Raw genomic sequence first — 110804 nt, forward strand, 5'->3', positions numbered from 1 at the left:
TGACAGCGAACAGGACTCCAGAATCCCGTGTGGTGATGATGTGCGGGCCAGGTGGTGCTGGCAAGGTGGTGGCGGAAGTGGCGGCAAACCTGAAGGCGCGCTTGCTGCGCCAGGTCGCAGCGGGGAAGGATGTCGTGCTCGATTTCGGGTTCTGGTTTCGACGACAACGCGACGAGTACCGCGCACTGCTCGCACCGCACGGAATCGTACCGGACACCGTTTACATCGCGACGAGTCTCGAAACGATCCTGAGCCGGATCTGTGATCGACACGGCAGACGGGCGGACGACTGGCCGCTCACCGAGCAGACGGCGACCGAGTACTTCCAGCGATTCGAGGCGCCGACGCCTGAGGAAGGACCGCTCCAAGTGGTCCGCTAGGCCGCCGCGGGAGTCAAGTCGGTCCTGATCCGGATCAGCGAGGTCGCGAGGGCGATCGCAGCACTGCTGGCGCGGGCGGCCTTGTCTGAGCGATGGTCATCATCGTGGCGTCAATGATGTTCCGGGTGCTGATCACCCAGCCCAACGGGCGACCCCGTCCGTCGAAACCGAGGGGAATCCTGCACGTCAGCCTATCGCGGGGGCGGCCAGTTCCGTGATCACGCGGCTCTTCCCGCGGATATTCGTACTTCGACGAAGCCCCCTATGTCGCGACAGAGTACGGCGCCACGCTGACGCGCGAGGCATCGTCGAATCGATCGACACCGCCCAGTCGAGGTTCCCAGCCGTGTCGGACTGCTTCTGCGCCTCGGCCGGACCGCTCCACGATGATCCGTCCACGGCCGCGAACGCCACGCTGGCGTCCCCGCCTCAACGGCTCCAGAAGACGCCACACCTCGTCCCAGATCACTCGACGTCTCACACCATCGAGATTCACCGATCACCAACCGGAGCCTCTTGATGAGCACTTACCGGACTCTGAGCGGGGAGCCGTACGTTCCTCCTTGTGCCGACTCTCGAAGTGACCGGCCGGGGACGTGTCGGAACAGTGGACCATCAAACCTTCGCCGTTCGATGTTTCACGTGAACAAAACGTGGGCGCGAGACCCGCTCGCAGGCATCTCGCGCGGAGCGTTTCACGTGAAACAGTGCGCCCGGGGGCGGGCGGCGCTCAGGGGAGCGCAGACTGCCATACAGCCGTCGGCGAAGAGTGCGCACCGAGCCGCTGCCGCGCACTCGCTGCCCACCGCGGGTCGTGGACGCCCTAGCGGGTCGACGGTCAGCGGACGGTCGCGCGAATCACCCGAGACGGCTCGGTGAGAAGATCCGCCCCGACGACCTCGACACGAGCGTTCGTGACCTTGAACTTGCGCAGCTGCTTCTGCGCGGCCTCGATCTCGTTCGCCGCGGTGGCGCCCTTGAGGAGGATCAGCTCGCCGCCGTCGCGCACCAGGGGAGCGGTGATGGGCACCAGTGTCCGTAGCGCGCTCACGGCGCGGGCCGTCACCGCATCGAGCACCGGGCCGCGCTTCCAGTCCTCAGCGCGTGCGCGGAGCACCTCGACGTTCGAGAGCCCGAGTGAATCGACCTGCTCCGAAAGCCACGCGACACGGCGCTCCATCGGCTCGATGAGCACCCAATCCACATCTGGGCGCGCGATCGCCAGCACCAGGCCGGGCAGGCCGGCACCCGAACCGACATCGCCGACACGGCCCGAGAACAGCGGCGCGATGACAGCGCTGTTCAGAATGTGCCGTGACCATAAGCGGGGTGGTTCGAGGGGACCGATGAGCCCACGTTCCTCGCCGTGCTTCCCGAGCGCGTCGGCGAACCGTCGCGCCACGTCGATGCGGTCGCCGAATATCGCTGCAGTTGCTGCGGGTTCCTGCTCGATCTCAATCATGGATGTTTCACGTGAAACGTGATCAAGCCCGGCGAATCACCGTATGCCGGTCAGCACCATCGCCATAAGACTCCGAGACGAAGCCGCGCTCGGCGACGATGTCATGCACGAGCTTGCGCTCGTAGCTCGACATCGCGGGCAGCGAGGCTTGGGATGCCCCGTCCTCGAGCCGATCGATGGCCCGGCCAACGAGCTGCTCGAGCTGACGCTGACGCGTGTCGCGCGAGCCACCGACGTCGAGGATGAGGCGCGAGAACCGGCCGGTGCGGTTCTGCACTGCGATCCGCGTCAGCTCCTGCAGCGCCTGCACGGTGTCGGGGTCTGCAATCAGCGATACCGACCCACCCTCGGGGGCCTGCACCGAGACGTAGGCACGACCGGCACGCACATCGAGGTCGAGGTCGCCGTCGATGTCGGCGATGTCGAGCAGTCCCTCGATGAAGTCGGCCGCGACGTCGCCCTCTTCCTCGAGCTGCTCGGCGGTGGCGGGTGCGCGATCGACAGACGTGTCGATCGAGGAGTAGTCGGGCGACGTGCTCATGGAGTCATCCTCGAAGGTGAGTTGGTAGAGAAGAGGAGGGGATTCAGGATGCCGAGCCAGGGGCGCCGGTGGATCCAGGGCTCGCATCCTTAGAGCTCTGACCGCCCGGCTTCGGCGCCTGCTTCTGGGCCTGCTTCTTCGCGCGCTGCTTGCCGACGGGCTGCTGCCGCTTGGGAGACGCTGCGCGGGCGCGCTCGGCCTCTTCGAAGAGACGCTGCTGCTCGGCCTGGTACTTCTCCATCGGCACGACCTTGCCCTGCGCATCGATCGCCTTGCCCTTGCGGGCCAGTCGCTCCTCGCGGGCCTTCGCCGCATCCGAGCCGGGGGTCGGCATCTCACGGATCACGAGGAACTGCTGGCCCATCGTCCACAGGTTCGACACGAACCAGTAGATGACGACACCGAGCGGGAAGAAGACACCCGAGAAGACGAACGCGAAAGGCAGGACGTACAGCATGATCTTCTGCATCTGGTACGCCTGGCCGGTCTTGGCCTCGGGGGAGAGGTTCTTCGAGATGATCTGCAGCTGCGTGAAGAACTGCGAGGCGATCATCAGCACGACCAGCGTCAGCAGGATGACGATCGCGGCGGTGTTGCTCGTCTCGAATGCCTGGATGAGCGTCTCGTGCAGCGACGCGACGCCGAACAGCTTCGCGTTGTAGAACTCCTGCGTCAGCTCCGCGTTGAGGAGTCCGACTCCGCCGATCCCTGCCACCGCGTGCCGCGTCACGTCGTTCAGCACGCTGAACAGTGCGAAGAAGACCGGCATCTGAACGAGGAGGGGAAGGCAGCTCGAAACGGGCGTCGTGCCGTGCTTCTTGTACAGCGCCATCGTCTCGCGGCTCATGGCCTCGCGAGAGAGCTGATCCTTCTTGCCGCGGTACTTCTCCTGAACTTTCCGCAGTTCAGGAGCGATTTCCATCATCTTCCGCTGGCTCTTGATCTGCCGTACGAAGAGCGGGATCATCGCCGATCGCACGACGATCACAAGGCCGACGATCGCGAGCACCCACGTGATGCCGTCGGCAGGCGGAAGGCCGATCGTGGTGAACAGCCAGTGCCAGAAGACGAGCACGGCCTCGACGAGCCACTTCAGCGGCCAGAGGATCGTTCCGATGAGGTCGAATCCACCCGCCGGCGGCGGCGTCGGGGAGGGCGTGGAAGCCAGCAAGAGATCCATGCGGCGGATCAGTCCTTTCCGGTGGGGGCGGGCACGACGAAACCGTGGGGGGTCAGCGCGTGCCGGAAGTTCTTATGAGGGGCGACGTCGTCCACGCCACCGGCGGCCCATGGGTGGCAGCGAGCGATCCGCCGAGCCGTCAGCGCCGAACCGACGATCGCGCCGTGCTGCTGCACCGCACCGACGGCGTAGGCCGAACACGACGGGTAGTACTTGCAGACGTCCCCGTAGGCATGAGAGATGGTCGCACGGTAGCCGTGGAGAAGAGCGAGAGCGGCGTTGCGGGGGAGCAGCGGGATGCTGCGCAGCAGATCGGATGCCTCGAACCGGGCGTCGCCGAGGGCGTAGGCCGGGAGGACGCTCATGCCGCTCTCCGTGCGAGGCATCGCGAAACCTCATCGCGCAGGTCGGCGAACGACGCCGTCGCCGCACTCGGCAGTGCACGGATCACGACGTCGCTGCCCTCAGCGACGGACGGCAGGGACTCGGCGCACACGGCCTTGAGTCGCCGCCGGACGGTGTTGCGCACCACAGCGCCTCCGACCTGACGACTCACGATGAAACCGAACCGCGCCGGACCTTCGGTCTCGACGCGGTTCACGTAGGTGATGGTGTGCGCTCCGGCACAGCGACGACCCCGACGGACGACGGCCTTGTATTCCGTCCCGCGGGTGAGTCGGTTCGGCCTCGCGAGCACCGCTCGGGTCAGGCCGAGAGCTCGGTGCGCCCCTTGGAGCGACGAGCCGAGAGGATGGCGCGGCCGGCGCGGGTGCGCATGCGGGCGCGGAAGCCGTGCTTCTTGGCGCGGCGGCGGTTGTTGGGCTGGAAGGTGCGCTTGCTCATGAGGGTTTTCTTCCGATCAGGTGTCACCGGGACGCTCGAGACCGGGGACGCTCTTACAAAGGGACTGCCGCGAGGGCATAAGTCAACCGATTAAGGCTACGTCGAGTCGCCCGATAACTCAAACCGAGTGAGGAACGTGTCATTATGCCCCGGATCTCGAATTGGGCGTGGCAGTGACACGCGGGCGGGTCCTACAGTGGAGTTTGCTCACACGACGCCCGCTGACTAGCGTGGCTCCGGCAGTTATCCACAGGCCAGTCACGGCGATTCCGCGGCACCCGGTGGAATCATCAACAACCCGGGGGGGCCATGTCACCGCACGAAGTCCCAGACGTTCCAGTCTGGTCAGCCGTGCTCGAAGAGCTCGTGAACGATGAGCGGATCACGCCGCAGCTTCACGGATTCATCAGCCTCGCCGTTCCGCAGGGAGTCATGGGGGGCACGCTCTATCTCGATGTTCCCAACGACCTGACGGCCGCGCAGTTCACCAAGCGCATGCGCGCTCCCATCATGGAAGCCCTGTCGCGGGTCGAGCAGGAAGGCCAGAATCCGGCCTCGACGTTCCGCGTCGTCGTCAATCCGGATCTTGCAGACGCGCACCTGACGGCACCCATCCCGATCCAGTCGGGCGCGCTCGGGGGCGGCCATTCCGCGCCCGGCCCTTCGCCCGTCGGCCGCCCGCCGCTGGACGAGCCGGCCGAACCGGCATCCGTCTCGCGCAGCGACACCCGGCTGAACCCCAAGTACACGTTCGACAACTTCGTCATCGGCCAGTCCAACCGCTTCGCGCATGCCGCCGCGGTCGCGGTCGCCGAGGCACCCGCCAAGGCGTACAACCCGCTGTTCATCTACGGCGACTCGGGCCTGGGCAAGACGCATCTTCTTCACGCGATCGGCGACTACGCGCTGAGTCTGTACGCCGGCATCCGCGTGCGGTACGTCTCGAGCGAGGAGTTCACGAACGACTTCATCAACTCGATCGCCAACAACCGCGGTTCGGCATTCCAGGCGCGGTATCGGGACGTCGACATCCTCCTGATCGATGACATCCAGTTCCTGCAGGGCCGTGCCGAGACGCAGGAGGCGTTCTTCCACACCTTCAACCAGCTGCATGACCACGACAAGCAGGTCGTGATCACGAGCGATGTGCCCCCGAAGCATCTCACCGGCTTCGAGGACCGCATGCGCAGCCGGTTCGAGTGGGGCCTCATCACCGACGTGCAGGCGCCCGACCTCGAGACCCGCATCGCGATCCTGCGCAAGAAGGCGCAGTCCGAGCGTCTGCACATTCCCGACGAGGTGCTCGAGTACATCGCCACGGTCGTCTCGAGCAACATCCGCGAGCTCGAGGGCGCCCTCATCCGCGTCTCCGCGTTTGCGAGCCTCAACCGCTCGACGCTCGATATGTCTCTCGCGCAGACGGTGCTGCGCGACATCGTCGACCAGGATGACGCCAACGTGATCTCGCCGACCGACATCATCACGGCGACCGCGGCCTACTTCAAGCTCACGGTCGACGACCTGTACGGCTCGAGCCGCTCGCAGTCCGTCGCGACGGCTCGACAGATCGCCATGTATCTGTGCCGTGAGCGCACGAGCCTGTCGCTGCCGAAGATCGGCCAGCTGTTCGGCAACCGCGATCACACCACCGTGATGTACGCGTATAAGAAGATCAGCGACCTCATGAAAGAGCGTCGCTCGATCTACAACCAGGTCTCCGAGATCACCACTCAGCTGGGCCGCAACGGCCGCTGACGCCGTGTGTCGGCATATGCCGCAAGAAGTCCTTGACACCCGTTGCGGACGGGGCCATTATGCGCGTTCTGCACAGTGTGGAAAACCTGTGGATAACTCTCCGGGGCTGCGGAAACGGCTGTGAAGATCTGTCGAAGCCCTGTGGATGGATTCCGGATGCCTGGAGCCCCGGCATCCGTCATTCCAAAGTCCATCCGCAGCCGCTCCACAACTCACACGCGTGTGGTTTCGGTGTGCCGATTGGGATCAGGGGAGTTGTCCACAGTTTCCACAGCCGTTAACACCATGACAAAAGTCCTTCTCATTGAAACCGTTCGATCACCTTTGCGGTGGACAGGCCGGTGGAAGCGATGCTCGCCAAGAGCGGGACTGGCATTCGGCAGACGTGCCACTAGCATGAGAACCCCGAGCCCGCAGCCTGCGGGTCCGCTGCAGAGGGAGCGTTCGTGAAGTTCCACGTCAATCGCGATGTGTTCAGCGAAGCCGTATCGTTCGTCGTCAAGCTCCTGCCGCAGCGCAACCCCCAGCCGATCCTCGCCGGCGTGCTGATCGAGGCATCCGCCGACGGTCTGTCACTCGCCGCCTTCGACTACGAAGCCTCGGCGCGGACGACGATCGAAGCCACCGTCGACGAGCCCGGCACGATCCTCGTGCACGGCAGGCTTCTCTCCGACATCGCCAGCCGGCTCCCGAACGCTCCCATCGAGATCGCCGTCGATGAAGACAGCGGCATCCTGCTCACATGCGGTTCGGCGCGGTTCACCCTCGCCTCGATGCCGGTTCAGGAGTACCCGGCGATTCCCGAGGTCTCCGGAGACTCCGGCCTCGTGCCCGGCGAGGACTTCGCCACGGCGATCGCGCAGGTCGCGTTCGCGGCGTCGCGCGACGACGTCACCCCCGTGCTCACCGGCGTGCAGCTCGAGGTCTCGGGCACGAGCCTCAGCCTCGTCGCGACCGACCGCTACCGTGTGGCGCTGCGTGAGATCCCGTGGGACGGCGGCGGCACCGCGTCCGAGGAATCGACCACGGCGCTCGTACCGGCGCGGACGCTCACCGAGGTCGGCAAGACCTTCGCGCACGGCGGCGACATCTCCATCGCGTTCTCGGGAACCGGTGACCGCGAGATCATCGCGTTCACGGCCGGCAACAAGACGGTCACGTCGCTGCTGATCAAGGGCAACTTCCCGCCGGTGCGCCGGCTGTTCCCCGAGCAGACCGAGCACCACGCCGTCGTCAACACCGCCGACCTCGCCGAGGCGGTGCGCCGTGTGTCGCTCGTGCTCGATCGCTCGGCACCGCTGCGGTTCACGTTCACGACGGATGCCGTGTCGATGGATGCTTCCGGCACCGAGCAGGCGCGCGCGACCGAGTCGGTCGATGCGAACCTCGTCGGCGAGGACGTCACGCTCGGTCTGAACCCGCAGTACCTGCTGGAGTCGCTCGGCGCGGTCAAGAGCGAGTTCGTCCGGATCACGTTCACCTCGAGCGAGAACGCCAACAAGCTCAGCCCCGTGCTCATCACCCCGCAGACGTCGGTGGACCGGGCCGGTGAAGAGTCGTTCCGCTATCTGCTGCAGCCGAACCTGCTGCTGCGCTGACCCCTGGGAGCGCCCGCATCTCCGGGGCGACGTCGGGCCCGCTGATTAGGCTTGACCGGTGATCGTGGAGCAGCTCAGTCTCGTGGACTTCCGCAACTATGCGGCGGCCGACGTGACTCTGGTTCCCGGCCCGAATGTCTTCGTCGGCCGCAACGGTCAGGGCAAGACGAATCTCGCCGAGGCGATCGCATTCTTCGCGACGCTCGGGTCTCATCGCGTGTCCAACGATGCGCCGATGGTGCGCGATGGGGCGGATGCCGCGATCATCCGCGCACGGCTCGCCCACGGTGAGCGTCGCGTGCAGCTCGAGGCGCAGGTCAACCGTCAGGGATCCAACAAGGCGCGTGTCAACGGCTCCGCAGTCAAGCCCTCCGAGCTTCCGAGGTATGCGCAAGTCGTGCTCTTCGCGCCGGAAGACCTTCAGATCGTCCGCGGCGACCCGTCGGCGCGTCGCCGTTTCGCCGATCAGCTGCTGGTGCAGCGCGCACCCCGCATGTCGGGCGTGCTCGGCGACTACGACCGCGTGCTCAAGCAGCGCACCGCTCTGCTCAAGTCGGCCAGGGCGCGTGGCGTCCGCGGCGACGCGCTGTCGACCCTCGACGTGTGGGACGACAAGCTCGTCGCGCTCGGCACGCAGGTCATCCAGGCGCGGTTGGCCCTCGCCGCCGATCTGGCTGCACCCCTCGCCGCCGCCTACACGGCGATCGCCGGCGCCGACCACCACCCCGAGATCGAATGGGCGCTGTCGATCCGCGGGAATGACCCTGACAGCGACGACCCCGGCACGCCCACGGTCGTGGCCGCCGAGACCGCCGACATCGCCGCGCAGTTCCGTGAGGCGCTGGCCGCCCGCCGCACTGCCGAGCTGGATCGTGGGCTCACACTCGTCGGTCCGCATCGCGACGATCTTCTGCTGAGGATCCGTGAGCTCCCGGTCAAGGGCTATGCGTCGCACGGAGAATCGTGGTCGGTGGCGCTCTCACTCCGCCTGGCGTCGGCCGAACTGCTGCGGGAAGAGTCTGTGCTCGGAGACCCGGTGCTCATCCTCGACGACGTCTTCGCGGAGCTCGACACCGATCGCCGCGCCCGGCTGGCCGGACTCGCGGGCGACTACGAGCAGGTCGTGGTGACTGCGGCGGTCGAGGGCGATGTTCCCGACATCCTCCGCGCGCGCATGGTGCGGGTCGAGGCGGGCCGAATCGTGGAGGAGGCGACGGATGCCTGAGGGCGGCCGTGCGCCGGAGGGCGAGACCCCGCGCATCCCCGAGACGATCGCGACCTATCTGCGGCTACGAGGACTCGAGCCCTCGGCGCGCACCTTCCGCAAGAAGCGGCGTCGCGTCGTCGACGACGAGAATGCTCCGTTCACACCGGGGCGCGACCCGCACGGAGTGGGTGACGTGCTCGCCGACCTCACACGCGAAGCCGGGTGGGACAAGGAGCTGGCTCGCGAAGACGTCGTGCGCGCGTGGGCCGAGGTCGCCGGTGAAGACACCGCCCGGCACACGCGCCCGGTCGCGTTCTCGGAGGGTTCACTCACCGTCCAGGCCGATTCGACAGCGTGGGCGAAGCAGCTGCAGCTCATGAGGGCGCACATCCTGTCGGAGATCGTCCGCCGCTTCCCCGACGCGGGTGTCACAGCGGTGCGCTTCATCGGGCCGGACGTCCCCTCCTGGAAATGGGGTCCCAGAACGATTCCAGGGCGTGGCCCGCGCGATACCTACGGTTGAGGCATCTCTGAAGGTGTCCGGAGGGATTTCCTGGCCTCAGCGGGGCGCGTACGCCGCGTAGCCGGGCCGAAAACCGATAGACTGTCGGGGCCCCCATCGAAGGATATGGAGCCCTCGCGAAGATGACGCCCGACAACCCCGACAACGTTCCTGAGGAACCCGACTACCTCGTTCAGGCTCCCGGTGAATATGGGGCAGACGACATCCAGGTGCTCGAAGGCCTCGAGGCCGTGCGCAAGCGCCCCGGCATGTACATCGGATCGACCGGTGAGCGCGGTCTGCACCACCTCGTCCAGGAGATCGTCGACAACTCCGTCGACGAGGCACTGGCCGGCTACTGCGACAACATCGAGGTCACGATCCTCAGCGACGGCGGTGTGCGGGTGGCCGACAACGGCCGCGGCATCCCGGTCGGCATCCACAAGAGCGAAGGCAAGTCGACGGTCGAGGTCGTGCTCACCGTCCTCCACGCCGGTGGAAAGTTCGGCGGCGGCGCGTATGCCGTCTCGGGCGGCCTGCACGGCGTGGGCTCCTCGGTGGTCAACGCGCTGTCGACCCGTCTCGAAGTAGAGGTGCGTCAGCAGGGTCACGTGTGGCGCCAGTCCTACCGTGACGGCGGGCAGCCGCAGGCACCGCTGGCCAAGGAGGAGGAGAGCAGCGAGACCGGCACGACGATCACGTTCTGGCCGGACGACTCCATCTTCGAGACCATCGATTTCGACTACGACACGCTGCGCACGCGGTTCCAGCAGATGGCGTTCCTGAACAAGGGTCTGCGCATCAGCCTCCGCGACGAACGGCCCAACGCGCTGGTGCCCGACGACAACCCCGGCGACGGCGTCGACGAGCCGCAGCCGCGCCACGACAGCTTCCTTTACGAGCGCGGTCTGGTCGACTACGTCGAGCACCTGAACAAGGTGCGCCACGCGGACGTCGTCAACGACGAGATCATCGAGGTCGAGTCGGAGGACTCCGGCCGCAAGATCGCTCTCGAGATGGCGATGCAGTGGACGACGAGCTACACCGAGAACGTCTTCACGTACGCCAACACGATCAACACGCACGAGGGCGGCACACACGAAGAGGGCTTCCGCGCCGCGCTCACGACGCTCGTGAACCGCTACGCGCGCAGCAACAACCTCCTCAAGGAGAAGGACGACAACCTCACCGGCGAAGACATCCGCGAGGGGCTCACCGCGGTCATCTCGGTGAAGCTGTCGGAACCGCAGTTCGAGGGTCAGACAAAGACGAAGCTCGGCAACACCGAGGCCAAGGCGTTCGTGCAGAAGGTCGTCGGCGATCAGCTGGGCGATTGGTTCGACCGCAACCCGGCTCAGGCCAAGAACGTCATCCGCAAGGCGATCGACGCGGCCAGCGCACGCCTCGCCGCGCGCAAGGCGCGCGAGACGGCCCGCCGCAAGAGCGTCTTCGAGTCGGCGGCGATGCCCGACAAGCTCAAGGACTGCACCAGCAAGGACCCCTCGATCAGCGAGATCTTCCTCGTGGAGGGCGACTCCGCCGGCGGCTCGGCGGTGCAGGGCCGTGACCCGCACACGCAGGCGATCCTCGCGCTGCGCGGCAAGATCCTCAACGTCGAGCGCGCTCGGCTCGACAAGGCCCTCTCGAACAAAGAGGTCCAGGCGATGATCCAGGCCTTCGGCACGGGCATCGGCGAGGACTTCGACATCGACAAGGCGCGGTATCACAAGATCGTGCTCATGGCCGATGCCGACGTCGACGGCCAGCACATCACGACGCTGCTGCTGACACTCCTGTTCCGTTACATGCGCGGGCTGATCGAGGCGGGTTTCGTCTACCTGGCGATGCCTCCGCTGTACCGGCTGAAGTGGACCAACTCGGCGCACGAGTACGTGTACTCCGACAAGGAGCGGGATGCGCTCCTGGAGCACGGTCTCGCCAACGGCAAGCGGATCCCGAAGGACTCCGGTGTCCAGCGCTACAAGGGTCTGGGCGAGATGAACGCCAAGGAGCTGTGGGAGACCACGATGGACCACAGCACCCGGACGCTCCGCCAAGTGACCATCGACGACGCCGCGGCCGCGGACGAGATCTTCTCCGTGCTGATGGGCGAGGACGTCGAATCGCGCCGCACGTTCATCCAGCGCAACGCCAAGGACGTCCGCTTCCTCGATATCTGACGCGCGGTCACCTCGACCTCCGCCGTTCGCGAGCACGCACACCGACGAAAGACACAAGATGGCTGACGAAGAACGTCCCGACCCCAACGCCGAGCACGAGCACGGCCGGATCGACCAGGTCGACCTGCAGCTCGAGATGCAGCGCAGCTACCTCGACTACGCGATGGCGGTCATCGTCGGCCGCGCTCTGCCGGATGTGCGCGACGGCCTGAAGCCGGTGCACCGCCGCGTCATCTACGGCATGTACGACGGCGGCTTCCGTCCCGACAAGTCGTTCTCGAAGTGCGCGCGTGTCGTCGGCGAAGTGATGGGTCAGTACCACCCGCACGGTGATGCGCCGATCTACGACGCCCTCGTGCGTCTCGTGCAGCCGTGGTCGCTGCGGTACCCGCTCGCTCAGGGCCAGGGCAATTTCGGGTCGCCGGGCAACATGGGCGCCGCGGCGCCGCGGTACACCGAGACGAAGATGGCGACGCTCGCGCTCGAGATGGTGCGCGACATCGAAGAAGACACCGTCGACTTCCAGGACAACTACGACGGTCAGACGCAGGAGCCCACGGTCCTGCCGGCGCGCTTCCCGAACCTCCTCGTCAACGGGTCTGTCGGCATCGCGGTCGGCATGGCGACCAACATCCCTCCGCACAACCTCCGCGAGGTGGCGTCCGGCGCGCTCTGGGCGCTCGAGAACCCGGAAGCCTCGCGCGAGGAACTGCTCGACGCGCTCATGGAGCGCATCCCTGGGCCCGACTTCCCGACCGGCGCGCAGATCCTCGGCACCAAAGGCGTGCGCGAGGCGTACCGTACCGGCCGCGGCTCCATCACGATGCGCGCGGTCGTCTCGATCGAAGAGCTCCAGGGCCGCACGTGCCTCGTCATCACCGAGCTGCCGTATCAGGTGAACCCCGACAACCTCGCGGTCAAGATCGGCGACCTCGCTCGCGAGGGCAAGATCACCGGCATCGCCGACATCCGCGACGAGACGAGCGACCGCACCGGTCAGCGCCTGGTCGTGGTGCTGAAGCGGGATGCTGTTGCCAAGGTCGTGCTGAACAATCTGTACAAGCACACCCAGCTGCAGGAGAACTTCGGCGCGAACATGCTCGCGATCGTCGACGGTGTGCCGCGCACGCTGCCCCTCGACGGCTTCATCTCGTACTGGATCGAACACCAGATCGAGGTCATCGTCCGGCGGACGCAGTACCGCCTGCGCGAGGCCGAGAAGCGCATGCACATCCTGCGCGGCTACCTCAAGGCGCTCGACGCGCTCGACGAGGTCATCGCGCTCATCCGCCGCTCGCCGACCGTGGACGATGCGCGCGAGGGCCTGAAGAGCCTGCTCGACATCGACGAGATCCAGGCCGACGCCATCCTGCAGATGCAGCTGCGCCGGCTTGCCGCCCTCGAGCGCCAGAAGATCATCGACGAGGCCACCGAGCTCGAGGCGAAGATCACCGACCTCAACGACATCCTCGTCAAGCCGATGCGCCAGCGCAGCATCGTGCACGACGAGCTCGCCGGGATCGTGGAGAAGTTCGGCGATGAGCGCCGCACCCACATCCTGCACGGCTTCGACGGCGACATGTCGATGGAAGACCTCATCCCCGAAGAGGAGATGGTGGTCTCGGTCACGCGTGACGGCTACATCAAGCGCACGCGAAGCGACAACTACCGTCAGCAGCACCGCGGTGGCAAGGGAGTCAAGGGCGCGCAGCTGCGCGCCGACGACGTGGTCGAGCACTTCTTCGTCACCACGACGCACCACTGGCTGCTCTTCTTCACGAACAAGGGCCGGGTCTACCGCTCGAAGGCGTACGAAGTGCCCGAGGCGGGGCGCGACGCCAAGGGTCAGCACGTGGCGAACCTCCTCGCACTGCAACCCGACGAGGAGATCGCGCAGATCCTCGACATCCGCGACTACGCGGTCGCCACCTACCTGGTGCTGGCCACGCGCAACGGACTGGTCAAGAAGACCCGCCTGACCGAGTACGACACGAACCGCCAGGGCGGGATCATCGCGATCAAGCTGCGCGGCAACGGTTCGGAAGAGGCAGAAGACGCCGATGCCGACACCGATGACGAGGTCGTCAGCGCCCTGCTCGTCGACGAAGGCGACGACATCCTGCTCATCAGCCGGCACGGCATGTCACTGCGCTTCTCGGCGACCGATTCCGCGCTGCGTCCGATGGGCCGCTCGACGTCGGGTGTGAAGGGCATGGACTTCCGCGGCGGCGACAGCCTGCTCTCGGCATCCGTCGCCAAGGACGACGAGTACGTCTTCGTCGTCACCGAGGGCGGCTATGCCAAGCGCACCGCCGTCGACCAGTACCGGGTGCAGAACCGCGGCGGACTGGGCATCAAGGTGGCCAAACTGAACGAGGACCGCGGCGATCTCGCGGGCGGTCTGATCGTCTCGGAGGACGACGAGGTCTTGGTGGTTCTTGCCAGCGGCAAGGTGGTACGCTCTGCCGTGGCCGAGGTGCCTGCCAAGGGTCGCGACACCATGGGCGTCGTTTTCGCCCGTGCTGGTGGAGACGATCGCATCCTTGCGATCGCCCGCAACATCGAGCGAACCCTGACAGCAGAAGCCGAGGACGCCGCCGAGGCCCCCGACGAAGATCCGACCGCTGAAACCTCCACAGCTCCGGACGCCTCGCCCGAGACCCCCGAAGAGAGCACTGACGCATGAGCACGGTAGCCGACAAGCTCGCGAAGAAATCCAGCAGCAAGACCAGCGCCAAGCAGGTGCGCCTGCGCCTGGTGTACATCGACTTCTGGTCGGCCGTGAAGCTGTCGTTCCTGGGAGCGATCGCGATCGCCGTCGTCACCGTCGTGTCGTTCATCGTCGTGTACCTCGTCGTGCAGACGACGGGGCTCATCGCCGAGGCCGACAAGTTCTTCGGCAGCTTCACCGACGGCAGCATCCTGCTGTCGGACTTCGTGAGCTTCCCGCAGGTCCTCGCGTTCTCGGCGGTCGTCGCCATCCTCAATCTCGTCGTCTTCACGGTGCTCGGCGCCGTGGTCGCGGGCATCTACAACCTGGCGGTCAAGGTGACGGGCGGACTGCTCGTCGGCTTCACTTCCAACTGATTCCACGGCCGATCCTCGTCGACGTCGATTCGTGAAATCGTCGTTCGTCGGGTAAAGTCTTGGAGGTTGCGGGGCGCGAGCACCGCACCGAAACGGGGCTATAGCTCAGGCGGTTAGAGCGCTTCACTGATAATGAAGAGGTCCCAGGTTCAAGTCCTGGTAGCCCCACAGGCGATTGAGGCGAGCGCAGTGCTGCTTGCAGATACTGCCGAGCCGATTGAGTCCTGTTGAGCGGACGAAGTCCGCGATCACCCATTGCCCCGGGGCCTTAGCTCAGTTGGTAGAGCGCCTGCTTTGCAAGCAGGATGTCAGGAGTTCGAATCTCCTAGGCTCCACAAGAAGAACGAAGCCGGTCCTGCGGGACCGGCTTCTTCGTCGTTTCTGTGCCGGTCGATAGGGTGAAGCATGGATCTGCGTGTCGCGGCGTACGCGGTCATCCTCGATGAGGACGACCGGCTGCTGCTGGCGCATTGGAACGAAGGCCGGCGCGGGGCGTGGACGATGCCCGGCGGCGGGCTGGAGCCCGGCGAGGATCCCGAGTCCGCGGCACGCCGCGAGGTGAGGGAAGAGACCGGCTACCGCGTCACGGTCGGCCAGCTGCTCGGCATCCATTCTCGTGTGATCCCTCCCGGCAGACGCCTGTCGCCTGGACTGACCGAGCCCCTGCACACCCTTCGCATCGTGTACCGGGCGCATGTCACGGGTGGCCGGCTGCGCAACGAGGTCGACGGCACGACCGATCGCGCCGAGTGGTTCCCCCTCGCCGAGGTGCGCGAGTTGCAGCGGGTCAAGCTCGTCGACATCGCCCTCGAGATGGCGGGCCTGGTCTGACGATTCCGGATGCCGCTACTCGAGCGGCTGCGAGATGTCGTCGACGATCGCGCCATACGCCGCGATGAGGGCGTCCGCGTCGACGAAGAGGCTGTAGCCGTGCGCCCCGGCGCCCATGGCGATGCGTCGCCCGACGATCTCGGCGTCGGCGTAGACGGGCCAGTCGTGGGTGCTTCCGAGCGGAACGATGGTGCCGCGCTCGTAACCCGTGGCCGCGAGAGCACGCTGCGGATCCGGCAGCTGCAGCTTGTTGACACCGACCACCGCCCGCAACTTCGGCCACGAGATCGCGCGGTCCCCGGGGATCAATGCGAACAGATAGGTGTCGTCACTGCGCTTGACGACCAGCGTCTTCACGATGTCGGCGGGACGGATGCCGAGGATCGCGGCCGCTTCGGGAAGGCTGCCTGCCGCGGGCCGCTCCTTGATCTCGATGTCGAGACCGCGTTCGTCCGCCGCCGCGCGGACGCGATCGACGCCCTCGACCGGTTGCCCGAGCGAGGGTCCGGGCAGCGTCATCACGCGTCGGGAGCGCGCAGCGGGTCGTCCGCGACCCAGAGCTCGTCGTCGGCGCGAAGCGTCTGCCACGCGGCGTAGAGCACACCGACCGCGGCTGCCACTCCGAGGATGATCGCGATCACGCCGCCGGCGCCCATCCCCTTCTTCTGCGGAGCCACGCGGTCGAGCTTCGCCGACAGGAAGCGGCTCGCGTCGCGGGAGTACTTGTCGGCCTTCTTGGCGTACTTCTTCGAGTCCGGCATGGCCAGACCGCGTCCGCCCGCGAGACGCGAGCGCGTGTCGTTCGCGGCATCCCACACCGACAACGCCGAGCCGACGACCGCGCCGGCGGCCGGGATCAGCGTGTCGCCGACGACCTGACGGCCGACCTTGACGCCCTTCTGGACATAGGGCGCGGCGTACTTCTCGTAGCCCGCCTGCACCTGCGGCGCGACGTGCTCGCGGCTGTAGTGGCCCAGCTGTCGTCCGGCCTCGCGAGCGACCGTCGCGGCCTCGCCGACCAGCACCTGCTGTGTCTCCCACAGGTTCTCGGCCTGCTTCTGAAGCTTGTGGAGTTCCTTCTTGCGCTTGCGGCTGAGGCTCACGGTGCCCTCCCTGTCGTGGGGATGTCGGTCTCCCCATCTTGCCAGACCGATGCCCGGACGGGAGGGGTTGCAGCGAACTCTGATTCAATGTATGAATGCCCCTTCACACTGCAGTCGCAACCATCCACACCAACCACGGCGACATCGTCGTCAACCTCTTCGGCGACCAGGCCCCGCGCACCGTCCAGAACTTCATCGGGCTGTCCGACGGCACGGGCTCGTGGACGCACCCCGCCACGGAGAAGCCCGGCGACGGCCCCCTGTACAAGGACGTCATCTTCCACCGGGTCATCTCGGGCTTCATGATCCAGGGCGGCGACCCGCTCGGCCAGGGAGTCGGCGGTCCCGGCTACACGTTCAACGACGAGATCAGCCCCGAGCTCAGCTTCACCGAGCCCTACAAGCTTGCGATGGCCAACGCCGGTCTGCGCCGCAACGCGATCACGGGCCAGCCCGAGGGCACCAACGGCTCCCAGTTCTTCATCACCGTGCCCGGCCAGGGCGGCCGCGGACCGGATTGGCTGCAGGGCAAGCACACCATCTTCGGAGAGGTCGCCGACGACGCCTCCAAGGCTGTCGTCGACACGATCAGCGAGGTGCCGACGGCTGCCGGCGATCGTCCCGTCGAGCCGGTCGTCATCCAGTCGATCGACATCGTCACGGTCTGATCGCAGAGACCCGAGCCTCGCCGCGTGACCACCGACGACTTCCGTCGCAACCGCGACAACTTCTGCTACCGGCATCCTGATCGTCAGAGCTTCGTGCTCTGCCAGCGGTGCCTGCGCACGATCTGCCCCGAGTGCCAGACGCAGGGGGCGGTCGGTGTGGTGTGCCCGGAGTGCCTGCGTGAGCAGCAGCAAGCGCAGTCGCCTGCGGAGCGCAAGGCGGAGCGTCGGTGGTCGCGGCCTCGGGCGGTGACCGTCAACGACGGTCGTCCGATCGTCACGTACACGATCATCGGGATCACGGCATTCGCGTACCTGCTGGGTCTCATCCCCGGCGTGGGCGATGCGGTCAAGCAGGCGCTGCTCTTCTGGGCTCCCCTGCTCTACCCGAACCTCAGCGGATCGTTCGAGCCGTGGCGCCTGCTCACCGGCGCCCTCGTCCACTCCTCGTTCTGGCACATCGGCCTGAACATGCTCGCCCTGTGGATGATCGGGCGCAGCCTCGAGCCGCTCCTCGGCCGCTGGCGCTTCATCACCCTGTACGCGCTGAGCACGCTGGGCGGGTCGGTCGCCGTGACGCTCCTGTCATTCGGCACGCCGGTGGTCGGGGCATCCGGTGCGATCTTCGGGCTGTTCGGGGCGCTGCTGATCATCGGCCGGCACCTCGGCGCGAACATCGCCGGCATCGCGATCGTTCTCGGCATCAACCTGGTGATCGGATTCATCCCCGGATTCAACGTGTCGTGGCAGGCGCACATCGGCGGACTCGTGGTGGGCCTGCTGGTCGCGTTCATCTTCACGCGCACGCGTGCGGCCCGGCAGCGCACGCTGCAGATCTGGCTGCTCGTCGCGGTCGGCGCCGGGCTCATCGCCCTGCTGTTCGTGCCGGTCTTCGCCCCGGACCTCGTGCTGGGGTGACGAAACGGCGGAGTTATCCACAGGTTCATCCACAGGTGGGGAGAATCACACCTGTGTAATTCACAGGTGTTAACAGAGTTGTTAACAACTCAAAAGCCCCGGTCACGAGGACCGGGGCTTTCGCGTAGCTGGAGTGGTTATCGCCAGCGCGTCGTCATCAGGAATCCGATGAACGCGATGCCGAAGCCGATCACGAGGTTCCAGGCGTCGATGCCGGGAATCGGGTACTGCATGCCGCTCAGGTAGAAGACGAGGATCCATACCAGACCGATCAGCATGAGGCCGATCATGATCGGCTTGAACCACACCGGGTTGGGTGCAGCTTCGCCTTCTGCGCGCTCGACGAGCGAGTCGTCGTCTTTGCCGGGTCGTGCCATGCCAAGAGTCTAACTGCCAGCCGCGCCACAGCATGCGCTGACTAGACTCCCCCTGTGGAGGAAGCTTTGGCAACCGCGGGGGGCGGGGACCTCCGGACCCGAAATCGGCGACGCCCGCGCCGGCGAACGTCGGTCATCGGAGTGCTCGGCGAGCTGCTCATCACCGCCGGCGTGATTGTGCTGCTCTATGTGGCGTGGCAGCTGTGGCTGGGCGACGTGATCTACGGAGCGCAGGCGAAAGCCGAGAGCGAAGAGTTGTCGCAGCAATGGGCTCAGGAGTACGAGCCGCCCGCACCGGCTGCCACCGGTGAACCGGAACCGGCCGGCCCGGCGACTGTCGAACCGGTCATTCTCCCGGAGCCGGCCGATGCGGAGGTCTTCGCACTCATGAGGATTCCGCGCTTCGGCAGCGACTACGCGTTCCAGATGGCGGGTGGCGTCTCTCGGGCCCGCACACTCGACAAGACCTACATCGGGCATTATCCGGATACCAGCATGCCGGGCGAGCCGGGCAATTTTGCCGTGGCAGCACATCGAACCACTTTTGGCGCACCCTTCAATCGCATCGCAGAACTCCATGTGGGCGATGCGATCGTGATCGAGACCCGCGTGGGCTGGTACACGTACCGTTTCCGCACGCTCGAATACGTCACGCCGAAAGAGACCGACGTGTTGCTGCCCGTACCTCAGGCGATGGATGTTCCCGCAGGAACGCCGTACATCACGATGACCAGCTGCAGCCCGATGTACTCACTGGCTGAGCGGATCGTGGGATACGGCGTGTTCGAGTCGTTCACTCCGATGGACGCCGGCCCTCCGGCATCCCTCCAGGCGGTGACCTGATGTACGCAGGACTGTGGCGGATCCTTCCCGGGCCCTGGTGGGTGCGCGTGATCATCCTCCTCGTGGTCGTCGCGGCGGTGCTCTACGGGCTCTTCTTCTACGCGTTCCCGTGGGTGAGCCAGTTCGTCAACCCGCAGGAAGTGACCGTTGAGTAGGTGGCGGGCGGGGAGGCGATGAGTCCCGCGCCGGTCCTCGTCGTCGACAACCACGACAGCTTCGTCCACACCCTCGTGGGCTATCTCCATGAGCTGGGCGCCGACACCGACATGGTCGAGGCGGATGCCATCGATGACGCCGCGGCTGCGATCGCGGGGCGCGCGGGCGTGCTCGTCTCGCCGGGACCGGGCGCTCCCGCCGACGCCGGTGCGTCGATCGCGGTCGTCCGCGCGGCCGCGGAGTCAGGTATCCCGCTGCTCGGCGTCTGTCTCGGTCACCAGGCCATCGCCGAGGCCTTCGGTGCGCGCGTCGATCACGCTCCCGAGCTCATGCACGGCATGACGTCGCTCGTCAGCCACGACGGCGGGCCGCTGTACGCCGGACTGTCCGACCCGTTCACGGCGACGCGGTACCACTCGCTCTCGATCGTGCCCGAGACCCTGCCGGGCGAGCTCGTCGTGACCAGCCGCACGGCGGGTGGCGTGATCATGGGCGTCGCCCACCGCACGTCACCGATCCAGGGCGTGCAGTTCCATCCGGAGAGCGTGCTCACCGAGGGCGGCCATCGACTGCTGGGCAATTGGCTCGCGACGGTGGGATTCCCGGATGCCGCGGCCCGCGGCGCGCAGCTCAGTCCCCGCCGTTGACGATCAGGTGCCGGAGCAGAACGTCAGTGTGATCTCGGAGTGCACCGCTACATCGCCCGGCGCGAGCGATTGCGCCGACACGGTGGGCGGCGACGAGGCGGGGCAGTTCGGATCCTCCTGCGTGAGCACGGTCAGCTCGACGTCCTCGAGGTCGCGTGTCGCGGCCTCGACGGTGTAGCCGCGCACGTCAGAGATCGTGACGCGACCCGAGGCGACGACGAGGTTCACGGTCGTGCCGGCGGGGACGTTCCCGCCTTCGGTCTGGTCGGCCGAGATCACGGTGCCGCCGGCAAGGCCGGGGTCGTTTCGCTGCGTGATCGTGCCGAGCGCGAGGCCCGCCTCTGCGAGGGCGGCGGCGGCGGCATCCTGCGGCAATCCTGCCAGGGGCGGGACCGTCGACATCTCCTGCCCTGTCGAGACGTAGACGCGCACCTCCTGCTCGGGGGTCACCGACGTCCCTGCGGCCGGATCGGTGCGGATGACATTTCCCTCCGCCACCTCCGTGCTGGCCTCTTCGTCCTGGATCGCGAGCAGATCATGCTCGGCGAGCTCCTCGTTGGCGCGTTCGTAAGTCATGCCGGCCACATCGGGCACGATGCGCACGTTCGCCGGCAGATCGTCGCCCGGCTGGATCGTCAGCACCCAGAACAGGAGGGAGATGAGCAGCACCGCCAGGAGCGCGACGCCGGCCCAGATCCACGCGACCGGCGGCCCGGCCTGCGTGCGCTTCATGGTGGTGTCGGTGCTCAACTGCCGCAGCGAGCGAGCCGTCTCGGCCGCCTGCTTCGGGTTGGGACCGTAGAGCTCGCTCGTGAGCGCGCCCACCTGGCGCTTGGACGGCTGGCGGCCGTCCACCGTCGCGTCCAGTGCCTCGCGGAAGCCGGCGGCGTCCTGGTAGCGCTGGAACGGGTCCTTGGCGAGGGCGCGCAGCGCGACCGTGTCGAGCGCGCGCGGCACCGTCTCGTTGACCTCTGACGGCGGCACCGGGGCCTCGCTGACGTGCTGGTACGCCACGGCCACCGGCGACTCGCCGCGGAACGGCTGCCGGCCGGTGAGCAGCTCGTACAGCACGACACCCGTCGAGTACAGGTCGGCGCGCGCATCGACCGGTTCGCCCTTGGCCTGCTCGGGCGAGAAGTATGCGGCGGTGCCGAGGATCTGCGTCGTCTCGGCCACCGTCGAGGAGCTGTCGGACACGGCGCGGGCGATGCCGAAGTCCATGACCTTCACTTGGCCCGCGTCGGTGACCATGACGTTGCCCGGCTTGATGTCGCGGTGGACGACGCCGGCGCGATGCGAGTACTCGAGAGCCTCGAGGATGCCGTCGACGTAGCGGACGGCATCCGTCACCGGGACGGGGCCTGCCGAGATGATGTCTTTGAGCAGGTGCCCCTTGACGAGCTCCATGACGATGAACGGCACGGGGCGCACCACGCCGTCGGGACCGGTCAGGGAGTCCTCCCCCGCGTCGTACACGCGCACGATCGTCGGGTGGGCCATTCGCGAGGCGGCCTGGGCCTCGAGGCGGAACCGCGTGCGGAAGGCGTTGTCGTCGGCGAGCTCGCGATCGAGGATCTTGATCGCCACTTCGCGACCGAGGGTGACGTCGTACCCGCGGTAGACGCTGGCCATGCCGCCCCGACCGATGGCCTCGTCGACGCGATAGCGTCCCGAAAGCACGCGCGGCTCAGCTGTCACGGTCACTCCCCTGCGTGGAACACCAGCCAGACTATCCGAGCGGGTGCGGGCCACGCGTCCGCGCGGCCCGCACTCCGGAAGTCAGCCTTCGGTCTCGTCGTCGCCTTCGCCGGTCGGGCCTGGCGTCGGAATGATCTGGATCGTGGCGGTGGCTTCACCCGACGGACCGGATTGACGCTCGGCGGAGGGACCGCCCGTGCACGTCACCGTGTATGTCACGATGACGGTCCCGCTCGTGACGTTCACGGGCACGGTGATCTGAGAGTTGCGCTCCGACGCGCCGAACGCCGAGCTCGACTGGCCGTTCGGGAAGGTGCCGACCGACGTCGTGAAGTTGTAGGCGCTCGGCGATCCCTCGCCCGGAGGGCAGGTGTAGCCCGGCCAGCTGACGCCGATCGTGCCGCCCGGGGCGACCGTCGCCGCGCCCAGCGTCGGGTTGCCGGGGACCGGCATGGCGACCTGCGGCCCGTACGTCGTGAGCGTGATGGTGGTGCCCGCCTCGACGCGCCCGGTCGGGTCGACGCTGTACACGACGCCCTCCTGGTCCGCCGTCGGGGCGGCGTTGCCGGCGGTGCACGTGGCGACGAGATCGTTCGTCTCGAGCACACTCCGCGCCTCGTCGCACGTCATTCCCTCGAGCCCCAGCGAGTTCACGTCGACCCGCTCCTCCGGGGGCGTGGGCGTGGGGGTGTTCGACGGCGTACGGCTCGCACTGCTGGACGGCGTCGACGGACCCGGATTCGGGTCGCCCTGGTTCGCCAGCACGGCCCAGATCGTTCCCGCGAGCACCAGCAGCAGCAGAGCGATGAGCGCGATGAGCGGCCACGTCCACGGGCTGCGCTTCTTCTTCTCGGCGGGCTGCTCGTCCTCGGCGCCAGGCTCGCCGGGAGCCGGCATGATGGCGGTCGCAGCGCCCGTCTCGCCACCGGCGGTCAGCAGCTGCGTCGCGGCGTCCGTGGCGACGACACCCCCGGCGACCGCGGGCACCGCGGCGACGGCAGCAGCGACATCCCCCCGGCGCAGCGCCGTCGCGGCACGCGCGACGGCGGCAGCCGATGCGGGACGCTCCTCGGGCTTCTTGGCGATCATCGCCATCACGAGGTTCTGCACCGGCGCCGCAACCGTCGCCGGCAGCGGCGGCGGCTGCTCGTTGATCTGCGCCATCGCGATCGCGACCTGCGACTCGCCCGTGAAGGGGCGCTTGCCGGCGAGGCTCTCGTACGCGACGATGCCCAGCGAGTAGATGTCGGTCGCGGGCGATGCCGGGTGTCCTGACGCCTGCTCGGGCGACAGGTACTGCACCGTGCCCATCACCTGCCCGGTGGCCGTCAGCGGCACCTGGTCGGCGATGCGCGCGATGCCGAAGTCGGTGATCTTGACGCGTCCGTCCGGCGTGATCAGCAGATTGCCGGGCTTGATGTCGCGGTGCACCAGTCCGGCGGCGTGCGCGGCCTGCAGCGCGAGCGAGGTCTGGGCGACGATGTCGAGCGTCTTATCGGTCGAGAGCGATCCGTCGCGCTCGAGGATCGTCGAGAGGGCTTCGCCCGGAACGAGCTCCATGACCAGGAACGCGCTGCCGTTCTCCTCGCCGTAGTCGAACACGCTCGCGATGCCCTCGTGGTTGACCAGGGCCGCATGCCGGGCCTCGGCGCGGAAGCGCTCGAGGAAGCCCGGGTCGCCCATGTACTCGTCTTTGAGGATCTTGATGGCGACGGTGCGTCCGATGACGTGGTCGGTCGCCTCCCACACTTCGCCCATGCCGCCGATCGCAATACGCGAATCGAGTTCGTAACGGCCGCCGAAGGTCACGCCTTGCGTCGGTCTCATCTGCCCAGCACCGCCTCCATGACCTTTTTCGCGATGGGTGCGGCGATGGTGTTGCCGCTGCCCGACTGTCCTTGACCGCCACCGTCTTCGACGACGACGGCCACGGCGACCTGCGGGCTCTCCGCGGGCGCGAACCCCGTGAACCACAGTGAATACGGATCACCGGGGCCGTTCTCCGAGGTACCGGTCTTTCCGGCCACGTCGACCCCGTCTATTCTTGCACCCGACGCCGCACCGTCACTGACATTGGCGACCATCATCGACACGAGCTCGTTCGCGATGTCCTCGTCGAGTGCCCGTCCGAACTCGGTGTCGTCGAACGTCTGCTGCACCGACAGGTCAGGTCCGATCACGCGGTCGACCATGCGGGGGTTCATCACGACGCCGCCGTTGGCGATGCCGGCCGACACCATCGCCATCTGCAGCGGAGTCGCCGTGACCTGCCCCTGACCGAACCCGCTGAGGGCGGTCTGCGCGTCGTCCATGATGGTGCGCGGGTAGCTCGACGCCGTCGAGAGCACCGGCAGCTCGAAGGAGCGGTCGAAGCCGTACTTCTCCGCCTCTTCGCGGATCGCCTGGTCGCCCAGTTCGACCGCCAGCTCGGCGAACGGGATGTTGCAGCTCAGGCGCAGCGCGTCGGCGATCGTGACCGTCTCGCCCGGACCGCACGTGCCGCCGCTGGCGTTGAACACGAGGCTGCTCGACTGAGGCAGCTGGTACGAAGCCGGGTTCGGGAGCGTCGACTGCGGGGTGTACTCGCCCGACGCGAGGGCCGCCGACGCCACGACGAGCTTGAACGTCGAGCCCGGTGGGTTCAGGTCGCCGGCGATGGCACGGTTCGACAGCGGCTTGCCGGGATCCGCGACGAGCGCGTCATGGGCCGCGTTGACCTCGGAGGGGATGTGCGAGGCCAGCAGGTTGGTGTCGAAGCTGGGGCTCGTCACCATGGCCAGCACGCGTCCCGTCGAAGGCTCGATGGCGAGGATGCCGCCCTGGAGGTCGCCGAGTGCCTCGTAGGCGGCGCGCTGCACCTGGGCATCCAGCGACAGGACGACGTTCGAGCCGCGCGGCGGCTGCCCCGTGAAGATGCGCTCGACGCGGGCCAGGAACTGCGATCCGGCGGTGCCGCTCAGCGCGGCGTTCATCGCCTGCTCGATGCCGGTCACCGAACCGGGGCCCAGGGCGGGATTGATGTAGCCGGTCACCGGCGCCCACATGTCGGCATCCGTGTACACCCGCTGCCAGCTGTACACGTCGTTCGAGGGGACCGACGACGCGATGGCCGCGCCGCTGGCGATGATGGATCCCCGCTGCACCTCGAACGAGTCGTACAGCGTGCGCTTGTTGGCCGGGTTCGAGCCGAGTGCGTCGGCCTGCACGACCTGGATCCAGCTCGTCGAGGCGAACAGAGCGAGGAACATGACGAGCATCAGGATGCTGAGGCGTCTCAGTTCTTTTGTCATGATCGCCCCCTTCGGGCGATACGCGTTCGCAGGCTCACGCTCTTGAGGGTGTGCTCGTTGGTCATGTCAGCCGATCACCACCCGGGGACGGCTGCGGACGGCATCCGAGATCCTCAGCAACAGCGCGACGATGATCCAGTTCGCCACCAGCGACGATCCGCCGGCGGCGAGGAAGGGCGTCGTCAGACCGGTGAGCGGGATGATGCGGGTCACGCCGCCGACCATGATGAAGACCTGCAGCGCGATCGTGAACGACAGGCCGGTCGCGAGCAGCTTGCCGAAGTCGTCCTGACCGGCCAGGCCGATGCGGATACCGCGGCTCGTGAACACCATGTAGAGCGCCAGGATCGCGAACACGCCGATCAGGCCGAGCTCCTCACCCAGCGCGGGGAGGATGTAGTCGCTCTCGGACACCGGCGTGATGTAAGGGCGTCCCTGGCCGAGGCCGGTGCCGATGAGTCCGCCGTGCGCCATGCCGAACAACCCGTTGACGAGCTGATAGCTCTCGTTGTCCATGCGCTCGGGGTTGAATGCATCGAGCCAGTTGGTGAACCGGGCGCCGACGTAGGGCAGGATGCGCGACGCGAGGAAGGCGCCGGACACGGCGAGCACCACGCCGATGAGCACCCAGCTGGTCTTGCCGGTCGCGACGTAGAGCATCGCGACGAACATGCCGAAGATCATCACGCCGGTGCCGAGGTCTCGCTGCATCACGATGATCCCGAGCGAGACGAGCCAGATCACCAGCAGCGGACCCAGCTCGCGGGCGCGCGGCCACGTCATGCCGAGGAAGCGGGTGCCCGTCGAGGTCAGGCTCTCGCGCGTGCGCACGAGGTAGCCGGCGAAGAAGATCGCGAGGGCGATCTTCGCCAGCTCTCCCGGTTGGAACGTGAAGAAGCCCAGATCGACCCACACGTCGGCGTTGCCGCCCGCACTGAGGCCCGGGATGATCGGCAGCACCAGCAGCACGATGCCGATGAAGCCGAAGATGTAGGTGTACCGGAAGAGCACGCGGTAGTTCTTCAGGAACAGCACCACCGCGATGGCCGCGAGGAGCGCGATCGCCGCCCACGCCAGCTGGCGGGTCGAGTACGCCTCCCACCCGTGCCGGTCCGCGGCGATGTCGAGCCGGTAGATCATCGCCAGACCGATGCCGGTCAGCAGCGTGGCGATCGGCACGACGAAGGGATCGGCATCCCGCGCCCGAAGGCGGAGCAGGATGTGCAGGGCGATGACGAGCGCCGTGAGCCCGCCGCAGTAGACCAGGAACGTCCAGTCGATCGCGCCGATGGCGCCGAGTTGCACGAGCGCGATCGCGGAACCGTTGATCACGAAGGCGAACAGGAGCAGCCCCAGCTCGCGGTTGCGCTGGGTCTGCGGAACGCGGATGCGCCGCAGCGCCCGCACGACGGCGGTGTCGGTGGCCACGGGGGCGGTCGCCTGACCGGTCGGTGCGCTGCTCATCCGCCTCCCTCCGCGGTGTCGCTGATGCTCGCGACGATACGCCGTGCGTCTGAGAGGGAGCTCGCCGAGATGGTCTGCTCGACAGTCGCGCGCGCGAAGTCCGACAGTGAGTCCAGTGGGATCTGCGTGTCCTCGTACGGCGTGGACAGGACGATGGGGCCGATGTTCTGCTGCACGCCCTGGTAGATCACGACGGTGTCGTCGTCGGCTCCCACGAAGAAGCGCGTCTGGGTCCACTGGTAGCCGATCCACATCGCCCCCGCGATGAGGGCGAGCACGAGCACGACTCCCGCGATCCAGCCCACCCGGCGGCGGCGCACGCGCCGGCGGTCCTCTTCGATGAGCTCCTCGAGGAACTCCGCGGCCGGCTCGAAGTGCGTGGGCTCGTTCGCCGCCTGCCGGTTGGGGTGAAGCCAGCTGGTGCGGCCGGGGCGCGCGGCCGGCACCTCTACGCCGACCGGGTTGGACGCCGAGCCCACGATCGTGGGCGTGCCCGAGAAGACGGGATGCTGTCCGCCCACGTCGACCAGCACGATGGTGACGTTGTCGGGGGCGCCGCCGTCGAGGGCCTGCTTGAGCAGGTGGTCGGCCGTGCGGCCCGGTGCGAGCCCCATGCCGAGGGCTTTCGCGGTGTGCGGGTCGTCGACGACGCCGGACAGGCCGTCCGAGCAGAGCAGCCAGCGGTCGCCGGGCTGGGTCGGCATGATGAACGAGTCGAGCTCGGGATCGGGATCCATGTCGCCGAGCACTCGCATGAGCACCGAACGCCGCGGGTGGTACCGCGCCTCTTCGGGCGTGATGCGCCCCGAGTCGACCAGTCGCTGCACGAACGTGTGGTCGGTGGTGATCTGTGTGAGGGCACCGTCGCGGAAGAGGTAGATCCGTGAATCCCCGATGTGCGCGATGACCGCGTACTCGTCGACCATGATCAGCGCGCTGACCGTCGTGCCCATGCCGGCGAGCTCGGGCCGCACGTGCACCGTGTCGATCAGCTCGACGGCGGTGTCCGAGATCGCGTCGCGAAGAGCCTTCTCTGCGGCGGCGGTGGATTCGTAGGGACGGTCGAGGCGTTCCAGCCGCGTGATGGCGAGGCTCGAGGCGACGTCACCTCCGGCGTGGCCCCCCATGCCGTCGGCGACGACGAACAGGTTCGAGCCGGCATAGCCGGAATCCTGGTTGTTGGAGCGCACCTTGCCGGTGTGCGAGATGGCGGCGCTCGAGCCTTGGAAGACCATGCGAAGGGAGTCCGCCCGCTTACTTCCGCAGTTCGAAGGTCGTCGCGCCGACCTTGATCGGAGCACCGACCTTGACCGGAATGGGCGCAGTGACGCGGGCGCCGTCGTGCCACGTGCCGTTTGTCGAGTCGAGATCCTGGATCATCCACTGGTCGCCCCACAGCACCAGCCGCGCGTGGTGGCTCGACGTGTAGTCGTCACGGATGACGAGGCCGGATTCGCTCGAGCGGCCGATGGTGAGCGGCTCGTCGCCGAGCGGCAGTTCGAGACCGGTCTTCGGTCCGCTCGTGATCACGATGCGCGACACCGCGTCGGTCGTCGCCGGCCCTCCTGCCTCAGCGACGCGAGCGGCCGCGGGCGCGGCACCGACGGGAGCGGTCACGGCAGCGCCCGTCGCCCCTGGGGCCGCGCTCGGCGCTCCCGGAGCAGCGGCCACGGGCTCCGGCATCCGTCTCACCTTCACACCGAAGAGATCGGCGCGCAGGGAGTAGACGACGGCGAAGACGAACGCCCACAGCAGCACCAGGAAGCCGATGCGCAGCAGCAGGAGGGTGAGTTCGCTCATGTCAGCGGTCCCCCCTCGCGCAGATCGAACATGCGGGTGGCCTCGTCGGCGGGCATCGGCGGCTTGGGCGGCGCGGCCTGCGCGACGACGCGGAACACGATGTCGGTGCGGCCGATGCGGATCGTGGAGTCGGGCGGCAGCGCGGCCTCGGTGATCTTGCGCCCGCCGAGCAGCGTGCCGTTGGTCGACTTCATGTCGCGGACCATCGCGCGCTCGCCGTCCCACAGGATCTCGACGTGCTTGCGGCTGGTTCCCGTGTCGGCCACGGTGATGTCGGCGTCGCTGCCACGGCCGATGACGGTGCGGGACTTCGTCAGCGGGATGCGGCGACCCTCGACGTCGACCACTCCCCGCCACGAGACACGTCCGCCCTGGGCGGTGCTGGACTCCACGCGCAGCGTGCCGGTCGACACGTCCTCGTCGCGACGCAGCGTGATCGAGACCGGACCGGCGAACGAATACCCCTGCGCCTTGGCGTGCTTGTGGACGAGGGTGTCGAGCTCGTGGACGAGCGCGTCGCCGAGGCCGGACATGCGCTCGTCGTCAGCCGGAGACAGTCGCACGGCGAACATGTTGGGCGCGAGGATGCGGTCACGACTGACCACGGCGGCCTTCTTGTCGAGCTCGCTGCGGAGTGCCGAAGCGATCTCCACGGGCTGGATGCCACTGCGGAAGGTCTTGGCGAACGCGCTGTTCACAGCGCGTTCGAGACCTTTCTCGAAGCTGTCAAGTAGTCCCACTGGGCTCCTCGGACGGGGGGTGCCGGTTGGTACATGCTAATTGCACAGTCTGCACCCGTAATGAACGCCATCCGAGAAAGCCTGCGCCCGGCCCTCGCGAAGGCGGGGACCGGGCGCGGACGGCTCAGCGGTTGAACCGGTCGGGGTGGAAGCCCAGGAACCGCGCTTCGCCCATGTCGAGCTCCTCGGCGGCGCGATTCAGCTGCGTCGCGTTCGCGCTGCGCCAGTGGCCGCTGTCGAGGCGATCAAGCAGCACCTGCGTGGCCGCGAGCGTCTCGGCATCCGTGAAGTTGCAATGGCCCGCCGAGGCGACGTACGTCTGCCGCAGCAGCGACGCGTTGCCGGCGTGCGTCACGCGCTCCTCGTACTCCTGCTGCTGCGCGACGGTCGAGATCTGGTCGCCCACGTTGTTGAGCGTCACGGTCGGCACCGAGATGTCGCCGGTGAACTCGTAGCTTGCGGCGAACCGCTCCACCGCCGCCGGGTCGGCCTCGACGCGTTCGCCGGCGTTCACGGTGGCGAGGTCGGCGTCGAGCGAGAGTCCCGCCGCCGCATAGAGCTCCGCCACGACGCGCCGTGACTCGGGTGACGCCTTCCGAAGCTGCTCGGCATAGTCGATGCCGGTGTTCCACGACGGCATGCCGCCGAACACGATCGTGCTGGTGTGCCGGCTGCTCATCGCCTGGCCGATGTAGGGCAGCGGGTCGCCCGCGAGGGCGCCGTACCACGCCGCCTGGTAGGCGTCCGGGTCGTGCGGGTCGGGGTCGGCGATCCGCTGCGACCACGCGGGCAGCTGGCCGATCGCCGCGGCGAGGGCGATGCGCGCGCGCCCTTCGGGCGTCTGCTGCGCCTGCGCGAGCGCCGTCAGCCAGGCGCTGCGGGCACCCTCGATGTCGGCCGGCACGTCCTCCACCGGCAGCTGGCCGGACGGGTCGAGCAGCTGTGCCAGCACGAACACCGTGTCGAGCTTCTGGTTCCACTGCGAGACGGTGCCCGACAGGCCGCCGCACGCCGCGAGGACGCCGTCGATGCGATCCGGATGCAGTTCACCGGTCGCCGCCGCGATCATGCCGCCCATCGAGTTGCCCATCGCGATGGCTCGATCCGGCGCGCCCACGGCGGCGGTGAAGGCGTCCAGGGCCTCGATCTGGTTGTCGACGGCGTCGCCGAGGCGCCAGCCGGTCACGTTCCGCGTCGTTCCGCCGTAGGCATAACCGCGATCGACCAGCTCCTGCTGCGCGCCCGAGGGCCGGCCGCCCGCGAAGTCCAGGTTCACGAAGACCGTGCCGTTCCAGTCGGCGGGAACGATGAAGCGGTAGGCGGTGGAGTCCGCGAGCCGGCCTTCGATCACCTGCTCCCCCTCGGCTGCGGTGGCCGGTGCACCGCTCGTCGCGAGGGCGACGGCAGCAGCGGCGGCGATGACGATCCGGGTCGTCTTGAGCGTTCTGGGCATATTGGGTGCTCCTCATCCAACGTCGTCGTTGTCGCTTCGTAGGTTGCCCGGATTGCGTCAAAATATCAACCAAATTGAGATAAATGTCTCGACAAGAGCAACCCCGCTCAGTTCGGAGCCTGGCGGGACGCGTGATATCCTCGGGAAGTTGAGTTTTGCGGGATCTCCGGATGCCGCGACTCGCGCGAGTGGCGGAATAGGCAGACGCGCTGGCTTCAGGTGCCAGTGCCCGAAAGGGCGTGGGGGTTCAACTCCCCCCTCGCGCACAGCAGGTGCATGACGAAGGCTCTCGGGGAACCGGGAGCCTTCGTCGTTGCTACGACGGGTCAGATCCCGTCCAGCGCGGGCACGAGGGTGTAGACGATCTCTTCCGTCTGCCGGCCCAGGCCCGGAGCGAAGTCGACGTTGCGCGAGACCTCCGTGAAGCCGTTGCGCTCGAGCACGGCCCGAGAGCCGGTGTTGTGCGCGGCGACCCGGGCGAAGAGCGGACGCGTGGCTTCGCGCGAGATCAGCAGCCGCAGCGCCTCGGACGCGACGCCGCGCCCCCACGCGTGCCGGGCGATCCAGAAGCTGACCTCACGGTCGCCGTCCACGGTGAACGCTGCCGCCGTCCCGGCGAAGCCGCCGTTCTCGGTCACGACGAGGCTGAGCACGTCGTCCGATGTCCGCTGCCGGGCGATCCAGGCGTCGAAGGCGGCGCGGTCGTCAGGATCCTCCGCCGTGAACGCGGCCATGGCGATCGCCTCGCGGTCGCGCATCATCTCGAAGATGGCGTCGAGATCGTCGTCGTCGAGCGGCCGCAACTCGATATGGTTCACGACCACCACGCTAGCCACGCGGGCTCTGCGCGAGAAGCGCGGATCAGCGGAACCCGTGGATGCCGCGCAGTTCCTCTTCGGCACGCGCGCCGTCGCGCTGGGAGAACGCGGCGCGGAATCGCTCGTAGGCAGCCGTGCGTCCGACCGGGCACGCGAGGAACGGCTGCCACGACGCGAGGTTGCGGCGGATCGCGATCTCGTACTCGCGGATGAACTGGATCAACGCCAGATTGCCGGTCGCCCGGGTCACCTCGCGGAAGAAGACATGGCTCGTGTGTGCCAGCTCGGCGGGTTCGTCTGCTCGCGAGGCTTCGATGAGTTCGTCGAGACGTTCGAGGGCGCTGGCCAATGTCTCGTCGGAGCACCGCGCGGTCGCCATCCGCACGGCGATGCCCATGTTGTACGCGACGAGCTCGAAGGTGTCGGCCTCGACCTTGTCGTTCGGCTGTGAGACGCGGGTGTAGCGGTTCGGCGACACCTCGACGAGTCCGACCCGCTCCAGCCGCTGCAGCGCTTCGCGTACCGGAGTCCGCGAGACTCCCAGCCAGTCGGCCAGTTCGTGATCGCGCAGCCGCTCCCCCGGGGGCAGGCGTCCGTCGAGGATGGCCTCGCCCAGGCGCGCGTACACCTCGTCGCCGAGGACGGCGCCACGCGGGACCAGCGGGGCGAGGGGCGTAGTCATGGGTGCGACCAGTGTACGCCGGAAGATTCACCTGCATAGACCCGATTTTCGCGGCCTCGAATCGCCGATTCCGCCGGAAAGAATGGCGTCCGGAGGTATCGCCCGACCCGCGATATATCGGTACGATGTGGGTGTCCGCGCTACGGCGTGGCCTATCCGGGGGGATCCGTCGACGCCCGGGCTTCGAGTTCCACTCAGCCCGGGCGTGCGATGGGCTGCCGCGCCTTTCGCGAGTGCAACATTTGTGTCACTGATCAGCAATTGGTCTCGCAGCCGAGCGTCGCGCTTCACTACGTTGGAGGCAATCGCCGCAAACGGCGGCGGGATTTCCCCGAAGAACGGCGAGTAATGAGTACGCAAGGCACCGTCAAGTGGTTCAACTCGGAGAAGGGATTCGGCTTCATCGCTCCTGACGATGGCGGCGCGGACGTGTTCGCGCACTACAGCGCCATCGAGTCGACCGGTTACCGCTCCCTCGAAGAGAACCAGCGCGTCGAATTCGACGTCGCGCAGGGTCCGAAGGGCCTCCAGGCCGAGAACATCCGCCCGCTCTGAGCTGAGCGGCCGACCGCTTCGCGCGGTCGCTTCGCCGCGGCATCCGTTCCTGCCTGTCGACAGGGCGGATGCCGCGGCTCAATCGCGTTCGCCGCGGACGAGCTCGAGGCCGGCGCCGGCGAATTGACGCAGTGTCGCGTCGGGCAGGAATGCCCGCGTCAGGGCGCCGCCGATGCGCGTGAGGTCGCTCTCGTCCCGGTAGAGCAGGTACAGCGTCTCGTACCGCGGGTGGAACTTCTGCTTGAACCGGTGCAGCGACTGGAATCCGTAGACCGGCTCGAGCGCGGTGGCCAGCTTGTCGCTCAGGGTGGCGATGAGGCCGGCATCCGGCGGGTACTCGTGCGCCAGCGGAGCGCCCGACAGCGACATGACCTGCGCGCCCTCCTCGGAGAAGAGCTTTGCGGACGAGCCGATCAGGAACTCCATGACCGGGGCGAACCCGCCCTCGCGGCGACGCATGAGGTCGAGGGTCCACCCGCGGACAGTGCCGTCGCCGCCGTAGACCGGCAGCCACGAGAGGAACCCGTCGATGTTCCCCTCGGGCGAGACCGCCAGCGCCAGACGCACCTCCGGGTCTTCCGCCTCGACCAGCGTGCCGAGGGTGAAGCCCATCTCGGGCAGCCCCTTGTCGCCCACCCACATCTCAGAGATGGCGCGCAGCTGCTGCTGCACTCCCCACGCCTCGTCGGTGAGCCGCGTCATCCGGAACGTCATCTCCTCCCGCCCGGCGCGGTTGAGCGATGAGCGAACCGAGTTCCACTGCTTGCCCGTGAACTGCAGTCCGGGCAGGTCGACGATGGTGTCATCGGCGACCACGAGGCTGCGCCACGTCGCAGGCACCGCGGCGCGGGTGGAGTCGTCGGCACTGAAGAAGCACGGCACGAGCCCCGCGTGCTCGGCCATGCGGATGAATTCGTCGACGGAAGCTGCGCGCGTGGCCGGCGGGCCCATCGGGTCCGCGAGGGCCAGGGCCACCCCCGCGCGTCGCTGGTAGGCGACGATTCCTCCGCCGGTGCGGGCGTAGCTGTTGCCATCCCACGTGGTCATCCACGACAGCGTGCCGCCGCCCTCATCGCGAAGCAGCTGCTTGACGTCCTCGACGGTCGGCGTCGGTGCCAGCCCGATGGTCGACTTGCGCCGGGCGCGGAACGCGCGCCGCACCCAGACGAGATAGATCAGCATCAGCAGCCACAGCACGCCGCTGGCCATCGCCAGCTCGGTCTCGCCGTCGATGCGCGCCTCGAGCTGCGCTTCGCTCGTGATGATGATGACGACGAGCACGAGGGCGGCCACGGCGATGTTGATCGCGGCGAGGATGACGCCGAGCACCCAAGCCCAGCGGCGGCCGCGACGCAGGCCGTTGGCGATCAACAGGATCACGATCGCATCGATCGCGAAGTCGATGAAGCCGCCCGACACCGGCTCGGTGGGTCCGAAGGGGCCGTCGGTGGGCACGAGGATCGTCACGACCTGAATGACGCCGAGCACGATCACCGACACGAACGCGATGAAGCGCTGTTCGCGCACGGTCGTGCGCTGGATGCGCAGCGAGCGGTCGACGAAGAGGATCAGCAGCACCGCCAGCAGGTGCTCGAGGTCGGCGAGCGAACCCCAGAACAACATAGCGACGAACACGAAGGCCAGCAGCACCAGCCACGCCCGCACGCGCCACGGGGCGACGAACAGCCCCACGGCGGCGGCGATGCAGGCCATCGTGCCGCCCGACGCGCCGACGTCGAGGGCGAGCGCCTCGGTCTGCGCCCACTCCCACGGCAGCTGAGACACCAGCAGCAGCACCAGCGCGGTCGCGAGGATCGCGAACAGCTGACCCACCCAGTAGTAGGCGAGCGCGACGAGCGAGCCCCGGCGGTACTCGAGGTACGCCATGCCCCAGAAGCCCGTGATCGTGAACACGTACACCCACGGCTGGTTGACGAAGAAGGTCCCGGTGATCGGTGTCCACCAGCGCCCGTCCGAGAGCGCGGGCAGCCCGTACGCCACGGTGTCGTACAGGGCCGTCTCTTCGAACGGGCGCCACAGCCCCTGCCAGACGACGCCCGCGATGAGGATGAGCACCACCATGGCGAGCGTGGCGGGGATGCGTCGCACGACGGCGACAACGGGGTTCGGCGTTCGAGGCGAGTCGTCGCTCATGCGTTCACCCTAGCGACGGGCGTGAGTCACAGCGGGGTGGCGAGGGCGCGGGCGTCCTCGGCGTCGCGCATGGCGCGGCGGGCGGCGTCGAGTGCGGCGACCGGGTCCTCGGCCTGGCGGGCCTGCGCGAGTTCGCGCTGCGCCGACAGCAGGCGGGAGCGGGCATCGGCGCCGGCGCGGGCATGGGCGACGGATGCTTCGGCCTGCGCGATCGCGCCGCGTGCGGCCGCGAGCGTCCCGGGCAGTGCCGTGCGTGCGCCGCGCAGACGCTGCTGTGCCGTGCGCGCGTCTCCGAGGGCGAGGTCCAGGCGGCTGCGCAGGCGTGCGATGGATTCGACCGCGCGGGTCGGCCGGCGCGCGGCATCCGTCTCGGTCCTCGTCAGCTCGGCCTCGATCGCGCGAAGCTCCGTGCCCAGGCGCTCGGCGTCGGCGACCTCGAGGTGCTCGCGAGTGACCGACGCCTGGCGCAACGCCGCACGGGCAGCTGCGATCTCGTCGGGCACGGCCTGTGCGGCCTGGAAGATGAGGCGGTGCGTCTCTTCGAGGATGCGCGAGTCGATCTCGGCCTGGCGCAGGGCTCGCTCAGCGGCGGCGAGGTCGGGCAGGGCGCTCAAGGACGGATCGGCGGCACGCTCCGCTGCGGAGTCGAGCAGCCGCTCGGCCTCGGCGACCTCGGCCAGCGCCGAATGGGCCGCGCGCGAGGCCTCCCGCCACTCCGTCTCGTCGAAACGCGCCGAGAGCTCGGCGACGAGCGCTGCCGGATCCCCCATCGACGCTCGCAACTGTGCGCGCCGATTCCGAGCGGCCTCGATCTGCGTCGCGGCCGACACGTTCGCGCGCACCCAGGCGCCGTGCTCGGCACGGGCCGCCGCGATACGGGCCAGCGCCTCGGTCGCCGTGCGGTCGATGCGCTGGGCGACTCGGCGGATCTCGTCGGGCAGGATGCCCGGCATGCTGATGGCCCGGTACTCCTCGAACGCGGCGTCGCGCGCGTGCTGCGCGGTCAGGCGCGCTCGCCGCAAGGACGCCGGCGCGCCGCCGCCGTACAGCGCTCCCGACAGGCCCACCTCGAGCTCGAGCTCGCCGACCGCGTCGTCCAGCCGCACGAGTGAGGCACCCGCCTTCAGCCGCAGCTGCTCGGCGGCGGCGCGGGCGCGGGGCGAACGGCGGGCGCGGCGCAGTGCCCACACGAGCACCGCTATGGCCAGGCCCGCGACGACGAGCGCGACCAGGGGTGGCACGAGCCAGCCCAGGATCGTGGCCGCGAGCTCAGGCATCCGTTCCCTCCGCCGGCCGATCGAACAGCAGCAGCGAGCGCAGCTGGGCGACATCGTCGACCACGGCCTGGGCGCCTTCGGACTCGTGCGGCCAGCTGAAGCCCCAGCGCACGAAGATCACCGGCACGCCCTGGGCAGCCCCACCTTCGACGTCGTGGTGGCGGTCCCCCACGAGCACGGGCCGGCTGGTGTCGACCCCTGCGGCCTGCAGACGCCGCAGCGACTCGGCCACGATGTCGGACTTGGCGGCGAGCGTGCGTTCGTCGGCCGTGGCGCCGACGATCGCGGTGAGAGAGGTCGACAGCTCGAAGTAGTCCATGAGGGCGGCCACCTGCACCTCGGGCTTGGAGCTCGCGGTCGCCTGCGGGATGCCGGCGGCCGCGACATCGTGGATCAGCTCACCCATGCCGGGGAACAGCTTGGCGCCGGCCTCGTATCCCTCGGACCTGTTGAGGCCGCGGTAGAACGTGACCGCCTCGGAGGCCTGCTCGGGGGTCATGCCGACGTTCACCTGGAACGACTCGTACATCGGCGGGCCGATCCAGTGCACGAGCTCGGCCCGCGTCGGCGGGCGCCTGCCGAAGTGCTCGAGCGCGATCGTCAGGCGCCGGAGGATGCCCTCCGACGCGTCGACGATGGTGCCGTCGACATCCCACAGCACACAGGTCCAGGGAGATCGGCTCGGCATGCGCTCCAGCCTATTCGGGCCGGACTTGAGGTTGAGAAACCATGCGTAGGTTCAGAAACCATGCGCCGGGCGGTTTCTCGACCGGTTCGTGGTTTCTCAACCAGAGAGTGTGCCCGTTCGCGCGGCGGCGCGCGGACGAGAGGGAGAGTCAGAACAGGCGGGGGGCGCCGGACTCGACGCCCTTCATGCCCTCGTAGTCGAGGGTGACGCACCGGATGCCGCGGTCCGAGGCGAGCACCTTGGCCTGCGGCTTGATCTCCTGGGCCGCGAACACGCCGGTGACCGGCGCGAGGTGCGGGTCGCGGCCGAGCAGTTCGAGGTAGCGGGTGAGCTGCTCGACGCCGTCGATGTCGCCGCGGCGCTTGACCTCGACGGCGATCGTGCCGCCCGCGGGGTCGCGCAGCAGCAGGTCGACGGGTCCGATCGCCGTCGGATACTCGCGGCGCACCAGCGTCAGCCCGTCGCCGATGACGTCCACCTGCTCGGCGAGCAGGCGCTGCAGGTCGGCCTCGACGCCGTCCTTCTGGAGCCCGGGATCCAGCCCGAGCTCATGCGACGAATCGTGCAGGACCTCGTAGATGCGCACGAGCAGGGCATCGCCGGACTTGGCATGCGTGACCCGCCAGTGCTCGAGCACGCCGGCGGCGGCGGACTCGGCATCCGGGATCTCGACATCCAGCCGGCACGGCGGACTCATCCAGTTGAGCGGCTTGTACGAGCCGCCGTCCGAGTGCACCAGCAGGCTGCCGTCACCCTTGTGCACCAGCAGCCTGGTCGCCAGGGGCAGGTGGGCGTTGAGCCGGCCGGTGTAGTCCACCGAGCAGCGGGCGATGACGAGACGCACCCGACGAGCCTACGACGTGCGCGGAGACCGGTGGCGCGCACGGATGCCGGAGCCGAGGGCTCCTCGCCGGATCCGCACGCCCTACCCGAGGCGGTCGATCATCTCGAACAGTCCGAGCTCCGTCGCCGCGCCTCGCGCGATGAGGAACCCGACGATGCCGATGATCCACGCGGTGTTCTCGCGGCCGGTCCGCTCCATCCACGCGGCGAGCCTGGCCAGCGGACGCTCCACGAGCGGGGCGGCGACGATGCGCAGCACGAGCAGCACGATCGCGGGCAGGATCATCACGGCGCAGTACGCCGCCAGCGCCCCGAACCGCAGCGGCATCGCGAGGGGCGCTTCGGCCAGCATTCCCATCGCCACGAGGTACGGCAGCATCGTCGCGACCTCGACGAGCCCTGCGGCGACCGCGACCGCCATGACCGCACCTCGCGAGGCCTGCGGCGAGAGCAGCCGGTCGCGCCAGCGCGTGATGCGCGACGGCGCCGGGTCAGCGGATGCAGAGGCCGCCGGAGCGGCGGGCGGCGTGATCGGGGGCGGGGCGGCGAGGGAGTTCATCGCCCACGAGGGCGATGCGCCCGGGCCCTGAGCGCCTGAGGCGTGAGAGCTCGGACCCGTGGCGGATGCCGAGGCCGCGGCATCCGCCCGCTTCTTGGATCCGGTGCCCATGAGGATCCCGGTCAGCAGCAGCGCGGCGCCCGCCACGAGACGCGTGACCTGCCCGGCCGGCGACGACAGGAAGCCCTGCGCGACATCGACGAGGTTCACCAGGCCGAGAGTGAAGAGCACCCCCACGGCGAGGTAGAACGTCGCGATGGTCACGAGGTACAGCATCACGCGACCCGCCCGCACGCGGCCGGGTGCGAGCAGCAGGAACACCGGGATCAGCAGCGTGCCGATGCTGAGGCCGTCCAGCAGCGCGAGGACGACGAGCGTGAGGGCGAGCGGGGCGTCGGCGATCAGGTCCATGACCCGAGCCTCACGCGGGCGCGGCGCACGCACATCGGCAAGAGGAGGGAGGCGTGGCCGCGCTGCCTCGTTCCTTTGGCGGATGCCGTGACCCCGGCGGCGTGGTTGCATGAAGTCGTGGAAACCAGCCCCGGCGCGTTCGCCGCCGTCCGGACGTGGGTGCGCGCGCACCGCGGTCCGGCCGACGCGCTCGCATACGCGGCGCTCTCGGTGCTCATCGCCGCCGTCGGGCTCGTAGGCCTGTGGTCGATGTTCTCGCTGCTGCCCGAGCCGGTGTCGCCGTGGTGGTCTCTGATCTTCGCGCTGCCGGCCTCGGCGCTCGCGCTGGTGCGGGCGCGGGCCCCTTTCGCCGCGCTCGCCGCGGGTGTCGTGCTTTGCGTCGCCGACGTGCTGACGGTCGGCGGCATCACCACCTTCATCGTCGTGCTCGATCTGCTGTACGCGGCGACGCGCGTGTCGTCCCCGGCGCGGAGGCGCCGCATCCTCGTCGGCGTGGGCGTCGCCACGGCGCTCGTGACGGCGTCGGCGTTCGCCGTGTCTCGCGACCTGCAGGTCACCGTCGTGGTCGCGCTGCAGATCGGTGCGCTGCTGGGCACGGCCTACTGGTACGCCACGGCGGTCGCCCAGGCGCACGAACTGGTGGAGCTGCACCGCCAGCGCGCCCTCGATGCCGAGCGCCTCGCCGAGCGCGACCGTGCCGAAGCCGTGCGGCGAGAGCGCGAAGACATGGCCCGGGAGCTGCACGACCTCGTGGCCGGACACGTCTCGGCGATGGCGATCCGCGCCGAGGCCGCGCTCTCGGCCCCGGGCGTGGCCGAAGGATCCGGCTCGGGCACCTCGTCCGACGCCGATCGCGCCGCCCTGCGCGCCGTGCGCGACTCGAGCCTCGAGGCGCACCGCGCGCTGCGATCGATGATCGCGGTCCTGCGCAGCGGTGCCGACGCGCTGTCTGCTCCGCTGCGCCGTGACGCGCTGCCGGCACTCGTCGAGGACGCTCGGCGCCATGGGCTGCACGTGACGCTGGACGATGCGATCGCCGGCGACGTGCCCGCGCTGGTGGATCAGGCGCTCGCCCGCATCGTGCAGGAGTCGCTCGCCAACTGCCTGCGGCATGCCGCCGGTGCGGACGTCGCGGTGGCGCTCGACGCGGACGAGTCCGACGTGCGCGTGCGCGTCGACTCGCGCGGCGGCGCACCGCTCGAGCGGCCCGCGCTGGTGGGCAGCGGCTGGGGCCTCGAGCTGCTCGCCGAACGGGCGCGCGCCCTGGGCGGGCGCCTGCATGCCGGGCCGGTGCCAGGTGGCTGGTCGGTGCGGGCCGAGATCCCACGGGAGGTGCCGGCATGACCGGATCGGTGCGGGTGCTCCTCGCCGATGACCACGCCGCGATCCGCGAGGGTCTGCGGATCATGCTCGAGACCCACGGCCTCGAGGTCGTCGGCGAGGCCGCCGACGGAGCGGTGGCGATCCGCAACGCCGCGGCGCTGCATCCGGATGTCGTCCTGATGGATCTGCGGATGCCGGGGGTCGACGGCATCGCCGCGACCCGCGAGATCGTCGCGAGCGGCTCGGCCGAGGTGCTCGTGCTGACGAGCTTCGACGAGGACGAGCTCGTCGACGGTGCGCTGCGGGCGGGGGCCGCCGGGTTCCTGTTGAAGACGACGGATGCCGCGACCCTCGTCGACGCCGTGCGACGCGTCGCCGCTGGTGAGGGCGTGCTCGATCCCGGTGTGACCCGGCGCGCGCTCGCACTCATCGCGAGAGACGCCCGGCCCGCGCCCGGCCCGGCGACGCGCGGCCTGGATCAACTGACCGAGCGCGAGCGCGAGGTGCTCGAGGGCATGAGGGCGGGTCGCTCCAACGGCGAGCTCGCCGCCGACCTCGGCATCTCGGTCGCCACGGTCAAGACGCACGTGTCGAGCGTGCTCGCCAAGCTCGGCGCCCGCAGCCGGTCCCACGCCGTCGCGCTCGCCGCGGGCGACGCCTGACTTCGCCCGCACGGTGAGCCCGGCCGTACGCTGAGGGCATGCGTGAGTTCGCCCGGGGCGTGGGTCTGCTGGCTCGCGGGTTCGGCTACTGGCGGCAGCGGCCGGGCGTCATGGCTCTGGGAATGCTTCCCGCCGCGATCGTCGCCGCGCTGCTGTTGTCGGGGCTGATCGCCCTGGGGATCTTCCTGCCCGGAATCACCGAGGCGGCCACGCCCTTCGCCGACTCGTGGCCGGGGCTGTGGGCCACCGTCATCCGCATCGCCGTCGGAACGGCCCTGTTCGGCTCGGCGCTGGTCCTCGTCGCGATCTCGTTCACGGCGCTCACCCTCCTCATCGGCGAGCCGTTCTACGAGCGCATCTGGAAGGCCGTCGAGGCCGACCTCGGCGGGGCCGATCTCGACGCGGACTACGGCTTCTGGCGCTCCGTCGGCGACACCATCTCACTCATCGGTCGCGGTGTCGCCGTCGCACTGCTCGCGGCGCTCCTCGGCCTCATCCCCGTCGTCGGCGGTGTGCTCGGCGCGGTGTGCGGCGTGCTGTTCACCGGCTGGCTGATCGCGGACGAGCTCACCGCACGGGCGCTCACCGCGCGAGGCATGACGCGCGCCACGCGGCGGGCGCTGATGCGCCGGCATCGGGGACGGATGCTGGGGTTCGGCGTCGCGACGCAGCTCTGCTTCCTCGTGCCGCTGGGTGCTGTGGTCACGATGCCCGCCGCCGTGGCCGGAGCCACACTGCTGTCCCGTTCCGCCCTGGAACCCTCCCCGCCGATCGAGTAGGCGCAAGCAACGAGCGCGGTGGCGAGATCGCGCGGGATCAGTGCTGGCTGTGCCCAGCCCCCACCGTCGAGCCGGCGATCGGCTTGGCCGCCGGAGAGGCGAGACCGGATGCCACGGCCAGCGCGACCAGGATGTACAGCGTGTTCAGCAGCCCGATCTGCTCGCTGATGAACCCGAGGACAGGCGGGCCGCACAGGAACGAGATGTACCCGATGGTCGCGGCCGCGCTGACGCGCGCGGCGGCCTTTGCCGGGTCGTCGGCGGCGGCCGACATGCCGAGCGGGAACCCGAGCGACACGCCCGCGCCCCACAGCGCCGCGCCGACGAACACGAGAGGGATGCTCGGCGCGAGGATGAACAGGAGCAGCCCGCCCGCGGCGAGCACCGACAGCACGCGCAGCGTATTGACGCGACCGAAGCGGTCGACGAGCGGCCCTCCGAAGACCCGCACCACCGTCATCGAGACCGAGAAGACCGTGAGCCCGAGCGCACCGATGGCAGGCGTCGCGCCGTGCCCCTCGACCATGCCCAGCGCCAGCCAGTCGTTCGCACCGCCCTCGGCGAAGGCCATGCCGAGCATGATGATGCCCAGCGCATACGTGCGCGGTTCACGCCAGGCAGACAGCGAGGTGTGAAGACGCTCTCGCCAGTGCGGCTTGTCGGCCGCAGCATCCGTGTCTCCGGTGATCTCGCGCGCGGGCACGTTGGCGTACGTCGCGAACGCGATCCCGACGATGACGACGGCCATCACGGCGGTGTGCACCAGCACGTTGATGTGCCAGCCGGCGGCTGCGGCCCCGATGCCGGCGCCGATCACCGTGCCGAAGCTGAAGAACCCGTGGAACAGCGGCAGGATCGTCTTGCTCGACTGCTTCTCGATCGCCGCGCCTTCGACGTTCATCATGACGTCGACCGCACCGTTGCCGAGTCCGAACAGCACGAGTCCGGCGATCACCACGACGAAAGAGTGCAGCACGTCGGTGCCGACGCCGATGAGGGCGACGCCGGCCGCGAAGACCAGCATGGCCACGAGCATCCCTCTTCGCGCACCGAAGCGGGCGAGCACGATATTCGACAGCGACAGACCGACGATCGAGGCGATTCCGGCGCCGAGCAGCATGAGCCCGATCTGGATGTTGTCGACGTCGAGCGTGATCTTGATGGCGGGAACCCGCGAGGCCCACGTGGCGATGCTCAGGCCGCTCGCCAGGAAGATGGCGAAGACGGCGGTGCGCCAGCGGACGTACTGCGAGCGGGTCAGGACGAGTTCCATCCGGACAGCGTACCGAATCGATTCGACACCGGGCGTCCTGCACGGGTTACGATCGATTCGTCATGAGCACGCGCCGCGCCACGATCTCGGATGTCGCCCGCGAGGCAGGGGTCTCGCCGTCGACGGCCTCCGTGGTGTTCAGCGGCAAGACGCCCGTGTCGGATGCGACCCGTCGCCGTGTGCTCGACGCGGCCGCCGCGCTCGGCTACACCGGACCCGACCCGCGCGCGGCCTCGCTGCGTCGCGGACGCTCGGGCATCGTCGGCGTCGTGTTCGAGGAGCACCTGCGCACGGCGTTCCTCGATCCGGTCAAGACCCTCATGATGGACGGCCTCGCCGACGCGGTCGCCCCTCTCGGCGCGGGCCTGCTGCTGCTGCGCGACCAGGAGCCGACCGGCTCGGGGCCCTCCCTGACCACCGCACCTCTCGACGCCGCCGTGCTCATCGGCTGCAGCGGCCTGCTGCGCGAATCCCTCGACGCGGTGCGGGCACGCGGCATCCCGGTCGTCGTCATCGAAGGGGATGCCGGCGACGACGTCCCGCGGATCGGGCTCGACAACCGCGAGGCCCAGCGGCAGGCGGCCAGCCACCTGCGCACGCTCGGCCATCGCGACGTCGCCATCGTCGCGCTCCCCGCCCGGGCGGGGTGGGAACGGGGCTGGCTCGGCGACGGCACGGCCATCACGGTCGACGTCACGCGAGAGCGCCTCGCGGGGGCTCTGGACGTGTTCCCGGATGCCCCTGCCTACGCCGCGGCGGGGAGCTTCATCGACGAGGGCCTCTTGGCCGGGCGTGAGCTCTTCGCCGACCCGGCGCGTCGGCCGACGGCCGTGATCGCTCAGTCCGATCTGCTGGCTGCGGGCGTGATCCGCGCCGCCGAGGAGGCCGGACTCCGCGTGCCCGAAGACGTCAGCGTCACCGGGTTCGACGGGATCGTCGTCGACGGTCTGGCTCCGTACGAGCTGACCACGCTGGTGCAGCCGGCCACCGAGAAGGGTCGCGCCGCGGGTGCCGCAGTCGCCGCCATGATCGACGGTGGTGTCGCCGCGTCGATCAGCTTCACGTGCAGCTTCCACGAGGGCAACACCACAGGCCCCGCCCGGCCCCGCTGAGCGGGATGCGCGAGATCTACTCCGGCGGCACGATCGCCGTGACGAGGTCCTCGACCAGTGCGTCGATGCTCTTCGCGTCGCCGGGCAGCAGCCCCGGCAGGGTGAGGTACTCGAGGATCAGGCCGCTCATACCGAGATACAGCAGCAGCGCGGTGCGCCGATCCCCCGGGAACCCGCCTTCGACGTGTCCGGCAGAGATGGCCTCGAGGTTCGCGGCGTATCGGTCCGCGATGGCGTCGGCGAGCTCGGGGCGCCGCACCGCCTCGAGCCGGAGCTCGTAGAGCGCCAGGAAGCCGGCACGGTCGTCGCGCGCGCGTCCGAGCAGCTCCTTCATGAGCTGCACTTCCCGGGCTCGGGTCGGAGCCTCGGTCTCGGGGGCGGGATCGGGAGTCAGGCGCTCGAAGACGTAGCGCCCGAGCTCGCGCAGCAGCTCTTCGCGAGTGGCGAAGTAGTTCGAGGTCGTCCCCTGCGGGACGCCGGCAGCGTCGTCGACGGCGCGGAAGGTCAGGCCTCGGGCGCCCTGCCCCGCGAGGACGTCGATGCCTGCGTCGAGCAGTCGGCGGCGGCGTTGCGGATTGGCGACCATTCCCCCAGTGTCGCACACAACCACTGCACTTGCAGTACTCCACATGTAGTGGTTACTCTCTCGGAGTGCGACCGACCGGGTCGCCAGGAAGGAGCCACCATGCGTGAACTGACGTACTACATCGGCATGACCCTCGACGGATTCATCGCGGGGCCGCACGACGAGGTCGACTTCTACCCGCTCGCGGATGACCACAGCGCCCATATGAACGACGCGTATCCCGAGGTGCTGCCGACGCACGTGCGCCGGGCGATCGGCCTCGACGACGTGCCGAACCGCGGGTTCGACACGGTCGTCATGGGCCGTCGGACGTACGACCCCGCACTCGAGGCCGGCATCACGAGCCCCTATGCGCACCTGCGACAGATCGTGATCAGCCGATCCATGGACGTCTCGCCCGACCCGGCGGTGGAACTCGTGCGCCAAGACCCGCGCGGCCGGATCCGCGAGCTGAAGGCCGAGGACGGACTGGGGATCTATCTCGCCGGCGGGGGACGGCTGGCAGGCGAGCTCCTGCCCGACATCGACCGCCTCATCGTGAAGAAGTACCCGGTCGTCGCGGGCAGCGGGCTGCCCGCGTTCGCCGCGGACTTCGCCCCGGTGCAGTTCGCTCTCGAAGAAGCGCTGACCTTCAGCAACGGGTGTGCGGTGCTGCGGTACCACCGCCGATAGGGCCCGTGCCCCTGGGTCAGGAACGCTGCGGGCCCAGGGGCAGGCCGGCGTCGCCGAAGTCGGCGATCGTGTACCGGCCGCACGAGACGTGCCGGGCCTCCTCGACGGACGTGCCACCGGGCAGGTCGAACGCGGGCGACTGATCGTCCAGCACGAGGAACGCCACCTCCCCGATCGAGAAGTCGTCGCGGTTGACCAGCCATGCATAGCCGCGCAGCTGGTGGTCGACCTGAACGAGCGCGCGCTGGTCGGCGAGGTGCGCCTTGGGCAGCCGCACCGTCCAGAACTGGCCGGCGCCCGTGCGTCCGGACTGCTCGACCCACGCGACCACGCACTCGAGGTCGGCGTCGGGCGCGCTCGCCGCAGCCGCGATCCGGGGAACGCCCACCGCACCGGCGACGATCACCAGCACGACGGCACCCGCGCCGGCGAGGCCGAGCGCGAGGGAAGGGCGACGGCTCGGGATCGGGTTCGCAGCCGCTCTCGCGCGGACCGGCAGCAACTCCGGCAGCACCACCACGAGTCCGAGCAGCGGCGCGAAGGCCGCGGGCTGCAGGTATCGCGCGGCGTTCGTGCCGAGCACGATCGCGCCGACCACGACGAGCAGCGGCATCACCCACCCGCAGGCCGCCACGACCGCGGCGCCCGTGTCACCTCGGCGGGCGAGCACCACCGTCGCGGCGAGGCACCAGGCCCACAGCGCGAGGAGGACGACGACGGATGCCGCTCCCCACGGGGCGCTCCACCGCTCGGCGAGCAGGGCGGCGTAGTAGCCGAGCGACTCGGCCCACCGCGACGGATCGGCGTAGCCCGCTCCGGTGTTCGCGATGACCGGGGCCAGCGGCATCCGTCCCACGAAGCCGACGGCCGTGCCTGCGATGAGCGCGCCGGCCAGCCACAGCGCCGTCCGGCTGCGCGTGAGCGCCCACGCCACCGCGAGCACGAGGCCGAGGGGGACGGTCGCCCACGCAGCGAACAGCGGATTCGTGACGACGGATGCCGCTGCCACAACGCCGAGCACGGCCACAGGCGCCCAGGGCCCCGTGCCGGGGCCGTCGGGATGCCTGTCCAGCGCTCTGCGCGCCATACCGACGGCCAGGACGACACCGATCACCGTGGCGCTGTAGTACGTCGTGAGCGTCAGCAGGGATGCGAGCTCCAGCGCATTGCGCGACGGTGACGTGTCGCTGATCGCGAGCAGCCCGAACGCCGCGAAGGCCAGGAGCGCGCCGGCGACGGGGGCACGCACACGCCGCGCAGCGCCCGCCGCGACGCGGAGGGCGCCGTAGAAGGCGACGAGATTGACGACGCCGGCGAGGGCGAGCGTGCCGTTGACGCCCAGGCCCAGGAGCGTCAGCAGCCCGAGCATCGCAGTCTCCGGCAGGAAGAGGACCGTCGACATGGCCCAGTCCTGCGCCTGCCCGGTGGCGATCGATCGCACGACCAGCGTCGTCACGAGCGAGTCGCCGTCGCGGAACATCAACTCCGAGCGAGCGGATGCCGCCACTGCTGCAACGACTCCGATCGAGATCGCGACCGCCGCGGCCAGGGCCGCCGATTCGCGCGCCCATCGGGGCATCGCGTCGTCTTCCCGGTCCCGAGCCCGTCGAACGCCCACCGCCTCACTCTGCCACGCCGCCGGGGGCAGGGGCATGCGCGGGTAGACTGGGTTCGACACCCCGATCGCCCGAGCCGCGCGCGTGAAGCCCCCGGCCGACGACCACGAGGAGGCCCGGATGCTCCTCGTTCTCGGCGCGTTCGCGGTCGTTCCCCTCCTGTTGCCGTGGCTCGTCGCGCACATCGGGGCCCGGGCGTTCTACGTCGCCGCGATCCTGCCGCTCGCGGCGTTCGTCCAAGCCGTCGTGTTCACGCCGCGCGTGATGGCGGGAGACATTCCGTTCGAGTCATACGCCTGGATCCCACCGCTGGGGATCGACCTCTCGATGCGGATGGACACGCTGTCGTGGCTCATGACGCTGGTGGTCACCGGCGTCGGGGCGCTCGTGATGATCTACTGCCGGTGGTACTTCCGCGGCAAGACCGAGAACCTGGGCCAGTTCGCCGCGGTGCTCCTCGCCTTCGCCGGCGCGATGTACGGGCTCGTGCTCACCGACGACCTCGTCGTGCTCGTGATGTTCTGGGAAGTCACGAGCGTCCTTTCGTACCTGCTCATCGGGTACTACAACAAGCGCGCGGCCAGCCGGCGCGCCGCCCTGCAGGCCCTGCTGGTGACGACCCTCGGCGGGCTCGTGATGCTGATCGGCGTCGTGCTCCTCGTCGTCGACGCCGGCACGTCGAGCATCTCGACGATCCTGGCCGAGGCGCCGACCGGACCGATCGTCGACGCCGCCCTCGTGCTGATCCTCGTCGGCGCGCTCAGCAAGTCGGCGATCTTCCCGTTCCACTTCTGGCTTCCCGGCGCGATGGCAGCGCCCACGCCGGTCAGCGCGTACCTGCACGCGGCGGCGATGGTGAAGGCCGGCATCTACCTCATCGCACGTCTCGCGCCGATCTTCGCGATCGCCCCGACGTGGCGCCCGATCGTGGTGGGGCTCGGCGTCTTCACCATGCTGCTGGGCGGATTCCAGGCGCTGCGCGAGACCGACCTCAAGCGCGTGCTCGCGTTCGGCACGGTCAGCCAGCTCGGGATGCTGACCGTCGTGCTCGGGTATGGCACGGCCGATGTCGCACTCGCCGGCCTCGCGCTGCTGCTCAGTCACGCGCTGTTCAAGTCGGCGCTGTTCCTCATCGTCGGCGTCATCGACCGTCAGCTCTCCACGCGTGACCTCACCGAACTGTCCGGCGTCGGCCGACAGGCACCGGTCATGGCGACGTTCTCGATCATCGCCGTCGCCTCGATGGTCGGCATCATCCCCACGGTCGGCTTCGTCGCCAAGGAGGGCGTGCTGACGGCGCTGCTTCACGAAGCCGAGGGCGGCGCGGTGTGGGGGATCGTCGCCCTGGTCGGGATCGCCCTGGGCTCGGTGCTGACCGCGGCCTACGGCATCCGGTTCATCTGGGGCGCCTTCTGGACGAAGAGAATCCCCACGCCCACTCCACGCACCGCTGGCGCGTTGCGCGGAGCCTCCGGGCGCGTGGGCCCACCCACGGGCGACCGTATGCCCGAAACAGAATGGCCGGATCCGCCGATCGGATTCCTCGCCGCGCCCGTGGTGCTCTCGGGGCTCACCGTCGTCGCCGGGGTCTTCGCGCCGTGGCTCGACAAGGTCTTCGCACCGTACGCCGAGCAGGCGCCGCCGTCCACTCCCGGCGTGGCCGCGCCGGAGCATCCCGCCCACCTCGCACTGTGGCACGGGCTCGAGCCGGCACTGTGGATCTCGCTTGCGACGATCGCGGTCGGGGCTGTCGTGTTCTGGGTGAGCCGTGCGTGGCGCCCGGCGAAGCGACTGCTGCCCTTCACCGCGGCCGACGTCTACAACGCCGCCCTGCGCGGTGTCGCACGTCTCTCGGTCGTGACGACGAGCTTCACGCAACGCGGCTCGCTACCGGTGTATGTCGGCACGATCTTCGTCGTCTTCGTGGCGGCCGAGGCCACGGCGCTGCTCGCAAGCCAGGAGCTTCGCGCACAGCTCGACGCGTTCCAGACGCCGATGCAGCTCGTGGTCGCGCCCATCATGATCGCAGCCGGGCTCGTCGCGATCCGCGCCCGCAAGCGATACACCGGAGTGGTCCTGGTCTCGGTGACCGGCCTCGGCATGGTGCTGCTGTTCGCCACGAGCGGGGCGCCCGACCTGGCCGTCACCCAGATCCTCGTCGAAACGGTGACCCTGGTCGCCTTCGCGCTCGTGCTGCGTCGCATCCCGTCACGGCTGGGCGAGCACAACGCGTCGGTATGGCCCGTGGCGCGGGGTGTGCTCGGTGCGGCCGTCGGCGTCACGATGGCCCTCGTGGCGCTGGTGGCGACCTCGGCGCGCGTCGAGGAGCCGATCTCGGACGCCTTCCCGCGGCTGGCCTACGAGATCGGGCACGGCAAGAACGTCGTCAACGTGGCCCTGGTCGACCTGCGCGGCTGGGACACCATGGGCGAGCTGTCCGTGCTGATCCTCGCGGCCACCGGTGTGGCATCCCTCGTATTCGTCACCCATCGCGCCGACACGCTCTCGCGGTTCTCTCCGCTCCCGTCGGGAGCGACCCGCAGCCGCCGGCCGCTCGTCGAGACCTCGGACGGGTTGCAGCAGCGGGCGGACGAGCGCGGCAGTGGGCGCACTGCCTGGCTCGTGGGCGGGCAGCGCGTGCGGCCCGAGAACCGCTCGATCGTCCTCGAGGTGATCGTGCGGATCCTCTTCCACACGATCATCATCGTGTCGCTGTATCTGCTGTTCGCCGGCCACAACCTTCCCGGCGGCGGGTTCGCGGGCGGCCTCGTCGCGGGCATGGCCCTGGTCATGCGCTACGTCGCCGGCGGGCGGTTCGAGCTGGGCGCCGCCGCACCCACCGACGCCGGGCGCCTGCTGGGCGCGGGCATGACGATCGCCATCGCGTGCGCGATCGTGCCGCTCTTCTTCGGCGCGCCGCCGCTGACCAGCACGTTCTTCGAAGCCGAGCTGCCCGTACTGGGCCATGTCGAGTTCGTCACGTCGACGTTCTTCGACGTCGGCGTGTACCTCGTCGTGATCGGCCTGGTGCTCGACGTGCTGCGCAGCCTCGGCGCCGAGGTCGACCGTCAGGCGCAAGAAGCACGCGAGGGGCGACCGGGCGAGGTGGGTGTCTCGTGAACGTCTCGCTGGTGCTCATCGTCGTCATGGCGGTGCTCTTCGCGTGCGGCGTGTACGCGATGCTCGAGCGCAGCCTCACCCGGGTGCTGATCGGCTTCCTGCTGCTGGGCAACGCGACGAACCTGCTGCTGCTGATCGTGATGGGTCAGCCCGGGGTGGCGCCGTTCTTCGGCACCGAGGCCACTCCTGACGAGATGTCCGATCCGCTGCCGCAGGCCCTCACGCTCACTGCCATCGTCATCACGTTCGCCGTCTCGGCCTTCCTGCTGGCGCTCATCTACCGCTCGTGGCAGCTCGGCCAGGCCGACACCGTCGTGGACGACGAGGCCGACCGTGCCGTGCGCGAGGGCACCGCCGACGTCGACGAGGCCATGGACGACGAGACCGAGATCGAAGACACCGACGACGACGCCACCACCGACTTCGTCGGCACGGACACCGCGCCGATCCGCATCGTCGGAAGCCGCGACTTCGCCGGCCTCCGAGACGACGCGCCGGTCGACCGCGCGGCGCCGCCCCGCGACACCGATGGACGGAGCGGAGGTGAGGACTCGTGATCGAGTTCGCTCCCGCTCTGGTCCCGCTCCTGGTGACTCTGCCCCTCCTCGGCGCGGCGATCGCGTTGATCGCGGGCCGTCACCGGCGCACGCAGGTCGTGGTTTCGGTCATCACTCTCACGCTGGTCTGCGCGATCGCCGCCGTGCTGCTGTACGTCGTGGACGCCGGCGACGCGCCGATCGCGGTATCGGTGGGCGGATGGCCCATCCCGTTCGGCATCGTTCTCTACGTCGACCGGCTCGCGGCCCTGCTCGTGGTCGTCTCGAGCATCGTGCTGCTCGCGGTCCTGCTGTTCTCGGTCGGCCAGGGCGCCGCCGACGGTGACGACGAGACTCCGGTCTCGATCTTCCACCCGTCGTACCTGATCCTCGGCGCCGGCATCTTCAACGCCTTCATCGCGGGCGACCTGTTCAACCTCTACGTCGGCTTCGAGATCCTGCTCGTGGCCTCGTACGTGCTGATCACACTCGGCTCGACCGAGTCGCGCATCCGCACCGGCGTCGTCTACATCGTGGTGTCGCTCGTCTCGTCGATCCTGTTCCTCGCGGCGATCGCGATGATCTACGGGGCGCTGGGCACCGTCAACATGGTGCAGATCGCCGAGCGCATGGGGGAGCTGCCGCAAGAGACGCAGCTGGTGCTCCACCTCATGCTGCTGCTGGCCTTCAGCATCAAGGCCGCCGTCTTCCCGCTGTCGTTCTGGCTACCCGACTCCTACCCGACCGCACCGGCGCCGGTGACGGCGGTGTTCGCGGGACTGCTGACCAAGGTCGGCGTGTACGCGATCATCCGCACCGAGACGCAGCTGTTCCTCGACAACGACGTCAATCAGCTGCTGCTGTGGGTGGCGCTGGCGACCATGATCGTCGGGGTGCTCGGCGCCGTCGCGCAGGCCGAACTCAAGCGCATCCTGTCGTTCACGCTCGTCAGCCACATCGGCTACATGATCTTCGGGCTCGCGATCGCGACGCCGGCGGCGATCGGCGCGACGATCTATTACATGGTCCACCACATCGTGGTGCAGACGACGCTCTTCCTGGCAGTCGGCCTCGTCGAGCGCCGCGCGGGCAGCACCTCGATCTTGCGGGTGAAAGGCCTGATGAAAGCGGCGCCGGTGATCGCCGTGCTGTACTTCATCCCGGCCATCAACCTCGGGGGGCTGCCGCCGTTCTCGGGATTCATCGGCAAATTCGCGCTCTTCGACGCGGCCGCGACGGTGGGTACCCCGATCATGATCGTCCTGATGGTCGCCGGCATCGTGACGAGCCTGCTGACGTTGTACGCCCTGATGCGGGCGTGGAACCTGTCGTTCTGGCGCGAAGAGGACGACTCGGCCGAGACCGAGGCCCGCATCGAATACCTCGGCGATGCCCCGGCCGCCCGTGTCCAGACCGAGCGCCGCGTGATCCCGAAGATCATGACGGCCTCCACCACGGGCATGGTCGCGATCACTCTGGCCCTGACGATCTTCGCGGGCCCGCTGTACGACATCTGCACGCGAATCGGCGAAGCGCTGCTGCAGCCGGTGACGCTGACCCAGCTCGAGGAGGACGTGCAATGACGACCGACGTGTCCGCCTCGCGCGCCCGCCGTGCGCTCGTCGCCCTGTGGCGTCAGCTGCCGTTCTTCCTGTGGCTGATCGCCTTGTGGATGCTGCTGTGGGGCCAGTTCACATGGCTCGCCTTTCTCACCGGCCTGGTGGCCGCGATCTTCGTGACCCGGATCTTCCGCCTGCCTCCGGTCGAGCTGTCGGGCCGGGTGAACCCGTGGTGGGGCATGCTGTTCGTGGTCGAGTTCCTGGTCGCGCTGGTGCGCGGATCTCTCACCGTGGCGTGGCAGGTGCTCGACCCGCGCCGCCAGCCGGGTGCCGCGATCATCGCGGTGCCGCTCGTGACCGACGACGACCTGATCATGACGCACACCGCCGTGACGGCATCCCTCATTCCCGGCTCGCTCCTCGTCGAGGCCGACCGTGACCGTCGCGTGCTCTACCTGCACGTCATCGGCGTGCGCGATGACGCCGACCTCGAGTACCAGCGGGCGAGCGTGCGGCACTGGGAGGCGCGCATCGTGCGGGCCGTGGGCTCGCCGGCGCAGCTGCAGGCGATGAAGACGGATGCCGCCGCCCGCCGCGACCGCGTGGGCCGAGGGGGTGCGGCGTGAACGTGATGCTGCTCGTGATCTACGTGGTCTTCGCCATCGCGGCGCTGCTCACGCTGTGGCGCATCGTCATCGGACCGTCGATCCTCGACAGGGCCGTGGCATCCGACGTCCTTCTCACCGAGGTGATGTGCGTGCTGGGCGCCGAGATGGCGATCAACCAGCACACCAAGACGCTCCCGGTCCTGCTGATCATCGCGGCCGTGGGCGTGTTCGGCTCGATCTCGATCGCGCGGTTCGTGGCGAGAAGGGACAACGTGGACCGATGACTCTCGAACAAGGCCTCGATCTTGCCGCGCTCATCCTGATCCTGATCGGTGCGCTGCTGTGTCTCACAGCGGCGATCGGCCTGTTGCGCTTCCGCGATGTGCCGACCCGCCTGCACGCCGCCACCAAGCCGCAGGTGCTGGGACTCATCCTCATCTGCCTTGCGATCGCGCTGTCACTGCGGTCGTGGCCCGTCGTCGCATTCCTCCTCCCGGTGGTGCTGATCCAGCTCGCGACCGCGCCGCTGTCGGCGCACATGGTCGGGCGGCAGGCGTACCGCAACGGCACGATCGACGAGAACGGGCTGTACGTCGACGAGCTCGCCGAATCGAAGCGCACGCCGCCCGCCGCGGGCGGCTGATCCCGCCGTTCCGGCTGTGAGGCACGGAGAGTCGCGGTGATGCATGATGGATCCACATCAGCGACGGGGCCGCCATGACGACGCATCACCAGACGCCGGATGAGCTGTCCGAATTCGCGGAGCTCCTGCGGCACGAGGAGGAGTTCCCCGTGGGCCGCGAGCCGGTCGATCGGGATCGCCGCCGGCGCCGGCGCCGGCGTGGCCTGCTCATCACGGCGATCGTGCTGGCCCTCACGCTCGCCGCGTCCGGCGGCTACGTCGGCTGGGCGCTGTCGGCGCCACTGAGCGCACCGGTGCTGTCGTCGCAGACGCCCGCGGCGCCCATTCCCTTCGCGGCCACCATCGCCGTCCCGGTCGAAGGCATCTCGGCCGTCAGCGTGGCCGGAGCGGACGAGTATCTCGGTGCCGGCGCGAGCGACGTGTGGATGACCAGCGGCACGGACGAGACTCGTCCGATCGCCAGCATCAGCAAGCTGATCACCGCGCTGGTCGTGCTCGACGCCGAACCTCTCGCACCGGGTGAGGCCGGACCCACGATCACCTTCGACAAAGCCGACCACGACCTCTACGACGAGTACTACGTGCTGGGTGCGACGATCGCCGCGATGCCCACCGGAAGCTCGATGTCGCAGTACGACGCGCTCGCGACGATGCTGGTGCCCTCCGCCAGCAACTACGCAGAGGCCGTGGCGACCTGGGCGTTCGGCTCGCAGGGCGCGTTCCTCAGCGCCGCGCGCGCGTGGCTTGCCGCCCACGGCCTCACGAACACCACGATCGTCGAGCCCACCGGCATCAACGCCCGCAACACCAGCACGCTCGGCGACCTCCTCGCGATCGCCAAGCTCGCGGCGGCGAACCCGGTCCTCGTGCAGATCCTCGGGTCGCCGTCCGTCTCGGTGCCCGGGCTCGGTGTGCTGCCGAACACGAACAACCTCCTCGGCATCGAGGGCGTCACCGGGCTGAAGACCGGCAACCTCGGCGAGGGCACGTACAGCCTGCTGTACACCGCGACGCTCCCGGTGGGTGCCGCGGGGTCGCTCAGCGTGACCGGCGTGATGCTCGGCGGCTCGTCGCGCCAGTCGGTCAACAGCAGCGTCGCGGCGCTGCTCAGCAGCATCCGTCAGGGATTCCGCACCGTTCCGCTCGCAGAGGCGGGGCAGGTCGTCGGGACGTACTCCACTCCGTGGGGGTCCAGTGCGCGTCTGGTCGTGAGCGATCGCGCGTCGGTCTTCACATGGTCCGACACTCCGATCACGGTGAACATGGACACCACGACGCCGGCCGCCTACGAAGACGGCCAGGTGGCCGGAAGCCTCACCTGGTCCGCGGGACCGGATGCTGCGGCATCCGATCTCGAGATCGAGGGCAGCATCGAACCACCGACACGATGGTGGCGACTGACACACCCCGCCGAGCTGGGAGCACCCGAATGAATGCCCGCGAGACGACCACCCGCCGCATCGACCTGACGATGCACAAGCCGTGGTTCGCCCTGTACGGCGGAGTCAAGCCGACGCTCGTGATCGGCGGGCGCGGTCAGCCCGTGCAATGGGGGCTCGGAACATGGCAGGTCCCGGCCGACGCGACGGTCGTGCTCGGCGTCTTCCTCTTCAACCGCATGTGGCGCTTCGGTCAGGCCGAGTTCGCGCTCGAGCCCGAACACGCGCCGGCTCTGGTGTACCGGGCGCCGGCTCTGCCGTTCCTGCGCGGGCGGATCCGACTGCGCGAATCCTCACCGGCGCGGGGCGACTGAATCGGACCGGGATTGTCGGGTGCGCGATCGGGTCGACGACGACGCTTGATGCAGAAAGGGGAAACCGTGATCGCAGCTCTCAACCGGCTCGTCGAGATCATCGAGCGTCAGCTCACCGATGAGATCGACATGGCCGGTATCGCGAGCGGTCTCGGGACCACGGAGTACCACCTGCGGCGGATGTTCTCGTCGCTGGCCGGTATGCCGCTGTCTGAGTACGTGCGGCGACGCCGCATGGCCGTCGCGGCGGCAGACGTGCTCGGCGACGAAGATCTGCTGGGCATCGCCGTCCGCTACGGCTACGGCTCCAACGAGGCATTCAACCGGGCATTCCGAGCCGTGCACGGCGTGAGTCCCGGCGACGTTCGCCGACACGGCGGCCCCCTTCGCACACAACCGCAACTCAGGTTCCGCCTGACCGTCGAAGGGATCACCACCATGGACACTCGAATCGCCGAACGACCGGCCTTCGCGCTGGTCGGGCACGCGACGCGCGTGCCGCTCATCCACGAGGGGGTCAATCCGCAGATCCAGGCCCACATCGCCGGACTGCCGGCATCCGCCCACGCTCGCCTCAAAGAGCTGAGCAGCACGCAGCCTGCGGGGCTGCTCCAGGTGAGCGCCGATGTCGACCCGGATTACACGGAGGGCAGCGAGCTGACCTACCTGCACGGTGTCGCCGTGCAGGAAGGGACGGACGTGCCCGACGACCTCGACAGGATCGACGTCCCGGCCGGGGCGTGGGCGGTCTTCCGCACCGAAGGCCCGTACCCCGAGGCTCTGCAGTCGACGTGGGCGGCCACCGCGGCGGACTGGTTCCCGTCCAACCCGTGGCGTCTGCGTCCCGGGCCGTCGATCGTCGCCGTCCTCGACCGCGCCGACGACTTCAGCACGGCGACCACCGAGCTGTGGCTGCCGGTGGAGCGCGCCTGATCCAGAGGCTCCGCCCCAGCGGGTGGCGCGCCGGCGGGCGTCCCGCGCCGGCGGGTGTCAGGGGTGGACCATACCCTCGAGGTGTGGCCACCCTTGACGACCTGCGGCGTGCCGCGTCGGGTCTGCCCGGCGCCGAGGAGCGGGCGACGACGGGCGGCGCCGCGTGGTTCGTGCGCGGCAAGCTCTTCGCGTGGGAGTGCCACCCGTGGCCCAGCATCCCCGAAGACATGCGCGAGATCATCGCGCGCGAGCTCGTCGTCGGTGTCAAGGTCGCCGACAGTGTGGACGCCCGCGCCCTCCGCGAGATGGGGCCGGAGGTGTTCCTTCGGGCCACGACGCGCTGGGGCGAGCCGAAGGTCGCCTTCCGGATGGCCGGTATCGACGACGATCATCTCGTCGAACTGGTGACAGAGGCATGGCGCGTGCAAGCGCCGAAGTACCTGCGGCGCGAGTGGGAAGAGCGGGAGGGCTGAGGCTCTCCGGTGGGCAGGCGCTCAGGCGCTGCGCGCCGCGCGTGATGCCGCGCCGGCCCATTCGGCGGCCAGCTCGTCGAGCGACAGCCCCAGCGTGTCGCCGATGGCGGCGACCACGCCGAACGCCGGGCTCGGCAGCCGGCCGGTCTCGATCTTGCGCAGCGTCTCGGGTGAGATCCCGGCCTGCGCCGCGACGTCCGTCAAGGGCCGGGAGCCACGCGCGAGCCGCAACGCCTGGCCCAGCCGGCGCCCCGCGGCGAGCTGCTCCGGGGTGAGGGGTGCGCGAACCATCATGTCGGTGTTCCCTCCACGCTCATGACTGGTATTATTATACCGGTCATGATCTTCATCCATACTTCCGCCGAGATCGAGCAGATGCGCCCGGCAGGTGCCTTCGTGCGAGACACTCTAGTCACCTTGTCGAAGATGGTGGCCGTCGGCGTCAACCTTCTCGAGATCGAGGATGCCGCGCGGGCGGCGATCGCGGAGCGCGGCGCTGTCTCGTGCTACTGGGATTACGCGCCCTCCTTCGGCAACGGGCCGTTCCGCAACGTCATCTGCCTGTCGGTCAACGACGCCGCGCAGCACGGGCTGCCTCACGACTACCGGCTTCGCGACGGCGATGTGCTGAGCCTCGACCTTGCCGCCTCGGTCGACGGATGGGTCGCGGATGCCGCTGTCACGGTGATCGCCGGACGCCCCGACCCGGACGACGAGAGGCTGATCCGTTCCACTCAGGAAGCGCTGGCGGCGGGCATCGCGGCCGCCCACCCCGGCAATCGCGTGGGCGACATCTCCGCGGCGATCGGCGCGGTGGCGGCGAAGTACGGCTACCCCGTCAACCACGAGTTCGGCGGCCACGGCGTCGGCCGCAGCATGCACGAGGACCTCTTCATCTGCAACGACGGCCGCCCGGGCCGCGGCTACCGCCTGCGGCCGGGACTCGTGTTCGCGCTCGAGCCGTGGTGGGCCAAGACGACGCCGCGGATCCGGATGGATGCCGACGGCTGGACCGTTCGCTCGGCCGACGGCAGTCGCGCCGCCCACACCGAGCACACGATCGCGCTGACCGCGGATGGGCCGGTGGTGCTCACCGGGTAGCCAGCGGAGCACGCCGCAGACGACGAAGCGGCGCGACGAAAACCGGCATGCGTATGCGACGCACGCCACTGTGGCCATCCGGGATGGGCAGCGCCCGGGGTGTCTCAGAGACCGTCGCGCGCGTCCGGGTCGTCTGCGAGCCGGTCCGCCTCGCGGGCCACGGCCTCCTGCTCGGCCTCGCTCAGCGGCGGGAGGCCGACCTCGTCGGCGGGAATGCCCGCATACGGGTCGGCGCCGGGGAATTCCTGATCGAACGAGCCAGCGATCACTCCCCCTGGGGGAACCTCGTCGCCGGCCGCGCCCAGCAGCGTCTCCTCGCCGGGAGCCTGCTCCGCTATGTCGTCACCGAGGTGCTTACGACGCCATTCTTCGCTCATGTTCACTCCCGCCAGTGGAAATCAGGGCCACACCGATCATCATCGAGACCACCGAATGTCGATGAAGTCTACGACTCTTGACGGCGCACTTGTATTTTGCAAGTAGGACCTGCATGAGCATCTTCCTCACCTGCCCGGTCGAGAGCGTCGAGCGCGCGACCGCCTTCTACACCGCCCTCGGCTGGTCTCTCAACACCGAGATGTCGGACCACAACGTGTCGTGCTTCGCGATCGCGCCCGAGCAGTACGTGATGCTCGGCAGCCGTGAGATGTACGCGAGCGTCGGCGGCGTCGAAGAGGTCGTCGGCGGACCTGAGACGCCCTCGAAGATCACGGTCTCGTTCGACCTCGGCAGCCGCGAGGCGGTCGACGCGCTCGTCGAGCGTGCCGGCGCCGCCGGCGGACGAATCGGCGACACCGATGACTACCCCTTCATGTACCAACGCCAGTTCGACGATCCCGACGGCTACCACTACTCGCCGTTCTGGATGAAGCCGGACGCCGATCCGACCGCGTGAGCGACCTCGCGGCGGCTCTCGACATCGTCGGGGCACGGTGGGCGCTGCTGATCGTGGAGCAGCTGCTCGACGGGCCGCAGCGATACGGCGACCTGCAGCGCGAGCTGGGCGTGCCGACGAACATGCTCGCGATCCGCCTGCGCGAGCTCGAAGCAGCCGGTGTCCTGTCCCGTCTCCCACTCCGGCACAACACCCGCGCCTATGCCCTGACCGATCGGGGGCTCGCCTTGCGCGAGGCGATCGCCGCACTCGGCGCCTGGGGCGCCGACGAAACATAGATGCCGGCGATCCGTCCACGGGCGGTCTGGCGAACCCCCGCCGATCATGCCGGCGTGGTCACCCCTGACGCGGCGCCCGCAGCCATCCGAGTTCGACCTGAACGACTCTTCTCCACCGACTGATCGCCCTCTTTCACCAGGGTGTGCCGCGCAGATCGATGTCGCCGCTCGGCCAATCGATGTCCATAGTCGGAAAGATCAGGAGGGGACTGTCTGACGACACCACCGTCGCCTGCGGATCCTGCATCGACACGTGGCGCTCCACGGCGCGGATGCGCCGCCACCCCGAGCGCTCGTAGAACGGGACGACTCCTTCTCGGCAGCCGAGGTATCCGAACGTGATCTGGGTGTCTTCACGCATTGCGCGTTGCGCTCGCCGCATGAGACGCCGACCCAGGCCGCCGCCCCGAGCCTGATGGTCCACCAGGACGCCGCCGGTTCCTGCGACGACGACGGGCGCGTCACCCACCGTGATCATCCGCCGCTGGAACCCGATATGGCCGACCATGTCGGAGTCGACGAAAGCGAGCGCATGCACCGTTGCGGGGGAGTAGCCGTACGGCTGGTCCGGGTCCCACGCGCCGTACTCCGCGAAGTACTCACGGTCGAACAACACGCGAAGAGCCGCAAGCTCTGGTCCCCTCAGTTCGGCATGCGTGACGACCCGAAACTCCTCCGGCATCCCGCAAGCGTATGCGACCGGCGCGAGCGCCGCCTCGTATCACGGCGAGGGCGAACGCCCTCTTCCACTTCGGTCGGCCAGAGATGACCGACCAGACAATCAAGCTGCCTGCCAGGGGTGCCATTCGGGTGGTCCATGGCGGCGATACAGGAGGTCGTCATGGCAAACTACGTCGAAATCACTCTCCTGCGGGTGGTCTGCAACGAGATGGAGTCGTCGTCCGCGGAGCACGATGTCTTCGCGTTGACCGGGGCCGTCGTGGTCGATGGCACGACGCATCCATTCGCCCATCCGGCGATCCCCCTCAAGACCGGGTGGACCTTCAGTTATCACATGCCATTGTTCGCCGGGTGGGTCGATCAGCCGACCGTGGGAATCGGCGCGCTCGGGCTCGACCTCGACAACAGCGACTGGTGGGTGAAGAACGAGGAAGACATTCGAAAAGTGACAGGTGCCGTTGCGAAGGCCGCGTCGTACCTGCCCGTTCCCTACATCGATTCGGTCATCGACGGCATTCCGGAGGTCGTCGACTTCTTCACCGGCCTCGACGAGGACGACGAAGTGTTCCGTTGGGCGCAGGACATACCGCTCGAGCCGCTGGGTCCGGGACAGAAGCGCACCAAGGTACTCGCGCCCCGAGCATCAGGTAAGACGTCCGCAATCATCACCATCTCCGACTGGGACTACTCGGTCGAGTTCGCCATCACCTGGCAAGCGCCCTACCCGTCGTTCGGCCCGACCACGCCGGTCACATGGACCACTCGGCCGGATTCCGACACGATGCCGGCGGCGTGGCTCGGCAGCTGGAAATCCCAGTCGGCCGGAATCGAGTGCTGGATCACCCGCAGCGAGGGCTCGATGTGGACCTTGGACATTCACACCAAGGAGCGGCTCCCCGACGGACAGGTGCGCGAATTCGACACCTTGGGCGCATCCATCGCCGGACTCAACGCGGAGGTCATGGTCGCGTCCGCGCTGACCGGAGAACACCTGTCACTCGTGAGTCCTGCCCCCGCAGTTCTGGGGTTGAGCACTCGAACGGATGCCGGGTTCCTGGTGGAACGCCTCGAGCCTGCAGTTCACGCCCTCCAGCCCGAGGAGGTCGTCGGCGACGTGTGGCGCGCGCCCATCAGCGTCCTCCTGCCCGTCGCGGGGGATCGAGTGCAGCTGGCCAACGGATGCGTGCTCGAGATGCGGCGCACCTTCGCCGACGGCGTGGAGACCGGCGGTCGACTCGTCCGATACGCCGGCCCCGCCGGCGTCGGCGACATCCTGCACAATCCGCCAATCGACGTGGAGCTCGAACGCCCAACCCACATCGGGTGAGCCGGAAACGCTGCAGGACCGACGATCCGTCAGCACGTCGCAACGTCGCAGCGGTCGCGCGCTACCCTTACGCGTGAATCGCCCGTGCCGCGTCCCTCGTAACGAAGGTCAGTCGTGAACCTCACCACCTTGTTCGCCTTTGCCGTCGCCGCTTCTGTAGCCATCGCGATCCCCGGGCCGACCGTCCTTCTGGCACTGGCGAACGGCGCGCGTTACGGCGTGCGACGAGCGACGTTCGGGATGCTGGGAGCCGTCGCGTCCGACGTGGTTCTCGTCGTCGCAGTCGGTGTGGGCCTCGGCGCACTGCTGGCGGCGAGCGAGGTCGCGTTCTCGATTGTGAAGTGGGTGGGGGTTGCGTACCTCATCTTCCTCGGCATCCGCATGCTGATGGCACGCGGCAGCCTCCTCCATGCCGACCCCGCAGCCGATCCCCATGGCACGCGAAGAGCCCTCTTCCTCAAGAGCTTCCTCGTCGCGGTGACCAACCCGAAGGGCTACCTCTTCGTCGGAGCGCTCCTCCCGCAGTTCATCGTCGCGGGGCACCCGCCGTTGGCCCAGTTCATCGTGATCGGGATGATCTTCTGCAGCCTCGATTTCGTCATCATGCTGGCATACGCGCTCCTCGGCTCCCAGGCGATCCGGCTTCTCAAGCGACGCGGCGCCGTCTGGATCGAACGCACGTGCGGAGCAGTGCTCCTCGGGCTTGCGGCCTGGCTCGCAGCTTCCCGACGCGCACCCGCCTAGTCGGTATCGCGAAGCGTCGCCGAGCATCGGGTGGGGCGCCGAGTTGTGTTCTACAGTCGCGACATGCGAATCGTCGTCTCGGGCACTCACGCCAGCGGGAAGAGCACGCTCGTCTCCGACTTCGCGCTGCGGCACCCCGGATTCACCGTGCTACCCGATCCGTTCGATCTCGTGGACGAGACGTGGGACCGCCCGAACGCCGCCCTCTTCGCTGCGCAGCTGCGCATCTCGGCGGACCGGCTCGATCCGGACGAGTCCGCCGAGAACCTCGTCGCCGAGCGGGGCCCGATCGACTTCCTCGCGTACCTTGTCGCCCTCGACGGGCTGGCGCGGGCATCCGGTTCACGCGAGTTGCTGGAACGGTCAACGGAGATCACCCGCGAAGCATTGGAGCACGTCGATGTGCTCGTCATCCTGCCGCTCACTGAGATCGATGGCATCCAACCCGGCATCGATGAGCACTTGGAGCTTCGAGACGCGATGAACGAGGTCCTGCTCGATCTCATCGGCGACATCGACGTCATCGGCGACCACGTGAAGGTCGTGGAGATCACCGGCGACAGACGGCAGCGGTTGGGGGCGCTGGAAGCCGTCGCCGTCGGAGCGACCGGCTGATCACCGCAGATGGCTCCCGAGTGCCATGATCAAGCCATGGCAACCATCGTCAACGTCGACAACTTCGCTCTCGCCGAAACCCACCGCATGATGCACGACCTGCAGGCGAACGCCGGGGGCGTCAACCGACTCGTCCACAACCGCGAACCTGCGGCGATCGACAATCAGACCGTGATCCGCATGAATCGCGACACGCTGTACAGCTACGCCGTCGTCGATCTCAGCGCCGGGGCGACGCTCACCCTTCCCGAGCACGGCGAGCGGTACCTCTCGGCGATGGTCGTCAACGAGAACCACTACATCAATACGGTCCTCCACGACGCGGGCACGTACGAGCTGACGCCCGACCAGTTCGGCTCACGGTACGTGGTGGTCGCCATCCGGACCCTGGTGGACCCCAACGACGCGGCCGACGTCGCCGCCGTCGGGGCCTTGCAGGACCAGATCGGACTCGAGGCCCGCTCATCCCAGCCGTTCGAAATGCCCGAGTACGACACCACGACCTTGGACGAGACGCGCGACGCGCTTCTGGCCCTGGCGCGCAACCTGAGCGGCTTCGACCGCACGTTCGGCGCGAAGGACGACGTCGATCCCGTGCGCCATCTCATCGGCACGGCAGCGGGATGGGGAGGCCTTCCCTCCGCAGAGGCGAGCTACATCGGCGTCGACCCCCGTCTGCCCGTCGGCCAGTACGAGTTGACGGTCGGCGACGTGCCGGTGGACGGGTTCTGGTCGATCTCGGTCTACAACGCCGCCGGCTACTTCGAGCCCAACGAACGCGGCGCATACACGATCAACAACATCACCGGCGCTCGCAACGGCGACGGCACGATCACCGTCCGTTTCGGCGACTACCCCGCAGACGTTCCCAACGCCTTGCCGATCACCGAGGGCTGGAACTATCTCGTGCGGCTGTACCGCCCACGACCTGAGATCCTCGACGGTAGCTGGACATTTCCCGGGCTCAACCCGTAGGCGTTCCACCGGCCGACGCGGTCACTCGGCCGCGACGATTCCCGCCCGGTAGGCCAGCACGGCCGCTTCGACGCGATTGCGCACGCCGAGTTTGACGAGAATGGCGCTGACGTAACCCTTCACGGTGCCCTCGACGAGGTGCAGCTGCGTGCCGATCTCGGCGTTCGAGGCACCGGCGCCGAGCAGGGCGAGCACCTCGCGCTCGCGTTCGGTCAGAGCAGCGATCGACTCCCGCGCCTCGGCGGTGCGTGCGCGGTCGCCCTCGCGATACGGCGCGATCACCCGGCGCGCGATGTCGGGGGAGAGATACGCACCCCCCTCCGAGACGGCCCGCACGCCCGCGATCAGCTCGCGGGGGTCTGCGGCCTTCAGCAGGAAGCCCAGCGCGCCGCCGCCGAGCGCACGCTCGACATAGTCGTCCTCGCCGAAGGTCGTCAGCATCACGATGCGCGTCGTCGGCACGGTGGCCGCGATCTCGGCGGCTGCGTTCAGGCCGTCGAGCACCGGCATCCGGATGTCCAGCACGGCCACATCAGGTCGGTGACGCTGCGTGCCGTCGATCGCCTCACGGCCGTTCGCCGCCTCGAACACGACCTCGATCTCGGGGTCGGACTGGAGGATCGCGCGCACGCCCGCACGCATCATGGCCTCGTCATCGGCGATGAGGACGCGGATCATGCCGCTCCCAGCAAGGTCTTCTCGACCAGCACACCTTGATCGAAGCACAGACGGTATGTCGCATCGGTGAAATGCAGCCAGCCGTCCCGCGCGGCGTAGTACTCGCACTCGGATCCGTCCGGCGCCGGCGGCTCGAGGACGATCGGCACCGGCCGCGGTGTGCCCGCGGGCAGCAGCGGTACAAGGTCGGCTCGTGGCGTGCCCAGCTCGATGCTCTCGTAGAGCTCGGACGTCATAGCGGTCTGCGCGAACGTGATCGCCTGCACGACCACGAAGGCAACGAGCGTGAGTCCGAGGATCACCGCCGGGACGATCGTCGCCTGCCAGACACGACGGCGGGCCGCGCGCGCGTTGGAGCGAAGCGCCGGGTCGGCGGCACCCAGCGGGCCTTTCGCAACGGGCTCGGGGCGCATCGGCGCCCGCAGCCGCAGGTCGAATCCGCCATCAGGCGCAAGGCCCGCGTCGATCGACCCGCCGAGCAGCTCGGCACGACGACGAAGGCTCGGGATGCCGTGGCCGCTGCCCTGCGCACCAGTCTCGGTCGACGCGGCCGAACTGATCGACACCGCCATGCCGCCGGCTTCGCCCCGCGCCACGTCGATCACGACCGGAGAGCCGGGGGCATGCCGTGCGGCATTCGTGAGCCCCTCGCGCACGGTCCGCACGGCCAGTTCGGCGATGAGCGGATCCGCGGCCGACACGACCGCATGATCGATCCGCGCCTCGACGCTCATGCCGGCATCCCGCGCCCCGGTAACGAGCGCGTCGATGCCTTCGCCGCCGAGCGGATCGAGCCGGCTCGGTCCGTCCTCGGGCCGGGTCATCCGCACCACGTCGCGAAGGCGACCGCTTGCCCGGACGGCGGCCTCGCGCAGCTCCCGGAACTGCTCGCGCTGCTCGGGACTGAGGTCCCGCCCGAGCTCGAGGGCACCCGCCTGCACCGCGATCAGGGCCAGCTCGTGGCCGATCGTGTCGTGGAGGTCGTCGGCGATGCGTGCGCGTTCTTCGGACTGCGCGCGGTCGGCCAGGATTGCGGCATCCGATTCCCGTTGCTCGTCCCGCAGCATCCGGTACCTGCCGAACCACCACGGAGCGACGACGGTGAGCAGAGCGATGAGCACGCTCGCCATCCAGTCGCCGAGCGGGGCGCTGCCGGGTATCAGGTACGAGGCCGGGAGCGAGACCGCCAGCACGACGGAGAAGGTGATCACGGCCGGGACGAGCCCGACCATGTGACGGCCGGCCAGGTAGCCGGCCACCGCTGCCGGGATCAAGGCGAGCACCAGCGCCGAGTCGCCCCACCGGGCCAGCGGAAGCGCGACCGACGTCGCGAGGAGCAGGAGCACGACACCGAGCGGCGTCGACCACGACCCTCGCCGGGGACGACCGGCACGGAGCATTACCCCATCGTAGGAAGGCGGACGTCCTCCGCAGGACTGACGAAAGTAAGGTGCAGTCCATCCTTCGGTCTGATGTGCCGGCATCCCTCCCGCTCGTAGCGTCGCAGGCATGGACCTCCTCGCGATGCTGACGACCCTCGTGACCGACCTCGCGGCCTCGCCGTGGGTGTACCTGGTCGTGCTCGCGGTGTGCGTCATCGACGGGTTCTTCCCGCCCGTTCCGAGTGAGACGGTCGTCGTCGGTGCCGCCACCGTCTCGGTGGTCACAGGCCAGCCGAACCTGCTGCTGCTGATCGGCGTCGCCGCCGTCGGCGCGATCATCGGCGACAACATCGCCTACCAGCTCGGCCGCGTCCTGGGCACGGATCGCTGGCGGTGGATGCGGACGAAGCGCGTCACCACCGCGGTCGACTGGGCCCGCATGGGCCTCGACCGCCGCGGCGCGCTGCTCATCTTCACCGCGCGCTACATCCCGGTGGGGCGCATCGCCGTGAACATGACGGCGGGCGCGACGGGGTACCCGCTTCGCCGGTTCCTGCCGCTGTCGATCGCGGCCGGCATCACGTGGGCCGCGTACTCGGCGATCTTCGGCATCGTCGCGGGGCAGTGGCTGCACGACCAGCCGCTGCTGGCCATCGTGCTCGCGATCGTGGTCGCGGCGTTGATCGGAGCGGTCGTGGATGCCGTCATCCGACGCATCCTCAACCGTCCGACTGAGTCGCCGGCCGCTGATCCGGAACTCGAGCCCGCCCGCACCGAAGAGCAGAACGTCGCCCTGGCCGCGGCTGCCTGCGACTAGCTCGCGTCGCGGAGTCTCGGCCCGACGCCGGCGGGGATCTCACCGTGCAGGTGCGGGGCGTACACGAGCTTCTGCGTGCGACCGTCCAGCACGGTGGATTCGATGAGCTCCAGATCGAACTCCGCCCCGCCGTGGAGCAGCGCCGATCCGCCCGCTCGACCTCCGACGACGGGGAAGATCATGACCTCGAGCCGGTCGACGAGTCCGGCCGCCAGCAGGGCGCGGTTCAGCGAGATGCTGCCGTGCGAGCGCATCGGCACGTCGGTGGTCTGCTTCAAACGATCGATCGCGGTGACCGCATCCTCTCGCAGAACCGTCGAGTTCTGCCATCCGAGCGGTTCATCGAGCGTCCGTGAGAAGACGATCTTCGGCAGCTCATCGAGGCTGTCGTAGTACGGCTCGTCGTACTCCTTGACGAAGCTCCGGAACTCACGGAACGTCGTCGCCCCGAACACGAGCACCTGCTCCTGTGCGAAGGTACGCACGCGGTCCTGTCTGAGCTCGGGACCCTCCTTGCCCCAGTAGCCCGGCCAGCCCTCGGCCATGCCGTAGCCATCGAGGGTCGAGAAGAAGTCGACGGTGAACGTCGTGCTCATGGTGCTGCTCCCTTGTCGCGCTGATTCGGTTTCCTGCTTTCACTACCGCTACGAATGGGTTAGGCGGGATCCGACAGCGTCGACGAGATTCCTCCGATTCGACATGGAACGGATGCTGTCACCCCGGTGTCCGCTCCGGTCACCGTGGCTGACAGAATGTGGCCATGGCCAACCTCGCCCTTGACGCCCTCCTTCGCCGCATCTCCGACAGTGGGCTGCTCGACGACCCGGTCACGGAGGACGACATCGTCTACGGGCGCGCGCGGCTCGACGGGGCCGGCGCGGACGTCATGGTGAACGTCGACCCCGAGCTCGAGGAGGTGGAAGAGCCGGACTCCGAGGTCTTGCTCGCTGCTATCGCGCGTGTCCTCGCGATGAGCGAAGCGCAGTGGACCGAGATCGTCGAGGCGGTCGCCGGCGAGATCGAGGAAGGGGTCGCCGACGACGGTCCGATCGTGGAGCAGACCGACCTTCGCGCGGAGCTCGAGCCGAAGTCGGTCGTCGTCTTCGCCGACGCCGTGCTGCTGTCGCTGGCCGCACCCCGGCAGTTCCCCGACTCACGTGTCCTCGTGCAGCTCGACGAGGACTTCGAGATCGAGAACGTCGAAGTCATGGCAGACGAAGGCAGTGAGACGATCGAATTCGACTCACTCGACGACCTCCTCGACCACATCAGCAGCCCCGAGGAGCGCTGACGGCGCACTCGCCGCGGTCGCATTTGACCCTCACGCGGCGTGAGGGTCGAACATCGTACGCATGAGCGACTTCCTTCGGCCCTTTCTCGACCAGCCTCATGGACGGTGGTGAGAATGGTGTCCATGGTCGATCTCGGCAACAGTGACGGTCTCACTGTGGGCGCCACGGCCGAACTCCTCGGCGTGACGGTGCGCACTCTGCATCACTGGGATGAGATCGGCCTGGCATCGCCCTCCGAGCGAACGCCGGCCGGCTATCGGCAGTACACCGACGCAGACCTCGAGCGCCTGGACCGGATCGTCGCCTACCGTCGATCCGGGCTCGGGCTGGAAGCCGTGCGCGAGGTGCTCGATGACTCGACCGCCGACATCAGCGCCCGGTTGCATGAGCAGCGGTCTCAGCTCGCCGAGCGCATCCAGGAACTGCAAGAGCTCGACAGGCGACTCGAGCGGATGACGGAGGCGCACGAGCGCGGCATCCTTCTCACCGACGAGGAACAGACGGAGACATTCGGCGCGGACTGGGACGCGCAGCGGTCGGCAGGCGCACGCGATGTCTGGGGAGGCACCACGCAGAGGGCGCAGTTCGCGGAACGCTCCGCTTCTCGCACACGCGAGCAGTGGCAGGAGCTGTCGGCGGCGATGTCGTCGTTCCAGCGCGATCTCGGTGATGCCCTCGGCCGGGGTGTCCTGCCCGGCAGCGCCGAGGCGGACGCGCTCGTCGAACGCCATCGCGAGATCTTCTCGAACTTCTTCCCGCTGACGCGGCAGATGCAGGTGTGCCTGGGCCGGATGTTCGAGTCCGACCCGGGCTTCGCCGCGCACTACGACGGCATCCGCGCCGGGGTGTCATCCTGGTTCCGTCAGATCATCGACGAATCCGCTCGCGCGCACGGGATCGACCCCGACACCGCCACGTGGCGGTAGGAGGACTCAGTTCCCCGGCGTGAGCACGAGCGCGTCGACGGTCGCGGCGTCGACCGCATCCGACGTGAAGGCCCACGGCGTCAGCTCCGCCCGCTGCCACGCCTCGGTCTGGTCGATGTAGTTCGGGTGGAAAGTGTGGCCGCTCGTCCCCGTGAGGTGGTTCCATCCCGAGGCGTCGAAGTCGGCGAGATCGACCACCATGCGCATCGACGGCACGGTCACCGTCGCGAAGTCCGAGCCGAGGGACCAGCCGGTGGCGTTGACCACCGACGAGCCGCCGCCGACCGCGAACGGTCCGCGGTTGAAGAGCCACTCGATCGGGGCGATGCCCGACGTGCCGAAGGTCTCGTTCACGAGTGGCAGCGCGTGCAGCGAGCCCCAGTTCCAGCGTGACGGGTTGTCGCCCTGGATCGCCGTGAGCCGCTCGCGCGCGTCGATCGCCGAGCGCTTGAGCATGTCTGTCATGCCCGAGACGCCGAGCGCCTCGTTCGTCCACCACGGCGACTCGGGGTCGTCGAGCAGCGTGTCGACGACGAGGAACATGCGGCCCTGGTCGCCGAGCGGCACCGGGTTCTGCCGTTCCTCCACGAACACGTTGCGAGCCAGGGTGTCCCACAGCACGTTGGCGTAGGCGGCGGCCGGTGAGTCGGCGGCGTTCTGACCGTCCCACTCGCGCAGCAGATCGAGCGCGGCATCCGTCTCGTCATCTCCCGTCGTGACATCCAGATACGCCGCCGTCAACCGCACGCCGATGAAGGAGTGGTTGTCGGCCTGCACGGCGAGGAGGTCTTCGGCCGTGAGCGGGCCGTTCGCGATGCGGCGCTGCAGCATCTCGGTGATGCGCGCGGCACGCCACCCGTAGTCCCAGTCGCGCGTGAGGAAGTGCGGGTACTCGTCGCCGACGATCGCGTTGTTCGCCGTGACGATGTAGCCCTCTTCGGGGTTGTACACGACGGGCAGCTCCTCGAAGGGGATGAAGCCCTGCCACGCGTACGTCGAGTCCCAGCCCGGCTGCGGCATCGATCCGTCGCCGGCACCCCGGATCGGGAGCTTGCCGGGCGTCTGATACCCGATGTTCCCCTCGACGTCGGCGTAGACGAGGTTCTGCGCGGGCACGTCGAACTGCGCCGCTGCGCCGCGGAAGTCGTCGAAGTCGCGGGCGGTGTTCAGCGCGAAGATCGCGGTCGCGGTGGTGCCGGGCTCGAGCGCCGTCCACTTCAGCGACACGGCGTACTCGCCGTCCGGGGCGGCTGTCGGCGCCGTCACCGTGCCGTCGGTGCCCGTGAAGGGCTCGTCGGCGATGGCCGTTAAGTCATCGGTCAGGCCCGAGACGATGGGGCCGTTGACGGTGGAGCGGATGCTGAGCTCGACGTCCTCACCGCCGGCGACCTTCAGCGTCTCGGTGCGCTCCTCGAGCGGCACCAGTGCGCCGTCGTACCAGTACGAGTCGCCCTCGATCTTCTCGAGGTACAGGTCGGTGACGTCGGTGGTGAGGTTCGTGAAGCCCCAGGCGACACGGTCGTTGTGGCCGATGATCACGCCCGGCACGCCCGCGAAGCCGAAGCCGGCGACGTCGAACGGGCACTCGTCCGACACGTCGGCGCACTTCAGCTGGATCTGGTGCCACACGCTCGGCAACGACGCGCCGAGGTGAGGGTCGTTCGCGAGCAGCGGCATCCCCGACTCGGTCAGGTCGCCCGAGACGACCCACGAGTTCGAGCCGATGCCCTCGCCCACGCCGCCGACGAGCGTGCTGACGGCGGCCACGACGTCGTTCACCTCGGTCCACTCGATCGAGGCCGACGGCTCCGTCTCCGTGTCCGCTTCGGTGTCGGCATCCGTCGTCTCGCCCTCGCCGTCCTCGGCGATGTCGGGCACGGTGCCCATGGCGGGCACGGTGGAGATCTCCGGCACGATCACCGGGTTGCGGTCGAACGGGTACGCCGGGTACAGCTCGTCGATCTCGGCCTGCGTGAAGCCCGGCGCGATGACGGCGCGCTCCGTCTCGTCCTCGATGTTGGAACGCAGGTCCCAGGCCATCGCCTTCAGCCATGCCACCGAGTCGGCGGGCGCCCACGGCTCGATCTCGTAGCCCGAGTTCTGCAGGCCCAGCACCGCGTACTCGAACGACGCGTCGGGGCCGTCGTGCTCGGCGAGATAGGCGTTCACGCCGTCGGCGTAGGCCTCGTAGTAGGCGCGCTCGGTGTCGCCGAGAGCCTCGACCTCCTGCTCGGCGATCTCGCGCCAGCCGAGGGTGCGCAAGAAGCGGTCGGTCTCGAGCTGGGACTCGCCGAACAGCTCCGACACGCGACCGCTCGTGACGTGCCGGCGGAAGTCCATCTCCCAGAACCGATCCTGTGCGTGCACGTAGCCCTGCGAGAAGAAGAGGTCGTGGGTGGAGTCGGCCGTGATGGTCGGGATGCCGAGGCCGTCGCGCTGCACGGTGACCTGGTCGTCGAGCCCGGCGACGGCGACCTCGCCGCTCAGCTGCGGGAAGGAGCGCTGCACCGTGTAGACCACGAATCCGACCGCGATCAGCGCCAGCACCACGACGCCGGCGAGCACGCTGTAGAGCGTGATGCCGATCTTGCGCCCGACCGAAGGTCCGCGCGGGGCGTCGTCATCGGTGGCGTATGGCGAGCTGGGCGGCTTCGACATTGAAGGTCTTTCCGGTCGGCGAGGGAGGCACGCGATACCACGCGGCACGAAACCCGGTGCCGTGCGTCGGGTCGCTGGGCACCGTTCGGAATCGTAACCCCGCCGCGTGCCCTGTGCCGAATCGCCACCGGAGTCGTCCGGCTCGACGTCATCACCGGATCAGGTGATTTCACCGGCGTAGGACGTTCGCGCCCGGATTCTCCTGTCTCCGCGAAATCACCTGATCTCGCGACGGGCGTGCAGGCATGCGCGCAGGCGGGCGTGCAGGCGGGGCGGAGGCGGGTCAGTCGGTGCCGAAGTCGAACGCGGATGCCTCGTTCGCGGCATCCGTCGCCTCTGCGAGCTCTTCCTCCTCGGCACTGAGCTGCTCGGTGCGCTCGGTGATCTCGCCCGCCTCGCCCTGTGACAGGTGGCCGACCAGCTCGCCGGTGGTGCCGCCGATGATGCCGGCCGCGGCGTAGTGCTCGAGGCGCACACGCGAGTCGGCGATGTCGAGGTTGCGCATCGTGAGCTGGCCGATGCGGTCGGTGGGGCCGAACGCGGCGTCGCCGACACGCTCCATCGACAGCTTCTCGGGGTGGTACGACAGGCGCGGGCCGGTGGTGTCGAGGATCGTGTAGTCCTCGCCGCGGCGCAGGCGCAGCGTCACCGAGCCTGTCACGGTCGAGCCCACCCACTTCTGGATCGACTCGCGCAGCATGAGCGACTGCGGCTCGAGCCAGCGGCCCTCATACATGAGGCGGCCCAGACGACGGCCCTGCTCGTGGTACGTCGCGAGGGTGTCTTCGTTCAGGATGCCGTTGACCAGGCGCTCGTACGCGATGAACAGCAGCGCCATCCCCGGCGCCTCGTAGATCCCACGGGACTTGGCCTCGATGATGCGGTTCTCGATCTGGTCGCTCATGCCGAGGCCGTGGCGGCCTCCGATGCGGTTGGCCTCCAGGACGAGCTCGACCGCGTCCGAGTACTCCACACCGTTGAGTGCGACCGGGCGGCCGGCGTCGAAGGTCACGGTGACGTCCTCGGTGGAGATCTCGACGGCCGGGTCCCAGAACCGCACGCCCATGATCGGCTCGACGGTCTCGAGTGACACGTCCAGGTGCTCGAGAGTCTTGGCCTCGTGGGTGGCACCCCAGATGTTGGCGTCGGTGGAGTACGCCTTCTCGGCCGAGTCGCGGTACGGGAAGCCGTGCTCGACGAGCCACTCGCTCATCTCTTTGCGGCCGCCGAGCTCGGTGACGAAGTCGGCGTCGAGCCACGGCTTGTAGATGCGCAGTGCCGGGTTGGCCAGCAGGCCGTAGCGGTAGAACCGCTCGATGTCGTTGCCCTTGTAGGTGGAGCCGTCGCCCCAGATGTCGACGCCGTCCTCCTTCATCGCACGCACGAGCAGCGTGCCGGTGACGGCGCGGCCGATGGGCGTCGTGTTGAAGTAGGTGCGGCCGCCGGAGCGGATGTGGAACGCACCGCAGGCCAGGGCGCCGAAGCCCTCTTCGACCAGCGCCGGCTTGCAGTCCACCAAGCGCGAGAGCTCGGCGCCGTACGTGAGCGCGCGGTCGGGGATCGAGGCGATGTCGTCCTCGTCGGGCTGACCGAGGTCGCCGGTGTAGGTGCACGGGACGGCACCCTTGTCGCGCATCCACGCGACGGCGACGGAGGTGTCCAGGCCCCCCGAGAAGGCGATGCCGACGCGCTCGCCGACGGGCAGGGACTGGAGGACCTTTGACATGCACTCAATTCTAGGGATGGGCGGATGCTGCGCTCGCCCCCGTCCGATTCGGCGTTCGTGGTCTCTCGCGCTGTCGTTTCCTGCTCGCGCGCCCGAAGACATCGACCGCGGATGCAGGAACCGACCGCGCGAGCGGATGCCTGGGCATCGCATCGCACGGTGGTGGACTCGGTCCGCCGCCGTCAGGCGTCAGGGGCGGCGGCCGGCGAGCCGGCGGTCTCGACGGTCCCGGCGCCGCCTCCAGGCGCCGTCCCCACGGCCCCTCCACTCGCCGCTGGCGCGTCGAGCGGAGCCTCCGGCCGCGTGGGCCCAGGCGCGTCTCCCGGAGCCTCCGGGCGCGTGGGCGCAGCCCCGGAATCCGGCATCCGTGCGCCCACGCGCCGACCCCACCACACGACCAACGCACCGACGGCGATGATCGCGACCGAGATGCCGATGACGTAGAGGACGACGCCCGGGTATCCGCTGATCGGCTGCAGGTCGGCGAAGTTCGGGTTGAGGAACGGGTACGGATACCAGAAGGGGTCTCCGCTGCCCGGGTTCGTGATGAAGGGGGCGCGGATCATCGTGTAGACGACCCACACGATGGGGAACGCGACGATCGCCCAGACCGTTCGCCACGGCAGCGCGCGGCGGAGAGGGCCGACGAAGAGGTCGGCGAGCAGGAAGAGCGGGCCGAGGAGATGCAGCACCTCGTTGGACCACGGCACGACGGCGCCGGGCTCGAGGTCGTAGCCGCGCAACAGAGTGTTGTAGACGATGCCGGTGATCACCATGTACGTCGTGACGCAGGCCAGGGCCACCGCGATGCCGGTGGGTTCGGCATCCCTTCCCCTCCCGCGCGTGAGGAACCACAGCGCCGCCACCACCAGCACGACGGCCGCCGAGACGTTGGAGAGGATCGTGAAGAAGCTGAAGAAGTTCGTGATGATCGTGGGGACGTGACGACCGGCGTCGACCGCGTTCGAAACCGACTGGACGAGTTGCGCGATGACTGCCGCGACGATCGCCGCCGCCATTGCGAGGCGCAGCACCGACCACGTCGTCGTCCATGCCCGAGAACGCATCATGCGGTCACGATATCGGGCGGCATGCGGCGGCATCGATAGGATGGGGTGTAACCGTCCATAAACGGGGGAGTAGCCCATGCCAGGCATCGTGATCGTCGGAGTCCAGTGGGGAGACGAGGGCAAGGGCAAGGCCACCGACCTGCTCGGTGAGCGCACCGACTGGGTCGTGAAGTTCAACGGCGGCAACAACGCCGGTCATACGGTCGTGATCGGCGACGAGAAGTACGCGCTGCACCTGCTGCCCTCCGGCATCCTCTCGGACGGCGTCAACGCCGTCATCGGCAACGGCGTCGTGGTCGACCTGGAGGTGCTGTTCGCCGAGCTCGAGGCACTGCACGCTCGCGGCGTCGACACGTCGCGCCTCAAGGTGAGCGCGAACGCGCACATCATCACGCAGTATCACCGCACGCTCGACAAGGTCACCGAGCGCTTCCTCGGGAAGCGCCAGATCGGCACCACCGGGCGCGGGATCGGCCCGGCGTACGCCGACAAGATCAACCGTGTCGGCATCCGGGTGCAGGACCTCTTCGACGAGAACATCCTGCGCCAGAAGGTCGAAGGCGCTCTCGACCAGAAGAACCACCTGCTGGTGAAGGTCTTCAACCGGCGTGCGATCACGGTCGACGAGATCGTCGACGATCTGCTGTCGTACGCCGAGCGCCTGCGCCCCATGGTCGCCGACACGGCGCTCCTGCTCGACGAGGCACTCGACCGCGGCGAGGTGGTCGTGTTCGAGGGCGGCCAGGCCACGATGCTCGACGTCGACCACGGCACCTACCCGTTCGTGACGTCCTCGTCGGCGACCGCGGGCGGCGCGTCCACGGGCTCGGGCGTCGGACCCAACCGGCTCGACCGCATCGTGGGGATCGTCAAGGCGTACACGACGCGTGTCGGATCGGGCCCGTTCCCGACGGAGCTCCACGACGAGCAGGGCGAATGGCTGCGCTCGCGGGGCTTCGAGTTCGGCACCACCACCGGTCGACCGCGTCGCGTGGGCTGGTATGACGCGCCGATCACCCGGTACGCCACCCGAATCAACGGCATCACCGACCTGGTGCTGACCAAGCTCGACATCCTCACCGGCCTCGACCGCGTCCCGGTCTGCGTCGCGTACGACGTCGACGGCGAGCGGTTCGACGAGGTGCCGGTGAACCAGTCCGACTTCCACCACGCCAAGCCCATCCTCGAGTACTTCCCCGGCTGGAAGCAGGACATCACGGGTGCTCGCACCTTCGAAGACCTCCCTGTCGAGGCGCAGGACTACGTGCTGGCCCTCGAGCGGATGAGCGGCACCCGCATCTCGGTGATCGGCGTGGGCGCCGCCCGCGACGCCGTCATCGTGCGCCACGACCTCGTCGACTGACGTGAAGCTGTGGCTGGGCGGGTACACCGCCGACATGGACGGCCACGCGAGCGGCATCGGGATGCTGCATGCCGGCGCCGCCGACGAGGCCTCGGCCGGCGGCGCGCTGGCCTTCGCCGGCGAAGCGACGATCGCCGACTCGCCCTCGTGGCTGGCCGCACACCCGAGCCTTGACGTCGTCTACGCGGCTCTCGAGAAGACGGGAGCCGTACAGGCGTTCCGCCGTGCGGGTGTGAGCCGATTCGCTCCGCTCGGCCCACCGGTGCCGGCCGGCGAGGCGACCTGCCACGTCGGCGTCTCGCCCGACGGCCGTTTCCTCATCGCGAGCAGCTGGGGCGACGGGCGCGTGGTCCGTATGACGCTGGATGCCGGGGGCCGGCCCTCTGCGCCGGTGCTCGCGCCGGAAGCGACCGACCCGTACGCCGACCCGTCGGCGTCGGAGCCCTTCGGACTGCCGGGAGTGCCCGGGCTCGCGGCATCCGGAGGGATCGATCTCGCGGCAGCGGCACGGGCGCTCCGCGAAGCCGCGGGCGAGGAGTTCGCACGGTTCGTCCCCTCGTATGACGGGCCCGCGCCGGCACCGCCTGCTGCCACGGACGACCCGGCGGCCGTGGAGACCGTTCGCCCCTCTCGCGCGCATCAGGCCGTGTTCCTGCCCGGCGGCCTCATCGCGACCACCGACCTCGGGTTCGACCTGGTCCGGCTGTGGCGCTCGACGTCCGACGGCCTGCGCGCGGTGCAGCAGGTCGTGCTGCCGAAAGGCAGTGGTCCGCGGCACATGGTGTGGCACCCGAGCGGGCACCTGTACGTCGTGACCGAGCTCTCGTGCGAGGTGTTCGTGCTCGCGCCTGCCATCGACGGCACGTGGCGCATCGTCGGCGGCACCCCGCTCGGCGGCACGCTCCCCGGCGACGCGGCGGCCGAGCTCGCGCCCTCACGCGACGGCGAGTTCCTCTACGCCGGCGTCCGCGGCAGCAACACGATCGCGACGCTGCGCGTCCGCGGCGCCGGCGAGACGCTGAGTCCCGTGGCGCTCGTCGAAGCGGGCGTGGACTGGCCTCGCCACCATCTCGTGGTGCGCGACATCCTCCTGGTCGCCGGTCAGCTCTCGGACGAGGTCGCTTCGCTCACGCTCGATGTGCGCTCCGGCGTGCCGGGTCGCGTGCGGCACCGCACGGCGGCGCCGTCGCCCACCTGCCTGGTCCCGGCACGCTGAAGCGAGTCAGAGCTTGGCGTCCTGCCGCGGGATGAAGACCTGCTTGATGATGAGCAGGATCGACGCCGTCACCGGGATCGCGACGAGGGCACCCAGCAGTCCGAGCAGCGTGCCGCCGACCATCGCACCGATCACCACGAGTGCGCCCGGCACCGCGATGGCCCGGTTCATCACCTTCGGCGTCAGCACGTATGCCTCGAGCTGCATGTAGATGAGGTAGATGACCGCGAAGATCAGAGCGGGGAGCCATCCCGTGAACAGCGCGAGGACGGTCGCCGTCATCCAGTACAGCACCGATCCGATGAGCGGGATCAAGGTGATGAGGAAGGCGAGGACGCCCATGAGCGCCGGGAACGGCAGACCGAGGAACAGGTGCAGCAGGAAGGCGACGACCGAGTTGCAGAACGCCAGCACCACCATGCCCATGAGATAGGCGCCGATCGAGTCCGTGATCTGCTCGGTCATGGCGGCCGCCTTGGCGCGGCTGCGAGCCGGGGCGAATCGGTTGAACGCGACCTTCATCGCCGGCAGACCGGCGAGGAAGTACAGGCTCAGGACGAGGACGATGATCAGGCCCGAGATGGTCGTGCCGACGTTGATGGCGAAGTTGAGCACGCCGCCGCCGATCGCGGCGATATTCGCGGGGTTGGTCAGGAACGCCTCGACCTGATCCAGGATCGTGCCGACCTCGGTGCCGAAGGTCGAGTTCAGCCACCCGTAGAAGTCGGATGCCTGGAACTCGTCGACGAGATCCGGAATGTCGCCGAAGAACTGCGAGATCTGCCCGACCAGCGCAGGCACGACAAGCAGCAGGATGCCGGTGAACACGAGTGCGAAAGCCGTGTAGACGATCACGATCGCCCACGGCCGGGCGACGTGATGACCGCCGAACCAGCGCACCACCGGGTCGAGGCCCAGGGCGGCGAACAGGGCGAAGACGATGTAGATGATGATCGTCGACAGGTTCCAGAACGCCAGCCCGAGGGCGATGGCCACCAGGCCGCCGAGGGTGAGGAACAGGCCCACCCCGAACGGGCTATTCAGGTTGGCCCAGAACGTCTTGCCCGCCGGCGCCTCGCCGGTGAAGACCGGCTGCCCGTCCAGGGCTGCGGCATCGAGCGATGCGGGTGACTGGGCGTCCGCCGGCGCCTTCGCGGCGGCGGAATCGGCATCGGCGGCGGGGGCGCCGAGGGCGTCCGAGGGGCCGGCCAGGGGCGAGGCGTCGGTCATGGTCACACTCTAGGGGCGGGGATGCCGCGGGCACACGGGTGCGGGCCAAGATCACGCGGATCGTATGAGTAGCCAGCGTCAGGCGCGGGAACGCGGCTCGGGTATCGTCGGGGGCGACGAGGAGGACCGCCATGGCCGAAGATCCGATGACCACGCTGGCGCGGCTGCGCAGCAGCATCGACAACATCGACGCCGCGCTGATGTACATGCTGGCCGAACGGTTCAAGGCCACCAAGCAGGTGGGAGTCCTCAAGGCCGAGCACGGGATGCCGCCGTCGGACCCGGCCCGCGAGGAGCAGCAGGTCGCACGCCTGCGCCGCCTGGCCGAGCAGGCAGACCTCGATCCCGCCTTCGCCGAGAAGTGGTTCAACTTCGTCGTGGCCGAGGTGATCCGCCACCACACCGAAGCGGCAGATCGCCGCTGAGACAGCGCCGGCACAGGACGAGGCCGCAGCCCCTACGCTGATCGCATGACCCGCGAACTGCGCATCGGCTCACTGCTCGAATCCGAGGATCGCCTCCCCGCCCACGTCCTCGCGCCCAAGCTCAATCGCCACACGTTCTGGTGCGGGCAGAGCGGTTCGGGCAAGACCTACGCGCTCGGCGTCCTCCTCGAGCAGGTGCTGCTGCAGACCCGGATGCCGCTGGTCGTGCTCGATCCGAACGCCGACTTCGTGCGCCTCGGCGAGGTGCGCGCCGAGGCCTCACCCGAGGAGGCGGCCGGGCTGCGCAGCCGCGACATCCGCGTGCGTCGTCCCGGCGGCATCGGAGGCACGGAACCGTTGCACACGCGGTTCCTCGACCTGCCGCTGCGTTCGCGTGCCGCGATCCTCAACCTCGATCCTGTCCACGACGCCGAGGAGTACAACGGGCTGTTGCAGATAGAGACCGAAGTGCTGCAGATCCGACAGGGGCGCCTCATCGAGTTCCTGCGCTCCGGCGACGTGGCCGTACGGCACCGGCTCGCGCTTCGCCTGGAGAACCTCGGCGTCGCCGACTGGGACCTGTGGGCGTGGGGGCAGCGCAGCATCACCGACGACATCGACGATCGGGCCGACGCGACCGTCGTCGATCTCGGGGGGTTCCCGACGCAGGCGGAATCGCGAGCTGCGGCCCTGGCGGTGCTCGACCACCTGTGGGAGCGCCGCGAGGAGCGGGTCGGGCGTCTCATCGTGATCGACGAGGCGCACAACCTGTGCCGGCCGGATCCCGCCACGCCTACGGAGGCGCTGCTCACCGAGCGCATCGTGCAGATCGCCGCGGAGGGTCGCAAGTACGGGCTGTGGTTGCTGCTGTCCACGCAGCGTCCGTCGAAACTGCACCCCAACGCGCTCTCTCAATGCGACAACCTCGCGCTCATGCGCATGAGCTCGCCACGCGATCTCGCCGAGCTCGCGGACGTGTTCGGCTTCGCGCCGAGCTCGCTGCTGGACCGCTCGCCGTCGTTCGCTCAGGGCCAGGCGCTCTTCGCCGGCGGTTTCGTGGAGTCGCCGACCCTGGTGCAGATGGGGGGCCGACTCACCCACGAGGGCGGCTCCGACGTCTCGGTGCCCCTGCGCTGAGCCGCCCCCGCATCTGCGGAGTCACGGCACGGCGCGGCGCAGCGTCAGGTACGAGATCCCCGCGAGAAGGACGGTGAGGACGAGCCCCCAGAGCGCGAAACCGAGTGGCCCCGCGTTGACGAGAGCCGTCCACACGTCGCCCCACATCGCGAAGAACGTGATCGCCCAGATCGCGAGCACCAGCAGCACGGCCACGCCGACCCAGATGGAGGTCAGCACCAGAGCGCCGAACCGCTTGTACACGGTGGCCGACCAGAACCCGAACATGAAGATGAGCATCGCCATGACGAAGTAGAAGAGCGCGGCGACGAACGGTCCTGCCGACACCACCCAGTCCAGTGCGAAGAAGTAGCCGTTGATGCCCCAGCCGCCTGTCGCCTCTTCGACGAGGGCCCCGATCGCGAACACCGCGGCGAGCAGCACGGCGCACATCGCCGCCGCCAGCATGGTGCCGAGGAAGAACTCGCGTCGGGTGACGCTCATCGCCTGCGAGAACGGGAACGTGAGGGTCAGCGACGAGATCCCAACAAACAGCAGCACCCACAAGGGTGCCTGCGAGCCGCCGCCGTAGAACGGTCCGGAGACGCCGGACGTGAAGAGGATCGCGTAGATCGCGAGCGACATCGCGAACGATGCGCCCAGCACGATCAACGGCACCCACACGAACGTCTGCTTGTTGACCAGCTGCATGCGCACGACGTTGACGGTGCGGTTCATCGCAGGGCTCCTTCATCGAGGGCGGATGCCGCCCGGCCGGCGTTGTTCGCGTTCGCAGTGGTCGTGCGAACGATGAGCTGCTGCAGTGAGACAGGGGCCACGTCCAGGCCGGTCGCGGCGAGACGCTCACGGTCGGCCAGCGAGAGGGCGCCGAGAACGGTGACGGATGCCACGTTGCCGAGCGTCTCGCGATGGATGACCGTGCGGCCCACGACGAAGGCCTCGACCGCGGACGCGTCTCCCACGATGTTCGCGGCGCGGTCGCGGACAGCATCCGTCGCCTCGTCCATCAGGATCCGCCCGCGATCGATCACGAGCACGCGCTCGATGAGGTTCGACACCTCGTCGATCAAGTGGCTCGACAGGATCACGGTGCGCGGGTGCTCGGTGTAGTCCTCGAGCAGCCGGTCGTAGAAGATCTGCCGCGCGACAGCGTCCAGGCCCAGGTAGGGCTCGTCGAAGAACGTGATCTCGGCGCGGGCGGCGAGTCCGATGATGACGCCGACCGCCGACATCTGACCGCGCGACATCTTCTTGATGCGCGTCTTCATCGGCAGCTGGAAGTCCTCGATGAGCCGCTGCGCGAGGTCCTCGTCCCAGTTCGGGAAGAACAGCCGCGCGGTGGCGAATGCGTGCTTGGCGAGTGCGTCGTCGGGGTACTTCTGGCTCTCGCGCACGAAGCACATGCGCGAGAGCACCTTGGCGTTCTCGTAGGGGTGCATGCCGAACACGCGCACGTCGCCGCTCGTGGCGAAGTTCTGGGCGGTGAGGATCGACATCACCGTGGTCTTGCCGGCGCCGTTGCGCCCGAGCAGGCCGTAGATCGTGTCCTTCTCGATCGTGAAGCTCACGTCGTCGACGGCGACGGTGTCGCGGTAGCGCTTGGTGAGGTTCTTCACCTCGATCACGTGGGTCATGGATTCTTCCATTCAGTCGGGGCGCGCCGAGGCGCGATCGTGGATGAGCAGGGTGAGGTCTTCGGGTCCGAGGCCGAGCTTGCGCGCCTCGACCAGGAGCGGCTCGACGAAGCGGTCGGCGAAGGCGGAGCGGCGCTCGCTGAGCAGCAGCTCGCGCGCCCCCGGCGCGACGAACATGCCGATGCCGCGGCGCTTGTAGAGCACGCCCTTGTCGGTGAGCATCGCGATTCCCTTCGCTGCCGTGGCGGGGTTGATGCGGTAGAAGCCGGCGAGCTCGTTGGTCGACGGCGCCTGCGCCTCTTCGGCGAGCGATCCGTCGATGATCGCGTCCTCCACGCTCTCGGCGATCTGGAGGAACAGCGCCCGACCTTCTTCGATCACATCACGTCCCGTGTGTTGGTTAGTTACTTGAGTAAGTAACCATATAACGGGTGCCGCGTCAACACAACTGCACCGAGCCGAGCACGCGCGCGTGATAGCGACGGGCTGCTCAGGGGTCAAATTTGCGATGCATCCATTCGGATGAAACGTTGGATGAGGCCCCTTTGCGGGCCTTCCCGACCAGTCCGCGGTCCCGCACGGCATCCTGGGGATGCCTCGCGGCGAGCGTATGGTCGGCGGTCCTTGCGCGGATCCGACATCCGTCGCCGCCGTCGCTCTCCGAAAGAGCGCACGCGTGTGACCGCCACCCGGGCGTGACCGATGCAGCCCCCTGCACCGGGCTGCCGAGGCGCACTGTGTCCACACCACCTGCCACCGCTTCCCCCGCCATCGAGGCGAAGAACCTGTTCAAAGTCTTCGGACGAAATCCCAAAGCCGCCGTCGAGCGCCTCCGCGCCGGCGCCGCACGCACCGACGTCGCCGGCACCGCCGCGGTCATCGACGCCGGCTTCACCGTTCAGCAAGGCGAGATCTTCGTGATCATGGGCCTGTCGGGGTCCGGCAAGTCCACGATCATCCGCATGCTCAATGGGCTGCACGATGCGACCGCCGGCTCCATCGCGATCGGCGGTGAGCCGATCACCGGCATCCCCGCCGGCCGGCTGCGAGAGATTCGCAGGGACCGCGTCTCGATGGTCTTCCAGCACTTCGCGCTCCTGCCCCACCGCACCGTCGCCGACAACGTCGCATACTCGCTCGAGCTGCGAGGCGTCGGCAGGGGCGAGCGACGGGCGAAGGCCGAGGAGGTCCTCGCGATGGTCGGCCTGGAGGGCTGGGAAGACAAGCTGCCGTCCGCACTGTCGGGCGGGATGCAGCAGCGCGTCGGGATCGCCCGCGCGCTCGCGGCCGACACCGAGATCCTCCTCATGGACGAGGCCTTCAGTGCGCTCGACCCGCTCATCCGACGCGAGATGCAGGAACAGCTGCTGTCGCTGCAGCACAAGCTGAAGAAGACGATCGTGTTCATCACCCACGATCTCAATGAGGCGATGTTCCTCGGCGACCGCATCGCCGTCATGCGCGACGGCCGGATCGTCCAGATCGGCACGCCGGAGGACATCCTCACCGACCCGGCGAACGACTACGTCGAGCAGTTCGTCCAGGACGTCGACCGTGCGCGCGTGCTGACGGCGGCCAACGTGATGGAGCGGCCGCGTCCGGTCGTGCACATCGCTGCCGGCCCGCGCACCGCGCTTCGTCAGATGCGTGACGCCTACATGTCGGCCGTGTACGTCACGGATCGCGACGGACGCCTGCTCGGTGTCGTCAGCGACCGCGAAGCGGTCAAGCTCGTCCGCAAGGGCGAGAACTCGATCGCCTCGGTGATCAGCCGCGTTCCGCAGAGCGTGAACGAAGACGAGATCCTGATGAACCTGTTCGTGCCGTCGGTGGAGTCGCCGCTGCCGCTGGCCGTGGTGGACGCCGAAGGCCGGCTCACGGGCGTGATCCCGCGCGTCACCCTGCTCGCCGCCCTCGGGCCCGGGCCCGGAGCGACCGGTGAGATCAGCCTGCCGCTGCATCCGCTGCCGGCGAACGAGATCGACGCCGTGCTCGCGCAGGCGCCGCTCGATCGGGCGGTCAGCGCCGAGGACGGGGGGATCCGCTGATGGACGGCTTCCGCATCCCGGTCGGGGACTGGATCGAGACCGGCGTCGACTGGCTGCGCGACAATCTCGACGGCCTCTTCGACGTGATCACCGTCGTCGTGCGCTTCCTCGTCGACGGACTCACCGACGTGCTCGTCGCCACGCCGATGCCCCTCATGATCGCGGTCTTCGCCCTCATCGGATGGCTGCTGCGCTCCTGGCAGATGGCCCTCGGCACGGTGGGGGCGTTCCTGCTGATCGTTGCGATGGATCTCTGGATCCCGACGCTCCAGACCCTCTCACTCGTCCTCGTCGCGACGCTCGTCGCCCTGGTGATCGCGATCCCGCTCGGCATCTGGTCTGCCCGCAACGACACGGCGCGCGCGATCCTCAAGCCGGTGCTCGACTTCATGCAGACGATGCCTGCCTTCGTCTACCTGATCCCGGCGATCACCTTCTTCAGCATCGGCGTTGTGCCGGGCCTGGTGGCCACGGTGATCTTCGCGCTGCCTCCGGGTGTGCGCCTGACCGAACTGGGGATCAGAGGCGTCGACTCCGAGACGGTCGAGGCGGGGCAGGCCTTCGGGGCCACGCCCGGTCAGATCCTCCGCGGCATCCAGCTTCCCCTCGCGACACCGACGATCATGGCCGGCGTCAACCAGGTGATCATGCTCGCCCTGTCGATGGCCGTGCTCGCCGGAATCGTGGGTGCCGACGGTCTCGGGAAGATCGTCGTGCAGTCGGTCTCGACGGTCAACCTGGCTCTCGGCGTCGAGGCAGGACTCGGCGTCGTGATCATCGCGGTCTACCTCGATCGCGTGACGGCGGCGCTCGGAAGTCCGTCGACGTATCGGTCATCGCTGCTGGGGGTCATGTCGCGAAGCCGTGCCGACCGCCGCGCCGTGCCCGGCCCGGCCGCCTCCGACGCACAAGACCAGGCGGAGCAGGAGAGCCTCCTCTCCGCCGGCAGCCGAACCGTCGGCTGAACGCGAGCACGCGGCCTGAGGCGCGCTCGACATCAAGAGAAGAAATACGAAACGTACGACGACATACATGAAGGACGGAACTGCATGAACAAGCGACACCTCACAGCGACTCTGGCGCTCGGCGCCGCGGCGACCCTGGCACTGGCAGGCTGCAGCGGCAACGCGGGCGACGGCGACGCCGAAGCCGGAGGCAACGGCAACGGCAGCGGCGCGAGCTGCGACACGATCACGCTCGGCTTCCTCCCGTCGTGGACGGATGGCCTCAGCACGGCGTATCTGCTCGAGAACCAGCTGGGCGCGCTCGGCATCGACGTCGAGATGCAGACGCTCACCGAGGCGGGACCGCTCTACACCGGCCTCGCACAGGGTGACGTGGACATCTACCCCTCAGCGTGGCCCGAGCTCACGCACGCGCAGTACATGGACGAGTACGGCGACTCGATCGAAGACCTCGGTGCGTACTACGACGACGCCAAGCTCACGATCGCCGTGCCGAGCTACGTCGACATCACCTCCATCGAGGAGCTTGCCGGCAACGCCGATCGCTTCGGTGGCCGCATCGTCGGCATCGAGCCCGGTGCGGGCCTGACCGCCCAGACGCAGGACTCGATGATGCCCGAGTACGGGCTCGACGGCGAGTACGAGCTCGTCACCTCGTCGACCGCGGCGATGCTCACCGAGCTCGAGAACGCGATCGACGGGCAGGAGGACATCGTCGTGACGTCGTGGCGGCCGTTCTGGGCGAACGAGGCCTACGACCTGAAGGACCTCGAAGACCCCAAGGGCGCGATGGGCGAGCCCGAAGCGCTGCACTTCCTCGGGACCGACGGCTTCTCGGAGCGTTGCGCTGAGGCAGCCGAGCTGATCGCCGGCATTCAGCTCGACGACGCCGAGTACGGCTCGCTCGAAGACATGGTGGTGAACGAGTACGCCGAGGGTCGCGAGGCCGAGGCCGTCGCTGCGTGGCTCGAGGCGAACCCCGAGGCATTCGACACGATCGTCACCGACTGACTGATCTCGTCCCTCCGATCTGGCACGCCGCCGCGACTCGGTCCGGCGGCGTGCCGTCGTTCTCGGCGACCGCGCAGGGGTCAGTGCCGCGGCTTGGGGTGTACGACCCGCCCCGGAGCGGTGTCCCCGCTTCCCCGAGCGGGCACCGGCCAGGGCGCGGTCTTCGGCGGTGGCGTGGTGCTCGGCCTGTCGACCGGGATCGGCTCGGGCTCGGGCTCGGGCTCGGGCTCGGCGGTCACTCGGGATGCGGCATCCGTCGCCGTCTCGGCGGGCTTCGCCACCGGAGCGATCTCGAGCATGACCTTCTTCTCGAGCACCTCGATGGCTTCGTCCGAGATCGAGATGAGCCCGTCGAGCTCCTCGCGGACGCGGCGGTACGCGAGCTGACGTTCGGCCGGAGTGGCTGCGTCGTCGATCGCGACCGTCAGCAGCTGCTTGGCCGTGTCGAGGCGCTTGCGCTCGACCTCGGAGAAACTCGAATCGCGCAGGCGCCGCGCGTCGCGCTCGGCGACGTCGAACGCCACCTCGAAATCGGCGACCGCGTTGCGGTACTCGGCGAGCTGTTCGCGCGTGAGACGCGCCTTGGACGAGGCCGGGCGCAGCCCGTCCGCGATGCGCTTGGCGCGCAGGAACGCCGCCGTCAGCGGCTGGCGGCCGTCGCTCATCGCCGGGAACGCGATCATCTTGGCGACGTCGAGCTCGTACTCGAGCCAGCGCGCGGTCACCGAGTCGTGCGTGGCGAACAGGCGCTCGAGCTGCGTCGTCTGCGTATCGCGGGCTTCTGCGGGTGCCGAGATCTGGGTCGCCGTCGGCGCGGTCACCGGGGGAAGGGATGCCGCTGCCACCGGCTTGCCGCGGGCTGCGGCCTGCGCGGCCTTGAGCTCGGCCTTCGCGTGCAGCACCTCGAGACGCCGCTTGTGGCGCCGCCGTGCTCCCCGTTCCCAGGCGCCGCCGACCGACGCCAGCACGCCGAAGAGCGGGAAGGCGAGCCACCAGAAGTCCCGAAGGAAGTCGAAAATCGGCTCCACCCTGTCATGCTAGCCGTCGCCCCCGCGCGCGGCGCCCGGGAGGTCGCTGAGGATCCGGTGCGCAGGCTCAGCCGCGCGGCGGCTCGTCGGGCCGCGAAGTGCCGCCCTGCCGCTTCGCGACGGCATCCCGCACGTCGGCGACGACACGCGCGGCCTCGCCGATCGCATCGGCGGCACGGGGCAGCCACGTCGTGAGCGGGGCGGGCAGTGCATCCCACGCGAGGCTCGACACGCTCTCGCGCGCGATGCCGAGTGCGTCGTCCTCGGCGGCGTCGAACGCCGCTTCGGCGGCCTGGACCGCGTTGCGGTAGGCGAGATACGTCTCGGGCGTGACTTTGTCCTGCGTCGCGGCGGCGCGCAGCGTCTGGGCCTCGCGCTGTGCACGCAGGAAGGCGAGCGTCGGCGGATGCTGGGGATCGAGTATCTGCGGGAATGACAGTGCCTTTCCGGCATCCGTCTCGTATTCGAGCCATCGCGCCGTGACCGCATCGTGGCGGGCGACGAGCTCCGCGATCGGGTGCGGTGAGTCGCGCCGCATCGATCGGTACCGCAGCGCGGTGGCACGCAGGCGGTCACGTGCCGCCCGCAGGTGCAGCGATGCCGAGCGCTCGGTTTGCTTCGTCACCGCGAGCCGACGTCGCGCGTCGCCGAGCGCCCGCGCGTCACGCCCCGCCTTCACGGCCAGCAGCTCGGCCTTGGCTGCGCGCAGCTCTGCTTGAGCCGACTGCAGAGCCAGATGCGCCATGCGCTCCTCGTGCCGGGCAGCGTCGAGTTCGATCCGGCGGGCGCGTCGCCCCCGGACCGTCAGCGCGGCGTACGACATCGCTCCGACGCCCGCGGCTGCCGGGGCGACCCACCACCAGCCCGACACGATGAGGAGGATCGGCTCCACCATGCCATGCTAGCCGCGCGTGCCGACGCCGCGGCCGCGAGTGTGCTGGGCGTCGCAGGCCTCAATACGGGCCGATCTCCATCGTGCCGCCGTGGCGGCGGCGGTCGGTCGCCTCGAACACCGGGTTGCCCGGACCCTCGTCCGGATCGCCGGGACGGGCCTGGCGGGAGTCGTAGCTCTCGCGCGGTGGCGACACGAAGTTCTTGATTCGCGCCCACAGGGACTGCTTCTCGGCCATGAGGTCCTCCTGCTCGGAGGCTACCGCGCCGGGCCCCCGACGGATAGCCCGAGCCGAGGCATCCGGTATCACCCGAAGAGGAGGGCGAAGACGGTGGCGCCACCGCCGACGAGGATGAGGGCGACGATCGTCACCCACGCGATGACCTTGACACGCCGCTGGCGGGTGTCGTTGAAACCGCTGTAGTCGTCGTCCTCCGTCGCCATGGCTCCCATCCTAGAGCCCGGCTCGGACACCGGTCCGGCTCCAGGATCAGGCGACGGGCTCCGACACCGTCGCGCCGAACGCGGCGGGAAGGGTCGAGGTCGAGAGGTCGCGCAGCTCGTCGAGGGGCACTGTGAACAGGCCCTGCACTTCGAGCGCCGGGGCATCTCCGTCGCCGGCAGCATCGGTCACGCCGATGCGCAGCACGGGGTAGCCGCGTCCTTCGCACAGGCCGCGGAACTTCACGTCGTCCTCGCGGGGCACGCTCACGATGACGCGACCCGTGGACTCCGAGAACAGCGCGGTCGCGGCATCCACCCCGTCCCGCTCCATGATCTCGTTCAGCCAGACCCGCGCGCCCACGCCGAAGCGCATGACGGACTCGGCCAGAGCCTGCGCGAGCCCGCCGGACGACAGGTCGTGCGCCGACGAGACGAGCGCCTGCTGACCGGCCGCGTGCAGCAGTTCGGCAAGCTTCTTCTCGTTCGCCAGGTCGACCGCCGGCGGGCGACCGCCGAGGTGACCGTGGATCGTGCCGGCCCACTGCGAGCCCGACAGCTCGGTCGCGGTCACGCCCAGCAGGTAGATGTTCTCGCCGGCGTCCTGCCAGCCCGACGGGATGCGCCGGGCGACGTCGTCGATGATGCCGAGCACGCCGACGACCGGGGTCGGGAAGATCGGCTGGTCACCAGTCTGGTTGTAGAACGAGACGTTGCCGCCCGTGACGGGAACGCCCAGCTCGAGGCATCCGTCCGACAGGCCGTCGACGGCCTGCGAGAACTGCCACATGACCTCGGGGTTCTCGGGCGAGCCGAAGTTGAGGCAGTCGGTGACCGCCGTCGGCACCGCGCCGGTCACGGCGACGTTGCGGTACGCCTCGGCCAGGGCGAGCTTGGCGCCCTGGTACGGGTCGAGCTGGCAGTAGCGCCCGTTGCAGTCCGTCGCGATGGCGAAGCCGAGGCCGGAGTGCTCGTCGACGCGGATCATGCCGGCGTCATCGGGGAACGACAGCGCCGTGTTGCCGAGCACGTAGTAGTCGTACTGGTTGGTCACCCACGAGGTGTCGGCGAGGTTCGGGCTCGCGACCAGCTGCGTGAACTGACGGCGGAGCGTGTCGGGGTCGAGATCGCGCGGCAGAGCGGACGCCGAGTCCTCGCGCAGCGCGTCGATCCAGGTCGGGTAGGCGACCGGGCGCTCGTAGACGGGTCCGTCGACCGCGACGGTCGACGGGTCGACGTTGACGATCTCTTCGCCGTGCCAGAAGATCTGCAGCCGCCCGTCGCCGGTGACCTCGCCGAGCACACTGGTCTCGACGTCCCACTTGGCGGTCACGGCGAGGAACTTCGCGAGCTTCTCGGGAGCCACGATCGCCATCATGCGCTCCTGGCTCTCGCTCATCAGGATCTCTTCGGGCGTCAGCGTCGGGTCGCGCAGCAGCACGTTCTCGAGGTCGACCCGCATGCCCGAGCCGCCGTTGGCGGCGAGCTCCGACGTGGCGCACGAGATGCCGGCGGCGCCGAGGTCCTGGATAGCCTCGACGAGCTCGTCCTTGTACAGCTCGAGGCAGCACTCGATGAGCACCTTCTCGGCGAACGGGTCGCCCACCTGCACGGCGGGGCGCTTGGTGGGGCCGCCGTCGGCGAACGTGTCGGAGGCGAGGATGGATGCCCCGCCGATGCCGTCGCCGCCGGTGCGGGCTCCGAACAGCACGACCTTGTTGCCGGCGCCCGAGGCGTTCGCGAGCTTGAGGTCCTCGTGGCGCAGGACCCCGACCGCGAGGGCATTGACGAGCGGGTTGCCCTGGTACACCGCGTCGAAGACGGTCTCGCCGCCGATGTTCGGCAGGCCGAGGCAATTGCCGTAGAACGAGATGCCGCTCACGACGCCGTGCACCACGCGAGCGGTGTCGGGGTTATCGATCGCGCCGAAGCGCAGCTGGTCCATGATCGCGACCGGGCGTGCGCCCATCGAGATGATGTCGCGGACGATGCCGCCGACGCCGGTCGCGGCGCCCTGGAACGGCTCGATGTAGCTGGGGTGGTTGTGCGACTCGACCTTGAAGGTGACGGCCCAGCCCTCGCCGATGTCGACGACGCCGGCGTTCTGGCCCATGCCCACCATGAGGCGGGTCTTCATCTCGTCCGAGACCTTCTCGCCGAACTTGCGCAGGTAGATCTTCGACGACTTGTAGGAGCAGTGCTCCGACCACATCACTGAGTACATCGCCAGCTCGCCCGACGTGGGGCGGCGGCCGAGGATCTCGCGGATGCGCTCGTACTCGTCGGGCTTGAGGCCGAGCGCCGCGTACGGCTGCTCCTTCTCGGGAGTGGCGGCGGCGTTGTCGACGGTGTCGGCGGCCGGGCGTGCCGGAGCGGTGTTCTCGATGGGGGTGGTCACGCGGCTGCACTCCAGAAATCAGGGGATGCCGGACCTGACCAGTCTAGTCGGCGACCTGTACCCGGTCGGCTGCCGGCAAGTCCGCTGCCGGGCGCACGGCGCTCGTCGCCCACGCCGCGCCGATGGCCAGCACCGCGAGGGCGATTCCCGCGACCACGGCCGCCGCCACCCCGGCACTGTCGAGGGCGACGCCGCCGGCGAAGGCGCCGAGTGCGATGCCGGCGTTGACCGCCGATGCGGGGAGCGAGGAGGCGAGCGGAGCACCGGGACCGGCGAGGCTGACCACACGGTGCTGGATCGAAGCGCCCGTGCCCATGCCGAACAGCCCGACGCCGAAGACCGCGGCACCGGCGACGATCGGATTCGCCCCGAACACGACGAGCACGGTGAGCGAAAGTCCCACCCCGACGGCGCCGACGATGAGCGTGAGCGCCGCGTTCGCGTCGGCGAACCGGCCGCCGGCGAACGACCCGATCGCCGTGGCTACCCCGTAGACCAGCAGGTACGCCGTCGCGACCGCGCCGGTCGTGCCCGTCACCTGATCGAGGAACGGGATCAGGTAGGTGATCGCCGAGAGCATTGCGGCGAACGTGAGCAGGCTCACGCCGAGGACGGCGAGCACGCGCGGCGCGAAGGCGTGGCGGGCCTGGCCGAGTGCACGATGCTCGCCGGATGCCGGGACCGAGGGCAGCACCAGGAATGCGATCACGAGCACGACCAGCCCGACGGCGACGACGCCGGCGAACGAACCTCGCCAGCCGATCGCCTGGCCGAGCAGCGTGCCGAGCGGCATCCCGACCGCGCTCGACATCGCGAAGCCGCCGATGATCAGCGCCATCGCGCGCCCGGCGCGCTGCGGCGGGACGATGGTCGTCGCGGTCACCATGGCGGCGGCGATGAACAGGCCCTGGACGCCGCCGATCACGACTCGCGCGATGACGAACAGTGTGTAGTCGGCGGTGAGCACCGGCACCAGGTTCGCCAGGATGAACGCGCAGATCGCGCCGAGCAGCACCGCGCGCCGGTCGAAGCGCGTGAGCGCGAAGGTGAGCAGGGGGCCGCCGACCGCGAGGCCGAGCGCGTTGGCGGTGACCAGCGCGCCGGCGGCCGACAGCGACACCGAGAGATCGGCGGCGATGAGGTCGATCATGCCCACGACGAGCATCTCGGCGCAGCCCATGACGAAGGCTCCCGCGAACAGGATCGCGAGGACGACGGTCGTGCGGACGGATGTGTGCAGCTCGGTCATTGCTCCTCCTCAAGATGCGTGCAACTGCAGAGTTGCACATGTTTGGAGACTAATGCAACTTCGAAGTTGCAGTTAAGAAGGGTGCTGAGTTTTTCGACGGAGTGTTGACATGGCGACCGAGCGGGCATAACGTACAACCAAATGGTTGTACAAATGGAGCTCAGTGATGAAGAGATCGACCGCGTCTTCCACGCACTCGCGGCGGCGACGCGACGCGACATCCTCCGGCGCACGATCGAGGGCGAGCATTCGGTCTCGGCGCTCGCCGGCGACTACGACATGTCGTTCGCCGCGGTGCAGAAGCACGTCGCCGTACTCGAGGCGGCCGGCCTCATCGTCAAGCGCGCCGAGGGCCGCGAGCGTCTCGTCCGAGCGGATCCGGCCATGATCGCCCGCGCCCGCGCATTGCTCGCCCGCTACGAGGAACTGTGGCGGTCCCGCATCGACCGGCTCGACGCGATTCTCGCCGAACCGCGCAACACCGACGCGGCTCCCTCGGAACCGACCGACTGAAGCAACCCAACGCACGACACGCACGACCGACAACAAGGAGAACGACGATGCCCGTCACCGAAGTCACCACCGACGCCGAAGCGCTCACCATGACGCTGACCGCCGAGTTCCCCGCCCCGATCGAGCGCCTGTGGGAGGTCTTCACCGACCCGCGGCAGCTCGAGCGGTTCTGGGGCCCGCCCGGATACCCCGCCACCTTCACGTCATTCGACCTCACCGTCGGCGGCCGTGCCCGCTACCACATGACCAGCCCTCAGGGTGAGAAGTACCACGCGACCTGGGAGTTCCTCGAACTGGACGGACCGCGATCGTTCACCGTGCTGGATTCGTTCGCCGACGAGGACGGCAGGGTCAACGAAGAGCTGCCCACATCGCGAATGACCCTCGTCTTCGAGCCGACCGCGACGGGATCGCGCCTCGAGAGCGTCACGCGCTTCACATCGGCCGAAGCGCTCGAGCAGGTCGTCGCGATGGGCATGATCGAGGGAACGACCATGGCGATCGACCAGCTGGGCCGCGTCCTGGAGGGGCTCCGCGCGTACGCCCAGGGCAAGGGCACGCAGACCGAGATCCTCGACGACACCCACGTGCGCATCACCCGCCTCATCGAGGGACCGATCGATCTGGTGTGGCGCGCGCACCACGAGCCCGAACTGCTCAGGAAGTGGATGCTCGGACCCGACGGGTGGAGCCTTGTCGAGTGCGAGGTCGCATCCGAGGTCGGCGCGAAGTACCGCTACGTGTGGGAGCCCGGCGAGGGCATCGAGGGCGAGCGCTTCGGGTTCGACGGCGAGGCCCTCCTGATCGAACCGCCGCGTCGCGCCGTGACGACCGAACACATGACGGGCACCGACTACCCGGGAACGCTCAACGACCTCAACCTCGAAGAGGAGGACGGCGCGACCCTCATCACGCTGTTCATCGAGTACCCCGACAAGGAGACCCGCGACATCGTGCTGGCGACCGGCATGACCGAGGGCATGGAGTCCAGCTACGCCCGCCTCGAGGGCGTGCTCGCCGCCGTCTGACCCGCAGGACGAGCAAGATCCGGATGCCGCGGCCCGTGGCATCCGGATCTTCGTCCGTATTGTTGACCCGTGGACTTCTCCTTCGCCTTCACGCCCGATCTGATCGCCGTCTTCGTGACGCTGTTCGTGCTCGAGGTGGTCCTCGGCGTCGACAACGTCATCTTCATCTCGATCCTCGCGTCCAAGCTCCCCAAGGAGCAGCAGGCCAAGGCCCGCAACCTCGGACTCACGCTCGCGATGGTGATCCGCGTCATCCTGGTGCTCTTCGCCGGGTGGATCATCACGCTCAAGGAAGAGATCTTCGTCGTGTTCGGAATCGGGTTCTCGTGGAAGGACCTCATCCTCATCGCGGGCGGTCTGTTCCTCGTCTACAAGGCCGTGACCGAGATCCACCACAAGCTCGAGGGCGCGGAGGAGGAGCACGGCGGCGCCGGCCGGAAGGCCGTGACATTCGGCTCGGTGCTCGCGCAGATCCTCGCGCTCGACATCGTCTTCTCGCTCGACTCCGTCATCACCGCGGTCGGCATGACCGAGAACCTGGTCGTGATCATCACGGTCGTCGTGCTGTCGTTCGGCATCATGCTCTTCGCCGCCCGCTTCATCTTCATGTTCGTCAACAAGCACCCCACGGTGAAGATGCTCGCGCTGTCGTTCCTCCTGCTGATCGGCGTCTTCCTGGTCGCCGAAGGCTTCGGGTTCCACATCGACAAGGCCTTCATCTACGGGCCGATGGCATTCGCGATCTTCGTCGAGGCGCTCAACCTCGTGTACTCGGCACGCAAGGCCAAGCGGGCCCAGAAAGAGCAGCACGCGGTGCAGTTGCGCCCGCAGTACCCGGACGTCGACGAGTCCGCCGCCGTGCACGCGGCGCTGTCGACCGACCCGCACGCGGGTTCGGTCGGTCTGTCGAACAAGCCCGTGACCGGCGACGATGCCCCCGTGCCCGGCGAGCGCCAGGGCCTGGGCTGACGTCGCGGCCTGTGCACAACTCCTGAACTCCGCGGCCGACTGCCGCCGTTCAGGGCACCGAACGGTGCGGTCGGGGTCGCTCAGGAGTTGCGCACGCGCAACCGATGCCTGACGCGACCCGTCAGTCCACGACGAGCCGGTAGCCCATGCCCTGCTCGGTGAGCAGGTGCGCGGGGTGCCCGGGGTCGGGCTCGAGCTTCTTGCGCAGCTGCGACATGTACAGCCGCAGATAGCCGGTGTCGGTGACCTGCTCGGTGCCCCACAGGTCCTTCAGGAGCGCCTGTCGCGTCACGAGCGTGCCGGGGTTGCGCGCCAGGAACTCGAGGATGCGCCACTCGGTCGGCGTGAGGTGCACGCGCTCGCCGGCGCGCGAGACCGACTTGGCGGCGAGATCCACGGTGACATCGGCGAAGCTCACGACGGGATCCTCGGATGCTGTGGCCACCCGCCGCGACAGCGCGCGAAGTCGCGCGAGCAGCTCGTCGACCTGGAACGGCTTGGTGACGTAGTCGTCGGCGCCTGCGTCCAGCGCTTCGACCTTGTCGGCGGACCCCGTCCGGCCCGACACCACGATGATCGGCGCCGTCGACCAGCCCCGCAGGGCCTGGATCACGCCGACGCCGTCCAGGCGTGGCATCCCCAGGTCCACCATCACGATGTCGGGATGCTCCTTCGCCGCCAGCGCGATCGCCGACGGCCCGTCGGGGGCCGCGACCACCTCGTAGCCGTGGGCGGCGAGGGTGATGCGCAGGGCGCGCACGAGCTGCGGATCGTCGTCGGCGATCAGCACCTTCACGCGGTTGCTCCGTCCTGGTCGGCGGCGTCGGCAGTGTCGCCCGCCACCGGGAGCGAGACGACCATGGTGAGGCCTCCGCCGGGAGTGTCCTCGGGCGTGAGCGTACCGCCCATGCCCTCGGTGAACCCCTTCGACAGCGCCAGGCCTAGTCCCAGACCCGTGGTGTTGTCGATGTCGCCGAGCCGCTGGAAGGGCGCGAACATCTCCTCGCGGCGTTCGGGCGAGACCCCCGGGCCACGGTCGACGATGCGCACCTGGACGGTCCCGCCCAGGCGGCTCGTCGCTATCCGCACACGCGAACCGTCCGGCGCGTGACGCAGTGCGTTGGCGAGCACATTGACCAGCACGCGCTGCAGCAGGACCGCGTCGGCGCGGACGGCAGGCAGGTCGCGATCCAGCGCGAGCTCGACCGCCTCCGGACCTGCTCCCAGCTCGTCGACCGCGGCGAGCACGATCTCGTCGGCATCGATCGGGGCGAGCGATACGGCGAGCACGCCTGCCTCGATACGGCTCACGTCCAGCAGGTCGGTCACGAGTGTCGACAGCGTGACGAGCGACTCCTCGGCGGTCGCGAGCAGCTCACCGCGATCCTCGCTCGACAACTGGGCTCCGGCGGCGCGCAGCCCGCCGACCGCGGCGACTGCGGCGGCGAGCGGCCGGCGCAGGTCGTGGCTCACCGCCGAGAGCAGGGCGCTGCGCACCTGGTCGGTCTCGGCGAGCATCTCGGCCGCGCGGGCGGCCTCCTGCAGCTCGTCCTGCTCGAGGGCGGCGCCCAGCTGTGCCACGACGACGTCGAGCAGCCGGCGCTCCGACGTGTCGAGCTCGGGTCCGTGCAGCTCGAGCCGAGCGCGCGCCCCGATCGGCGTGACGAGGTGACGATCGTCGCGCAGCGGCTCGCCATCGGTGGCGATGACCTCACCTGAGGTGGCGATGAGTCGCACCCCCGACATCCCGAACGCCTCGCGCGTGCGCGACACGAGCGCCGGCACGGCGCCCTGGCCCCGCAGCACGCTGCCCGCGACGGTGGCCAGCAGCTCGGACTCGGCCGCCGATCGGGTCGCGGCGCGCGCGGCACGGGCGGCGCGATCGACGACATAGCTGACGAGCACCGCGATCACGACGTAGAGGGCCAGCGCCCATGCGTTGCGCGGATCCGAGATCGTCACGGTGTGGAAGGGCTGGACGAAGAAGAAGTTGAGCGTGAATCCCGACATCACCGCGGCGAACACGGCCGGCCAGATGCCGCCCACCAGGGCGACCAGCACGACGAGCAGCTGATACGCCAGCACGTCGCTCGTGATCGTCTCTTCGCTGCGGATGGTCACGAGCAGCCACGTCAGCAGCGGTCCGCCGACGAGCGCGAGTGCGAACCCGAGCACGCGCCGCTTGACGCTGAGGGCGCCGCCGGTCAGGCGGGGCAGCGCGAAGCGCCCGCCGGCCGCGGCGTGCGACACGATGTGCACGTCGATGTCTCCGGATTCGCGGATCACGGTCGCGCCGATTCCCGGACCGGTGAGAGCGGCGGCGAGCCGGCCGCGGCGGCTGACTCCGATCACCAGCTGCGTCGCGTCCACCGACCGGGCGAACTCCACGAGCGCGCGGGGCACGTCGTCCTCGACGACCTGGTGGTACGTGCCGCCCAGCGACTCGACGAGCGCCCTCTGGTTGGCGAGCGCGCCGGGTGCGGCATCCCGCAGTCCGTCCTGACTCGACACGTGCACGGCGAGCAGTTCGCCCCCCGCCGCGCGCGAGGCGATCCGCGCCCCGCGGCGGACGAGGGTCTCGCCCTCGGGTCCGCCGGTGAGGGCCACCACGACGCGCTCGCGGGCCTGCCACGTGCCTTCGATGCCGTGCTCGGCGCGGTAGGACTTCAGGGCGCTGTCGACCTCGTCGGCCAGCCACAGCAGGGCGAGTTCGCGGAGCGCGGTGAGGTTTCCCAGCCGGAAGTAGTTCGACAGGGCGGCGTCGACCCGCTCCGCCGGGTACACCACGCCCGCCGAAAGCCGGTCGCGCAGCGATTCGGGGGCGAGGTCGACGACCTCGATCTGGTCGGCGCCGCGGACCACGGCATCCGGAACCGTCTCTCGCTGCGGCACGCCGGTGATCTGCTCGACGACTCCGCCGAGTGACTCGATGTGCTGCACGTTCACCGTCGTGATGACGTCGATGCCGGCGTCGAGCAGTTCGGCGACGTCCTGCCAGCGCTTGCCATGGCGCGATCCCGGCGCGTTGGTGTGCGCGAGCTCATCGACCAGCGCGATGGACGGATGCCGCTGCAGCACGCCGTCGAGATCCATCTCGGTCAGCTCAACCCCGCGGTGGGTCACCGTGGCCCGCGGCATGACGGGGAGGCCCTCGACCAGCGCTGCGGTCGCGGTGCGCCCGTGGGTCTCGACGACGGCGATCACGACATCGCGGCCGTCCTCGCGCAGGCGGCGGCCCTCTTCGAGCATCTCGTAGGTCTTGCCCACTCCCGGTGCGGCCCCGAGCAGCACCCGCAGCTTGCCGCGCTTCATGTCGTCACCCTATTCGCTGTTCCGGATGCGCTCGCCGGTCACGATCGGCCGGGTCATCGGCCCAGCGCGTCGAGCGCGAGGTTGAGCTCGAGCACGTTCACGCGCGGCTCGCCGAGGAAGCCGAGATCGCGCTGCTGCGTGTGCGCGTCGACGATGGCGCGCACCTCGGCGACGTAGAGTCCGCGCTCCTGGGCGACGCGCGGTGCCTGCAGCATCGCGTACGCCGGGCTGATGTGGGGATCCAGGCCCGAACCCGAGGCGGTCACCGCGTCGGCCGGGATCTGGGCAGGGTCGACGCCCTCGAGCTCGGCGATGGCAGCCCGCCGCTCCTCGATCGCCGTGATGAGGTCGGCGTTCTCGGGGCCCAGGTTCGAGCCGCTCGACGCGCCGCCGTCGTACCCGTCACCCGCCGCCGAGGGTCGCGACTGGAAGTACTCGGGGAAGGCGTTGCCGTCGGGGTCCTCGAAGGACTGCCCGATGAGAGCGGATCCGACGGTCTCGCCGGACGCATCCCTCACGCGCGAGCCGTCCGCCTGCCAGGGCAGGGCGATCTGGCCGAGCGCCGTGACGAGAAGCGTGTAGCCGACGCCGAGGACGAGCGTGAAGACGAGCATCGCTCGCACGGCGACACCGGTGGTGCGCACGGTGGCGCGGGCGGTGGTGGACATGTCGATGTCTCCTTCGAAACCTTCAGAAGCCGGGGACGAGGCTCACGACGAGGTCGATGAGCTTGATGCCGATGAATGGCGCGATGACGCCGCCGAGGCCGTAGACGAACAGGTTGCGGCTGAGCACCTGCGACGCGCTCGCCGCCCGGTACTTCACGCCCCGCAGCGCGAGCGGGATGAGGAACACGATCACGATCGCGTTGAAGATGATCGCGCTCATGACGGCGGATGCCGGAGAGTTGAGCTGCATGACGTTCAGCGCGGCGAGCCCCGGGAACACGCCCATGAACATCGCCGGGACGATCGCGAAGTACTTGGCGATGTCGTTGGCGAGCGAGAACGTCGTGAGCGCGCCGCGCGTGATGAGCAGCTGCTTGCCGATCCGGACGATGTCGATGAGCTTGGTCGGGTCGCTGTCGAGGTCGACCATGTTGCCGGCCTCCTTCGCCGCCGACGTGCCCGTGTTCATCGCGACGCCGACGTCGGCCTGCGCGAGCGCCGGAGCGTCGTTGGTGCCGTCGCCGGTCATCGCGACGAGGTTGCCGCCCGCCTGCTCACGCTTGATGAGCGCCAGCTTGTCTTCGGGCGTCGCCTCGGCAAGGTAGTCGTCGACTCCCGCCTCCTTCGCGATGGCCGCAGCCGTGAGCGGGTTGTCGCCGGTGATCATGACGGTGCGGATGCCCATCGTGCGCAGCTCGTCGAACCGCTCCCGCAGGCCGTCCTTGACGATGTCCTTGAGGTGGATCACGCCGAGCAGCCGGCCCCGAGCCGCGCCTTCCAGAACAGCGCCTTCCAGAACAGCGCCTTCCAGGACCGCGACGACCAGCGGAGTGCCGCCGGATTGGGCGATGGCATCCGTCCCGCTCGTCAGCTGCGTGCGCGTCGCGGCGGTGAGGGGGACTCCGGATGCCTCGAGCCACGCGAGCACCGCGGACCCCGCGCCCTTCCGCACCTGCGTGCCGTCGGCGAGGTCGACGCCGCTCATGCGGGTCTGCGCCGTGAAGGGCACGGCGACCGCGTCGGGCGGAGTCTCGGCGCGGACGCCACGGAGGGCGGCGAGCTCGACCACCGAGACGCCCTCGGGAGTGGGGTCGGCCAGCGACGAGAGTGAGGCGGCACGTGCGAGTTCGTCTTCGCCGACCCCGGGCATCGCGACGAAGTCGGACGCGCGCCGGTTGCCATACGTGATGGTGCCGGTCTTGTCGAGGAGCAGCGTGGTCACGTCGCCGGCGGCCTCCACGGCGCGGCCCGACATCGCCAGGACGTTGGCCTGCACGAGGCGGTCCATGCCGGCGATTCCGATCGCCGACAGCAGGGCGCCGATGGTCGTCGGGATGAGGCAGATCAGAAGGGCCACGAGCACCGGGATGCTGACCGGCGAGGCGGCGTATGAGGCGATCGGGTTCAGCGTCATCACGACGACGACGAACACGATCGACAGGCTGGCGAGCAGGATGCCGAGGGCGATCTCGTTGGGGGTCTTCTGGCGGCTCGCGCCCTCGACGAGGGCGATCATGCGGTCGACGAAGGTCTCGCCCGGCTTAGAGGTGATGCGCACCACGATGCGGTCCGAGAGCACCCGCGTGCCGCCGGTGACGGCCGAGCGGTCGCCGCCGGACTCACGGACGACAGGGGCCGACTCGCCCGTGATGGCCGACTCGTCGACCGTCGCGATGCCATGGATGATGTCACCGTCGCCGGGAATGAGCTCGCCCGCCGACACGATCACGACATCGCCGAGCGTGAGGTCGGACGAGGCCACCTCGCCGGTGTCGGCGAGTATGGCCGCGGCATCCTGAATCTCGTCGTACTGCGGGACGCGACGGGCCATGGTCGACGTGCGAGTCTTGCGCAGCGTGGCCGCCTGCGCCTTGCCTCGCCCCTCGGCGACCGATTCGGCCACGTTCGCGAACAGCACCGTGAGCCACAGCCAGATCGCGATGCCCCACGTGAAGCCGAACGGCACCGGCGTGCCGCCGGAGTCGCCCGCCCCGCCGAGGAACGGCTCGGCGATCGCGATCACGGTGGTGAGCGCGGCGCCGACCCACACCAGGAACATGACCGGGTTGCGCCACAGGGCGGCCGGGCTGAGCTTGCGCACGGCGCCCGGGAGCGCCTGCATCAGTTGCTCCCATCCGAACGCACGAGTCGTGCGGCGAGGGTGCTCGCGCGCCGGCTGAGGAGCCGAGGGGAGGGATGGACGGGTGGGAGTGGTGAGGGACATGAGTCAGACGAGCCCTTCCGCCAGGGGACCCAGCGTGAGAACGGGGAAATAGGTGAGTGCCGTGATGACGACCGAGACGACGGCGAGCAGGCCGACGAACTGCGGACGATGCGTGGGAAGCGTGCCCGTCGTGGCGGGGCGCGTCGTCTGGGCCGCGAGAGAGCCGGCGAGAGCGAGCACCAGCACGATCGGGATGAACCGGCCGAGCAGCATCGCGACGCCGAGCGCGGTGTTCAGCCATGGCGTGTTCGCCGTGAGACCCGCGAACGCCGAACCGTTGTTGTTGGACGCCGACGTGAACGCGTAGAGCACCTCGCCGAGGCCGTGCACGCCCGGGTTCCAGATCGACGTGGCCTCGACGTCGGCGCGGATTACAGGGATGCCGAAGCTCAGCGCGGTGCCCGCCAGCACGAGCACCGGCGTGACGAGGATGTAGAGGCTCGCGAGCTTGATCTGCGTCGGGCCGACCTTCTTGCCGAGATACTCCGGAGTGCGTCCGATCAACAGTCCGCCCACGAACACCGCGATGACGGCGAGCACGAGCATGCCGTACAGGCCCGAGCCGACGCCGCCCGGCGCGATCTCGCCGAGCATCATGTTGACCATCGGGATCATGCCGCCCAGCGCTGTGTACGAATCGTGCATCGAGTTGACCGCGCCCGTGCTGGTGAGCGTCGTGGCGCCGGCGAACAGCGTCGAGCCGAGGATGCCGTATCGCTGCTCCTTGCCCTCCATCGCACCGCCCGCCAGCTGCGGTGCCGAACCGAGCCCCAGCGCCTCCAGCCAGGTCACCGCGGCGATGGACACGACGGCGATGGTCGCCATGACCGCGAGGATCGCGTAGCCCTGGCGGTTGTCGCCGACCATGCGCCCGAATGCGCGGGGCATGGCGACCGGAATCGCCAGCAGCAGCAGGATCTCGAGGACGTTGGTCCAGGGCGTGGGGTTCTCGAAGGGATGCGCCGAGTTGGCGTTGAAGAATCCGCCGCCGTTCGTGCCGAGCAGCTTGATGGCCTCCTGAGAGGCGACCGGGCCGCCAGGGATCGACTGGGCGCCTCCCGTGATCGTCGTGACGTCGATGAAGCCCGCGAAGTTCTGCACGACACCGGCGGCCACGAGGGCGACTGCGGCCACGACGGCCAGCGGCAGCAGCAGGCGCGTGATGCCGCGCACCAGATCGACCCAGAAGTTGCCGATCGTCGCCGAGCCGCGGCGGGCGAACCCTCGCACGAGCGCCACGGCGACGGCGATTCCGACCGCCGCCGACACGAAGTTCTGCACCGCGAGCCCCGCAAGCTGCACCGTGTAGCCCAGCGTCAGCTCGGGCGAGTACGACTGCCAGTTCGTATTCGTCACGAACGAGACGGCGGTGTTGAACGCGAGTCCTTCCGGAACGGCGGGGAGACCGAGCGAGACGGGGAGGATCCCCTGGAACCGCTGCAGCGCGTAGACGAAGAGCACGCCGATGAGCGAGAACGTCAGCACGCCGCGGGCGTAGGACTGCCAGGTCTGCTCCGAGGCAGGGTCGACGCCGAGCACGCGGTACACGCCGCGCTCGACGCGCCAGTCCCGGTCGGTCGTGTAGGTGCGGGCGATCCAGTCGCCGAGCGGGCGGTAGAGCAGCGCGAGGATCAGGAGCACCGTGGCGGCCTGAAGGATGCCGAGGCCGATGGTTGCGGCATCCATCAGAACTTCTCCGGCTTCACGAGGGCGACGACGAGGTAGACCACCGCGGCGAGGCCGAGCAGGCCGGCGACCACCGACAGGACGATCATCGGCGCTCCTCCCCACCCGGCGCTTCACGTGAGGCCGCGCCCCGGGCCGGCGGCCCGAGCTTCTCGACCCCCTTGGCGATCAGTCCGACGAGCGCGAAGAGCGCCAGCGTCGTGACGAGGTAGATGACATCCAGCACAGAGGACTCCACGGGTGGCTTCGAGTGATCCCCGCCGCGGGGTGCGGCGGGGCGCCCACCGGAGCGGGCTCGACTCGATGCAACTCCGCCGTCGCGGACGGTCGCGGCACCCTCACGGAATCCATGCGTCGAACCGTCCCGCCCTCACGATGTCGCAACGCGTCGGACCGCAGCCTCGGCAGGCGCGCGCGAAGCGGGACCGCGTGCAGGCCGGCTGCGACGGAAGGGACTCTCAGGGCCGCCCACGGCTGCTTTGCGAGCGCTCCGGCCTGCTGTCGGCCCCGCCGTGAGCACGCGGGCGCGTTGTTCGCGGTCAGGCGCGGGCGAGGGCGTCCTCGAACGCGACCCACGCGAGCATGGCGCACTTCACGCGGGCGGTGAACTTCGACACCCCCGACAGGGCGGCGGCGTCGCCGAAGACCTCCTCGTCGAGCGGGATCTCACCGCGCGAGCGCAGGGCCTCACGGAAGCCGTCGATGAGAGCGGATGCCTCGGCTCCCGGCATCCCGTCCTCCTCCGCGACGAGCGCGGCGAGCATCGACGCCGACGCCTGCGAGATCGAGCAGCCGGCGCCCTCCCACGTGACGTCACGCACAGCGCCGTCGTCGCCGACGCGGACGCGCAGGGTGATCTCGTCGCCGCAGATCGGGTTGCGCTGGTGCGAGGTGGCGCTGCGCCCTTCTTCGTCAGCCAGGCCCTTGCCCTTCGGCCGCTTGGAGTGGTCGAGGATCAACTCCTGGTAGAGCGATTCGAGGCCGCTCATGAGCCGGCTCCGAAGAACGCGCGCACACCCGACAGGGCGTCCAGGAACGTGTCGACATCTTCCGGGGTGTTGTAGAGGGCGGCGGATGCCCGTACCGAGGCGGTCAGCCCGAATCGGCGGTGCAACGGCTGCGCGCAGTGATGCCCGACACGCACGGCGACCCCGCGGGCATCGAGGAACTGACCGACGTCGTGCGCGTGGACGCCCTCGACGTCGAACGCCCACAGACCGACGCGCTCGGCCCCCGCGGCATCGCCGAGCAGCCGGATGCCGGGGATCGCCCGCAGTCCCTCGCCCATCCGCGCCTCGAGCGACTTCTCGTGCGCGTGCACGGCGAGCATCCCGACACTCTCGAGATAGCGGACCGCCGCCGCGAGCGCGATCGCCTGCGACACCGGCTGCGTGCCGGCCTCGAACCGCTGCGGCGGCGGGAGGTATTGCGCCTCGTCGAGGGTGACGGTGGTGATCATCGAGCCGCCCGTCAGAAACGGCGGCAATGCCTCGAGCACCTCGGAGCGGCCGTAGAGGCCGCCGATGCCATACGGCGCGAGCATCTTGTGGCCTGAGAAGACGGCGAGGTCGACGCCCAGCGCCGGCAGGTCGAGCGGCAGATGCGGGGCGGACTGACACGCGTCCAGCACGGTGAGTGCGCCGACGCGCTGCGCGAGCGTAACAAGGTCGCCGACCGGGTTCACGATGCCCAGCACGTTCGAGACATGGGGGAAGGCGACGATACGGGTGCGCTCGCCGATGAGGGTGGCCGCGGCATCCGTATCGAGGGTTCCGTCATCGCGGACCGGGATGTGCCGCAGCACGGCGCCGGTGCGGGCGGCGAGCTCCTGCCACGGGATGAGGTTCGCGTGGTGCTCGCTCTCGGTAACGACGATCTCGTCGCCGGGTGCGAGAGCAAGACGAGCGGAAGCCGGGGCCCCGCGCCCTGCCGAGGCGTTGCCGATCGCGTACGCGACGAGATTGAGACCCGCCGTCGCGCCGCTCGTCCAGACCAGCTGTTCGGGCGGTGCCCCGACGAAGCGGGCCACCGTGGCGCGCGCGTCCTCGAACAGCTCGGTCGCCTCGGCCGCGAGCGTGTGCGCGCCGCGATGCACCGCCGAGTTCGAACGCGTGAGGAACGCGACCTCGGCGTCGATCACGGCCTGCGGCTTCTGGCTCGTCGCCCCCGAGTCGAGGTAGACCAGCGGATGCCCGTTCACGCGCTCGCCGAGCAGCGGAAAGTCCGCGCGGATCGCGGCGAGATCGAGGACGGGGGCGGGGCTGGTCACCCCTTAAGGCTACGCGTGATGTCGGCGCCCGGGGCTGCCGTGTCCGCTGGCAGCCGCCACCCACCCCGGGCCCGCCGCCCCGCCCTGGCCCGCCGCCGCGGCGACCTTGAAGTTGAGAAACCACGCGGAGGTTGAGAAACCACGCGCCGCGCGATGTTTCAACCTCTGCATGGTTTCTCGAGCTCGACCGTCCCGGCCCGGGCCCGATGCCGCACCGGGCCTCTGGGAGGATCGAAGGCGTGGACGAGCAGATCTTCCTCGGCGCGCTCGCCGTGACCCTGGGCGCGGTCGCCGGGGTGCTGCTGTTCGTGCCGTTCGTGGCGCTCAGCTACCGACGGCGCGGGGGTTTCGGCTTCGGGCGCTTCGTGCTGTGGGGCGCCGCCCTGGTCTACCTCATGGCCGTCTGGACGTACACGCTCCTCCCGCTGCCCGACCCCGATGCGATCCGGTGCGCCGGGGTGGGCCTCGATCCCTTTGCCTTCGCCGATGACATCCGCGAGGCCGTCGGCCGGCGGGGCCGGGGCGCGTTGACCGATCCGGCAGTGCTGCAGCTGCTGCTCAACGTGCTCCTGTTCGTGCCGCTGGGCTTCTTCCTGCGCGTGCTGGGCGGCCGCGGCATCCTGATCACTCTTCTCGTGGGTTTCGGCGTCTCGGCGCTGGTCGAGACGACGCAGCTCAGCGGTGTGTGGGGTCTGTACCCTTGCGCGTATCGCGTCTTCGACGTCGACGACCTTCTCACCAACACGCTGGGCGCGGTGCTCGGCTCGATGCTGGCGCTGCTGGTTCCGCGGCGGCACTGGGGCACGCCCCGCTTCCCCGATGCGGAGGAGCCGCGCCCGATCACGCGCTCACGCCGCTACCTCGCGATGGCCTGCGATGCGCTGGGCGCATGGCTGACGGGCATGGCGGCCGCCGTGGTGTTCCAGGTGGCCCTCTACCTGCTCGGCGCACACGCCGCGATGCGCGACGGGTCGGCCGCCGGGGTCGTCGGCACCACGACCGCGATCGTGGTCTGGCTGATCGTGGTGCTGGCCACCGGCCGCACGGTCGGCGACCTCGCGGTGCAGCTGCGTTTCACGGGAGGCCCGCTCCCGCCCGCGCTGGCCAGGCCCCTGCGCTTCGCCGGCGGCATCGGGGGCTATCTCGTACTGCTCGCGCTCCCTGGCGCGTGGGGTCTGGTCGCCGGGGTGTTCGCCGTCGCGTCGCTGGTGCTCGTCCTCACGACACCCGACCGGCGCGGACTGCCCGGGGTCGTGTCGGGTCAGCGCCTAGTCGACGCCCGTGCGGAGCGCTGATCCGGCGCCAACCCGGCGGTCCGGTCCAGCTTTCGCACGTTCGGCGGGGCGGGATCCTGCCGAACCTGGACCGCCGCCGCCGTACCCCGCGGGCGCGTGAGCAGGCGGATGCCAAGGGCACCGGCATCCGTCACCGTCAGACCGTGGGCACCGCGAGGAACTCGCGCGCGGCGACGACGAGCGCGTCGACGCCCTGGTTGAGCGTGGGCTGCAGCACCGGCGCGAAATAGGGCGAGTGGTTGGTCGGGATGTCGCGCTCGACCGTGCCGGCGGCGTGCGCGGCCGCGAACGCCTCGGGGTCGGCCCCGCCCCAGAACCAGAACACGAGGGGCGCACCGGACTCGCGCGCGAACCACGAGACGTCCTCGCTGCCGGTGAACATGCCCGGGTCCATCACGGTGCCCGCGCCGAACGCGGTGTCGAACGCGAGGGTCAGGCGCGCGGTGGCCTCGACGTCGTTGATCGTCGGGGGAAGTGTGTGGTCGGTCACGATGACCGGTGGCTCCTCGGCCCCAGAGGCCTGAGCCTCAGCGCGCACGATGCGCTCCACCTTCTCGAGCACGGCCGCGCGGGCCTCGTCGTCGGGGTAGCGCAGGCTCAACTCGAGCTTCGCCTCGGCCGGGATGATGTTGTTCTTGAGGCCCGCGTGGATCGATCCGACCGTGACCACCGCGACGTCGCGAGGGTCGATCTCGCGCGACACGATCGTCTGCAGGCGCATGACGGTCGCGGCCGCCATCACGACGGGGTCGATGGTCGCCTGCGGTCGCGAGCCGTGACCGCCGCGACCCAGCAGGGTGACGGTGAGCCCGTCGGATGCCGCCATCTGCGTGCCGCTGCGCACGCCGATCGTGCCGGCGGGGAGTGGCGTGACGTGCTGGCCGAGCACGATGTCGGGCCGCGGGAACCGGTCGAGCACGCCGTCGGCGATCATCGCCTGCGACCCGGCGCCGTACTCCTCGGCGGGCTGGAAGACGGCGACGATCGTGCCCGACCACTGATCCTTGGTGCTCACGAGCCGCTCGAGGGCGCCGAGCAGAGCGGCCACGTGCATGTCGTGTCCGCACGCGTGCATCACGGGAACGTCCGTGCCGTTGGGGTCGAGCCCGTGCGCGGTGCTGGCGTACTCCAGTCCGGTGCGCTCCTCGACCGGCAGGGCGTCCATGTCGGCGCGCAGCCACACGACCGGCCCGTCGCCGGACTCCGCTGAGTCTGACGAAGGGTTGCGGATCACCCCGACGACCCCCGTGCGGCCGACGCCCTCCTCGAACTCGATGCCGAGCTCGTCGAGGTGCTTCGCGATGACTCCGGCCGTCCGCGTCTCCTGAAAGGACAGTTCCGGATGCCGGTGAAGGTCGATGTAGAGAGCCTCGAGGTCGATCGTCATGCGGTCGAGCCTAGCCGCGGCGGACTCTCGCCCCGCCTCCGACTGCTCGGCTCGACCGGTGCCGGCCGGCTCCGGCGGGTCGCGAAGGTTGTGCGAAAACACCAGTCGGTGACCGTGGCGCGCCGGTGACGGATGCCGGGGCTCGGCGTGTCACGCGACGGGCTGGTGTTTTCGCACGCAGGGGTGGGGTCTGCGGCGGGTTCGGGGCCGGTCAGGAGGGCCGGCGGGTCGCGAAGGTTGTGCGAAAACACCAGTCGGTGACCGTGGCGCGCCGGTGACGGATGCCGGGGCTCGGCGTGTCACGCGACGGGCTGGTGTTTTCGCACGCAGGGGTGAGGGGGTTCGGGGCCTGTCAGGAGGGGAGGCGGGCCGTGGAGCCGCGCACGATCAGCTCGTACGGCAGCTCGCCGGGCCGGTGGGCCGGGGCCTCGGCAGGAGCGGCCTCCAGCTCGGCGAGGATCGCGTCGGCGGCGCGCTCGCCCTGCCCGAGCGGGAACTGGTCGACCGTCGTGAGCCGGAAGAACTCGCCCAGTTCGTGGCCGTCGATGCCGACGACCGAGAGGTCCTCGGGCACGCGGTAGCCGAGTTCGCGCGCAGCCAGCAAGGCCCCGATCGCCATCTCATCGGATGCTGCGAAGATGGCGGTCGGCCGCCCGCCCGGCTTGCCCAGCAGCTGCTTGGCGGCGCGGAAGCCGCCTTCGATGGTGAAGTCAGCGGGCTCGAAGAGCGACGGCTTGACCGGGATACCGGCATCCGCCAGCGCCTGCTCGAAGCCCTGCCGCCTGTGGGTCGGGATGTGGAAGTCGATGTCGAACTCGGGGCTCGCCCCGATGTGCGCGACCTCGCGGTGCCCCAGAGCCAGGAGATGCTCGGTCGCCAGGCGTGCCACAGCGACGTCGTCGACGGTCAGGGTGGTCAAGCGGGGGTTGGGTCCCCCGATCGCGATGACGGGCAGATCGAGTTCGAGCAGCCGGCCGGTCTCTTCCTCGCCGAGCTCAATCGAGATCGCGATGACGCCGTCGACCCGCTGGCGACGCAGGAACGTGTCGAACACGTCGTGACGCTCGGCGCGGTCGGCGGTGAGGCTGTACAGCGTGATGTCATAGCCGCGGCGCATGAGGGCGGAGGCGATGCCGCTCAGCACCGTCGAGAAGAACCACCGGTCGAGGAAGGGCACGAGCACCCCGATGTTGCGGGTGCGGCCGGACGCGAGGCTGGACGCCGACGCCGACACGACGTAGCCGAGACTCTTCGCGGCCGCTTCGACCTTGGCCTTCGCGGCGACTGAGACGTGGCCGCGCCCGCTCAGGGCGCGCGAGACGGTCGCGGTCGAGACGCCCGCTGCGCGGGCCACCTCATCGATGCTGACCACGTCGTCACCCTCTCATGCGCGCGGAGCCGAACCCCGCGCCGCTCAGTCGATCGCGAGCCAGACTGTCGTGTCGACCGGGAGCTCGCCACCGTCGACGGGTCCGCTCGACGCGATCACGATACCCTCCGGCAGCGGGATCGCCGTTGAGCCGGTGTTCGCGATGACCGTGACATTCCCGTTGCGGAATGCCACGGCATCCGTCCCGAACCCGTCGATCCACTCGAGGGTTCCCGCGCCGAGGTCGCGCTCGCGGCGCTCGGCGAGCAGCAGGCGGTAGAGCTCGAGCGTCGAGTCCGCCACGCCGACCTGGGCATCGCGGGCGAGCTCGGCCCACTCGGCGGGCTGGGGCAGCCATGACGCACCGGACGGGCTGAAACCGTAGGCCGGGGCATTCGTCTTCCAGGGAATCGGCACGCGGCAGCCGTCGCGCCCGTAGCGCTCGCCGTTCGTGCGGAACCACGTCGGGTCCTGCCGCGCGTCCCCGGGGATGTCGATGACCTCGGGCAGCCCGAGCTCCTCGCCCTGATAGAGGTAGGCCGAGCCCGGCAGCGCCAGCATGAGCGTGGTCGCGGCCCGCGCGCGGCGCAGACCGACGTCGGCGATGGGCTTGCCCGGCGAGTCCGGGCCGATGCCGTGGCCCTGCGGGTTCTCGGCGGTCAGCGCCAGGCGCGACGCGTGGCGCACGACGTCGTGGTTCGACAGCACCCACGTCGCCGGGGCGCCGACCCCGCCGAACGCGCGCAGCGACTCGGCGATGACCGCGCGCAGCTCACCGGCGTTCCACCCGGTCTGCAGGTACGGGAAGTTGAAGGCCTGGTGCATCTCGTCCGAGCGCACCCACTGCGCGGTGCGGTCGGCGGTCGGCAGCCACGCCTCGGCAGCGAGCGCGCGGTCGCCCTCGTACTCGTGCATGATCGTGCGCCAGTCGCGGTACACCTCGTGCACTCCCTCCTGGCCCCAGTACGGCACGTTCTCCTCTTCGCCGCCCATGGATCCCGCCTCGGGGTCGGGGATGTAGTCCGGGAGCCCCTCGGCCTTCACCAGGCCGTGGGCCACGTCGACGCGGAAGCCGTCGACGCCGCGGTCGAGCCAGAAGCGCAGGATGCGGCGGAACTCCTCGCGCACCTCCTCGTTCGACCAGTCGAAGTCGGGCTGCGACGAGTCGAACAGGTGCAGGTACCACTGGCCGGGGGTGCCGTCGGCCTCGACGACGCGGGTCCACGCGGGGCCGCCGAACACCGAGTCCCAGTTGTTCGGGGGCAGTTCGCCGTGCTCGCCCTTGCCGTCGCGGAACATGTAGCGCGCGCGCTCGGGGCTCCCGGGCGCGGCGGCCAGCGCCTGCTGGAACCACTCGTGCTGATCGGAGGAGTGGTTGGGGACGAGGTCGACGATGACCCGGATGCCGCGGTCATGCGCGGCCGCGAGCATCGTGTCGAAGTCGGCCAGGGTGCCGAAGAGCGGGTCGACGTCGCAGTAGTCGCTGACGTCGTAGCCGGCGTCCTTCTGCGGCGACCGCTGGAACGGGCTCAGCCAGATCGCGTCGATGCCCAGCGCGGCCAGGTCGTCGAGGTGCGACGTGATGCCGGGGAGGTCGCCGATGCCGTCGCCCGACGCGTCCGCGAACGAGCGGGGGTAGATCTGGTAGATGACGGCGGTGCGCCACCATTCGCCGCCGATCGGGGCGAGGAACGCATCCGTGCGCTCTGCGGTCTCTGCGAAAGTCATCGGCCCAGTGTACTGCAAGCGCTTACACTCGCTTCGCCCGCGGGTCGGCGTAGGGTTGTGCGGTGCCCTCAGAAGCCGTCATCCGCGCCGAATCGCTCATCCGGACGATCCCCGACTATCCGGAACCGGGGGTGCTGTTCCGCGACATCACCCCGCTGCTGGCGGATGCCCGGGCGCTGCGCGCCGTCATCCACGCCATGATCGCCCCGTTCGACGGATCGTTCGACGTCGTCGCGGGAGTCGAGGCGCGCGGGTTCCTGCTCGCCGGAGCCGCCGCGATGGAGGCGGGCGCGGGTCTCGTGCCGATCCGCAAGGCGGGCAAGCTGCCTCGGCCCGCGGCATCCGTCTCGTATGCGCTCGAGTACGGCACTGCCACCATCGAGGCGCACGACGACATCGCGAACGGCGCCCGGGTGCTGCTGGTCGACGATGTGCTCGCCACCGGAGGCACTCTCGTCGCCGCCCATGAACTCGTCGAGACTCTTGGCGGCGAAGTCGTGGGCACCGCGGTGCTCATGGAGCTCAGCGGACTCGGTGGGCGCGCGCTCGTCGGCGACGTGCACGCCGTCTTCACCGCCTGACGCCGCCACGGGGTGCGATGCCGGCTCAGTCCAAGAGCGTGGCGATCAGGATGCCGGCACCGACGAAGGCGGCCAGCCCGCGCACGTGATTGCCCGTTGTCCACTGCCGCGCGATGACCCGCCACTCCTCGAGGTCGGCCGGCCGCGCCGGATCCAGCGCTTCGACCCGGGTGTTGCGGGGGATGTGGAACGCGGCCGTGATGACGAGGTGCGCCGCGACCAGCACATCGCCGGCGACGCGCCACACCGAGACCGCACCGTCCCACGCCACGAACTCCGCGACCGCCGACGCAACCGCCACGAGCGCCGATCCGACGAACAGCAGGAAGAACGGCGGACGGATCGACCGGTTGATCGACTGCATCGCCGCGAGCGCCTCGGCGTCGGGCCGGCGGACGAGCCCCGGCATGACGAGCCACGAGAAGCCGAGGTAGACGCCGGCCACGGCGGCGCCGAGGAGAGCGGATGCCGCGGCCAGCAGCTCCTGCGGGCTCATTGGGCGTCGGGCATGTCGATGGGGTGGTACCGGGAGGTGAATTTCACGACGGCTCCGTCCGATCACATCTGGTCGACTCGCAGTCTAGAGACCTCGTCCGACGCGGTGACGGCCCGGCGCCGTCGAGGTCACTGCAGGCAGAATTCGTTGCCCTCCGGATCGCGCAGCTGGTAGTAGATCTCGGGCCACGGGCCCCACGGCCGGTCGACCAGCCGCACCACCTCGGCGCCGAGCCCGACGAGCCGATCCTTCTCGGCATCGAGCTCCTCTCGCGTCGGCGCGCGTCCGGCGACCGCCTGGATGTCGAGGTGCAGCCGGTTTCGCCCGCGCTTGGGAGTGTCGGCGTGATGGAAGTAGAGGCGCGGCCCCTTCCCCTCCGGGTCTTCGGCGAGAGCGCGCTTGGCGAGATCGGCTTCGGTCAGACCCGACGCGAGCAGGTCCGCCTTCATCGGGTCCTCCCACTCGAGTCTCGGGTAGCCGAAGACGTCGGACCAGAAGTGGGCCAGCCGCCGCGGGTCCTCTGCATAGAACGTGATGTTGCCCAGCTCCGCCATCTGTGAGCTCCTTCGCGATCCCCCTGGCCGCCACGGTACGCGTGACCCGGACGCGGCGGAAGCAGGGCCTCAGCCGCCCAGGACGACGTTGACCGGGGGCTCGCCGGCCGCCAGGCGCTCGATCTGGGTGCGCACCAGGCGCGCGATGCGCGGCCGCATGGCGGTGGA

113 protein-coding genes and 3 tRNA genes (2 of these 116 only partly in view) are annotated in these 110804 nt (G+C 69.2%); 55 read left to right on the forward strand and 61 right to left on the reverse strand.

Annotated features, from left to right (window positions below):
• A protein-coding gene (locus tag ACLKM7_RS06410) for an AAA family ATPase (RefSeq protein ID WP_436446319.1) crosses the window boundary here: on the forward strand, positions 1 to 380 show its 3' portion. It extends 1 nt beyond the left edge of the window; 380 of the gene's 381 nt are visible here — the last part of the coding sequence; only part of the start codon is in view: it crosses the left edge, with 2 bases visible at positions 1 to 2; it ends in the stop codon at positions 378 to 380.
• A gap of 838 nt (positions 381 to 1218) precedes the next feature.
• On the opposite strand, the gene rsmG is transcribed toward ACLKM7_RS06410, so the two are convergent.
• Genes rsmG through rpmH form a run of 6 tightly spaced genes read right to left on the reverse strand, consistent with a single transcriptional unit; the run spans position 1219 to position 4406 of the window.
• On the reverse strand, positions 1219 to 1842 hold the full coding sequence (gene rsmG / locus ACLKM7_RS06415) for a 16S rRNA (guanine(527)-N(7))-methyltransferase RsmG (RefSeq protein ID WP_436446320.1): 624 nt from the start codon (positions 1840 to 1842) through the stop codon (positions 1219 to 1221).
• A gap of 22 nt (positions 1843 to 1864) precedes the next feature.
• Entirely contained in the window at positions 1865 to 2383 is a 519-nt protein-coding gene (locus ACLKM7_RS06420) for a protein jag (protein WP_436446321.1), read from the reverse strand.
• A 43-nt stretch (positions 2384 to 2426) separates the two neighbouring features.
• Positions 2427 to 3563 (reverse strand): membrane protein insertase YidC, encoded by a 1137-nt coding sequence (yidC, locus tag ACLKM7_RS06425; protein WP_436446322.1) that lies wholly within the window; start codon positions 3561 to 3563, stop codon positions 2427 to 2429.
• 8 nt (positions 3564 to 3571) lie between these two features.
• Positions 3572 to 3928 (reverse strand): membrane protein insertion efficiency factor YidD, encoded by a 357-nt coding sequence (yidD, locus tag ACLKM7_RS06430; protein WP_436446323.1) that lies wholly within the window; start codon positions 3926 to 3928, stop codon positions 3572 to 3574.
• The gene (rnpA, locus tag ACLKM7_RS06435) at positions 3925 to 4260 is read right to left on the reverse strand and encodes a ribonuclease P protein component (RefSeq protein ID WP_436446324.1); all 336 of its coding nucleotides are present in this window, start codon (positions 4258 to 4260) and stop codon (positions 3925 to 3927) included. The genes yidD and rnpA overlap by 4 nt, the downstream gene beginning before the upstream one ends.
• Positions 4261 to 4268: 8 nt before the next feature.
• Positions 4269 to 4406, reverse strand: coding sequence for a 50S ribosomal protein L34 (gene rpmH / locus ACLKM7_RS06440; protein ID WP_064002918.1), 138 nt, complete (start codon positions 4404 to 4406; stop codon positions 4269 to 4271).
• Between the two features lie 309 nt (positions 4407 to 4715).
• Here rpmH and dnaA point away from each other — a divergent pair, with 309 nt between their 5' ends.
• From dnaA to ACLKM7_RS06490, 10 genes are all read left to right on the forward strand, one after another.
• On the forward strand, positions 4716 to 6161 hold the full coding sequence (dnaA, locus tag ACLKM7_RS06445; protein WP_436446325.1) for a chromosomal replication initiator protein DnaA: 1446 nt from the start codon (positions 4716 to 4718) through the stop codon (positions 6159 to 6161).
• 446 nt (positions 6162 to 6607) lie between these two features.
• On the forward strand, positions 6608 to 7759 hold the full coding sequence (dnaN, locus tag ACLKM7_RS06450; protein WP_436446326.1) for a DNA polymerase III subunit beta: 1152 nt from the start codon (positions 6608 to 6610) through the stop codon (positions 7757 to 7759).
• Positions 7760 to 7817: 58 nt separating this feature from the next.
• On the forward strand, positions 7818 to 8984 hold the full coding sequence (gene recF / locus ACLKM7_RS06455; protein ID WP_436446327.1) for a DNA replication/repair protein RecF: 1167 nt from the start codon (positions 7818 to 7820) through the stop codon (positions 8982 to 8984).
• Positions 8977 to 9489, forward strand: coding sequence for a DUF721 domain-containing protein (locus tag ACLKM7_RS06460; protein ID WP_436446328.1), 513 nt, complete (start codon positions 8977 to 8979; stop codon positions 9487 to 9489). Before recF ends, ACLKM7_RS06460 begins: the two co-directional genes overlap by 8 nt.
• A gap of 122 nt (positions 9490 to 9611) precedes the next feature.
• Complete coding sequence (gene gyrB, locus ACLKM7_RS06465; RefSeq protein WP_436446329.1) at positions 9612 to 11648, forward strand: DNA topoisomerase (ATP-hydrolyzing) subunit B; 2037 nt, start codon at positions 9612 to 9614, stop codon at positions 11646 to 11648.
• A 58-nt stretch (positions 11649 to 11706) separates the two neighbouring features.
• Positions 11707 to 14334 carry a DNA gyrase subunit A gene (gyrA, locus tag ACLKM7_RS06470; RefSeq protein ID WP_436446330.1) on the forward strand — a complete coding sequence of 876 codons (2628 nt, stop codon included), beginning with the start codon at positions 11707 to 11709 and terminating at the stop codon, positions 14332 to 14334.
• Complete coding sequence (locus tag ACLKM7_RS06475) at positions 14331 to 14735, forward strand: DUF3566 domain-containing protein (protein ID WP_436446331.1); 405 nt, start codon at positions 14331 to 14333, stop codon at positions 14733 to 14735. The genes gyrA and ACLKM7_RS06475 overlap by 4 nt, the downstream gene beginning before the upstream one ends.
• A gap of 94 nt (positions 14736 to 14829) precedes the next feature.
• A tRNA-Ile gene (locus tag ACLKM7_RS06480) sits at positions 14830 to 14903 on the forward strand.
• 94 nt (positions 14904 to 14997) lie between these two features.
• A tRNA-Ala gene (locus ACLKM7_RS06485) sits at positions 14998 to 15070 on the forward strand.
• Between the two features lie 70 nt (positions 15071 to 15140).
• On the forward strand, positions 15141 to 15566 hold the full coding sequence (locus ACLKM7_RS06490; protein WP_436446332.1) for an NUDIX hydrolase: 426 nt from the start codon (positions 15141 to 15143) through the stop codon (positions 15564 to 15566).
• A gap of 15 nt (positions 15567 to 15581) precedes the next feature.
• Here the strand turns inward: ACLKM7_RS06490 and ACLKM7_RS06495 are convergent, their stop codons facing one another.
• Entirely contained in the window at positions 15582 to 16085 is a 504-nt protein-coding gene (locus ACLKM7_RS06495; protein WP_436446333.1) for an aminoacyl-tRNA deacylase, read from the reverse strand.
• Positions 16085 to 16669, reverse strand: coding sequence for a DNA helicase (locus ACLKM7_RS06500; RefSeq protein WP_436446334.1), 585 nt, complete (start codon positions 16667 to 16669; stop codon positions 16085 to 16087). The genes ACLKM7_RS06495 and ACLKM7_RS06500 overlap by 1 nt, the downstream gene beginning before the upstream one ends.
• A 95-nt stretch (positions 16670 to 16764) precedes the next feature.
• Between ACLKM7_RS06500 and ACLKM7_RS06505 the strand changes: the two genes are divergently transcribed.
• Together ACLKM7_RS06505 and ACLKM7_RS06510 are read left to right on the forward strand one after the other, a co-directional pair.
• Positions 16765 to 17337: a peptidylprolyl isomerase gene (locus ACLKM7_RS06505; RefSeq protein WP_436446335.1), complete on the forward strand. Its 573-nt coding sequence runs from the start codon at positions 16765 to 16767 to the stop codon at positions 17335 to 17337.
• Positions 17338 to 17361: 24 nt separating this feature from the next.
• Entirely contained in the window at positions 17362 to 18252 is an 891-nt protein-coding gene (locus ACLKM7_RS06510) for a rhomboid family intramembrane serine protease (protein WP_436446336.1), read from the forward strand.
• A 137-nt stretch (positions 18253 to 18389) separates the two neighbouring features.
• On the opposite strand, the gene ACLKM7_RS06515 is transcribed toward ACLKM7_RS06510, so the two are convergent.
• On the reverse strand, positions 18390 to 18629 hold the full coding sequence (locus ACLKM7_RS06515) for a cell division protein CrgA (RefSeq protein WP_168913330.1): 240 nt from the start codon (positions 18627 to 18629) through the stop codon (positions 18390 to 18392).
• Between the two features lie 66 nt (positions 18630 to 18695).
• Here ACLKM7_RS06515 and ACLKM7_RS06520 point away from each other — a divergent pair, with 66 nt between their 5' ends.
• The 3 genes from ACLKM7_RS06520 to ACLKM7_RS06530 are packed head-to-tail and all read left to right on the forward strand — an operon-like array spanning position 18696 to position 20275.
• Positions 18696 to 19472: a class E sortase gene (locus ACLKM7_RS06520; protein WP_436446472.1), complete on the forward strand. Its 777-nt coding sequence runs from the start codon at positions 18696 to 18698 to the stop codon at positions 19470 to 19472.
• On the forward strand, positions 19472 to 19627 hold the full coding sequence (locus tag ACLKM7_RS06525) for a hypothetical protein (RefSeq protein ID WP_168913331.1): 156 nt from the start codon (positions 19472 to 19474) through the stop codon (positions 19625 to 19627). Before ACLKM7_RS06520 ends, ACLKM7_RS06525 begins: the two co-directional genes overlap by 1 nt.
• 18 nt (positions 19628 to 19645) lie before the next feature.
• Positions 19646 to 20275, forward strand: a complete 630-nt coding sequence (locus ACLKM7_RS06530) for an anthranilate synthase component II (protein ID WP_436446337.1) — start codon at positions 19646 to 19648, stop codon at positions 20273 to 20275.
• A gap of 3 nt (positions 20276 to 20278) precedes the next feature.
• Here ACLKM7_RS06530 and pknB read toward each other — a convergent pair whose 3' ends face one another.
• The 8 genes from pknB to ACLKM7_RS06570 form a co-directional block, all read right to left on the reverse strand.
• Complete coding sequence (gene pknB / locus ACLKM7_RS06535) at positions 20279 to 21973, reverse strand: Stk1 family PASTA domain-containing Ser/Thr kinase (RefSeq protein WP_436446338.1); 1695 nt, start codon at positions 21971 to 21973, stop codon at positions 20279 to 20281.
• An 81-nt stretch (positions 21974 to 22054) separates the two neighbouring features.
• Positions 22055 to 23800, reverse strand: a complete 1746-nt coding sequence (locus ACLKM7_RS06540) for a serine/threonine protein kinase (protein WP_436446339.1) — start codon at positions 23798 to 23800, stop codon at positions 22055 to 22057.
• Positions 23797 to 25263, reverse strand: coding sequence for a peptidoglycan D,D-transpeptidase FtsI family protein (locus ACLKM7_RS06545; protein ID WP_436446340.1), 1467 nt, complete (start codon positions 25261 to 25263; stop codon positions 23797 to 23799). The genes ACLKM7_RS06540 and ACLKM7_RS06545 overlap by 4 nt, the downstream gene beginning before the upstream one ends.
• 66 nt (positions 25264 to 25329) lie before the next feature.
• On the reverse strand, positions 25330 to 26727 hold the full coding sequence (locus ACLKM7_RS06550; RefSeq protein ID WP_436446341.1) for an FtsW/RodA/SpoVE family cell cycle protein: 1398 nt from the start codon (positions 26725 to 26727) through the stop codon (positions 25330 to 25332).
• Entirely contained in the window at positions 26724 to 27962 is a 1239-nt protein-coding gene (locus ACLKM7_RS06555) for a PP2C family protein-serine/threonine phosphatase (RefSeq protein ID WP_436446342.1), read from the reverse strand. The genes ACLKM7_RS06550 and ACLKM7_RS06555 overlap by 4 nt, the downstream gene beginning before the upstream one ends.
• Positions 27963 to 27981: 19 nt before the next feature.
• Entirely contained in the window at positions 27982 to 28527 is a 546-nt protein-coding gene (locus ACLKM7_RS06560; protein WP_436446343.1) for an FHA domain-containing protein FhaB/FipA, read from the reverse strand.
• On the reverse strand, positions 28524 to 29267 hold the full coding sequence (locus ACLKM7_RS06565; protein ID WP_436446344.1) for an FhaA domain-containing protein: 744 nt from the start codon (positions 29265 to 29267) through the stop codon (positions 28524 to 28526). Before ACLKM7_RS06565 ends, ACLKM7_RS06560 begins: the two co-directional genes overlap by 4 nt.
• A 124-nt stretch (positions 29268 to 29391) precedes the next feature.
• A complete protein-coding gene (locus ACLKM7_RS06570) occupies positions 29392 to 30720 on the reverse strand; it encodes an alpha/beta fold hydrolase (protein WP_436446345.1) in 1329 nt (442 codons plus the stop codon).
• Positions 30721 to 30902: 182 nt separating this feature from the next.
• Here ACLKM7_RS06570 and ACLKM7_RS06575 point away from each other — a divergent pair.
• Positions 30903 to 30986: transfer RNA gene (locus ACLKM7_RS06575), tRNA-Leu, on the forward strand.
• 60 nt (positions 30987 to 31046) lie between these two features.
• Here the strand turns inward: ACLKM7_RS06575 and ACLKM7_RS06580 are convergent.
• The gene (locus ACLKM7_RS06580) at positions 31047 to 31538 is read right to left on the reverse strand and encodes a GNAT family N-acetyltransferase (protein ID WP_436446346.1); all 492 of its coding nucleotides are present in this window, start codon (positions 31536 to 31538) and stop codon (positions 31047 to 31049) included.
• Positions 31539 to 31581: 43 nt separating this feature from the next.
• Positions 31582 to 32220 carry a GntR family transcriptional regulator gene (locus ACLKM7_RS06585; RefSeq protein WP_436446347.1) on the reverse strand — a complete coding sequence of 213 codons (639 nt, stop codon included), beginning with the start codon at positions 32218 to 32220 and terminating at the stop codon, positions 31582 to 31584.
• A 348-nt stretch (positions 32221 to 32568) separates the two neighbouring features.
• Between ACLKM7_RS06585 and ACLKM7_RS06590 the strand changes: the two genes are divergently transcribed.
• A complete protein-coding gene (locus ACLKM7_RS06590) occupies positions 32569 to 32775 on the forward strand; it encodes a cold-shock protein (RefSeq protein ID WP_168913342.1) in 207 nt (68 codons plus the stop codon).
• A gap of 78 nt (positions 32776 to 32853) precedes the next feature.
• Here ACLKM7_RS06590 and ACLKM7_RS06595 read toward each other — a convergent pair whose 3' ends face one another.
• The 5 genes from ACLKM7_RS06595 to ACLKM7_RS06615 form a co-directional block, all read right to left on the reverse strand.
• Positions 32854 to 34929: a bifunctional lysylphosphatidylglycerol flippase/synthetase MprF gene (locus ACLKM7_RS06595; RefSeq protein ID WP_436446348.1), complete on the reverse strand. Its 2076-nt coding sequence runs from the start codon at positions 34927 to 34929 to the stop codon at positions 32854 to 32856.
• Positions 34930 to 34955: 26 nt separating this feature from the next.
• Positions 34956 to 36206, reverse strand: a complete 1251-nt coding sequence (locus tag ACLKM7_RS06600; protein ID WP_436446349.1) for a hypothetical protein — start codon at positions 36204 to 36206, stop codon at positions 34956 to 34958.
• Positions 36199 to 36894: an HAD hydrolase-like protein gene (locus ACLKM7_RS06605; protein WP_436446350.1), complete on the reverse strand. Its 696-nt coding sequence runs from the start codon at positions 36892 to 36894 to the stop codon at positions 36199 to 36201. The genes ACLKM7_RS06600 and ACLKM7_RS06605 overlap by 8 nt, the downstream gene beginning before the upstream one ends.
• Positions 36895 to 37042: 148 nt before the next feature.
• Positions 37043 to 37738, reverse strand: coding sequence for an endonuclease NucS (gene nucS, locus ACLKM7_RS06610; protein WP_168913346.1), 696 nt, complete (start codon positions 37736 to 37738; stop codon positions 37043 to 37045).
• 81 nt (positions 37739 to 37819) lie between these two features.
• Positions 37820 to 38707: a GAP family protein gene (locus tag ACLKM7_RS06615; RefSeq protein WP_436446351.1), complete on the reverse strand. Its 888-nt coding sequence runs from the start codon at positions 38705 to 38707 to the stop codon at positions 37820 to 37822.
• Between the two features lie 117 nt (positions 38708 to 38824).
• Between ACLKM7_RS06615 and ACLKM7_RS06620 the strand changes: the two genes are divergently transcribed.
• The 3 genes from ACLKM7_RS06620 to ACLKM7_RS06630 are packed head-to-tail and all read left to right on the forward strand — an operon-like array spanning position 38825 to position 41471.
• Positions 38825 to 40051: a sensor histidine kinase gene (locus ACLKM7_RS06620; protein WP_436446352.1), complete on the forward strand. Its 1227-nt coding sequence runs from the start codon at positions 38825 to 38827 to the stop codon at positions 40049 to 40051.
• Positions 40048 to 40692: a response regulator gene (locus tag ACLKM7_RS06625; protein WP_436446353.1), complete on the forward strand. Its 645-nt coding sequence runs from the start codon at positions 40048 to 40050 to the stop codon at positions 40690 to 40692. The genes ACLKM7_RS06620 and ACLKM7_RS06625 overlap by 4 nt, the downstream gene beginning before the upstream one ends.
• A gap of 38 nt (positions 40693 to 40730) precedes the next feature.
• Positions 40731 to 41471: an EI24 domain-containing protein gene (locus ACLKM7_RS06630; RefSeq protein ID WP_436446354.1), complete on the forward strand. Its 741-nt coding sequence runs from the start codon at positions 40731 to 40733 to the stop codon at positions 41469 to 41471.
• Positions 41472 to 41508: 37 nt separating this feature from the next.
• On the opposite strand, the gene ACLKM7_RS06635 is transcribed toward ACLKM7_RS06630, so the two are convergent.
• Positions 41509 to 42744, reverse strand: a complete 1236-nt coding sequence (locus ACLKM7_RS06635; protein ID WP_436446355.1) for an MFS transporter — start codon at positions 42742 to 42744, stop codon at positions 41509 to 41511.
• Positions 42745 to 42806: 62 nt separating this feature from the next.
• Between ACLKM7_RS06635 and ACLKM7_RS06640 the strand changes: the two genes are divergently transcribed.
• The gene (locus ACLKM7_RS06640) at positions 42807 to 43856 is read left to right on the forward strand and encodes a LacI family DNA-binding transcriptional regulator (RefSeq protein ID WP_436446356.1); all 1050 of its coding nucleotides are present in this window, start codon (positions 42807 to 42809) and stop codon (positions 43854 to 43856) included.
• Between the two features lie 16 nt (positions 43857 to 43872).
• On the opposite strand, the gene ACLKM7_RS06645 is transcribed toward ACLKM7_RS06640, so the two are convergent.
• A complete protein-coding gene (locus ACLKM7_RS06645) occupies positions 43873 to 44442 on the reverse strand; it encodes a TetR/AcrR family transcriptional regulator (protein ID WP_436446357.1) in 570 nt (189 codons plus the stop codon).
• Positions 44443 to 44541: 99 nt separating this feature from the next.
• Here ACLKM7_RS06645 and ACLKM7_RS06650 point away from each other — a divergent pair, with 99 nt between their 5' ends.
• Positions 44542 to 45114: a dihydrofolate reductase family protein gene (locus ACLKM7_RS06650; protein ID WP_436446358.1), complete on the forward strand. Its 573-nt coding sequence runs from the start codon at positions 44542 to 44544 to the stop codon at positions 45112 to 45114.
• A 16-nt stretch (positions 45115 to 45130) separates the two neighbouring features.
• Here ACLKM7_RS06650 and ACLKM7_RS06655 read toward each other — a convergent pair whose 3' ends face one another.
• Positions 45131 to 46693, reverse strand: a complete 1563-nt coding sequence (locus ACLKM7_RS06655) for a hypothetical protein (protein ID WP_436446359.1) — start codon at positions 46691 to 46693, stop codon at positions 45131 to 45133.
• Positions 46694 to 46850: 157 nt separating this feature from the next.
• On the opposite strand from ACLKM7_RS06655, the gene ACLKM7_RS06660 reads away from it, so the two are divergent.
• The 10 genes from ACLKM7_RS06660 to ACLKM7_RS06705 all read left to right on the forward strand — a co-directional run bounded on the left by ACLKM7_RS06660 (position 46851) and on the right by ACLKM7_RS06705 (position 56355).
• Positions 46851 to 49850: a Na+/H+ antiporter subunit A gene (locus ACLKM7_RS06660; RefSeq protein WP_436446360.1), complete on the forward strand. Its 3000-nt coding sequence runs from the start codon at positions 46851 to 46853 to the stop codon at positions 49848 to 49850.
• Positions 49847 to 50407: a Na(+)/H(+) antiporter subunit C gene (locus ACLKM7_RS06665; RefSeq protein WP_436446361.1), complete on the forward strand. Its 561-nt coding sequence runs from the start codon at positions 49847 to 49849 to the stop codon at positions 50405 to 50407. Before ACLKM7_RS06660 ends, ACLKM7_RS06665 begins: the two co-directional genes overlap by 4 nt.
• A complete protein-coding gene (locus ACLKM7_RS06670) occupies positions 50404 to 51969 on the forward strand; it encodes a Na+/H+ antiporter subunit D (protein WP_436446362.1) in 1566 nt (521 codons plus the stop codon). The genes ACLKM7_RS06665 and ACLKM7_RS06670 overlap by 4 nt, the downstream gene beginning before the upstream one ends.
• Entirely contained in the window at positions 51966 to 52571 is a 606-nt protein-coding gene (locus ACLKM7_RS06675) for a Na+/H+ antiporter subunit E (RefSeq protein WP_436446363.1), read from the forward strand. The genes ACLKM7_RS06670 and ACLKM7_RS06675 overlap by 4 nt, the downstream gene beginning before the upstream one ends.
• Complete coding sequence (locus ACLKM7_RS06680) at positions 52568 to 52837, forward strand: monovalent cation/H+ antiporter complex subunit F (protein ID WP_436446364.1); 270 nt, start codon at positions 52568 to 52570, stop codon at positions 52835 to 52837. The genes ACLKM7_RS06675 and ACLKM7_RS06680 overlap by 4 nt, the downstream gene beginning before the upstream one ends.
• Positions 52834 to 53196 (forward strand): monovalent cation/H(+) antiporter subunit G, encoded by a 363-nt coding sequence (gene mnhG, locus ACLKM7_RS06685; RefSeq protein WP_168913359.1) that lies wholly within the window; start codon positions 52834 to 52836, stop codon positions 53194 to 53196. Before ACLKM7_RS06680 ends, mnhG begins: the two co-directional genes overlap by 4 nt.
• 74 nt (positions 53197 to 53270) lie before the next feature.
• Positions 53271 to 54629 (forward strand): D-alanyl-D-alanine carboxypeptidase family protein, encoded by a 1359-nt coding sequence (locus ACLKM7_RS06690; RefSeq protein WP_436446365.1) that lies wholly within the window; start codon positions 53271 to 53273, stop codon positions 54627 to 54629.
• Positions 54626 to 54949 (forward strand): hypothetical protein, encoded by a 324-nt coding sequence (locus tag ACLKM7_RS06695; protein ID WP_436446366.1) that lies wholly within the window; start codon positions 54626 to 54628, stop codon positions 54947 to 54949. The genes ACLKM7_RS06690 and ACLKM7_RS06695 overlap by 4 nt, the downstream gene beginning before the upstream one ends.
• A 66-nt stretch (positions 54950 to 55015) precedes the next feature.
• Complete coding sequence (locus ACLKM7_RS06700; RefSeq protein WP_436446367.1) at positions 55016 to 55882, forward strand: GyrI-like domain-containing protein; 867 nt, start codon at positions 55016 to 55018, stop codon at positions 55880 to 55882.
• Positions 55883 to 55965: 83 nt separating this feature from the next.
• Entirely contained in the window at positions 55966 to 56355 is a 390-nt protein-coding gene (locus ACLKM7_RS06705) for an MmcQ/YjbR family DNA-binding protein (protein ID WP_436446368.1), read from the forward strand.
• A gap of 21 nt (positions 56356 to 56376) precedes the next feature.
• Here the strand turns inward: ACLKM7_RS06705 and ACLKM7_RS06710 are convergent, their stop codons facing one another.
• On the reverse strand, positions 56377 to 56646 hold the full coding sequence (locus tag ACLKM7_RS06710) for a helix-turn-helix domain-containing protein (protein ID WP_436446473.1): 270 nt from the start codon (positions 56644 to 56646) through the stop codon (positions 56377 to 56379).
• Between the two features lie 48 nt (positions 56647 to 56694).
• On the opposite strand from ACLKM7_RS06710, the gene map reads away from it, so the two are divergent.
• On the forward strand, positions 56695 to 57456 hold the full coding sequence (map, locus tag ACLKM7_RS06715) for a type I methionyl aminopeptidase (protein WP_436446369.1): 762 nt from the start codon (positions 56695 to 56697) through the stop codon (positions 57454 to 57456).
• Between the two features lie 104 nt (positions 57457 to 57560).
• On the opposite strand, the gene ACLKM7_RS06720 is transcribed toward map, so the two are convergent.
• Positions 57561 to 57833, reverse strand: a complete 273-nt coding sequence (locus tag ACLKM7_RS06720) for a hypothetical protein (protein ID WP_436446370.1) — start codon at positions 57831 to 57833, stop codon at positions 57561 to 57563.
• A gap of 113 nt (positions 57834 to 57946) precedes the next feature.
• Between ACLKM7_RS06720 and ACLKM7_RS06725 the strand changes: the two genes are divergently transcribed.
• Both ACLKM7_RS06725 and ACLKM7_RS06730 read left to right on the forward strand, forming a co-directional pair.
• Positions 57947 to 58351, forward strand: coding sequence for a VOC family protein (locus ACLKM7_RS06725; RefSeq protein WP_436446371.1), 405 nt, complete (start codon positions 57947 to 57949; stop codon positions 58349 to 58351).
• Complete coding sequence (locus ACLKM7_RS06730) at positions 58348 to 58629, forward strand: winged helix-turn-helix transcriptional regulator (protein WP_436446372.1); 282 nt, start codon at positions 58348 to 58350, stop codon at positions 58627 to 58629. The genes ACLKM7_RS06725 and ACLKM7_RS06730 overlap by 4 nt, the downstream gene beginning before the upstream one ends.
• A 133-nt stretch (positions 58630 to 58762) precedes the next feature.
• On the opposite strand, the gene ACLKM7_RS06735 is transcribed toward ACLKM7_RS06730, so the two are convergent.
• Entirely contained in the window at positions 58763 to 59311 is a 549-nt protein-coding gene (locus ACLKM7_RS06735) for a GNAT family N-acetyltransferase (protein ID WP_436446373.1), read from the reverse strand.
• A 159-nt stretch (positions 59312 to 59470) separates the two neighbouring features.
• Here ACLKM7_RS06735 and ACLKM7_RS06740 point away from each other — a divergent pair, with 159 nt between their 5' ends.
• The 4 genes from ACLKM7_RS06740 (at position 59471) to ACLKM7_RS06755 (ending at position 62971) form a co-directional block, all read left to right on the forward strand.
• A complete protein-coding gene (locus ACLKM7_RS06740) occupies positions 59471 to 60637 on the forward strand; it encodes a hypothetical protein (RefSeq protein ID WP_436446374.1) in 1167 nt (388 codons plus the stop codon).
• Positions 60638 to 60751: 114 nt separating this feature from the next.
• Positions 60752 to 61381, forward strand: coding sequence for a LysE family translocator (locus tag ACLKM7_RS06745; RefSeq protein WP_436446375.1), 630 nt, complete (start codon positions 60752 to 60754; stop codon positions 61379 to 61381).
• 63 nt (positions 61382 to 61444) lie between these two features.
• Complete coding sequence (locus tag ACLKM7_RS06750; RefSeq protein ID WP_436446376.1) at positions 61445 to 61996, forward strand: AAA family ATPase; 552 nt, start codon at positions 61445 to 61447, stop codon at positions 61994 to 61996.
• A gap of 36 nt (positions 61997 to 62032) precedes the next feature.
• Positions 62033 to 62971, forward strand: a complete 939-nt coding sequence (locus tag ACLKM7_RS06755) for a DUF1214 domain-containing protein (protein WP_436446377.1) — start codon at positions 62033 to 62035, stop codon at positions 62969 to 62971.
• A gap of 21 nt (positions 62972 to 62992) precedes the next feature.
• Here the strand turns inward: ACLKM7_RS06755 and ACLKM7_RS06760 are convergent, their stop codons facing one another.
• Complete coding sequence (locus tag ACLKM7_RS06760) at positions 62993 to 63649, reverse strand: response regulator transcription factor (RefSeq protein WP_436446378.1); 657 nt, start codon at positions 63647 to 63649, stop codon at positions 62993 to 62995.
• Complete coding sequence (locus ACLKM7_RS06765) at positions 63646 to 65049, reverse strand: sensor histidine kinase (protein ID WP_436446379.1); 1404 nt, start codon at positions 65047 to 65049, stop codon at positions 63646 to 63648. Before ACLKM7_RS06765 ends, ACLKM7_RS06760 begins: the two co-directional genes overlap by 4 nt.
• Positions 65050 to 65158: 109 nt before the next feature.
• On the opposite strand from ACLKM7_RS06765, the gene ACLKM7_RS06770 reads away from it, so the two are divergent.
• A complete protein-coding gene (locus ACLKM7_RS06770) occupies positions 65159 to 65848 on the forward strand; it encodes a DedA family protein (protein WP_436446380.1) in 690 nt (229 codons plus the stop codon).
• Here ACLKM7_RS06770 and ACLKM7_RS06775 read toward each other — a convergent pair.
• Positions 65845 to 66444, reverse strand: a complete 600-nt coding sequence (locus ACLKM7_RS06775) for a dihydrofolate reductase family protein (RefSeq protein WP_436446381.1) — start codon at positions 66442 to 66444, stop codon at positions 65845 to 65847. The two genes, ACLKM7_RS06770 and ACLKM7_RS06775, sit on opposite strands and share 4 nt — an antisense overlap.
• Before the next feature lie 164 nt (positions 66445 to 66608).
• Between ACLKM7_RS06775 and ACLKM7_RS06780 the strand changes: the two genes are divergently transcribed.
• On the forward strand, positions 66609 to 67139 hold the full coding sequence (locus tag ACLKM7_RS06780) for a cytochrome C5 (protein ID WP_436446382.1): 531 nt from the start codon (positions 66609 to 66611) through the stop codon (positions 67137 to 67139).
• 123 nt (positions 67140 to 67262) lie between these two features.
• Complete coding sequence (locus ACLKM7_RS06785; RefSeq protein WP_436446383.1) at positions 67263 to 68066, forward strand: MerR family transcriptional regulator; 804 nt, start codon at positions 67263 to 67265, stop codon at positions 68064 to 68066.
• A 6-nt stretch (positions 68067 to 68072) separates the two neighbouring features.
• Here the strand turns inward: ACLKM7_RS06785 and ACLKM7_RS06790 are convergent, their stop codons facing one another.
• From ACLKM7_RS06790 to ACLKM7_RS06800, 3 genes are all read right to left on the reverse strand, one after another.
• The gene (locus ACLKM7_RS06790) at positions 68073 to 70724 is read right to left on the reverse strand and encodes a penicillin acylase family protein (protein WP_436446384.1); all 2652 of its coding nucleotides are present in this window, start codon (positions 70722 to 70724) and stop codon (positions 68073 to 68075) included.
• A gap of 283 nt (positions 70725 to 71007) precedes the next feature.
• Positions 71008 to 72450: an argininosuccinate synthase gene (argG, locus tag ACLKM7_RS06795; protein WP_436446385.1), complete on the reverse strand. Its 1443-nt coding sequence runs from the start codon at positions 72448 to 72450 to the stop codon at positions 71008 to 71010.
• A 182-nt stretch (positions 72451 to 72632) separates the two neighbouring features.
• On the reverse strand, positions 72633 to 73520 hold the full coding sequence (locus ACLKM7_RS06800) for a Pr6Pr family membrane protein (protein WP_436446386.1): 888 nt from the start codon (positions 73518 to 73520) through the stop codon (positions 72633 to 72635).
• 76 nt (positions 73521 to 73596) lie between these two features.
• Here ACLKM7_RS06800 and ACLKM7_RS06805 point away from each other — a divergent pair, with 76 nt between their 5' ends.
• Together ACLKM7_RS06805 and ACLKM7_RS06810 are read left to right on the forward strand one after the other, a co-directional pair.
• Positions 73597 to 74883, forward strand: a complete 1287-nt coding sequence (locus tag ACLKM7_RS06805; RefSeq protein WP_436446387.1) for an adenylosuccinate synthase — start codon at positions 73597 to 73599, stop codon at positions 74881 to 74883.
• Position 74884: 1 nt separating this feature from the next.
• Positions 74885 to 76099, forward strand: a complete 1215-nt coding sequence (locus tag ACLKM7_RS06810; protein ID WP_436446388.1) for a lactonase family protein — start codon at positions 74885 to 74887, stop codon at positions 76097 to 76099.
• Between the two features lie 6 nt (positions 76100 to 76105).
• Here the strand turns inward: ACLKM7_RS06810 and ACLKM7_RS06815 are convergent, their stop codons facing one another.
• Positions 76106 to 77329 carry an AI-2E family transporter gene (locus ACLKM7_RS06815; protein WP_436446389.1) on the reverse strand — a complete coding sequence of 408 codons (1224 nt, stop codon included), beginning with the start codon at positions 77327 to 77329 and terminating at the stop codon, positions 76106 to 76108.
• 131 nt (positions 77330 to 77460) lie between these two features.
• Here ACLKM7_RS06815 and ACLKM7_RS06820 point away from each other — a divergent pair, with 131 nt between their 5' ends.
• Positions 77461 to 77754 carry a chorismate mutase gene (locus ACLKM7_RS06820; RefSeq protein WP_168913383.1) on the forward strand — a complete coding sequence of 98 codons (294 nt, stop codon included), beginning with the start codon at positions 77461 to 77463 and terminating at the stop codon, positions 77752 to 77754.
• 45 nt (positions 77755 to 77799) lie between these two features.
• On the forward strand, positions 77800 to 78891 hold the full coding sequence (locus ACLKM7_RS06825; RefSeq protein ID WP_436446390.1) for an ATP-binding protein: 1092 nt from the start codon (positions 77800 to 77802) through the stop codon (positions 78889 to 78891).
• 21 nt (positions 78892 to 78912) lie between these two features.
• Here the strand turns inward: ACLKM7_RS06825 and ACLKM7_RS06830 are convergent, their stop codons facing one another.
• The 3 genes from ACLKM7_RS06830 to ACLKM7_RS06840 are packed head-to-tail and all read right to left on the reverse strand — an operon-like array spanning position 78913 to position 80906.
• On the reverse strand, positions 78913 to 79608 hold the full coding sequence (locus tag ACLKM7_RS06830; protein WP_436446391.1) for a hypothetical protein: 696 nt from the start codon (positions 79606 to 79608) through the stop codon (positions 78913 to 78915).
• Positions 79605 to 80525: an ABC transporter ATP-binding protein gene (locus ACLKM7_RS06835; RefSeq protein WP_436446392.1), complete on the reverse strand. Its 921-nt coding sequence runs from the start codon at positions 80523 to 80525 to the stop codon at positions 79605 to 79607. The genes ACLKM7_RS06830 and ACLKM7_RS06835 overlap by 4 nt, the downstream gene beginning before the upstream one ends.
• 12 nt (positions 80526 to 80537) lie before the next feature.
• On the reverse strand, positions 80538 to 80906 hold the full coding sequence (locus ACLKM7_RS06840) for a GntR family transcriptional regulator (protein ID WP_436446393.1): 369 nt from the start codon (positions 80904 to 80906) through the stop codon (positions 80538 to 80540).
• 356 nt (positions 80907 to 81262) lie between these two features.
• On the opposite strand from ACLKM7_RS06840, the gene ACLKM7_RS06845 reads away from it, so the two are divergent.
• The 3 genes from ACLKM7_RS06845 (at position 81263) to ACLKM7_RS06855 (ending at position 84549) form a co-directional block, all read left to right on the forward strand.
• The gene (locus ACLKM7_RS06845) at positions 81263 to 82573 is read left to right on the forward strand and encodes a quaternary amine ABC transporter ATP-binding protein (protein WP_436446394.1); all 1311 of its coding nucleotides are present in this window, start codon (positions 81263 to 81265) and stop codon (positions 82571 to 82573) included.
• Entirely contained in the window at positions 82573 to 83538 is a 966-nt protein-coding gene (locus tag ACLKM7_RS06850; protein WP_436446395.1) for an ABC transporter permease, read from the forward strand. Before ACLKM7_RS06845 ends, ACLKM7_RS06850 begins: the two co-directional genes overlap by 1 nt.
• A gap of 84 nt (positions 83539 to 83622) precedes the next feature.
• On the forward strand, positions 83623 to 84549 hold the full coding sequence (locus tag ACLKM7_RS06855) for a glycine betaine ABC transporter substrate-binding protein (protein ID WP_436446396.1): 927 nt from the start codon (positions 83623 to 83625) through the stop codon (positions 84547 to 84549).
• Between the two features lie 80 nt (positions 84550 to 84629).
• Here ACLKM7_RS06855 and ACLKM7_RS06860 read toward each other — a convergent pair whose 3' ends face one another.
• The 6 genes from ACLKM7_RS06860 to ACLKM7_RS06885 form a co-directional block, all read right to left on the reverse strand.
• On the reverse strand, positions 84630 to 85577 hold the full coding sequence (locus ACLKM7_RS06860) for a hypothetical protein (protein ID WP_436446397.1): 948 nt from the start codon (positions 85575 to 85577) through the stop codon (positions 84630 to 84632).
• Between the two features lie 67 nt (positions 85578 to 85644).
• On the reverse strand, positions 85645 to 86472 hold the full coding sequence (locus tag ACLKM7_RS06865) for a hypothetical protein (protein WP_436446398.1): 828 nt from the start codon (positions 86470 to 86472) through the stop codon (positions 85645 to 85647).
• A gap of 58 nt (positions 86473 to 86530) precedes the next feature.
• Complete coding sequence (locus tag ACLKM7_RS06870; RefSeq protein ID WP_436446399.1) at positions 86531 to 86707, reverse strand: hypothetical protein; 177 nt, start codon at positions 86705 to 86707, stop codon at positions 86531 to 86533.
• Between the two features lie 68 nt (positions 86708 to 86775).
• Positions 86776 to 86913, reverse strand: coding sequence for a hypothetical protein (locus ACLKM7_RS06875; RefSeq protein WP_436446400.1), 138 nt, complete (start codon positions 86911 to 86913; stop codon positions 86776 to 86778).
• Between the two features lie 46 nt (positions 86914 to 86959).
• Positions 86960 to 89308, reverse strand: coding sequence for a phosphoribosylformylglycinamidine synthase subunit PurL (gene purL, locus ACLKM7_RS06880; protein WP_436446401.1), 2349 nt, complete (start codon positions 89306 to 89308; stop codon positions 86960 to 86962).
• A gap of 43 nt (positions 89309 to 89351) precedes the next feature.
• Positions 89352 to 90557, reverse strand: a complete 1206-nt coding sequence (locus tag ACLKM7_RS06885) for an MFS transporter (protein WP_436446402.1) — start codon at positions 90555 to 90557, stop codon at positions 89352 to 89354.
• A gap of 153 nt (positions 90558 to 90710) precedes the next feature.
• Between ACLKM7_RS06885 and ACLKM7_RS06890 the strand changes: the two genes are divergently transcribed.
• The 3 genes from ACLKM7_RS06890 (at position 90711) to ACLKM7_RS06900 (ending at position 93067) form a co-directional block, all read left to right on the forward strand.
• Positions 90711 to 91070, forward strand: coding sequence for an ArsR/SmtB family transcription factor (locus ACLKM7_RS06890; protein WP_436446403.1), 360 nt, complete (start codon positions 90711 to 90713; stop codon positions 91068 to 91070).
• A 47-nt stretch (positions 91071 to 91117) separates the two neighbouring features.
• Entirely contained in the window at positions 91118 to 92098 is a 981-nt protein-coding gene (locus tag ACLKM7_RS06895) for an SRPBCC family protein (protein ID WP_436446404.1), read from the forward strand.
• Positions 92099 to 92167: 69 nt separating this feature from the next.
• Complete coding sequence (locus ACLKM7_RS06900) at positions 92168 to 93067, forward strand: TerC family protein (RefSeq protein ID WP_436446405.1); 900 nt, start codon at positions 92168 to 92170, stop codon at positions 93065 to 93067.
• A gap of 121 nt (positions 93068 to 93188) precedes the next feature.
• Here ACLKM7_RS06900 and ACLKM7_RS06905 read toward each other — a convergent pair whose 3' ends face one another.
• The 9 genes from ACLKM7_RS06905 to ACLKM7_RS06945 all read right to left on the reverse strand — a co-directional run bounded on the left by ACLKM7_RS06905 (position 93189) and on the right by ACLKM7_RS06945 (position 103226).
• Complete coding sequence (locus ACLKM7_RS06905) at positions 93189 to 93863, reverse strand: response regulator (RefSeq protein ID WP_436446406.1); 675 nt, start codon at positions 93861 to 93863, stop codon at positions 93189 to 93191.
• The gene (locus ACLKM7_RS06910) at positions 93860 to 96379 is read right to left on the reverse strand and encodes a DUF4118 domain-containing protein (RefSeq protein WP_436446407.1); all 2520 of its coding nucleotides are present in this window, start codon (positions 96377 to 96379) and stop codon (positions 93860 to 93862) included. Before ACLKM7_RS06910 ends, ACLKM7_RS06905 begins: the two co-directional genes overlap by 4 nt.
• A 53-nt stretch (positions 96380 to 96432) precedes the next feature.
• Positions 96433 to 97047, reverse strand: a complete 615-nt coding sequence (gene kdpC, locus ACLKM7_RS06915; protein WP_436446408.1) for a potassium-transporting ATPase subunit KdpC — start codon at positions 97045 to 97047, stop codon at positions 96433 to 96435.
• A 22-nt stretch (positions 97048 to 97069) separates the two neighbouring features.
• Entirely contained in the window at positions 97070 to 99271 is a 2202-nt protein-coding gene (gene kdpB, locus ACLKM7_RS06920) for a potassium-transporting ATPase subunit KdpB (RefSeq protein ID WP_436446409.1), read from the reverse strand.
• A gap of 3 nt (positions 99272 to 99274) precedes the next feature.
• Positions 99275 to 100957: a potassium-transporting ATPase subunit KdpA gene (kdpA, locus tag ACLKM7_RS06925; RefSeq protein WP_436446410.1), complete on the reverse strand. Its 1683-nt coding sequence runs from the start codon at positions 100955 to 100957 to the stop codon at positions 99275 to 99277.
• Positions 100957 to 101046, reverse strand: a complete 90-nt coding sequence (locus tag ACLKM7_RS06930; RefSeq protein ID WP_436446411.1) for a potassium-transporting ATPase subunit F — start codon at positions 101044 to 101046, stop codon at positions 100957 to 100959. The genes kdpA and ACLKM7_RS06930 overlap by 1 nt, the downstream gene beginning before the upstream one ends.
• Complete coding sequence (locus ACLKM7_RS06935) at positions 101043 to 101195, reverse strand: hypothetical protein (RefSeq protein WP_436446412.1); 153 nt, start codon at positions 101193 to 101195, stop codon at positions 101043 to 101045. The genes ACLKM7_RS06930 and ACLKM7_RS06935 overlap by 4 nt, the downstream gene beginning before the upstream one ends.
• 301 nt (positions 101196 to 101496) lie before the next feature.
• Entirely contained in the window at positions 101497 to 101946 is a 450-nt protein-coding gene (sufU, locus tag ACLKM7_RS06940) for a Fe-S cluster assembly sulfur transfer protein SufU (protein WP_436446413.1), read from the reverse strand.
• Complete coding sequence (locus ACLKM7_RS06945; protein ID WP_436446414.1) at positions 101943 to 103226, reverse strand: cysteine desulfurase; 1284 nt, start codon at positions 103224 to 103226, stop codon at positions 101943 to 101945. The genes sufU and ACLKM7_RS06945 overlap by 4 nt, the downstream gene beginning before the upstream one ends.
• Before the next feature lie 239 nt (positions 103227 to 103465).
• Between ACLKM7_RS06945 and ACLKM7_RS06950 the strand changes: the two genes are divergently transcribed.
• Positions 103466 to 104521: a VanZ family protein gene (locus ACLKM7_RS06950; protein ID WP_436446415.1), complete on the forward strand. Its 1056-nt coding sequence runs from the start codon at positions 103466 to 103468 to the stop codon at positions 104519 to 104521.
• Positions 104522 to 104657: 136 nt separating this feature from the next.
• Here the strand turns inward: ACLKM7_RS06950 and ACLKM7_RS06955 are convergent, their stop codons facing one another.
• From ACLKM7_RS06955 to ACLKM7_RS06965, 3 genes are all read right to left on the reverse strand, one after another.
• A complete protein-coding gene (locus ACLKM7_RS06955) occupies positions 104658 to 105908 on the reverse strand; it encodes an amidohydrolase (protein ID WP_436446416.1) in 1251 nt (416 codons plus the stop codon).
• Between the two features lie 352 nt (positions 105909 to 106260).
• Entirely contained in the window at positions 106261 to 107280 is a 1020-nt protein-coding gene (locus ACLKM7_RS06960; RefSeq protein WP_436446417.1) for a LacI family DNA-binding transcriptional regulator, read from the reverse strand.
• Positions 107281 to 107322: 42 nt separating this feature from the next.
• Entirely contained in the window at positions 107323 to 109005 is a 1683-nt protein-coding gene (locus tag ACLKM7_RS06965; protein ID WP_436446418.1) for a glycoside hydrolase family 13 protein, read from the reverse strand.
• Between the two features lie 62 nt (positions 109006 to 109067).
• Here ACLKM7_RS06965 and ACLKM7_RS06970 point away from each other — a divergent pair, with 62 nt between their 5' ends.
• Positions 109068 to 109586, forward strand: coding sequence for an adenine phosphoribosyltransferase (locus ACLKM7_RS06970; protein WP_436446419.1), 519 nt, complete (start codon positions 109068 to 109070; stop codon positions 109584 to 109586).
• Positions 109587 to 109611: 25 nt separating this feature from the next.
• Here ACLKM7_RS06970 and ACLKM7_RS06975 read toward each other — a convergent pair whose 3' ends face one another.
• The 3 genes from ACLKM7_RS06975 to ACLKM7_RS06985 form a co-directional block, all read right to left on the reverse strand.
• On the reverse strand, positions 109612 to 110082 hold the full coding sequence (locus tag ACLKM7_RS06975; protein ID WP_436446420.1) for a DUF1772 domain-containing protein: 471 nt from the start codon (positions 110080 to 110082) through the stop codon (positions 109612 to 109614).
• Positions 110083 to 110210: 128 nt separating this feature from the next.
• Positions 110211 to 110636: a VOC family protein gene (locus tag ACLKM7_RS06980; RefSeq protein WP_436446421.1), complete on the reverse strand. Its 426-nt coding sequence runs from the start codon at positions 110634 to 110636 to the stop codon at positions 110211 to 110213.
• Between the two features lie 69 nt (positions 110637 to 110705).
• Positions 110706 to 110804: the 3' end of a 2-hydroxyacid dehydrogenase gene (locus ACLKM7_RS06985; protein ID WP_436446422.1), read on the reverse strand. 834 nt of this gene lie beyond the right edge of the window; only the last 99 of its 933 coding nucleotides appear in the window; its start codon lies beyond the right edge, outside the window; it ends in the stop codon at positions 110706 to 110708.

It is taken from the genome of Microbacterium sp. I2 (genome assembly GCF_051364985.1).
Classification (GTDB): Bacteria; Actinomycetota; Actinomycetes; order Actinomycetales; family Microbacteriaceae; genus Microbacterium.

What these genes read in the sequence shown, in the direction of transcription:
- gyrB (WP_436446329.1), top strand. Translation starts at nt 9,612, where the DNA reads ATGACGCCCGACAACCCCGACAACGTTCCTGAGGAACCCGACTACCTC.
- ACLKM7_RS06835 (WP_436446392.1), bottom strand. Translation starts at nt 80,525, where the DNA reads ATGACCCACGTGATCGAGGTGAAGAACCTCACCAAGCGCTACCGCGAC.
- ACLKM7_RS06595 (WP_436446348.1), bottom strand. Translation starts at nt 34,929, where the DNA reads ATGAGCGACGACTCGCCTCGAACGCCGAACCCCGTTGTCGCCGTCGTG.
- ACLKM7_RS06965 (WP_436446418.1), bottom strand. Translation starts at nt 109,005, where the DNA reads ATGACTTTCGCAGAGACCGCAGAGCGCACGGATGCGTTCCTCGCCCCG.
- sufU (WP_436446413.1), bottom strand. Translation starts at nt 101,946, where the DNA reads ATGAGCGGCCTCGAATCGCTCTACCAGGAGTTGATCCTCGACCACTCC.
- ACLKM7_RS06420 (WP_436446321.1), bottom strand. Translation starts at nt 2,383, where the DNA reads ATGAGCACGTCGCCCGACTACTCCTCGATCGACACGTCTGTCGATCGC.
- ACLKM7_RS06505 (WP_436446335.1), top strand. Translation starts at nt 16,765, where the DNA reads ATGCCCCTTCACACTGCAGTCGCAACCATCCACACCAACCACGGCGAC.
- ACLKM7_RS06650 (WP_436446358.1), top strand. Translation starts at nt 44,542, where the DNA reads ATGCGTGAACTGACGTACTACATCGGCATGACCCTCGACGGATTCATC.
- rsmG (WP_436446320.1), bottom strand. Translation starts at nt 1,842, where the DNA reads ATGATTGAGATCGAGCAGGAACCCGCAGCAACTGCAGCGATATTCGGC.
- rpmH (WP_064002918.1), bottom strand. Translation starts at nt 4,406, where the DNA reads ATGAGCAAGCGCACCTTCCAGCCCAACAACCGCCGCCGCGCCAAGAAG.
- ACLKM7_RS06770 (WP_436446380.1), top strand. Translation starts at nt 65,159, where the DNA reads ATGGACCTCCTCGCGATGCTGACGACCCTCGTGACCGACCTCGCGGCC.
- ACLKM7_RS06540 (WP_436446339.1), bottom strand. Translation starts at nt 23,800, where the DNA reads ATGAGACCGACGCAAGGCGTGACCTTCGGCGGCCGTTACGAACTCGAT.
- ACLKM7_RS06775 (WP_436446381.1), bottom strand. Translation starts at nt 66,444, where the DNA reads ATGAGCACGACGTTCACCGTCGACTTCTTCTCGACCCTCGATGGCTAC.
- ACLKM7_RS06475 (WP_436446331.1), top strand. Translation starts at nt 14,331, where the DNA reads ATGAGCACGGTAGCCGACAAGCTCGCGAAGAAATCCAGCAGCAAGACC.
- ACLKM7_RS06555 (WP_436446342.1), bottom strand. Translation starts at nt 27,962, where the DNA reads ATGGTCTTCCAAGGCTCGAGCGCCGCCATCTCGCACACCGGCAAGGTG.
- ACLKM7_RS06605 (WP_436446350.1), bottom strand. Translation starts at nt 36,894, where the DNA reads ATGCCGAGCCGATCTCCCTGGACCTGTGTGCTGTGGGATGTCGACGGC.
- ACLKM7_RS06675 (WP_436446363.1), top strand. Translation starts at nt 51,966, where the DNA reads ATGACGACCGACGTGTCCGCCTCGCGCGCCCGCCGTGCGCTCGTCGCC.
- ACLKM7_RS06660 (WP_436446360.1), top strand. Translation starts at nt 46,851, where the DNA reads ATGCTCCTCGTTCTCGGCGCGTTCGCGGTCGTTCCCCTCCTGTTGCCG.
- ACLKM7_RS06495 (WP_436446333.1), bottom strand. Translation starts at nt 16,085, where the DNA reads ATGACGCTGCCCGGACCCTCGCTCGGGCAACCGGTCGAGGGCGTCGAT.
- ACLKM7_RS06870 (WP_436446399.1), bottom strand. Translation starts at nt 86,707, where the DNA reads ATGGCCGAGAAGCAGTCCCTGTGGGCGCGAATCAAGAACTTCGTGTCG.
- ACLKM7_RS06980 (WP_436446421.1), bottom strand. Translation starts at nt 110,636, where the DNA reads ATGGCGGAGCTGGGCAACATCACGTTCTATGCAGAGGACCCGCGGCGG.
- ACLKM7_RS06815 (WP_436446389.1), bottom strand. Translation starts at nt 77,329, where the DNA reads ATGACCGACGCCTCGCCCCTGGCCGGCCCCTCGGACGCCCTCGGCGCC.
- ACLKM7_RS06750 (WP_436446376.1), top strand. Translation starts at nt 61,445, where the DNA reads ATGCGAATCGTCGTCTCGGGCACTCACGCCAGCGGGAAGAGCACGCTC.
- ACLKM7_RS06515 (WP_168913330.1), bottom strand. Translation starts at nt 18,629, where the DNA reads ATGGCACGACCCGGCAAAGACGACGACTCGCTCGTCGAGCGCGCAGAA.
- ACLKM7_RS06585 (WP_436446347.1), bottom strand. Translation starts at nt 32,220, where the DNA reads ATGACTACGCCCCTCGCCCCGCTGGTCCCGCGTGGCGCCGTCCTCGGC.
- ACLKM7_RS06490 (WP_436446332.1), top strand. Translation starts at nt 15,141, where the DNA reads ATGGATCTGCGTGTCGCGGCGTACGCGGTCATCCTCGATGAGGACGAC.
- ACLKM7_RS06725 (WP_436446371.1), top strand. Translation starts at nt 57,947, where the DNA reads ATGAGCATCTTCCTCACCTGCCCGGTCGAGAGCGTCGAGCGCGCGACC.
- ACLKM7_RS06865 (WP_436446398.1), bottom strand. Translation starts at nt 86,472, where the DNA reads ATGGTGGAGCCGATCCTCCTCATCGTGTCGGGCTGGTGGTGGGTCGCC.
- ACLKM7_RS06955 (WP_436446416.1), bottom strand. Translation starts at nt 105,908, where the DNA reads ATGACGATCGACCTCGAGGCTCTCTACATCGACCTTCACCGGCATCCG.
- yidD (WP_436446323.1), bottom strand. Translation starts at nt 3,928, where the DNA reads ATGAGCGTCCTCCCGGCCTACGCCCTCGGCGACGCCCGGTTCGAGGCA.
- yidC (WP_436446322.1), bottom strand. Translation starts at nt 3,563, where the DNA reads ATGGATCTCTTGCTGGCTTCCACGCCCTCCCCGACGCCGCCGCCGGCG.
- ACLKM7_RS06910 (WP_436446407.1), bottom strand. Translation starts at nt 96,379, where the DNA reads ATGAAGCGCGGCAAGCTGCGGGTGCTGCTCGGGGCCGCACCGGGAGTG.
- ACLKM7_RS06640 (WP_436446356.1), top strand. Translation starts at nt 42,807, where the DNA reads ATGAGCACGCGCCGCGCCACGATCTCGGATGTCGCCCGCGAGGCAGGG.
- ACLKM7_RS06785 (WP_436446383.1), top strand. Translation starts at nt 67,263, where the DNA reads ATGGTCGATCTCGGCAACAGTGACGGTCTCACTGTGGGCGCCACGGCC.
- kdpB (WP_436446409.1), bottom strand. Translation starts at nt 99,271, where the DNA reads ATGTCCCTCACCACTCCCACCCGTCCATCCCTCCCCTCGGCTCCTCAG.
- ACLKM7_RS06850 (WP_436446395.1), top strand. Translation starts at nt 82,573, where the DNA reads ATGGACGGCTTCCGCATCCCGGTCGGGGACTGGATCGAGACCGGCGTC.
- ACLKM7_RS06830 (WP_436446391.1), bottom strand. Translation starts at nt 79,608, where the DNA reads ATGAACCGCACCGTCAACGTCGTGCGCATGCAGCTGGTCAACAAGCAG.
- ACLKM7_RS06930 (WP_436446411.1), bottom strand. Translation starts at nt 101,046, where the DNA reads ATGATCGTCCTGTCGGTGGTCGCCGGCCTGCTCGGCCTCGCCGCGGTG.
- ACLKM7_RS06755 (WP_436446377.1), top strand. Translation starts at nt 62,033, where the DNA reads ATGGCAACCATCGTCAACGTCGACAACTTCGCTCTCGCCGAAACCCAC.
- ACLKM7_RS06975 (WP_436446420.1), bottom strand. Translation starts at nt 110,082, where the DNA reads ATGAGCCCGCAGGAGCTGCTGGCCGCGGCATCCGCTCTCCTCGGCGCC.
- ACLKM7_RS06630 (WP_436446354.1), top strand. Translation starts at nt 40,731, where the DNA reads ATGCGTGAGTTCGCCCGGGGCGTGGGTCTGCTGGCTCGCGGGTTCGGC.
- ACLKM7_RS06550 (WP_436446341.1), bottom strand. Translation starts at nt 26,727, where the DNA reads ATGAGCAGCGCACCGACCGGTCAGGCGACCGCCCCCGTGGCCACCGAC.
- ACLKM7_RS06590 (WP_168913342.1), top strand. Translation starts at nt 32,569, where the DNA reads ATGAGTACGCAAGGCACCGTCAAGTGGTTCAACTCGGAGAAGGGATTC.
- ACLKM7_RS06780 (WP_436446382.1), top strand. Translation starts at nt 66,609, where the DNA reads ATGGCCAACCTCGCCCTTGACGCCCTCCTTCGCCGCATCTCCGACAGT.
- ACLKM7_RS06655 (WP_436446359.1), bottom strand. Translation starts at nt 46,693, where the DNA reads ATGCCCCGATGGGCGCGCGAATCGGCGGCCCTGGCCGCGGCGGTCGCG.
- argG (WP_436446385.1), bottom strand. Translation starts at nt 72,450, where the DNA reads ATGTCAAAGGTCCTCCAGTCCCTGCCCGTCGGCGAGCGCGTCGGCATC.
- kdpA (WP_436446410.1), bottom strand. Translation starts at nt 100,957, where the DNA reads ATGGATGCCGCAACCATCGGCCTCGGCATCCTTCAGGCCGCCACGGTG.
- ACLKM7_RS06855 (WP_436446396.1), top strand. Translation starts at nt 83,623, where the DNA reads ATGAACAAGCGACACCTCACAGCGACTCTGGCGCTCGGCGCCGCGGCG.
- ACLKM7_RS06570 (WP_436446345.1), bottom strand. Translation starts at nt 30,720, where the DNA reads ATGCCCAGAACGCTCAAGACGACCCGGATCGTCATCGCCGCCGCTGCT.
- ACLKM7_RS06615 (WP_436446351.1), bottom strand. Translation starts at nt 38,707, where the DNA reads ATGGACCTGATCGCCGACGCCCCGCTCGCCCTCACGCTCGTCGTCCTC.
- gyrA (WP_436446330.1), top strand. Translation starts at nt 11,707, where the DNA reads ATGGCTGACGAAGAACGTCCCGACCCCAACGCCGAGCACGAGCACGGC.
- dnaA (WP_436446325.1), top strand. Translation starts at nt 4,716, where the DNA reads ATGTCACCGCACGAAGTCCCAGACGTTCCAGTCTGGTCAGCCGTGCTC.
- ACLKM7_RS06645 (WP_436446357.1), bottom strand. Translation starts at nt 44,442, where the DNA reads ATGGTCGCCAATCCGCAACGCCGCCGCCGACTGCTCGACGCAGGCATC.
- ACLKM7_RS06710 (WP_436446473.1), bottom strand. Translation starts at nt 56,646, where the DNA reads ATGGTTCGCGCACCCCTCACCCCGGAGCAGCTCGCCGCGGGGCGCCGG.
- ACLKM7_RS06760 (WP_436446378.1), bottom strand. Translation starts at nt 63,649, where the DNA reads ATGATCCGCGTCCTCATCGCCGATGACGAGGCCATGATGCGTGCGGGC.
- ACLKM7_RS06720 (WP_436446370.1), bottom strand. Translation starts at nt 57,833, where the DNA reads ATGAGCGAAGAATGGCGTCGTAAGCACCTCGGTGACGACATAGCGGAG.
- kdpC (WP_436446408.1), bottom strand. Translation starts at nt 97,047, where the DNA reads ATGTCCACCACCGCCCGCGCCACCGTGCGCACCACCGGTGTCGCCGTG.
- ACLKM7_RS06790 (WP_436446384.1), bottom strand. Translation starts at nt 70,724, where the DNA reads ATGTCGAAGCCGCCCAGCTCGCCATACGCCACCGATGACGACGCCCCG.
- ACLKM7_RS06735 (WP_436446373.1), bottom strand. Translation starts at nt 59,311, where the DNA reads ATGCCGGAGGAGTTTCGGGTCGTCACGCATGCCGAACTGAGGGGACCA.
- ACLKM7_RS06895 (WP_436446404.1), top strand. Translation starts at nt 91,118, where the DNA reads ATGCCCGTCACCGAAGTCACCACCGACGCCGAAGCGCTCACCATGACG.
- ACLKM7_RS06825 (WP_436446390.1), top strand. Translation starts at nt 77,800, where the DNA reads ATGACCCGCGAACTGCGCATCGGCTCACTGCTCGAATCCGAGGATCGC.
- ACLKM7_RS06690 (WP_436446365.1), top strand. Translation starts at nt 53,271, where the DNA reads ATGACGACGCATCACCAGACGCCGGATGAGCTGTCCGAATTCGCGGAG.
- ACLKM7_RS06635 (WP_436446355.1), bottom strand. Translation starts at nt 42,744, where the DNA reads ATGGAACTCGTCCTGACCCGCTCGCAGTACGTCCGCTGGCGCACCGCC.
- ACLKM7_RS06560 (WP_436446343.1), bottom strand. Translation starts at nt 28,527, where the DNA reads ATGAGCGAACTCACCCTCCTGCTGCTGCGCATCGGCTTCCTGGTGCTG.
- ACLKM7_RS06695 (WP_436446366.1), top strand. Translation starts at nt 54,626, where the DNA reads ATGAATGCCCGCGAGACGACCACCCGCCGCATCGACCTGACGATGCAC.
- ACLKM7_RS06460 (WP_436446328.1), top strand. Translation starts at nt 8,977, where the DNA reads ATGCCTGAGGGCGGCCGTGCGCCGGAGGGCGAGACCCCGCGCATCCCC.
- ACLKM7_RS06525 (WP_168913331.1), top strand. Translation starts at nt 19,472, where the DNA reads ATGTACGCAGGACTGTGGCGGATCCTTCCCGGGCCCTGGTGGGTGCGC.
- map (WP_436446369.1), top strand. Translation starts at nt 56,695, where the DNA reads ATGATCTTCATCCATACTTCCGCCGAGATCGAGCAGATGCGCCCGGCA.
- ACLKM7_RS06820 (WP_168913383.1), top strand. Translation starts at nt 77,461, where the DNA reads ATGGCCGAAGATCCGATGACCACGCTGGCGCGGCTGCGCAGCAGCATC.
- ACLKM7_RS06800 (WP_436446386.1), bottom strand. Translation starts at nt 73,520, where the DNA reads ATGATGCGTTCTCGGGCATGGACGACGACGTGGTCGGTGCTGCGCCTC.
- ACLKM7_RS06890 (WP_436446403.1), top strand. Translation starts at nt 90,711, where the DNA reads ATGGAGCTCAGTGATGAAGAGATCGACCGCGTCTTCCACGCACTCGCG.
- ACLKM7_RS06530 (WP_436446337.1), top strand. Translation starts at nt 19,646, where the DNA reads ATGAGTCCCGCGCCGGTCCTCGTCGTCGACAACCACGACAGCTTCGTC.
- ACLKM7_RS06885 (WP_436446402.1), bottom strand. Translation starts at nt 90,557, where the DNA reads ATGACCGAGCTGCACACATCCGTCCGCACGACCGTCGTCCTCGCGATC.
- ACLKM7_RS06875 (WP_436446400.1), bottom strand. Translation starts at nt 86,913, where the DNA reads ATGGCGACGGAGGACGACGACTACAGCGGTTTCAACGACACCCGCCAG.
- ACLKM7_RS06625 (WP_436446353.1), top strand. Translation starts at nt 40,048, where the DNA reads ATGACCGGATCGGTGCGGGTGCTCCTCGCCGATGACCACGCCGCGATC.
- ACLKM7_RS06545 (WP_436446340.1), bottom strand. Translation starts at nt 25,263, where the DNA reads ATGACAAAAGAACTGAGACGCCTCAGCATCCTGATGCTCGTCATGTTC.
- ACLKM7_RS06600 (WP_436446349.1), bottom strand. Translation starts at nt 36,206, where the DNA reads ATGCCTGAGCTCGCGGCCACGATCCTGGGCTGGCTCGTGCCACCCCTG.
- ACLKM7_RS06805 (WP_436446387.1), top strand. Translation starts at nt 73,597, where the DNA reads ATGCCAGGCATCGTGATCGTCGGAGTCCAGTGGGGAGACGAGGGCAAG.
- ACLKM7_RS06740 (WP_436446374.1), top strand. Translation starts at nt 59,471, where the DNA reads ATGGCAAACTACGTCGAAATCACTCTCCTGCGGGTGGTCTGCAACGAG.
- ACLKM7_RS06765 (WP_436446379.1), bottom strand. Translation starts at nt 65,049, where the DNA reads ATGCTCCGTGCCGGTCGTCCCCGGCGAGGGTCGTGGTCGACGCCGCTC.
- mnhG (WP_168913359.1), top strand. Translation starts at nt 52,834, where the DNA reads ATGACTCTCGAACAAGGCCTCGATCTTGCCGCGCTCATCCTGATCCTG.